The organism is Rossellomorea vietnamensis NBRC 101237 (assembly GCF_001591825.1).
Classification (GTDB): domain Bacteria; phylum Bacillota; class Bacilli; order Bacillales; family Bacillaceae_B; genus Rossellomorea; species Rossellomorea vietnamensis.
This window is the reverse complement of record NZ_BCVQ01000006.1, coordinates 57,672-139,342: the sequence shown is the minus strand read 5'-3', so window position 1 is coordinate 139,342 and position 81,671 is coordinate 57,672. Positions and strand designations below refer to the sequence as shown.

Below are 81,671 nucleotides of genomic sequence, written 5' to 3'. Positions count from 1 at the left end.
CTAAATAGGCCAGGAAGGCAAAGAGCGCCTTCCCAGCCTATTCATCTTATGCTTGTCGCCTCTGAACGAGCCGCCTGCGCTTTAGATATAAAAAGGGACCGACAGCGTTCGTCGGTCCCGGAGACAACATGTTACAAGTTAAAAATGGTTAGGTAAAGCATAACACACTATTGAGGGATTGCCTAAATAAATTTGAAAAGAATTTGTGCGTGAGTGATTTTGTGAATAGAATGTGTACTTTCCTATGAAAATAAGAAAAACTAAATGAGGTTATGATATGTCAATCAAACAGTTTAAGGATTATAAGCTCAGTGGAGAGATTGTCAGGGCGCTTTCCGGTTTAGGATATGAAGCTCCTACAGACGTACAATCCAGGGTACTCCCACTTGCTTTAGAGAAAAAAGATCTTGTTGTCCGTTCTCAGACGGGGAGCGGAAAGACGGCTTCTTTCGGGATTCCCCTATGCGAGATGGTGGAGTGGGAAGAAAATAAACCCCAGGCCCTGATTTTGACCCCGACACGGGAGCTTGCGGTCCAAGTCAAAGAAGACATCACGAATATTGGGAGATATAAGCGGATCAAAGCGGCAGCCGTATACGGGAAATCCCCCTTTCATCGCCAAAAGCTTGAGTTGAAGCAGAAGAATCATATCGTCGTCGGTACACCGGGTCGTGTGCTCGATCATATTGAAAAAGGGACCTTTCCACTGGATAGACTGGCGTACCTTGTCATTGATGAAGCCGATGAAATGCTGAATATGGGCTTTATCGATCAAGTAGAAGCGATCATTCAGCAACTTCCGGCTGATCGTGTGACCCTGACATTCTCTGCGACCTTACCAGAGGATGTTGAAGCACTCTGTCATAAATATATGAAGCAACCGGTTCATATTGAAATCAAGGCAACGGGGATCACGACGGATAAAATCGAGCATTCGGTTCTGGAAGTGAGGGAAGAGGATAAAATGTCCCTTCTGAAAAATGTGACCACTGTAGAAAATCCGGACAGCTGCATCATCTTTTGCCGGACGAAGGAAAATGTGGACACATTATGTGAAGAGCTGGACCGGTCGGGCTACCCTGTGGATAAAATTCATGGCGGCATGATCCAGGAAGCCAGATTTGAAGTCATGGACGATTTTAAGAGGGGAGATTTCCGGTACCTGGTGGCAACGGACGTGGCGGCGCGGGGGATCGATATTGAAAACATCACCCACGTGATTAATTATGATATGCCCATGGAAAAGGAAAGCTATGTCCACCGTACCGGGAGAACGGGGAGAGCAGGACATACAGGTAAAGCAATTACGTTCTGCACACCTTATGAAGAGAAATTCCTTGATGAAATTGAGGGATATATCGGATTTAAGATCCCTAAGCATACAGCGCCTATGCGGGAAGCTGTGGAAATGGCGAAACAAGATTTTGAACGGAAACTGGATGAGGAACCCGATTTTAAAATGGACAAAAGTCAGCAGCTGAATAGAGACATCATGAAGCTCTATTTCAATGGCGGGAAGAAAAAGAAAATCAGGGCAGTCGATTTTGTCGGAACGATTGCGAAGATCGATGGTGTGACGGCTGAAGACATCGGAATCATCACGATCCAGGAAAACCTGTCGTATGTGGAGATCCTCAACGGGAAAGGGCCGTTGGTTTTGCAAGCCATGAAGAAAACGACGGTTAAAGGGAAGATGCTCAAGGTACATGAAGCAAGGAAATAAATGTAGTGGCCTTCTCCTGTGAGGAGGTCTTTTTTACATCCTGCAACATGGTGCACGATATGTCGGGTCAATTGCTATCATTCTTGCTATTCTTATGAAGAAGGAGGTCATGGAAATGGATACATTAAAGACGATGAATGACGCTTTACACTATATTGAAGAAAACCTGACGGAAGAAATCGATTATGAAAAAGTGGCCAGGCGCGCCTATTGCTCGGAATATCACTTTAAACGGATGTTTTCTTTCCTTGCCGGGGTTTCATTATCAGAATATATCCGCCGACGTCGTTTGACCATGGCAGCACTTGAACTGCAAAACGGGGATGTAAAGGTGATTGATATAGCTTTAAAATATGGCTACGCATCACCCGATTCCTTTACGAGAGTTTTTCAAAAAATGCATGGGATCACTCCGTCACAAGCAAAGGGCCATTCAATCAAATCATTTCCGCCGATGACCTTCCAGTTATCCATCAAAGGAGGCAATGAAATGAATTATCGAATCGTAGAGAAAGAACCGTTTTCCATTGTAGGTATCATGAAGCGGGTCCCCATCGTGTTTAATGGGGTGAACCCTGACATTGCAGACATGTGGCAGAGCCTGGATGAGAAAATGATCAAGGGGTTAAAAAGCCTATCAAATGTTGAACCACAAGGATTGATTAGTGCATCCGTCAACTTTTCCGAGGGCAGGATGGAAGAAAAGGGTGAGCTTGATCATTATATTGGGGCAGCGACAACAGAGGAGGGTCCCGACGGCTTATCGAAACTTGCTGTCCCTCGTCTAACTTGGGCAGTATTTGAAGCGGTCGGCCCATTTCCGGATACGCTGCAGCAGGTATGGGGGAGAATCTATTCTGAATGGTTCCCGACTTCTAGCTACGAGCAAGCAAAGGGACCGGAGATATTGTGGAATGAAAGTAAAGATGTTACGTCTGATGCATTTAGAAGTGAAATATGGATACCGGTTAGGAAAAAGTGAGGAAGAGGCAACGAATTCGTTTGGATTCGCTGCTTTTTTAATGGACGGGATCCGAAAGACTTCCTGCTGATCTCATGTGTTCCAAACCAACGTTATAGAAAAATAATATTGTAATTGTTTTCAAGCTGTTGTATTATTCAGATAAAGGAAATCCGAAACGTTTTGGGAGATGTGCAAGTGACTACGATTAAAGATATTGCAAGAGTAGCCGGGGTGTCCGTTACGACGGTTTCAAGGGCGTTGAATGGGTACTCGGATGTTAATGAAGATACGAGGAAGAAGATTGCCCAAGTGGCAAAAGAGTTGAATTACAGCCCGAATTCCATTGCCCGTAGTCTGGTAATGAAGAAATCGAAAACGATTGGATTACTCGTTTCCGGGTTCACGAAAGAAAGTGTGAAGGATAATTTTATCGTGGAAGTTCTTGCGGGCATTAATGATTTTGTGTCAGGATCTGATTACGATCTTGTGTTATTTAATACAAATTCATCCAAGCAGCGAGAAAAGACCTACACACAGCTTTGCAGGGAACGAAGAGTGGATGGAGTGATCATCCAGGGGATCAGAACCGATGATCCTTATTTACATGAAGTGGTGGAAAGTGATATTCCCTGTGTATTGATTGATATCCCCCTTGAGTCTCCGAATGTAAGTCATGTGACAACAAATAATGTCTTGGGGGCTGAAAAAGCGGTCCGGCATTTAATCGACCATGGCCACAGGAATATCGGGATGATCAATGGGCACGAGTTTGCGTTTGTCAGTCAGCAGAGATTGGAAGGTTATCATGCCGCCTTGCATCAAGCACACATTGAAAGTAAACCGGACTACATCGTAAACGGTGCTTTTACAGAAGAAAGTGGAAGGGCAGCTGCCCATGGATTGCTTTCCTCAAACCCGGAAATCACAGCCATTTTTTGCTCCAGTGATTTAATGGCCATCGGGGCAATAAGTGCTGCGAAAGCGTTGGGTATTAAAATCCCGGAAGATCTTTCGATTGTTGGATATGATGATATCCTCCTTGCTTCATATGTGAGCCCTAAGCTTACGACCATCCAACAAAATAAGTTTCAATTGGGTTATGAAGCTGCTAAATTATTATGGGATTTGTTAACGAATCAGTCGGAAACCCATCGAGTGGTGTTGGAAACGAAGTTGATCGAGAGGGAAAGTACGAATTTCATTATTGAATAAAAGTTGGTGTGTCATTTCACGGACCAGCTATTATTCAGGAGGAAATCCGAAACGTTTTGGATAAAATGGCTATATTTTTTTAACCTGTTCCCAAAACGTTTCGGATGAGGTGAAAACACTTTTTAAAAGGAGGAGGAATCAATATGAATTACAGAGTGATTAAAGAAAACAACTTATTTCTTCTTACAGATGAACAGGGAGATATCACTTCAGAGCATAGTTACGGGCTGGGCTTATACAAGAATGATACCAGGTATTTAAGCAAGTTAAATGTGAAAATCAATCATCAAAAACCGATTCTACTACATTCGGATGGATCCGAAAACTATATGTCTACGATTCTATCGACAAATCCCCACCAGGAAGAGGAGGGCAACCTCATTCTTTGGCGAGAATCCGTTGAGATCGAACGTAAGCGCTTTATTTATGATGATGTGTTATATGAAACGATCAAAACTAAAAACTATTACCCAAAGCCGGTCTCGTTTGAGTTGAGTATAGAAGTCGATGTGGACTTTAACGATATGTTTATCGTACGCGGCTTCCAAACGGGAAAGGTAGGAAAAAGAACGGGACAGAAAGTGGAAGATCAATCCCTCATCTTTCAATATGAAGGAGCAGACGGTATCAATCGCGCGACCAACATCCACTGGGATGCAGAGGCGAAAAATGTGAATGAAACTGGAGAGGTCACATTTCAGGTGGAGCTTCAGCATGAGGAAGAGCGATCTATTACATTGATGATCGTGCCCCTGGAAAATGGAGAAACGAGAGATGACTTATTACCGGTCGAAGAGGCCCTGCAAAGATTAAGAGTTTCATATAAAGAATGGTCCGCTGGGTTAACAAAGGTAGAAACCGATTACGATCCGCTTCAGCGTCTGGTGGATAGAGGGTTATCCGATCTTAGAGTGTTATTGAACGATACTGGATACGGAAAGTTTCCTGTAGCGGGTCTGCCTTGGTTCGGAGTTCCATTTGGTCGGGATAGTCTTATTGCGGCACTGCAAATGATTGCTTTTCAGCCACAGGTCGCAAAAGGCACCCTGTTTACGATGGCGAGCGAGCAAGGAACGAAGGTGGACCCCTGGAGAGACGAACAACCAGGGAAGATCATGCATGAAATTCGCTACGGAGAGCTTGCGAATACGAATCAGATTCCGTTCACGCCGTATTACGGGACGATTGATGCCACACCGTTATTCCTTGTCCTTCTAACGGAGTATGTGAAATGGACAGGGGATTTCGGCACATTCAAACGTCTTTCTGACAACGTGAAGAACGCTTTGAAGTGGATTGATCAATATGGAGATCGAGATGGAGACCTTTTCCTTGAGTATCACCAGGAATCTTCCAAAGGAATTGCCAATCAGGGCTGGAAGGATTCAGGGGATTCCATCGTTCACCGAAACGGGGACTACGCGGATACGCCGATCGCGTTGGTAGAGGTCCAAGGCTATGTGTACCAGGCAAAACGGGGTCTGGCTGCCATTTATGAAGCACTTGAGGACCATGAGACAGCTTCCAGATTAAAGGCAGAAGCGAAAAACCTTCAAGAGCGATTTGAACAGGAGTTTTGGATGGATGACCTTGAATTCTACGCCATTGCTCTTGATCGAAAGAAAGAAAAGGTAGGTACGATTACATCGAATCCAGGTCATGTGTTGTTTTCCGGGATAATGACAGGTGATCGCGCTGAAAAAGTCAGTCAAACATTAACAGGTGACAGCATGTTCTCCGGTTACGGAATCCGTACGATGGGGAAAGGGGAAGCTGGCTATAACCCGATGAGCTACCATGATGGAAGTGTCTGGCCTCATGATAATAGTATGACTTTGCTCGGATTAAGCAAGCTGGGATTAACGGCTGAAGCCAAGAAGGTCATGAGTGGGCTGATTGAGGCGTCCCATCATTTCGAATACGACCGACTTCCCGAATTATTCTGTGGATACGAGTCAACAATCGGAAAGGCAGTAAAGTATCCTGTCGCATGTTCTCCGCAAGCATGGGCAGCGGGGACACCTCTTGTGTTTGTTCAATCTTTATTGGGGCTTTTCCCGAACAGTCTTCAAAAAGAGATTCACTTATATCCGATTCTACTCAATGGGATGAATACCTTAACGGTTCATAATATAGCGATTGGTGATGGAGTGCTTTCTCTCTCCGTGGTGCGAAATGGGGACAAAGTAGAGACCACGATTATGGAAAACTCAACCGGCTATGACATTGTTAAAGAAAAACAAACAGTTTAGGTACACCTGGGAATAAGCTTCCTATTTTTCATAAATCAATAAAGGGGTTGGAAGAAATGGTGAAAATGAAGTGGATGGCGAGTTTAGGAATGACGACGATGTTAGTGGGATCAGTGCTTGCAGGCTGCAGCGGTTCGGATGAGAAAGCAAGTTCAAACGGCGGGGAAAATGGTGAAAAGGTCGAAATCACCCTCGCAGGCTGGGGAGGGAATCCTTCAGAGCAAAAGCTCCTGAAGCAGACCCTTGCTGACTTTGAAGAGAAGCATCCAAATATCGATGTGAAGCACGAAGTCATTTCTGAGCAGTACATGGATGTCTTGAAAACAAGACTAATCGGTGGAGAAGGGCCGGATGTCTTCTATCTTGATGCCCTGGAAGCACCTGCCCTGATTGATACCGGGGTCGTGGAACCACTGGATGATTATGTGACGGAAGACTTTGATGTGAAAGATTTCGAAAAGCCGATGCTTGAAGCATTTCAAGTCGATGGAAAAACGTATGGATTTCCGAAAGATTACTCGACTTTAGCACTCTTTTATAATAAGAAGATGTTTGAAGAGGCGGGCGTGGAAGTTCCGAAAACATGGGAAGAACTCCGTGAAGTTTCAAAGACACTGACGAAAGAGGGCGTCTATGGATTTGGTGTCGCACCTGAACTTGCCCGTCTTTACCACATCGCACAGGCAACGGGTGGGGAAGTCGTGAAGGATGATCAAGCGAACTTTGCTTCTGATAAAGTGGTGAATGCCCTTCAGCCAATCATCGACCAGCATAACAAAGACAAAACCTCTGCACAGGCCTCAGAAGTCGGAGCGAACTGGGGTGGAGAAATGTTCGGACAACAAAAAGCGGCCATGGTCATCGAAGGAAACTGGGCGATTCCATTTTTAGCCGATACATTCCCGGATGTAGAATATGGCACGGCTGAATTACCGACCATTGATGGAAAAAAAGGAACAATGGCTTACACGGTGGGATATGTGATGAATGCCGCATCTGAAAAGAAGGAAGCTTCATGGGAATTGATTTCGTATCTGACAGGCAAAGAAGGAATGGAAACTTGGACGTCCAAAGGTTTTGCCCTTCCGACACGTAAGTCAGTTGCTGAAAAATTGGGGTATGACAAAGATGAATTACGGGGTGCCCTCGTAGCAGGAGCACCATATGCAACAGTTTGGGCAGAAGGAAAGAATCTGCCGATCATCATGAATAACTTTAACAACCAGTTCATCGCAGCCTTCCTCGGAGACCGTCCATTAGATGAAGCTCTGAAAGAAGCACAGGAACAGGCAAATAGCGAAATTCAATAATCTTTCTAAAGGTACCTGGCACTCAAGATTGTGTCAGGTACAACTTTACCATTGACTGTATTCTTTCTTTTTAGGTCTTGGCACTTAGACCTTGGCGGAAAGAATACAGGTAATCGGTGTAGTCTAACGAGACAGAGAGAAAGTAGGGATAAGAATGAACAAACCATCTTCCAAAAAGAGATTAAAAGATGCAGGTCAAGGATACTTATTTATGTCACCGACACTGCTGGTATTAGCCGTGTTTATCATTGGACCGATTCTATACGCCATTTTTTTATCCTTTCATAAAGTTCAACTCCTTGGTGATATGAGTTTCGATTTTGTGGCTTTCGACAATTTCACCCGGATCATGGAAGACAATCGGGCCATCATTGCATTGAAAAACACAGCCAAATATGTGCTGATCGTAGTTCCGACCCAAACCTTCCTCGCACTGGTATTAGCTGCCACGTTAAATGCAGGTTTAAAGGGTGAGAAGCTGTTCCGGATTGTCTACTTCTTGCCGACGTTAACGTCTTCAGCCGTATTGACCCTGATCTTTATGTGGATGTACAACAAAGAAGGGTTAATCAATAACGTGTTAGATAAAGTCGGTTTGCCCACCTACAATTTTCTTGGGGATCCCGATATAGCCTTGAATGCCATCATGCTGATGAATATTTGGGCGACGGCTCCGTTTTTCATGGTCATTTATCTTGCTGCCCTTCAAGATATTCCCGACTCGTTATACGAAGCCGCTGAACTGGACGGAGCGAATGCCATTCAGAAGTTCTTCTATGTGACGGTTCCGTTTCTCAGACCGGTTACATCTTTCGTCGTGATCATGGGAGTCATCGGCACATTCCAGTTATTTGATCAATCGTATATCTTCTCAGGCGGATCCGGGGGACCCAATAACTCGACGTTAACGGTCGTGCTCTTAATCTATCAATATGCGTTTAAATCATTGGGATCCATGGGATATGCAGCGGCCCTTGCCTTTGCCCTGGCTCTCATCATCCTGGTGGCCACCTTGATACAACGGAAATTCTCTAAAGAAGAATCACTCTATTAATGGGGGGACTAATGCATGAATTCAAAGAAAAAGACGTTCAGTAAACGTCTCCTGTATATTGTCTTGATTGGCTATGCCATCACGACCCTGATCCCATTCCTATGGGCGCTGTCTTCTTCTTTTAAAACGCTGGAAGAAATCATTAGCGGGACAATGAACTTCATACCAAAGAATTTCACTTTAGATAATTATAAACAAATCTTCATCAAACAAGAGTTGTTTCCAAGATGGCTGTTCAACAGTCTGTTCATTGCTGTAGTCGGTACCGGGTTAAATATCATTTTTAATTCTATGTCGGGTTATGCCTTGGCAAGGTTGAGCTTTCCAGGGAAAAAGGCGCTGTTCATCATGATCCTGGCTGTCCTGATGATCCCTGCACAGGTAACCATGATCCCGAATTACTTAATTTTAAAGGAAATCGGATGGCTTAATTCGTATCAAGGGATGATCGTACCGGCCATGATCAATGCGACCTTCATCTTCATGATGAGACAATTCTTCATCAATTTCCCGAAGGAATTGGAAGAGGCTGCCCAAATCGATGGTCTCAGCCGTTTCGGTATCTTCTTTAAAGTGGTATTGCCACTGGCGAAACCGGCCCTGGCTGCTCAGGCAATCTTTGTATTTATGGGCTTTTGGAACAACTTCATGACTCCATTGATCGTCATGACGGATACAGAAATGTATACCTTGCCGTTAGGGTTGAACACCTTCAAAGGACAGTATGTCAGCTATTGGAATTACATTATGGCAGCATCGATGGTGTTTACACTTCCTGTTCTGTTGTTGTATGCATTCTTTAATCGGTACTTTATTAAGGGGATTTCGTTTACTGGGGGGAAATAGCAGTTGGGGGAGCTTCCAAAGCGGAAGCTCTCTTTTTTGAGTTAATTGTGGTACACGTACGTTGGACATGTCCGAATTTAATATGATCAAAAAAAAGCGAACCCCATTAGGATTCGCTTCTCTTATATCATGCTCCTGCCCAAACATCCTTCGCGTATCGACCATCCTCTTCCAATGATCTGAGCCACTTATCGGCTTCTTCTTTCGATGTTTGATAGAAACGCATATAGCTTTCTACTAATGTCTTTTCAACATCTGGAGCCATTTTGCTTCCGTCACCACAGATGTATAGTCGTCCGCCTTCTTTCAATAATGGCAGGATTTCCTCTGCATTTTCTGCGAGTCGGTGCTGGACGTATGCTTTTTCTTGACCCGGGCATCTTGAGAATGCCGTATGAAGGGTGACGATCCCTTCTTGTTCCGCTCTCTCCAATTCTCTCTGATACAGGTAATCGTGCTCCGGATTGCGGCAACCGAAGTAGAGATGGGCCACACCAAGTGATTTTCCTTGCTCCTTAAGAACGCTGCGTGCCTGGATGAATCCTCTGAATGGAGCGATTCCCGTTCCCGGTCCAATCATGACAATCGGGGTTTCCGTATCCTCAGGCAGCTGGAAGTTCGATTGCGGTGTAGAGATAAAGCAGGCGATTTTATCTCCCCGGGATCGCTCTGCCAGATAGTTGGATGCGATTCCTTTGTATTCGCCATGTCCGCTCCAGGCATCTCCCCGAACGACGCTGACGGTGATGGTTGCTTCTCCGTTTTTGTATAAAGGTGAGCTTGAAATCGAATAATAGCGTGCCTTTAAGGATGGAAGAAGGGCAAGGAATGTTTCAAACGGTATTTCACATGCCATGTATTTCTCCACCAGGTCCAGCATCGTTAAACGTTTCCTTAATACGGCCTCTTTATACGTCTCATCCTTCAGTAGTTCCTCGAGCTCAACGACGTGAGGAGGGCAGACGGTATGAGCGGCCAGGATCCTGATTTGAGAACGGGTAGCGGGTTCTTGGAACTCTACATAATTGGCCAGTAATTCATAAAGTTTTACAGGCTTTTCTGTAGGAAGGTGAGCCGCTTTACCGGAATCGCCCGTCAATGTAACGAAGTCCTGCCCGTTCAAGTTGAATCGACTGAGCACTCGCTCGACAAGAGACGACGGGTTTTGCGGAAGAACCCCAATATGGTCGCCTTCCTGATAGGTAACACCTTCTGGCAACGTGAGGGAGATATGTCTCGTGCTCCTGCCGCTTTCTGCGTGGTGTAACTCCTTATTCTCATTCACTACCGCTGTAAAGGCATGGTGAGTGCGTGCCAACGGTGTGTCGCTCACGTCACTGACATAATTCATTGTAATGGAGCTATTTGATCCATCGTTCTGATGCAGTTCGATGTTCAATTCGTCAGCCAGGTTCGGCCAAAGGGAGTCTGCCCATTTTTCATAATCCCCTTCAAAGTCATCGCTTGCATCACCGTGCCCGATTTCTGCGATGCGGTGTCCGCCTTTTTCAAACAGCTGTTCATCTATGAAGTTAGGGATCCTCTGATACGTAGTTGCCCAGTTATGGTCACCACATCCGAACACTGCGTAATGAACCCCTTCAAAGTCATCAGGCCCACTTTCTTTCAGCATGGAAATGAATTGACCTGCGTTGTCAGGCGGGTTTCCGTTGTAGGAAGCAGAAACCATGATGACCGCTCCTTCTGTTGGGAGTCCATCACTGTATTCATCCAATGAAGCGATCTCTGTCCGGAATCCTTGTTGGCGGCCGGTTTCCCCCAGGTCCCGGGCAATTCCTTCCGCCGTTCCCATGTTTGAACCATAAAGGACGAGCAAAGGCGTACCGTGGGATGATTCTACCGGGACAGATGCAGCCGCTTTTTCCGGTTTAGCTTCTTCGGAGGAAGCGATGGAGAATGCCATGGCAGGTTTACGGGGGGAAACCCGCATCGTCAATCCATCAGGCTTGAGAGTCAGCGTCTCTTTGACATCCAGTTGATAGTCTTGATGATCGATCAGGTCAAAATGTTGCAGGACCATTCCGAGCACCAGTGTTGCTTCATGAAGGGCGAACTGCTGTCCGATGCAGGCACGCTGACCATTACCGAACGGTTTGTATGCGTGATAGGGAATGGAAGACGGGTCCTCGAATCGTTCAGGAATGAAGGCTTCCACGTCATCTCCCCATACGGATGAATCCCGATGTAATTCAGGGATGACGAGTGTGAACACATCATCTTTTTTGACATCATATTGGCCGCCAAGTGTTGTGTCTTCTTTGGCATATACAGAAAATGCAGGGGCGGTCGGCCACAGTCTCAGCGTTTCATTCAAGACCATGCGGACATACTTCATCTGTTTCACTTGCTTATAGTCAGGAATGGAATCTCCCACCACACGATCGACTTCCTCCTGAGCCTTTTTCAATTTTTCCCGGTTGTTCATCAGGTAGTAAAGGGCGAAGGAGAGGAGTCCACTTGTGGTTTCATGACCTGCAATCAAGAAGGTAATGATTTGAAAGCGGATGTTCTCGTCACTGAGCGCCTCGCCTGTTTCGGGATCTGTTCCTTTCAACATATAGGAGAGGAGATCTTCTTCCCCTTGATCTCCGGTTGACTTGCGGTCGGCAATCAAGTCGTCGACAAGGGAGAACATGTACTCGATATCTTCCCTGAACTGTTTCTTCGATTTAATCATCAGTTTATCTTGAAGACCGAGGCGCTGTGATTGGTTCATCGCTTCATCCAGAGCCCGGACCATACTATCGACAAAGGGATGGGAGGTTTCCCGGTAGAAGCTGTTAAAACGGTAATTGAAACCACAGAGGCCGATGGTATCCAGGGTCAGACGGGTCATATCCTCAGGGACATCGATTTCATCTGCAGGGTTAAGACGTGCCCATTTTTGGATGAGCTGGGTGGCGAGATCCACCATCTTTGAGTGGTATCCTTTCATGGCCTGCTGGCTGAAACTTGGCAGCAGAATATTATGCGCCTTCTTCCAATTCATCTCTGTCGTTTCACTGGTGAAAAGTCCGTCTCCACCGAAAGCTCTCACTTTTTGCAGGGCCGGTCCGACTTTTTTATCAAAACGGGTTTCATCGCATATTTCCTTTGAAAGGGACGCACTGGAAACAAAGGTGCTCATTCTGCCGGGAAACTGGAACTGATAGATGGGTCCCAGTTCCCTGGAAAGCTTCATAAATGATTGAAGGGGTTTTTCTTTATCGATTACGGGCAAATTCCCGAGTGGTCCATACGTTTTCGGTTGTGGGTATTGAGATTGTTGTGTCATGGTTCCTTCACCTCGTATTAAAGTTTGGTTATTGCGGAATGAACGTTCATTCCGCTTGAGATATGAGAAACGAATCGCTTCTCACATATGTAATCGTACAGCGTCCCACATGCTATCCTCTACATCAGTAAGCATGGAGGTATCAGGCTCCAATTCCCCGATCCGGACAAGTCGCTGAAGTTCGAGAAAGGCACCATAAAGGATGGCGATCAAAGCCGTGGAAGGCAGATTCTTGATGACCTTCTTCTCTTTTCCAGAATCGAAGAAGCATTTAAATAGATTCAACAGTTCTTCGAAGCATGTGTGACTTTCCTCATTGAGGAAGTGGGCGCTGCTGTGTGTCCTGATGAAGTAGAGCGCCTGGCTCTGTTCTTTTGTAAATTGAATCATCGATTGGAAAATATGATGAAATTGATTCCGTATCGACTTATCATACGGGAAATCATTTTCCACTGTTTCAGTAAAAATTTTCACATATTCTTGAAAGATCGTATTCCCAAGGACTTCTTTATTTTCAAAATAGCGATAGATCGTTCCTGCTCCCACGCCTGCAGACGAGGCAATCATGGGAATCGTCGTGGCGTCATAACCCCGTTCTGCAAATAGAGCCAGTGAGCTCGCTACAATACTGTCCCGCTTATTTAATGCCATTGACATACCAACTCAGCCTTTCATAACGGTAATGCGGAATGAATGTTCATTCCAGTATAGTGTATACCCATGTGAAAGTGTTCTCAATCACACGAAATACCCATTATTTGTGAAGGTTTTGTTAAGACGGGGTATGGCCCTTTTTTTCTTTTCTATTATAAATGCCGGTCCAACTCTATCATTTTTTCATAGAATAACCTTGTAAGAGAGCTCACTTACTAGAGTTATAAAGAGAAAGGGGGGATTTTAGATGTCTTTAGGACTTGTCACCTTTCTGATTGCCGTATTATTGCTGGTCGCTTGGCTATTAGTATCGATCTTGGCTCCAAACAGCAACCTGGTATCTGTGTTGAAAAACGCAGTTTGCAGTACTTTGGGATGCTAATATAATTTCTTTTATGAGGGACGGACCTCCAAATGCCTTTCATTCGAAGATGAAACAGGCCCTGTGGAGGTCCGTCCCTCTCTATGTTTACTATTTCACATAAGGGGAAAATACTATCCATGAGATATTTCGAGGAGGTATTACTTTATGAGAAGGCTAGAAGATAAGGTTGCGGTGATAACAGGAGCTGCCACAGGGATCGGGGCAGCGACCGCCAAAGTGTTCGCCCGTGAAGGTGCGACGGTGGTTTGTGCAGATGTTAATGAAGAGGAAATGAATAAAACAGTCGATGGGATCAGAAGCGATGGTGGAAAGGCAGAAGCATTCCACCTCGATGTTTCCAGTGAGGAAAGTATCACGTCGTTTGCTGAAAAGATAAAGGGGAAATTTGGTGTGATCGATGTCCTCTTTAACAACGCCGGGGTAGATGAACAGGGTGGTAAGGTGCATGAATATCCTGTCGAACTATTTGATCGGATCATCGCAGTGGATTTGCGAGGGACTTTTTTATGCAGCAAGTATCTAATCCCGCTTATGCTCGAAAATGGCGGATCCATTATCAATACGGCGTCCATGTCCGGCCATGCGGCAGATCTGGATCGGTCTGGCTACAATGCGGCAAAGGGTGGAATCATCAACTTTACGAAGGCCATGGCCATTGATTATGCGCGACATGGCATCCGAGTGAATTCCCTCTCACCTGGAACAATCGAGACCCCACTGATTGACGATCTCGTCGGGAGCAAACAGGAAAAGATGGGTGAGGAATTCAGGGAGGCCAATAAGTGGATCACACCGATGGGCCGTTTGGGAAGACCGGAAGAAATGGCGACGGTGGCCCTGTTCCTCGCATCGGACGACAGCTCCTACGTGACAGGTGAAGACATCACAGCAGACGGAGGCATCATGGCTTACACTTGGCCGGGTAAAATGCTGATCGAAGAAGATGAGTGGAAAAAGGGTACAGAATAATATGAGGGACGGACCTCCAATTTTACGGCAGCCTTTGCATCAAAGGTTGTATGTGGGATGGGGGTCTTTTTTCGTTGAAATAGATAAATAGAAGAAAATTTATAAAATTCAGAGGATAATAGTTGTTAAATAGAGGTCTAACTATTAGGATAGTCTTACAAATATATGAGTTGGAAGCAAAGATCATTCACTGGTGAAATGGGCGCTGTTTGTGAATAGGAGCGAGTGGCGCAACCGGCCAGCACATTGCCAAGCGGAGAGCCTTCATAAAACGATTACTATCTCTTTGGTACATATTTGTTTTGTCTCTACTAATTTTTTTGAGAAAGAGGAAGTGTTGCGAAGTGCTGAAAACCAAATCAAGAAATAGTACTCAAGTATTTAAGGAGTCTGCTATACTTGCAGCCATTGAAGAATCGCTTGCTATGATAGAATTCGATGGGAACGGAAATGTGCTCTGGGTGAACGGGAATTTTGCAAGGACGATGGAATATGATATAGAAGAAATGATTGGGATGCACCATCAGACATTTTGTACAACGGAGTTTGCCGGCAGTCTGGATTATAAGAAGTTGTGGCGGGATTTAAGGAATGGGAAAAGCTTTCAGGAGAAAATTCAGCGGGTCACGAAGACCGGAAAACTTCTTTGGTTGGAGGCTACATATACACCGGTATATAGTGAAGAAGGAAAACTTGAAGGTGTTGTAAAGATCGCGACGGATATTACGGAACGGGAAACAACGATTGGAAAGGTCGCTTCTGAATTACAGAAGATGTCTGAAGAGCTAAGTGAAAAAGCTGAGCAGGGGATCACAAGAAGTGAAGAAGCGGCTATTGCAACCGGGAAACTGGTCGAGGACTCAAATGAAAATATGAAAACCTTGGAGTCTCTTACTCTGGAGGCACATTCGATCGGGAATATTGTCAAGACGATCAGGGAGATTGCGACTCAAACCAATCTTCTTGCACTGAATGCCGCCATTGAAGCGGCACGTGCCGGAGAACATGGAAGAGGATTCAATGTGGTAGCAGGTGAAGTGAGAAAGCTTGCCACAAGGGTCCAGGATTCCATTCAGGAAGTGAACGCCCATGTGGAAGGAATCACAGGCGAAATCAAAAAAATCAATGAAGGAACACTCCGGTCACAATCAGGCATTTCAAACAACCAGGGCCTCAACGAACACGCCGTCCTGGCCTTTAAAGAAATCGGCCGTGCAGCCCGACGCCTCGACCTGCAGGCGCGGGACTTCAAAGATATCCTGTAAGCTAGAGGGACGGACCTCAAACTTTACCTCATTCCGTTTATGAATCAACCGGGAAAGGGGAAGGATTGGGGGTTCTTTTCTTTAGTGGGGTAATGCGGTGAGGGACGGACCTCAAAAGATCCTGGGCGGGACCAGTGATCAACGAATTTGGAGGTCCGTCCCTCAAACCATATCTTCCCATCCATCACAGGGTGTGGTAGAATGGGGGTAACTTATGAGAAATGGAGGTTTTCCTTTTGATTTTGATCAGACTACGCATCCGCAATTTGAACGCTTAATTGAATAAGTTCAAAGGCTCTGCCTGTGTGCAGGGTAAATGGGATTGGTCTGACTATTTTTAAAGGAATTCTTCATTTAACGTGAAATGAAGGTGAAGGGAGTGCGCATGGCACTCTCTTAAAAATAGAATTGAATACGTACCGAGAGGCGTTAGTGTGTGTTTTATTAATGAAAACATGCAGGGGGAAAATGCGGTCTTCTTCTTGCGCCATTGGTATATTCAAATCCATTTACAAAAAGCACAGGCGGAGGCCTGTGCTTTTTTCTGCACCATATGACCAAAAAAAACAAATAGGAAGTGACTATGTAATGGAAGAAAGATTAAAAGCAATCGCCATAGGGGTTAATACGAAGGATAAAAACAATGACTTTGAGTATTCGATGTTAGAGTTGAAAGGATTGGCCGATGCTAGGCAAATCGATGTCGTGGGGGAACTGACTCAGAACCTGCCCCGGCCGAATCACGTGCATTATATCGGAAAAGGGAAGATTGACGAACTGCTGCCGCTCATAGAAGAGTGGGAAGCGGATGTTCTGATTACAAACGATGAACTTGCTCCTTCTCAGATCCGGGTCCTCGAAGAAAAGCTTGATGTCCGGGTGATGGACAGAACGATGCTGATTCTCGATATCTTTGCAGAACGGGCAAAAACCCGTGAAGCACAGCTGCAAGTCGAGGTGGCACAACTGCAATACATGCTTCCCCGTCTGGTTGGACGCAGGGAATCACTGGGCCGTCAAGGTGGCGGGTCGGGACTTGCGAACCGTGGAGCCGGTGAAACGAAGCTGGAGCTTGACCGCCGCCGGATCGAAGAAAAAATAACGGCCTTGAATAAAGAACTGGATTCACTGGTCGACCTGAGAACCACACAGCGGAAACAGCGTAAAAAGAGTGAAATCCCTGTCGTTTCCCTGGTCGGGTACACGAATGCGGGTAAATCGACGACCATGAATGCATTTGTCGAAACCTTCCATCCGAATGAGAACAAGCAGGTATTCGAGAAGGATATGTTATTTGCGACCCTGGAAACATCGGTCAGAAACATCACCTTACCGGACAAAAAGGAATTTCTTCTGACCGATACGGTCGGGTTCGTAAACAAACTCCCCCATCAGCTGGTCAAGGCATTCCGTTCCACTCTTGAAGAAGTGCTGGAAGCGGATCTGATCATACACGTGGTAGACTATTCCGATCCACATCATGAGAAATTGATGAACGTGACTGACAAAACACTTGAAGGCATTGGAGTAGGAGATATTCCGGTCATCTATGCCTTTAATAAAGCAGAGTTAGTGGAAGGAGAAGTTCCCAGAGTCGAAAAGGATCGAATTTATTTATCGGCCAAGAATAGAATCGGGATGGACGAATTGCTCCATGTTGTGAAAAGCTATATTTTTAAAGACTACAAAAAGTGTCAGATGCTTATTCCATTTGATAAAGGTCATTTGATTTCTTATTTCAATGAACAAGCAAATGTAGTGGAAACAGAGTATGAAGAATCAGGGACAAAATTGACCCTTGAATGCAAGGTAAGTGACTTTGAGAAGTATCAACAGTATATCATTCAAGAATAACACGGAAAGACAGGGCCTTTTTCTAATCGAAAGGTCCTGTTTTTTATTTTTAATACTGCCGGGTACTTCACGGTAAACCTATTAGTAATAGGTTCACACCGGCATTTCAATACATCAATTGGACACTTTGGCCCCCTTTTAATAAAAGTTTACCCACATACAGGAAAGGGTAGAGTGGCTAATAATTTACAAAGGAGGATGCTGTAACGATGATAGCAAACTACACAAAGACGTCTTCAACTCGGAATCTATGGGCCGGTATCTTATTTGGGATGGGGATCGTGGCATTTATAGATGAAGCTGTATTTCATCAGTTGCTTCATTGGCATCATTTTTATGACAAGTCCACCACATCGATCGGGCTCGTATCTGATGGTTTTTTTCATGCATTTAGCTGGTTTGCTAGTATCGGAGGTTTGTTTATGTTTGCTGACTTACGCCGTAAAAAAGGGCTGTGGAAGAAAAGATGGTGGGGAGGCATTCTGCTTGGAGCAGGAGGGTTTCAATTGTATGACGGGACAGTGCAGCATAAGCTGATGGGGCTTCATCAGATCCGTTATGTTGACAATCTCCTTATATATGATGTGGTCTGGAATACAAGTGCGGCTGCTATGATTCTTGTCGGGGTCGTAATGGTTGTAAATACGAGATATAAAAAATATGAGAATACCGCAAATGCAAACTGATCATTCTTTCTTAAACGTATCTCAAGGCGTTGGATCGAATTCTCATATTCTACTAGCCGTTCCTTTTATCGTTGTATTAGTACTGTACCTCCTTGCTGTGGTAGTTTCCAATCGTAAACATAAAAAATGGCCGGTTTCCCGTACAATCTTATGGGTCATCGGTGTCGGCTGTGCATTGGTTGCTGTATCAGGACCGGTGGCTCAGCGGGCACATATGGAGTTTTCTTTTCATATGCTTGGTCATCTGCTTTTAGGAATGCTGGCCCCTCTTCTCTTGGTGCTAGCTGCGCCGGTAACAATTACACTGCGGACGTTGCCAGTCCCCCTTGCCAGGAGACTGTCATACATACTGAAAAGCCGCATGATCAGAATGGTGAGTGACCCCATTTTCGCTGCCACCCTTAATATAGGAGGTCTGTGGGTTCTTTATACCACCAGTTTGTACGAGGACATGCATCACGATTTACTGCTATTTTTATTCATACACATCCACGTCTTCCTTGCTGGATATCTCTTTACCATCTCCATGATTTATATTGATCCTGCCCCGCATAGAACAGGGTATATTTACAGAGGGATTGTATTGATCCTTTCCTTGAGTGGCCATGGCATTTTGTCTAAATACATATATGCCCACCCTCCGAATGGAGTACCCCGTGATCAGGCACAGAGTGGAGGGATGCTTATGTATTATGGCGGTGATATGATTGATTTGATTCTGATCGTAATTTTTTGTTATCAGTGGTATAAAGCTGTCCGGCCGGTAAGAGCAAAGACCATGAAAACTTTGAGGAGACAAAGCCGTTTAAAGTATAATTCCGATCATAAGGGTAGTAGCACCTTGGTTTAGGGTGCTTTTTTCTTTATGAAAAAGTATACGATAACCTTTACAAAAAATCGTCAATCATCGTACATGCTCACCCATCTGGGCTTCTGCATACAGTAAGCTTGAGGAGGGATGCAGTATGTTTTTTCAACGACGCTATCCGGTTTATCCAACAGCGTATGAGTGTTACCCGTTTGGAGCAGAAGTGAGAAACGATTATGAAGATATGTTCTCACCACATACTTATCCGCAATACATTCCACAGTATGATTACTATCCGCAGAATCACCCTTATCAGGGATATATCCAAGAGCCTGTCTACAACACGGATCCATTTGACTCCCGGGCCAATTGGAGGGAATGGGAGGATCTTGGTGCACCGCCGCGTGGGATGAAGGGTTCACCTGCCGTTGCATCCTGGCAGGCCAACCGGCTGGATACGTTTGTCAGAAGTGAAAAAGACAGAATGTATCATAAATGGTGGGACGGTTCCCGCTGGAGTGAGTGGGAGGACCTCGGAGCTCCAAGGCGGGGGTTGAAGAGTTCGCCTGCTGCCGTATCGTGGGGCAGAAACAGGATTGACACCTTTGTAAGGGGGAACCGGGATACGCTCTTTCATAAATGGTGGGACGGAAGAAGCTGGAGTGAGTGGGAAGACCTTGGAGGGCCGCCGCGTGGCTTCAAGGGAGATCCGGCAGTGTCATCATGGTCAGCCAATCGGCTGGATGTGTTCGTCCAAGGATACGACAATAATCTTTGGCATAAATGGTGGGACGGCAGGAACTGGAGTCAATGGGAGAACCTTGGCGCTCCAAGGGGCGGCCTGAGGGATTCACCGGGTGCCGTATCCTGGGGACCCAATCGGATCGATTGCTTTATACGTGGAAACAATGACCGGATGTGGCATAAGTGGTGGAACGGTTCAAGATGGAGTAATTGGGAAGATCTCGGATCGCCGCCTCGTGGGTTCGAAGGGGCTCCGGCAGCCTCTTCATGGGCAGCCAATCGAATCGACACCTTTGTCCGTGGAGACAACAACAATATGTGGCATAAATGGTGGAACGGTTCCCGCTGGAGCAACTGGGAGGATCTTGGTGCTCCCCGTGGAGGCGTGCGTTCATCACCGGGAGTCGTTTCCTGGGGACCCAACCGGGTGGATGCCTTTGCCAGAGGAAGAAATGACCATATGTGGCATAAGTGGTATGCCTGAGGAATGGAACCATCCCTTTGTCTTTGTGAAGAGGGATGGTTTTTTTATGCCTGGAAATCAATACTATGTTATGATTTGGTAAAACAAGGAAAGGTGTGGTTGGCCATGAAAGAAGAGATTCAGGATATCAGACTAGCGAAAAAGGAAGACCTTGAAGAAGTGCTGGAGTTATTGGTGAATGCAGCTGGCTGGTTACGTTCAAAAGGAACGAAGCAGTGGGATTATTACCTGACTGATCTTGAAGGAAACAAAGAAGAAATCATCGCTTCCATTGAAAATGACTCCACCTATATCGTAGAACATGATGGGAAAGCGATGGCAACCCTGACACTCGAATCGGCACCGAATGAATGGGATGTGGATATTTGGGGAGAGGAAGCAGGGGATGATGTTGCATACTTACATAGATTGGCGGTTCACAGAGATTTTGCGGGAAAAGGGATTGGGACAAGCCTTTTGGATTGGGCTGAAAATGCTATGAGAACGTCCGGTAAAAAAAGCATCCGCTTCGATTGCATCGCAGCCAATGAGGGTCTGAACAGCTATTACCAAAAACGGTATCCGTTAAAGGAAGTCATCAATATCCATGGCCGTCATTGTAAATATGAAGTTCCCCTAATGAAAAAACCGTTGTGATGACGTTATCACAACGGGTTTTTAGTTTAACTGGCTTTTCTTTTAGGCTGAGCTTCCATCATCGGCATGTATTCGTTGAAATAATGGTTTGTTTCCGAAACGATGACTTTATAGAGTAATAGTAAGGCAATCAGGTTCGGAATCATCATCAAGGCATTGGACATGTCGGCAAAGGCCCAAACCAGGTCTAGATTCGCGACTGCACCAAGTCCGGTGGCAAAAATGTAAATAAGCCTGTAGGAATTGGCAAAGCGGTAATTCGTGATATATTCGAAGCATTTCTCTCCGTACATGTACCATCCGACGATCGTAGAGAATCCAAAGAAGATGACGGAGAAGGAAACGATATACTCTCCAACCACACCAAGGGCATGTCCAAACGCTGCGCTCGTCAATGCTCCACCGTCAAGACTCGGTGCGTGCTCGACACCTGATATCGTTCCGCCTGTCGGATCCCAGAAACCTGTGATCAAGAGAACGAGACCGGTCATCGTACACACGACGATCGTGACGATGAAAGTTCCTGTCATGGCGACAAGGGCCTGCTTGACCGGATGATCCGTTTTCGCATTACCGGCAATCAGTGCTGCCGTACCAAGGCCTGCTTCGTTTGAGAAGATACCTCTTGATACCCCGCTGCGGATCGCTTCTGAAATAATGATCCCTGTAAATCCACCAGCAGCGGCCACAGGATTGAATGCGTAGAAGAAAATCATTTTAAACGCTGGAATGATCATATCGTAATTCAAGACGATAATCAGAAGGGAACCACCGATGTACAGGAACGCCATGACCGGAACAAAGAAGGACGCGACGGTACTGATCCGCTGAATCCCTCCAAAAATGATCAATCCTGTCAGGACGGCGAGAATGATACCCGTTGTCAGATTGTTAATGTGAAAGCTTGTGCCCATGACATCGGCAATCGTATTCGACTGTACACTGTTTCCGATTCCGAGAGCGGCGAACGCACCGAACAATGCGAATGCGACGGCCAGCCACTTCCACTTGCTTCCAAGGCCTTTTTCTACATAATACATAGGACCGCCGGAGTATTCCCCGTTTTTATTTTTTACACGGTATTTCATGGCAAGAAGGGCTTCTGCGTATTTCGTCGCCATCCCGAGGAGGCCGACGATCCACATCCAGAAGATCGCCCCTGGTCCCCCGATGGTGAGGGCTGTTGCCACTCCGGCAATGTTCCCGTTTCCGATCGTTGCGGATAAAGCCGTCATCAGCGTTTTGAAATTACTGATATCCCCTTCAGATTGATCAGAGGATGCAGAAGGCTTCTCCTTCGTAAAAGCCAGTTTAAAAGCATACATCAGTTTGCGGAACTGAAGGCCTTTCAGCATAAAGGTCAGGAAAAGACCTGTCCCGAATAATAGCACTAAACTTGGTGTCCCCCATAAGAATGAATTAATCTTGTCTAGCACATCTAACATAGAATCCTCCTTGTCATCTCATGTTGTAAACGTTTTCTTTGTGAGTTTCCATCTACTATTTATATAGTATTCCGAACAATCTGTCCATAACAATTGTCGAATTTCCAGAGATTGAGCCTTTTTTAGTAGGGACGGACCTCGGTTTCGGGTGAATAATGGAACTGTCCGGCAGGAAGACAAATCGTGGAAACCGCATAAAGAAAGGGACGGAGCTCAAATCAGCAGGACGTTTGCGTCACGTCTTGGCCTGATTTTCGAGGTCCGTCCCTCTAGATCATAGGAGTGTCACGATCAGTATGACAAGGAGTGGTCCGATGAGGACGATGTATCCCAAGGGTCTTGCGAAGTTCAGGGTCCAGCCTACTCCGAAGCGCTTTTCGACGAAGATGGAAGGATCTTCGGGATTGAAGTAGATGAGGCCGCCTTTCCAGTATTGATCGTCGTCAGCGTTGATCACATCACCGGGGCTTTCATCGATGATTTCCACATCCAGGTCTGAATCCTTTTTCCCTACTTTAATGGCCAGAATGACTGTCCCAATCAGCACGAGTGCAGAGAAGGCAAGTGGCATCGTGATGATCAGGAGGTCACTGACGCTATTTTCGTAGAGAGTGGTGAACTGCAGGAACGTAAACAGCATGGACACCAGGACGGAAATGAAGAACAATAGCCAGCTCGTGTACTTTCGAAGACGCAGCTGACGGACGCGGGATGCCTTGACATTCCCGGCGCTCAGCTTGATGCCCGAATTTCTTGTGAGTTCATTGATCCCGAGGAACATGGCGTTCATCACCAGTAGCACGAGAGGAAGTGTCAGAGCGGAAAGATACGTTTTACCGGTGAAAGCATCGGGCTTACCATCCGGTCCCCAGTGGGTAGGAATCTGGTCCGGGAGGCTTGCGTAATTTAATAAAGTAAACACCACTAACCCGACTGTGATGACCATGGGGATGACGTACACGATCCATGGGAGCATTTCATCCTTCGTTCTGAGGTTCAACTCAGAAACGCGAACCTGCTTTCGGTCCTTGAACCACTGCTCTTGCTTTTTCAATTGCGTCACTTTCATATGAAAATAAAAATAAAGGGCCATCGAGATTAATAAGATGACAAAGGGCATAAACAATCCAGCAAATATGAGTACATTTTCTGTGAGGGTGTTCATTGATGACCAGATGAAATAGGTGGCCAACACGATGATTGAGACGAACAATGTCAGGATGGCATAAAGTTTTTTATAATGACGAAGTTGTGTATTCTTTATCTCATCAACAGGTATGGTTACACCGAACACAACCGTTCGCTTCACAATGAAAGGAACCGCCATTTGGAGTGCTGCCAGAAAGCCTATCGTGACGAAAATAAGAGTCATTTCCATTTTTTAATCCCCCTTAACGTTTGAAATGATCGATGCGACTAATTCTGTAATTTCTTCTTCGTTCATGCCGGCGACCAGTGATTCGACTAAGATCGGCCGTAATTCTTCTGAAATCTGATTCAACCTTTGGGGAGGAATCGTTCCCTCGGAAGGTGAACAAATGACGGCACCCGACTTCGGAACAATCCGGATCACTCCTTTGCTTTCCAATTCATGATAGCTTTTATTCACGGTATGCATGTTCACACCAAGGTCACCGGCAAGACTCCGTACAGAAGGAAGGATATCTCCTGGAATCAATTCACCCCTGACAATCCCTTCCATGATCCCGTTTGTTACCTGTGCATAAATCGGTGTATCCGATTGAGGTTCAATTTGGATAAACAAAGCGTCACCTCCTAGTTTTGTTATATGTTAAGTATAACAGAATTGTTCTAGTATGTGTATAACAAGAGTATGGAAATTCCAAAAAAAGTTAGAAGGTTGGTTCATTACTCGTTATACTTTGATTATAGAAATGATGGAGGAAAGAAAAAGGTGAGAAATTAAAAAATTCGAGGGGCGAGGGTACATAATGAATAAAAACCTGGAAATTAAAGAACTGACAACCATAGAAGAGCATATAGTTGAGCTTTCCCACCTATTAAGGACAGTCGTGGATGACGGGGCGTCCATAGGGTTTTTATCCCCAATGGATCGCTTTACTGCAGTGGAGTTCTGGGGTGATGCACTGCGTCCCTATGTGATCCTTTACATAGCCTGGGTGGGGGAAGCCATTGCAGGAACTGTGCAGCTCCATCTTTGCACCAAACAAAACGGTACCCACAGAGCCGAAATCGCCAAAATGATGGTTCACCCCGCGTTCCGCCAAAAAGGCATCGCCAAAAAACTCATGCAATCCGCAGAGAAAAGAGCGAAAGAAGAGGGACGGACCTTGCTCATTCTCGATACAGTAGAAGGAGCTCCATCTAATCATTTGTACACCTCCCTAGAGTTCGTAAAGGGAGGACGCATACCGGATTACGCCACCTCGCCTTTCGGGGAACTAGAGGCGACCATCATTTATTATAAGCACATTTAGAAATGGAGGAGGGACGGACCTCAAAACAGACCCGTACTAGAGGTCCGTCCCTCAAATGAATAGTAAAATAGAATCAGAAACGAATAGCTTTCTGGTTCGTATGTGTAGATAGGAAAGAAGTTTAGAGGAGGAAGACATGAGGGAGAAACGTTCGTTTTTGATTTTGGTTCTGTGTTTGTTGAGCAGTTTCCTGTTTGTGACCGCATGCAGTGACTCGAATGCCAGCAGCGAGGGGAAGAAAGACGGTAAAAGGGATGAAGATCCGTATGAAAAAGAAGTAAAGAAAATGAATGATGAAATTGGGGAAGAAGAACCTCTGAAACTCACCTCCTACAGCGAGGAAATCGGCGTCACAATCGATGAACCGGTATATAAAGAATTCGCTGCAAATGGAAAGGTGAGCGTGAAGGGGGAAATTGAAAAGTATCAAGATTTAAAATCGGACTTTGTCTGGATAAAGGTCAGGGCAAGTGAAGAAGGGCCAGGAGGAAGGCAACTCGAATATTACACACCGATCGAAGACGGCAAGTTCAAACAGGATATCCATTTTTTCAATGGGGAAGGTGAGTATAGCGTCTCTGTGCAACTTCCCAGCAAGGACCGTGAAAATTACTACTATGATACGGCGTCTTTTACCGTCCATAATGTGAATCATGAGATCAATAGGGATGTGACAATGACACCATTTGGTCAGGATGCGGAACTGTCATTAAGTACGAAATCCAGCTATGTCAAAGGCAATCAAGTCTTTTCTTTAAAAGGAGAGGCTGCCAGTCTTTCGGATCAAGATACGATCATGCTCAGACTAAAGAAGGATTCGGATAATTGGAAGCATGTCATCCCCGTGAAGGATGGGGAATTTAACTATGATGTTCCCTTGTTTTACGGAAAAGGGGTGCACGAGCTCGAGGTGCTGGTTCCAGATGGAGACCGTGAAAATTACTACCAGACGGCGACCACTCTTCTTATAGATAACGAGTCCGACCGGGTGATGAGCCCGATAGAGTATGCGGATACGTATCGTGAACGGGGCGTGGACCTAGAATCTCCTCAATTTGGGGGAGAGGAGTCGGATGGCCAATACAGGGTTAAGGGAAGCATCGATCCGGAAGCAGAATTCGGCCCGGAAACGTCGCATATTTATATCACGACCAAAAAAGGGGAGGACGAAGCATTGGATGTCATCCCTGTTGAAGATTTCACCTTTAATGATTCGTTTTACCTGCGCTTTGGGCCGGGAACGTATGAAGTGACCCTCAGTGTGCCTGAAATCAAGGAAGAGAACAGTGATTACTTCAGGTTTTTCGGCTTTGCGAAGTTCGAAGTGGAATCCACAGGTGAAGACAAGCGGGATCTCCTGCCTTCACGCGGTGTTCAGTCGGATTCACCTGAAATCAAGAAGCAGGCAGATACCGTCACTTCAGGAAAATCAAGTGACAGGGACAAGGCAAAAGCCATCTATGATTATGTCGCAAAGAATGTTTCATATGATGTTAAAAAGTATGAAAATGATGATTTCAACTGGGATGACAGTGCGTTGAAAACACTGGGATCCAAAACCGGCGTGTGCCAGGATTATGCGTATCTGGCCATTGCCATGCTTCGTGCCAGCGAGATTGAGGCGAGATTCGTGGAAGGCAGGGCAGGCGGTATTTTTCCGGGAAGGCATGCGTGGGTGGAGGCGAATCTTGACGGGGAATGGGTGACCCTGGATCCGACATGGGGATCCGGTTACTTGAAGGACGGTAAGTTCGTCCCTGCATTCAATGAAGATTATTTCGACCCGGATATGAGTGAATTTAAGAAGACGCATACACGGACGGGTGTATCGTATTAGAATGTTTGAGCCGGCTCTCTTTAGGAGAGCTGGTTCTTTTTGATTGTGACAGGAAATTTTTAGCTGTATTGTGAATGAAAGCCATAAATAGTACACTTGGATTAGAAGAAATTCTTATATTCAGGAGCGTAATGAATGTTATTGACACAAAATAAGAAAACAGTCCTCATCCTTTTTATTACCATGATCTTCTTGGAAATCCTCGATTTTTCATGGAAGACAAACGATCAAACGAAATGGGAAGGGTCACTCTTCCTTCACACAGGTTTAGTGTTCTGTATGCTTGCTCTATTGTTCATCCTTTTTAGGGGGAATTGGAGTGCTTCCAGGGAATTATCCAATAGCAATAAGAATTTAAACAATATTTTTGATACGCTGGATGTGGCCATTTGGTCCCATGATTTAAAATCAGATGTTCTCTTGATCACCCCTGGTATTGAAAATTTGTACGGATATCCATTAAATGACTTCTATCAGGATACACTTCTGTGGAAAAAAGTGATTTATCCTGAAGACATGCCGGTATTGGAAGAGAGAGCGAAGAATCTTGGTTCCGGTCAGGCATGTGTGAGCATTTACCGGATCATTAGACCCGATGGACAGGTTCGCTGGATACAGGACCGGGGCATCCCGACCTTGGATGAACACGGGGAAATGACTTCTTTTACCAGTGTGTTATTTGATATCACCAACCGCAAGGAGAGCGAAGATCAATATCGCAGTTTAGTCGACTTGTCACCTGATATCATTGCAGTGATCAGTAACCAAACCTTTGATTATATCAATGAAGCGGGAAGCAGGCTGATCGGTGCAGAGAGCCCGGCTGATATCCTAAACCAACATGTTTCCCGATTTACCAGTGATGAGAATATCAGGATGATCAGGGAAGGTACCAATGGCTCTACTTCAGGTGAACGTTTTGAACTGACCGTTTATCGCCTTAACGGTGATGAGATAGAGTTGGAGATTTCCGCCATGCCCATTTTATATGGGGGAAGGATGGCTATTCAATTGATCGGCAGGGATATCACCAATCGAAAGAAAGCGGAGAAGACGATTCATGCCATGGCCTATTATGATTCGCTGACGGGCCTTCCGAATCGGAATAAGTTCAAACAACATTTAAGCGGGTCATTGCGTGACCATCCCGATCAATCGATGGCAATATTATTTTTAGATTTGGATCGCTTTAAAGTCATTAATGATACAAAAGGGCATACCACTGGAGACGCAATATTGGGGAAGGTCGCCTTTCGCTTGAAAAAGGTGGTAAGCGACAAGGGGATTGTGTTTAGACAAGGTGGAGATGAATTTATTATTATCCTCTCCAATATGAGTGAAGGAGAGGTTGCAGCAAAGACGAAAGAAATTTTACAAAGTTTCATCAGTCCGATCTTCATTCAGGAACAGGAATTCTTTGTTACCCCGAGTATCGGAATCAGCGTGTATCCAAAGGATGGGAAAGATCAGGAGAGTTTGATTAAACATGCCGACACAGCCATGTACTTAGCCAAGGAACAAGGGAAGAACAATTATCAATTCTATTACCCGGAACTTGAAAAAGCATCTTCAAGGAATATGGAGATTGAAAATGGATTACGAAAGGTATTGGAATTCGACCAATTGTGCCTCCATTATCAGCCCAAGGTGGACCTTGCTACCCGTAACATAATTGGAGTGGAAGCCTTGATACGTTGGCATCATCCTACATTGGGGATGGTTTCCCCGGCTGAATTCATTCCACTGGCAGAAGAAACCGGATTGATCGTTCCAATCGGGGAGTGGGTTTTAAGAGAGGCGTGTAAACAGAGCAAAGAGTGGGAAGAGACCGGGATGGGCATTATTCCTGTTGCAGTCAATATTTCCGTCAGGCAGATGAAGGATGGCGGATTTGTTGAAATGGTAAAAGGAATTTTAGCAGAATATGAGTTTAAGCCGGACCGACTTGAGCTGGAAATAACAGAGAGCATTATGCAGGACTTTGAAATTTCGACGAATGTCCTTAATCTGTTAAAAAAAGTGGGCGTCATGATCTCCATGGATGACTTTGGGACGGGTTACTCGTCATTGAGTAATTTAAGGCACTTACCAATCGATAGTATTAAAATCGATAAATCGTTTGTAGATGATATTATGGAAGATTCCAACCAGGTATCCATTGTCAAAGCCATCATCGATATGAGCCAAAACATGAACTTCACCACCATCGCAGAAGGCATTGAAACGGAAAATCAAATGTTGTTCCTGAAAAGGAATGGATGCCAGGTAGGGCAAGGATATCACTTCAGCAGGCCATTGCCTGCGTCTGAGTTACAATTATCCTTAATCGGCGCGAAAACGAAGCAGGTAAATATGACTTAAGCGAGGGACGGACCTCCAATTCGCAACGGACCCATGGGTTTTATTGCTTATTGAAGGTCCGTCCCTCTTTTCAATTAAGAAATGTTAAACTTATATAGTTGATCGTTTGAGTGTAGGAGGAAGGATTGTGAATAAGAATATGAATGGCCGGGAGTTTCATTGCTCCGCGTTCGAACACGCAGAAGGGAGGTCTCTGAAGTAGAAAGATGAAGACGGAAGAAAACAAAAACCGCATTGAGCCGGCTTCAGGTGCCATCGTTATGGCTCTTGGAATCTTTCTTTATGCTGCTATTGAAGCCTTTACTTGGGTAAACCACACTACGGCAAAAATACTGAGTGTTACCTTGATTGTGCTGACTGCCATTATATATAAATCTCTTATTAAGCAGTTGTTAACTAAATCAGATAGAAGTCTTTTACTATCGAAACCCGTACCTTCATTCGTCATAGGATCATGGATTGCAGGTATTTCGGTCTTGAGTAATGTGATCGTCAAATATTTTCCGGATATGAGCGTGGCGGTTCAGGTTGTCATGCTACTTAATACCGTGATGTGGCTCGGTTTTATGGCAAGCTGCGTCTACCAGTTTAAAGAGTTGGTGAAACGGCCGGCAGCCCACTCCACTCATGGTGTCGTGTTATTGTCTACCGTTGCCACCCAGTCGGTGGTGATTTTTTGGGTGAAGCTTTATCCCTCTCTTCCAGAGGGATTGCTGGTTGGGGCGATATCCTTGGGAATCTTTTTTTATTTGATTGGGCTGACACTGATGATCGTTCGTTATGGCAGAAACCGTTGGACACTCATGGACGATTGGCCGAGTACGAACTGTATCATTCACGGTGCTTTATCCATTACCGGCCTTGCCATCGTCTCGTCTGGGATGCTCTCCGGAAGGATTATGATGGTGTTTTGGCTGGTTGTATTTATTCTTCTGATTGGTGTGGAATCGTTGGAAATGGTAAGAGCAGCCACGCGGGTACAGAAACTTGGTTGGAAAAAGGGGATTTTCACCTATCATATTAGTCAGTGGTCGCGGAACTTCACCTTTGGGATGTTCTATGCTTTTACGATGACCATGCATGATAATCCGTATTATTTGAATCGCTTTTATCCGTTTCATGAGGAGTTTTTACATGTTTGGGCGTGGATTGTGTGCCTGTTTCTACTAGCCGAGATTGGTTTATGGGTGGGATCAAATCGATATTTTCTTGAAAGAAAGAGTAAGGAGCGTGTGTCTTGAGTACTTTCATCTTGTTTATGGCTATCATTTTATGTGCATCCATCTTGCAGACCAGTACCGGGTTCGGATTTTCCATCATGGCTACACCTTTCCTACTGCTCTTATATCCACCTAAAGAAGCGATTCAGATTAATTTGATCTTATCCCTTGTGATTTCTTTGGCGCTGATTGTGAAAATCAGGCGGGATATTGACTTTACACTGGTGAAAAGGTTTGTAATCGGGAGCATGCCCGGCTTATTCCTGGGAATAGTGGTTTTTACTCTTATTGATATGAGTCTCCTAAAGGTAGTGATCAGCCTGGTCATTATACTGCTCACGATTTTACTTATCATGAAATTCCGCATCACGCAGTCGACTCCCCGGGACTTTCTGGCAGGGGCATTATCAGGTGTGCTGACTACGAGTATCGGTATGCCGGGGCCGCCACTGCTTCTGTATTTTTCAGGCACCGGGACAAAGAAAGAGAAACTTCGGGGGACAACCCTTGCCTTTTATTTGTTCATCTATCTCATCAGTTTAGGGATACAGGTGAACGTGGCGGGAACGACTCTGACCGTTTGGAAATCAAGCTTGCAAGCATTACCCGTAGTAGCTGTTGGCCTCCTGTCAGGACAGGCATTATTCAGCAAAATCAATCAAAAGTTCTTTCAAATCGTTACCTACGTACTCCTCTTATTTAGCGGCATCTATCTTTTGATCGAAAGTATTTTTTGAGGGACGGACCTTCAATCAGCGAATTTGGCTGATGTAGAGGTCCGTCCCTCTTACATATCCTCCAGGACTTCTTTAAGCACGACGGCATGGTTGTGCTTCTCGTCTTTTGCTCCGTAGAGAAGGACTAGGCGTTCATTTTCTGCCATTTCCTTCAGTTTCCGCAGTTTTTTTTGTTTTTCTTCATCTTGATGGAGTTCGTCTTTATAGGCTTGTTTGAACTTCTCGAACTTTTCGGGGTCGTGGTTAAACCACTTCCGTAAAGAGGGACTGGGTGTAATCTCTTTCATCCACTCCTCAAGTTCTGCCTCTTCTTTCGATATTCCACGGGGCCAGACACGGTCGATCAGGATCCGGTGACCACCTAATCGGGGAGGTTCCTCATAGATTCGTTTCAAAATGATAGACATCGTAAACCCTCCTTCTATTCTCAGGATAAACGGGAATGGGGGAAGAAGCAACGTTAAGAAATCTAGGCAAACTCATCCCTTCCGATAGCTCCTCATCCAAACAACAAGGTCCGTCCCTCCTGAATTTTCAAATATTTGTAATGTGTTTGTAGTATTTCTGTTATAATTGTTAAAAAATTCAAAAATAAGGGGGCTTTTGGATGGTGAATGGGGTCAAGGTTGATGGGGTATCTAAGGTATATAAAGGTGAAGGCGTTGAGACGCATGCTTTATTGAATGTAACGGCTGAATTTCAACAAGGGGAATTTGTTTCTGTGGTAGGGTCATCCGGTTCAGGAAAGTCAACGTTATTGAGTGTGATCGGAACGTTGGACCGTCCGACAGGAGGAAGTATCTTATTCGAGTCAAAGGATGTAACGGAATTCAGTCAGAAGGAGATGGCGGATTTCAGGTTTGAGAACATCGGTTTCATCTTTCAGCAATTTCATTTAATCCCTACGATGACAGCAATGGAGAATGTGATGGCACCCCTTTTCTCAAGGAAAGTTCCGTATGATAAAAAACAGCGGGCGAAAGAATTACTGGAATCCATAGGGCTTGGTGATAAGCTGGATTCCCTTCCTTCACAACTGTCTGGCGGACAGCAGCAGAGGGTCGCGATTGCACGGGCTTTGGTACATGAGCCTAAGTGGCTGTTGGCCGATGAACCGACAGGCAACCTGGATACGGAAACAGGGGAGCTCATCTTTCAAATTATAAAATCACTCAATAAGGAAAAGGGCTGTGGGGTCATCTTTGTCACTCATGACTCAGAACTTGCTGAGAAAGCGGATCGAATCATTGAAATGAAGGATGGCAGGGTTCTATCTGATCGGATGGTGGGGGCCCTGTGATCCGCTTTATATGGAATACGTGGTGGCGCAACAAGCAGCGGTTCATCCTGCTGATCATCGGAGTCCTGCTTCTAAGTGTCGGACTGAGTTATCTCGTCGGGATGACCCAAACCAACAATGGAACGATTGTGAACGAACTCCAGAAAAGGTGGAAATCTTCCTATCACATGGTAGTGAGGCCGCCTGACTCCAGAAGTGTCACGGAAGATATGAATCTATTGGAACCGAACTATTTGAGTGGACTCGACGGAGGCATCACTCTGGAACAATATGAAACCATCAAGGGAATGGACGATGTCAAGATTGCAGCACCCATCTCTGTGATGGGGTATGTATTCAATGACGTTCAAATGGGGGAGGTAAACATAACAGAGCCGGGTATTTACCGGTTGAATCAAAAAGAAACGGTTCAGACCGGGGCGAAAGCGGAGGTTAACGACGGGAACTATTATTTTACAGTGGGTGGCGGACAGTATTCGATGGATCGGGGTTATGGAGTTGGTGAGTCAATAGGTGAGTTATCCTACGGTACACAGGTCCTCGTTGCAGGGATCGATCCCGAACAGGAAGCGAAGCTTGTCGGACTCGACAATGCTATGGTGGCTGGAAAAGGGAGCCGGTATTTTTCAGAGAATGACAAGGTCATGGATATACCACTGGAAGGCAACCTGAACGATATATCGATACCGGTGATTCTGAGCAACCGTGAATTCGTTGATGGGGAAATACACTATACAGTGGAAAAGCTCGATATGCCATTCGACCCCGACCATCAGGATGCAACGATGGAAAAAGTGAAGAAGAATGGCGGGGAGAAATATTTAGAGGAGCAAACAGGAAGTGTTGTGGAAGAAAGAAGTTTCACGACAGAGGAAGCGCACAAAAAAATTGTCAATTCCGTCATGAATCCAAGTTTCGAATCGGGTTTGGGAGGTATGAGCTGGATGGCCTTCAAGCCGTCGCCGGTGGAATACAAGCCGGTGACCAGCCCATTTAGGGAAAGATGGGCATTCAGTTATGAAGTGGAACCATACAGCTTACCGGAGGATTCTCTTCTGGCAGTCGATCAGGCGTACAGGCCGGTTGAGTCGTTCGGAGAGGATAGCTCAAGCTGGCCGCGGCTTCGACTGGACTACATCGGAATCTTTGATGCCCAGAAGCTGACCATTTCGAAAGACCCCTTGACGGAGCTGCCCGTCGAAACGTACTTTCCTTCGAAAGCCAGCTGGGTAGTAGATGAGAAAGGGGATCCCATCAATCCACCCGTCACGATGAAACCTGCAAACAATCCTTATGGTTTCCTTACGAAGCCTCCTTTGATGTTGACGACACTGGATGCGGCGGCTCATGTTCTGGGGGACAAACCCATCTCAGCCATACGTGTCAATGTGAAGGGGGTTGACACCTTCAATGAAGATAGTGAAGCAGCCCTTCAAAAAGTGGCAAAAGAAATCGAAGAGAAAACGGGATTAATCGTGGATGTCACGTTAGGTTCCTCCCCGCAGCCTGCTTTGACTCATATCCCGGGCATTCAGGGGGAAAAGGGCTTTGGCTGGATCGAACAGCCGTGGATTAAGATCGGTTCTTCCATCACGATTTTTAAAGAAGCAAAGCTTGGGGTGTCAGGAGTAGTGGGGAGCGTCATCCTGGTGGCGATCGTTTATGTGTTTTCCTCCAATCTCATCATGATGTACGCCAGGAAAAAGGAGTTTGCCGTTTTGCTTTCATTGGGCTGGCGTCCGAATCAGCTTTCAAGGCTCCTTCTCCTTGAAGCACTATTGCTGGGTATGGTCGTATCTTTTATCAGCTGGCTCATACTGGCATGGTTTTCAGTGACAAGCGAACTGGAAACGTCCTATATTCGAGTGGCCCTCATCGGATTGATCGGACTGACGATTTATATCGCGGGTGCACTCATTCCCGCCTATCTTGTGAAAAAAATCAGACCATACGAAGCGATGCGTTCAGGGGAAATCTCCATGAAACACAAACGGGTGGCAAGGTCTGAATCAGTGGTCGGAATGGCCATCAATTCAATGGTGTCCAGGTGGAAACGGACCGTTTTATCCGTTGTTTCCATGGGTCTGCCGACGGGTCTTCTTGTCTTTTACTTATTCATCACCTTTCGATTGAAGGGAGTCATGTATACGACCTGGTTAGGGGAGTACGTGGCCATGGAAGTCAGTACGATGCATTATGTGGCAATGGGGATCGCCCTCTCGATCGCCATCCTGACTACGGCTGAAATCATCTGGCAGAATGTAGCGGAAAGACAGCCCGAAATATCTGTGTTTAAAGCCCTTGGCTGGAAAAATGGTACTGTTCGGATACTTGTCATTTTGGAAGGGATATTGTCAGGGGCACTTGCCGGTGTCGTCGGCTTGCTTTTTGCCTTTACGTTAGTCTGGAAGGTTTACGGAAGCGTCCCTTTCACCCTTTGGTGGATCTATGTGGCCTCCCTATCGATCCCGGTCGTCACCGGAATCATCGCAGCCGTCCTGCCTGCGGGGAAAGCTGCCAATACTCCTCCTTATCAGGGACTGAATGGAGGATACAGCAACGATAAGAAAGTGGAAAAGCAATTCAAATACATTCTTTCAGGGGCAGCTGTCATCCTCCTCCTTGGTGTCATGACCTTAGTGGGAAAGGGAATTCCCGAAGTGGAGAAAGGTGAAACCGCCAAAGTGGCATCTCCGGTGAAAGAACAAGGAACGGAAGGGAAAACAACGTCGGTCTTTGCACCGGATAAGAAAGAGGAGGCTGAGCCCCAGGAGGATGCTCCCCTCGCATTTTTAAAAGCGAAAGAACTTGCAGGAAAGCAGGCAGAGCTTGGTGAAAAACTGGACCTTGATTACCTAACGATCCTGATTGATTCACCTAGTAAAACGCCAAAGGAATTAAAGGCAAAAAAGAAACATCAGCTCATCACAATACCTGTCAGCTGGGACATCAAATATAGTGATCCCAATACAAGCAATCTCTCATTCAAACCAGGTGCCTATTTCCTATTGGATGAAAAGGAGAAGAAGTACTATCCATTGAAAACGGATATTGTGGATGCCCTCAATTACCGTGGGGGAAGATTGAAGTTTCCAGGTAGAGTGACGGCTTTATTGACGTTCGAAGTGCCCGATAAGTATGAGCGCTTTATGATAAGCGGAAGGATTCCTGATCATTCCAAGGATGTAGTGGCCGAACTTACGAGGGAAGACTTGAAAAAAAGCAGGGAGCCTTTTAGGTTGAAGAAAACGGGTGTTTCCCCGGGTGCAACTGGGGATTACACGATGAAGATAAAAATGGATAAGGAGAAGAACTGGAGTGTAGAGACCGATATCAGGGTGACCAATCATTCAGAAGAAGCGTTTCGAGATATTGGGTTTTATTTCATTCCAAATGCATTTACGGAAAAAAATAAACCGGATTTCGTGAAAGGTCATGCCGAATCCAGCATTCACTCCATAAATACCACTGGCGAGGATCTTCAGTACTCCTTAAATGGGAATAAGCTCCTTGTCGATCTTGACGAAAAGCTGCAGCCTGGTGAAACGAAATCAATCAGCATCGACTACAGCTTGAAACTTCCGGAAGATGGATTACGTTTGTCGCAGAAAGGGGAAGACTTCTTTCTTGCACAGTGGTATCCGATGCTTGCGACGTATCAAGATGGTTGGGATATAGAGCCTTTCGATCCGAAAGGTGAATCCTATGATACAACCTATGGAAATTATCGTGTTTCCTTTGAAACGCCAGAGGAATATCTGGTGGCAAGCTCCGGGGAAGATGCGTCGGAAGAACCGGTGAATAAAGGGGAAATCGAAGGAAGCAGCATCCGGGATTTCTATCTCGCATTCCTCAACCCCGATGAATGGGAACAAAAAACAGAAAAAGTGAAAGTTGGGATGTATCGAAACGTGGCCATCCGGGCTTTTATGAAAAAAGAACAAGATTCCATTATGGATGATGTGCTCAAAAAAGCAGCAGATTCTTTCCTTTTTTACCACGATAACATCGGAGAGAATCCGACCGGTGAATTGGATCTTATTGCAAATAATGGAGACATGGAATACTCGAATATTGTGGAAATATCGGGTGATCCCGATGGATATGAACATCCATTATTCCATGAAATCGCCCATCAATGGTTCTACCAGGGAGTGGCGAACAATCCTTATCGGGATGCATGGCTTGATGAAAGTCTCGCAGAGTTACTATCCTCCTACTATCTCGCATATGCATATAAGGACGAGGGAAAGGCTTTTGCGTTTTCGAATCAAGTGCTGAATACTATGAAGCCGGAAAAGTTCCTGAATACCCCGTTGAATGAATTTCAACAGAATTATATTTCAACTGTATACGGAAAAGGCCCGCTCCTGTTGAATGAGTTCTTCGAAGGTAATGGAGGAAGAACGGAAGCATTGAACTTCCTGGCGGCTTATTACAAAGAGTATCAATACAAACATGTTGACTCCGACACCTTTGCACAGTTCTTCGAAGCCTACTACGAAGGCAGCCAAAAAGAATTCCTGACAGGATGGCTTGAATAGAAAGTGAGAGGGACGGACCTCCAAACGGTTCTCTTGGAATTCATTGAGGGATTTGTTGGAGGTCCGTCCCTCATTGCGATTACCATTTCAACCGGACAAAGCCGAACACCGTGTTGGATTCTCATAAAGATGGTACTTCCGCTGCTACAATCAGATAGGTTTTCTTCAGAATAAGGAGAGGGAACAATGAGTGCTGCATTATTGTTTATCAAGAGCGTTATGATAGGAGTGGCCATTGCTGCACCTGTTGGACCTGTGGGGATCGTATGCATTCAAAGGACACTGGCATATGGGAGGCGGACAGGTTTCTTATCAGGGTTGGGAGCTGCCACGGCAGATGCCTTATATGGGTTGATTGCCGTTATGGGACTCACGGTCGTTTCCGGCTTCCTTATGGCTCACCAGTTCTGGATTCAAGTATGGGGAGGGGTGTTCCTTTTGCTGTTGGGTTGGAAGACATTCACCTCTAAACCCCCGGCATTAAGCGCAGGGATACCGGACACTCCTTCGTCGGTGAAAGGATTTTTATCCGTTTTCTTATTGACGCTCACAAATCCCCTTACTATTCTTGCATTTATCGCGATATTCGGGGTGTTTCGGGTGGGGGGGCCTGAGGATTTTCTAACCTCTCTGACGGTGGTATCGGGAGTATTTTCGGGATCTGCGCTTTGGTGGGGGATACTTGCATTCGTGGGTGGATGGATAAGCAGCAGGATCGGACCTGACTCACTCAAACTAATTAATCGTACAGCGGGCATCGTCCTAACAATCTTCAGTGTACTCTTTTTGATTGACCTATTATAACCGCCTGTACTGGTTGAATTGAGGGACGGACCTCCAAAACGGATTTCTACTTTACATAAGATTCCCGCTTGGAGGTCCGTCCCTCTCTCTTTTTAAAACTCCCCATGCTCATTACCCCACTCATGCATGTGGTGGAGGATGGGCATGAGGGTCATGCCGAGGTCGGTCATGGAGTATTCGACTTTAGGCGGGATGGTGTCGTATTGGGTGCGGTTGATGAATCCTTCTTCTTCGAGTTCTTTCAGCTGCTGGCTCAGTACTTTATGGGCGACACCAGGCAGGAGACGACGCAGTTCATTGTACCGGTGGGTACCCTCTGTCCCGAGGTGCCAGAGGATGACGGTCTTCCATTTCCCTCCGATTTTCCTCAATGTGTACTCGATTGAACACTTCAGTTTACCGTGCTGATCGGTGGGTGTATCCATATCATAACCAGTCCTTTCTTACCTAAAGGTTAGTTTCTCACAAAAAAGTGCATTCTTACATAGAGCCGCTCATCTTCGTATAGTGAAGTCGTGTTAGATGAAACTACTCAAAACGAAGGAGGAGTCAGTTACGATGTTACCATATCCAAGATCATTTTCTCATATTGGACTATCCGTCCCAAGCCTTGAAGAAGCAATAAAATTTTACCAAGAGGTGTTCGGCTGGTATGTCATTATGGAACCTTCCGATGTCGAGAATGACGATACGGCGATCGGGCAGATGTGCCGCGATGTGTTCGGGAACGATTGGGAGAAGTTCAGAATTGCCCACATGGCAACAGGAGATAAAATTGGGATCGAGCTATTCGAATTCCCCCACAATGAAAAACCTGAGAACAACTTTGAGTATTGGAAGACGGGATTATTCCACTTCTGTATCCAGGACCCCGATGTAGAAGGCATGGTCGAAAAGATCAAGCAGCACGGAGGTAAGCAGCGTATGCCGGTCCGTGAGTATTATCCTGGTGAAAAACCTTATCGCATGGTGTATGTAGAAGATCCATTCGGGAATATTTTCGAGATTTATTCCCATAGCTATGAATTAACCTATTCCGATGGGGCTTACTAATTGATGCAAAAAAGGCACGTTCAGCTCTTGAGCGTGCCTTTTTCATTTTTGGAAAAAGGTATTCTCTCACGGATGAAGAATGTAGAAGTGATACATTCAATAAGTGAGAGAGGGAAAACGCAATGAAAATAATTGAATTACATAAGGATTCAAGCATGTTTGAACAAGCAGTGAACGTGTTCTGGGGACAGTGGGGGAATGAGGATAATTACAGGTTCTACCATGACTGCATGTTTCATTCCTGTGGGACGGAAGCAGATCTTCCCCGTTTTTATATCGTTGTTCGTGAGGGGGACATTATCGGCACGTACGCATTGCTAAGAAACGATCTCAACAGCCGTCAGGACCTGTTTCCGTGGTTTGCATGTCTGTACGTTCACCCTGACCAGAGAGGGGAAGGTCTTGGTTCGACCCTCCTCGACCATGCTCTCCGGGAAGCTCATAAAAAAGGGTACGACAGTCTTTACCTGACGACTGACCTCGAAGGCTATTATGAAAAATACGGCTGGACTCATTCAACAGAAGCCATTGGACTCAGTGGAGATTCCATGAAAGTTTATCAAAAAGGGACCAGTATATAAAAAAGCAGCAAGGGAAATGTGATGGGTCACATTCGCTTGCTGCTTTTTTTTGAGAGGTCCGTCCCTCAAATGATTCTCTTTTGAAAGAGGTCCAATCCGTATCCGATGATGACGGCGAATAGGGCAGGGGTGGTCCAGGCGAGTCCATTTGCACTTAAGGGAAGATGGCTGATGGCGGCCTGAATTCCTTCCATTTTCAAGTTGAGGCTTGCGAGCATTTCGTATAAGGAAAAGACCGCCGCGATGCTGACACCATACACATACATCCTTCTGCTTTCCCCGAAGAAGTGCTGAAAGAGGGAAAGGGCTACGAGTACTATCGCCACGGGGTAAATGAGAACAAGCAGGGGAGTGGCGACCTTTAATATCATATTCAGTCCCAGGTTGGTCACGGCCATTCCGATCAGGATGAAAATCAGTACATATGTTTTATATGAGAATCTTGGATAGATCTCATGAAAAAAGCGGCCGCACGCATTGATCAGTCCGATGCATGTCGTCAAACAGGCAATCATCACAATCAAACCAAATAGGAGGTTGCCGCTGTATCCAAATAGTTGCCGAGATGCTAACACGAGTATTTCTGCGCCATTACTGATAGGTGCTTCATGGGGAATCACCCGTCCGATCCACCCAAGGGAAAGATACACCATCACGAGTCCAATGGCGGCAATCATTCCGGCGCTGATGGTTCCGCGGATCAGCTCTTTTTTCCCGGAAGCTCCTTTCTCTTTAAATCCATTGATGATGACAATGCCGAAAGCGAGGGCTGCCACGGCGTCCATTGTAAAATACCCTTCAAGGAAGCCTTTCAGGAACGGTGCTGACTGGAATTTCTCGCTGGCTGTTGCATCATTGTAATCAAAGGTGAAAAAAGCCTGTATGCACAATACAGCCAGTACGATTAGCAGTATAGGTGTTAAGAATTGCCCGACAAGATCAATCACTTTTTTAGGATTAATGCTAAGCAAATAGGTTAACCCAAAGAAAGCGATCGAGAATACTAATAAGGGAAGCCGCCCTTCCACATTGACGATCTGCAAAAATCCCAATTCGTACGCCACATTGGAAGCTCTCGGGATTCCGTAAAGAGCACCGATGGACATATAAATCACAATGGCAAAAACAATCCCGAAAACGGGGTGGAACCGTTCACCAATCGATAATAATCCATTTTTTGAAAGGGATACGGAAATGATCGTCAAAAAAGGCAGGAACACTGCCGTTAAAATAAATCCGGAAATCGCTGCTACAAAGTGGGTTCCGGATTCCATCCCGAGATAGGGCGGGAATATTAAATTCCCTGCACCAAAAAATAACGAAAAAAGCATAAATCCCGAAATCAGGACATCTTTTTTTCTCATAAATACGCCTCCAAATTCATGACCGACTGATAGGTCATCCGTCACATTTTACATCACACATGAAAAAACCCGCCCCCTGATCAGGGACGAGTCTAAAACTCGCATGATGAAAATATTTCGTATGGTCCTAACGTTCAGATGTAAAAGCAGATTTGCTATATTCATACAATTCTTCTTTTTTAAAATTTCATTAATACTCACAATCTAGCACAGGCCATTTGTGCCGTCAATGAATTTTCCTACTATAATGTTAATTTCTTGTCTATCTTCAGTTATGCAAGCAACAGGTCTGGAATATGTATATAGGAAAGCAGGGGGGAGCGGGTTCCATGAAGCATATTGCTGCGGCGATCTATCTTTCTTTCGGGATGCTATTCTTATTTTTGCAAGGGTTTGACGGGTTTACCGGCCCGGAAAATATGAATTTCATCATATTCTTATTCCTTATGGCCGGGGCATTGTAACTATACCGGGAAATCAGGGAACGTTTTCAAAAAAAATAGACAAAGGCACGCATCCCCATGCGTGCCTTTGTTTGTGCTTATAATCCGAGGGAAATATACTTCACTTCCAAAAATTCCTCTATGCCCTGGTGACCGCCTTCACGGCCGAGACCGCTTTGCTTGAATCCTCCGAATGGAGCTTGTGGAGTCGATGGCAACCCATCGTTCAATCCCACAATACCGTACTCAAGTTGTTCACTGATCCGGATTCCCTTCGTGATATTCTCGGTAAACACATAGGCAGCGAGGCCATAAATGGAATCATTGGCCCGTTCGATGGCTTCCTCTTCGGTTTTGAAGGTGGTGATCGGCGCGACCGGCCCGAATGTTTCGTCATTCATGCACAGCATGTCATCGCTCACGTTCGTCAAAACAGTCGGCTCAAAATATAGCCCTTCTATACCTTTTCCTCCGTAGGCAACGGAAGCGCCTTTGTCTACGGCATCTTCCACATGCTTGCGGACTTTCTCGATGGCATCCTCATCGATCAATGGACCGATATCAACGCCTTCTTCGAGTCCATTTCCGACTTTCAGCCCCTTTACTTTTTCAACCAATTTTTCAGAAAAAGTATCTGCGATGGATTCATGGACATAGATCCGATTGGAGCAGACGCAGGTCTGGCCGGCGTTCCTGAATTTCGAGGCGATGACACCATCTACTGCCTTCTCTAGATCAGAGTCGGCCATTACGATGACAGGTGCATGCCCGCCGAGCTCCAGGGATATTTTCTTAACGGTGTCCGCTGATCCCTTCATCAGGACCTTTCCGACTTCCGTTGAACCCGTGAAGGTCAGTTTCCGGACGCGTGTGTCTTCCATCCACGCTTCCCCGATGGATTTCGAATCTCCTGTCACGACGTTTACGACGCCTTTCGGGATGCCCGCTTCTTCAGCAAGTGCAGCCATCTTTAATGCAGTCAAAGGAGTCTGATTTGCCGGTTTGATCACGACCGTACAGCCGGTGGCAAGTGCCGGTGCAACCTTGCGTGTGATCATTGCCGCAGGGAAGTTCCACGGAGTGATGACGGCTACAACCCCGACCGGCTGCTTATGGACGAATAATCGCTTGTTCCGCTGAGTGGCAGGGATCTGTTCCCCGTAAACCCGCTTTCCTTCCTCCGCGTACCAGGAGATGAATCCGTTGGCATATTGAATTTCGCCGAGTGCCTCTTTAAGCGGTTTTCCTTGCTCGATGGTCATCGTGCGTGCAAGATCCTCTTTGTTTTCATTAATAAGATCATACCATTTTCGAATGAGTTCACTTCGTTCGTAAGCCGAGAATTGGGACCATTCCTTGAATGCCTCATGAGCGGCATTCACGGCCTTCACAGCCTCTTTTTTACCCCCATTTGGAATGGTGGCGATCACTTCCGATGTCGCGGGATTGATTACCTCTTTCTTGTCAAGATCCGATCCGGTTTGTTCTCCATTGATGATGAGATTGTAGTGTTGCATCGTGTTCCTCCTTTAGAAAGATAGATTCCCATATGCGTATGACTATGTAGTTTGTCTTAAATTTACAATAGTGTGAGGGAAGAATCCAGTAATACACTTATAATTTATGACGATGGGCTTTCTCTTGTTTAAATACCCTGAATAAGAGGGAAAATAAACCGTATGTTCAAAAACAAGGAGGGCGTAGTGATATGAAAGCCATCATCATCAACCAGTACGGAGACAAAGCCGTTTTACAGGAAAAAGAAATCGATCGGCCGTCAATCGGCGACAATCAAATCCTGCTCGAAAATCATGCCACATCCATCAACCCCATCGATTGGAAGGTGAGGGCAGGGTATCTGAAAGATATGCTGGACTTTGAATTCCCGATCATCCTTGGATGGGATGCAGCGGGAGTGATCGCTGAAAAAGGGAAGAATGTAAAAGGATTCGAAGTGGGAGACCGTGTATTTGCCAGGCCGGCTACGACAAGGGAAGGTACCTACGCTGAGTATGTGGCTGTGGATGAAGATCTGCTTGCCAAAATGCCTGAAAGCATGAGCTTTGAAGAAGCGGCTGCCATTCCCCTGGCCGGATTGACTGCCTGGCAGTGTTTAGTCGGTTTCGGTAAAATCAAAGAAGGCGATAAGGTGCTGATCCACGCAGGTTCCGGTGGGGTAGGGAATTATGCGATTCAGATTGCCAAAAGCTTCGGGGCAAATGTCGCCACAACGGCAAGCGGAAAGAATGAGGAGTTCGTCCGATCATTGGGAGCCGATCAATTCATCAATTATAAAGAAGAAGACTTTAGTGCAGTGTTACAAGGCTTCGACCTGGTGCTGGATACCATGGGCGGGGACATTCAGTCGAACAGCTATAAAGTACTCAAGGAAAATGGAAAGCTCGTATCGATTGCAGAGCCCCCGAAAGAGGACGAAGCAGCTAAGTACGGGGTGAAAGCCGAATTCCTTTGGCTCGATCCAAAAGGAGAACAGCTCTCAAAGCTTGCCGACCTGTACGAATCCGGTCAATTAAAGCCCGTGATCGGAGAAACATTCCCACTGAGCGAACAAGGATTAAAAGACGCTCACGCACTCAGTGAAACGCACCATGCAAAAGGGAAAATCGTGATTAAAGTGAAATAATGATAGGAGGGACGGACCTTTGAAACAAAGGTCCGTCCCTCCTTTTGTATACGCTTGAATGAAAAAGTTCCATCATAATGTAAAGGACACTTGACGTAAAGTGTCCTTTACATTATGATATGGAAATATAAGGAGGTATCCTTCTTTGAAAAATAGACTAGTAGAATACCGCAAGACGTTTGGATACTCACAGGAAAGATTGGCGGCGAGATTAGGGGTTTCGAGGCAGACCATCATTTCGATTGAAAAGGGGAAGTATGACCCTTCTTTGAATCTAGCTTTTCAGCTGGCAAATGTATTTGAAACGTCAATTGAAGAGATTTTTTTGTATGAAGAGAAAGGGGAAGAGAAATCGTGACAAAGGGTTATTTGATTATAGGATCGATTATGGCGCTGCAGACGGCCTTTTTATTTTTCGTCGGCATCTCGGCAGGGGAGTTCCCGTTTTTTGCCCTTACTCCGCTGTCTTTGACGGTAATGAGCTTTTGTATGCACTATCTTTATCCACAGTTCAAGGATAAGGATGAGCGGATGAAGGTCATAAGGGAGAAGGGAATCTTCTATTCGTACTTTGCCATCTTATTCTTTTACATTATCATCATGTCCACACTCGGCCTTGGCCTGATTGATCTAACGGCTATGAATCTAATGTACATAATCACCAGTCTGACCATCATGACCGTATTCATCTCCATGGTCGTCATGGCCAAAATTTACTAAACGGAGAGGGACGGACCTTTGGAACAAAGGTCCGTCCCTCTTTTCAATCCGTTCTATTATTGACTTCATAAGCGGCACGGATGGCCGATTCGATTGCCCCTTCCACCCAGCCGTGGAAAGGGGAGGTGTGTTCTCCGGCAAAGTGGATGCGGTGTTCCGGTAAGTATAAGGAATCCGAGAAGTCCGTGGCCTGGTTGGGGGCGAATAGGGTGAAGCATCCGGCAGAGAATTGGTTTTCCCCCCAACTGTAGGAGGCACCTTTTGAAAATTCTTTGTACACCTGATCTCCGTATATTTTATACAGTCCCTGGAGTGCTTCTCGAATTCGCTCATCTTCAGGCAAACTATTCCACAGATTGGCATTCTGTCCCCAGCTGTAACTCCCGAGCATGACACCGGGACCAGCGACCCCGATCCCATGGCTTGGACGGTACGTATACCGGATGGGAAGGTCTGTTATGATATTGCCTATATTGAAGGATTCCCAGAACTTTGATTTGAACTCCAACCCAATTTTTACAGATGAGACATAATTGAGCTCCCGTATCGCCTTCCATTTCTGAAAGGAGATGGATTCGTGGGGCTGGACATCAATGAATTGAAATACAGAATAAGGGACCGTCACGATGGTATAGTCCCCCAGAAAGCGGTGGTAACGGTTTGTCGTGCGATCTCTTGTAATGACCTCGACGCCGTCATCCTTCTGAACAATTCCATGGACCTTTTGGGAGTAGAAGATATTCTGATGAAGCTCCGGCAAGAAAGAGTAGGGAAGCTTATCATTCCCACCATCGATTTCATAAAACTTTAATTTATCATTGAAGACGGTTCGGACAATATCAAGAAGAATATCAACGAATGATAGCTCGGGAAACCCTTCTATACCAAGAATGACCTTTACGATACGGATGGCTTCGGGGGAAAGGGAGGTTCCGATTGGATTGAACCGCAAGAAAACATCGAATGAATAATGATCAAACTTTAATCGTAACCGTTCTTGTTCCTCAGGGCTTGCTTTTTCGTACAAGTCTAAAAAGGGTTTCACGGCGGAGGATAATAATTCGATGGCTGTTTTGCCCTGTTCTTCAGGGGGGAAGGGGTAGTTGAAGATTCCCGGATTTTTGTTGTAATTCGAATCTGTTGTTTGGACTCCATTTACGAGATAGAGATCACTCTTATTGATGAATTCATTGGTGGGTAAGTTGAATTTACGAATATATTCAAATACTAAATCATGGTTTTCCGGAAATCGCATGGCACCTACATCAAGGTATTGACCTTCTGAAAAAGGTTGCCGTAACGTATATACCCTTCCGCCAATCCGGTCATTCCCTTCAAGGATCGTAACGGAGTGACCTGCTTTTTTCAAAAGGGATCCTGCCACCAAGCCGGCCATACCTGCACCGATGATAATCACTTTCCTTGGTTTTTGTATGGAAACCAATCCATTTTTAACGATGGATACCATATCATCCGGATAAGAAAGATCACCGTAATGATGATCATCAGCTCTGTTTCGCATATTGTTCTCCCCCTTAAGCCGAAGCTGCATTATTTAAATATATGATAGGAAAGAAGGAGAATAGACGGGGCCGATGTAGTTTCAATTCTAATTTGTCAAAAATAAACAGGGACGGACCGTGAATCTAAAGGTCCGTCCCTCTTCGCTAATCTTCATTATTCTCTTCCAGAACGTATTTCAGCTTGGTCAGTTTATTGCTCCAGAACTGTTCGTAATAGGCTAACCAGTCTTTTAGTTCTCCGAGGGGTTCAGGCTGTAGGCGATAGATCTTTTCCCTGCCGACTTTTTCACCTGCCACCAACTCGGCTTCTGTCAGGATGGCAAGATGCTTTGCAATGGCGGTCCGGCTCATGGGAAAGTGGGAAGTCAGGGCCGAAATGGGCATCTCTTTTTCTGAAAGAAGGCGAAGCACTTCCCGGCGGGTCGGGTCTGCAATCGCCTGGAATACGTCATGTTTAACGGCAGACACTTATTCCTCCACAACCTTCCGAAGGCGCTGGTCCACTATGCCGACCCAGCCGTTCGCCATTCGTTCCCGGATAACGGAGCTTTTTTCGTTCGGTTTTGAAACAACGGCATCATCATGCTTCCAGCCACCATGAATCAATGTGAACTCGGTTTGTGTCCCGACCTCTTTTAAAAGAAATGTGACGAACCAGCCATCTGTATCCCAGGAAAAGGACAGCTTATGTGGCGCATCCACTTCCAATACCTTACATGGGGACGGGCCGAAAGGGGACTGGATATGGAATTCGTATCCCTCTTCTGGTTGGAAATCATTCGGCATGAACCATGTAGATATGCCTTCTGAAGTGGAGACCGTGTCCCATACCTTTTGAATGGGGGCATTGAAGAGGACGGTTTGGGTAATATCTTGAAGTTGATTGCTTTGATTTGATTTCATATTTCTCGCCTGCTTTCTGTTAATAAACATAACACCAATTGGTTTCGCTTTAATGATATAACACCATATGGTTTCGTGTCAATAAAAAGAGGAAATAGGTGAAAGAGTGTAGAAGTAGTGTCTTGGTAAAGATTAGTATGAGCATAGCAGCTACTAATTATTGAATAGAATATTACCGGTCTTAACAGTGCACAAATTGACAGGTGTACCGATTTGTTGAATGGTACATTAGGGTAGTGGGGAGAAGATCAGAAATGGAAATGCTTCATAGGATGAATGACTGCATTCAGTATATTGAGGAAAATCTTGAAGGGGAGATCAAGATGGAGGAGCTTGCCAGACTCTCACTGAACTCGAAGTTTCACTTTCAACGGCTGTTTTCACTCGTCACAGGCTGCACTGTAGCCGAGTACATCCGGAGAAGAAGGCTGACTCTTGCGGCTCAGGAACTGAATCAAGCGAATGTGAAGGTCATTGATGTCGCTTTCAGGTATGGGTACGAAACACCGGAATCCTTCTCGAAGGCATTTCGTAAAGCTCACGGTGTTTCTCCATCCCAGGTGAGGGAATCAGGAACTCCTTTAAAAGCATTCCCGCGTATCTCCTTCCAAATCCAATTAAAAGGGGAAGTTGAAATGAATTATAGAATCGTTGAAAAAGAAGCCTTTGGGGTGATTGGAAAAGGGAAGAGAGTCTCAACCCATAATGGCCAAAACTTGAGGGAGATTCCGGCATTTTGGGATGAGGTCAATACATCCGGCATGGACAGTGAGATTTGCGAGGCTGCGGGTAATGATGAAATGCTCGGAATCTGCATGGAGTTTGATGATCCGAGTGAAGAGTTCACCTATTTTATCGGAGCTGAAAAGAAATCCGACACTCATACTCTGCTGGAGGTTAAGGAGATACCTGCTTCCACATGGGCAGTTTTTGAATCGGTCGGTCCGATGCCTGACGCGATCCAGGGTGTGTGGAAACGGATTTTCTCTGAATGGTTCCCGTCTACAGGGTATGTGCATGGAGAGGCACCTGAAATTGAATTATATCCGCCGGGTAATCCGAATGACGAGGATTACAGGTGCGAGGTCTGGGTTCCCGTAATGAAGAAATAAGATGAGTTTGCCTCCAGTTCGGAGGCTTTTTTTTATTTACCTGATCACCACATACGGTCTCATCATCTCATAATCCTCATGCTCCAGTATATGACAGTGCCATACGTATAAGCCGGTGTAAGGACCGAATGGTACAATGATCCGGGTCATTTCCCAGGGATTTGCACAAACTGTATCCTTCCACCCTTGTTCATTGGGCTCTGGTTTGATACGGGGGCCAGTGGGGACAATCCTACCTTCGCTTTGATAGATTTTTTTATCAATGGTCTGCCGGTCCAGAATCTGAAATCGTACCAGATGCAAATGGATGGGGTGTGACCCTTCCGTGATGTTGATGAAGTTCCATACTTCACTACTCCCTAAACGTGGCATCTCCGTAATCGGCTCATCCCATAATTGATGATTCAATAGATGCATCTCCCGCCCATATTGATCATGTACCATATTTAAAAAAAGGTCCCTGGTTTGAATGGCATGCCTTTTCTTCAATCTTGGTACAAACCGTAATGTCGATGGAATGCTGCTTATATCCTGACCTTGAAGCGTTTTAATCACGCGGAACTGCATCAGCACACCTGTCGTATCAGGGTCTGGCACCGTACCGGTTGGAAAGGGAGCCGGTGCACGGTTATGAATGGTGATGTATTCTCCGCTGGTGCTAGAAAAATCAATGATGACATCGGCCCGTTCAGCAGGGGCAAGCAAGATTTCTGAAACATGGACGGGTGCAGAGAGTAGCCCCTGATCAGATCCTATTTGAATGAACGGCTTTCCGTTTGAAAGAGAAAGCTGATATGTCCGGGAATTCGAAGCATTGATCAATCGGAACCGATACCGTCTTGGCTCGACTTCAAGGAATGGCCAGACCTTCCCATTCACCAGGATTGTATCCCCGAAGAAAGTAGAAACAGTGGAGGGACGGACCTCTGAAACCGGGGGATCCGGTTCGGAAGGATAATAAAGCGAACCGTCCTTATTAAACGACCGATCCATGATCACAAGGGGGATATCGTATGGATGAGCAGGCAGAGACATAGCCTCCTCTTCTTCATCGTGGATGATATAAGCCCCGGCGAGTCCGGCATAGATATTCAACCTTGTGATGCCGATCGCATGGTCGTGATACCAGAGTGTGGCAGCTTGTTGCCGGTTGGGATATGTGTAAACTTCCCCGGCGAAGAAGGGCCCCGTCTCTTTAAATCCTTTTGTAAACCAGGCATCCGGGTAACCGTCACTCGTATCAGGTGTCGCCCCTCCATGTAGATGGACAACGGTGCGGACCTTGGGCTGATTTTTTCCTGCTCCATGAACGGTGGTATCGATAGGGAGGAAATGCTTCTCTGGAAGCTCATTTTTCCATAAGACCCGGACCGTTTGATTTCGTTTCACCTTGAATGTTGGACCGGGTATTTGTCCGTTGTATCCCCAAATCGAAGTAGGGGGGAGGTCCCGGTGAAGTTGCTGCTTCCCTTCCTTCATGGTCACTTCGTAATAATCAGAGCCTTTGTGTGCTGAAATGGGTTGAATCGTATCCATGACGGGAAGCGGGTCGACGAATTTCTCAAGCATAATCAGATCCTCCTCTAAATGGTGCTGTTATTCCATATGTATTGAGAGAAAGGCCTGAATATCCTCTTTCTATAAAAAGAAGAAGCACCTGACCTGCAGGTTCTTCTTCTTAATTGGCGTCTTTATACCGGTATCGATATTGAATGTTTGCAGTGCGCTCATCGGTTTCAATGGTGTCCATGACATTCCCCGAAGAATTATAAAACGCAATTTGAACTTGGACCAGCAGGTCACGGTCTTCAAAGTTCCTCATGAATACGAGGTTGGAATAATCCGATCCCCTGCAGGATGAAGAGTTTGTTCCTATACCCCCTTAGTTCAAAAAGGTATTCCTTTTTCAGGGAAATAATAGCTGGTGGTTCGAATTTTTTTCTTTGCCTCCTTTTTTTGATACACTGATTTAGTTGCTAAATTGATTATCAATGGAGGATAAAATGTCAAATCGAAATAAAGGCATATTACTATTATTATTATCAGCGTTTGGTTTCTCCTTGATGGCTGCATTTGTCAAATTATCGGGGGATGTGCCGACCATTCAGAAAACCTTTTTCCGGAATATCGTCTCTGCCTTCATTGCATTCGGGTTTGTCCGGTACCATAAGGAACGACTATTCGGAAAAAAAGAAAATCAAAAGCTTCTATTGCTGCGTTCTTCATTAGGGGCTGTTGGAATTGTGCTGTTCTTTTATGCGATCGATCATCTCGTGTTATCGGATGCCGATATGCTGAACAAGCTGAGTCCATTTTTGACCATCATCTTTTCTGCTCTATTCTTGAAGGAGAGGACGCGCGTCTTTCAGGTGGTGGCGATCATCATTGCGTTCATCGGGACATTGTTCATCATTAAACCGGCTTTTTCTTTTGATGTCATCCCATACGTTGCAGGGGTGTTTTCCGCTATTTTTGCAGCAGGTGCCTACACGGTCCTCCGGGTGCTCGGGAGCAGGGAGAAGTTTTATACAGTCGTCTTTTACTTTTCCTTTTTCACGACGGTCGTGCTGCTTCCGTTTGTCATCGGGTTTTATGAACCGATGAGCGCGAAACAGTGGGTGTACCTGTTATCCGCAGGTGTCTTTGCGACAGTCGGTCAGTTCGGGATCACGATCGCGTATAAGTTTGCACCGGCAAGGGAGATATCGATCTTCTTCTATTCGACGGTTGTATACTCCGCTCTCATTAGCATCTTCCTGTTCGGACAGATTCCTGACGTATACAGCATCATTGGGTACATTGTGATTTTCGGAGCATCATTGTATATGTTCTTGAAAAATAATGTAGAAGGCAAGAAACAGGCAGCCTGATTCAAACCTATCCATCAAACGATGGATAGGTTTTTTCATGCAAAAAAATGAAACATTTTCCAATTTTACACCGTATATATAGTAACCGTTAATAGACAGGAGAGAAGAAAATGAAGCTTTCTTTATTCATCATAGGAATAGCCTTGATTATCGCATTGATCGTCATCGTGGCTGGGATTAGACAGCATGCGGGAAAGAGGGATGCCGACTATCTGTTAGACTACTTGAAGCATAACGGAAATTGGAGTTTAACGGTGGTTCGGAATGGTGAAACACTTGTGTCTGTCAGGGAAGATGAGATGTATCCTTTAGCAAGTGCGATGAAGATTATCATAGCCATTGAATATGCGAAGCGATGCGGAGAACAGACATTAGATCCTTCCCGCAGTATTTCTCTGGAAGAACTTGATCGATACTATATTCCGGATACGGATGGGGGAGCCCATAAAGCCTGGATAGCGTATTCAAAGGATAAGGGACTTCTCCTTGGGAATAGTACTACCCTTGAAAATGTGGTGAAAGGAATGATGGCTTTCAGTTCCAATGCCAACACTGACTATTTAATTGATCTCTTGGGAATGGGAGCGATCAACGAATCACTGGATGAACTGCACATTGAAAAACATGAGGCGCTTTACCCGGTCACGGGGGCCATGCTGATTCCAACGTATTTGAAGATGAAAGATCCTTCCTATACGGATGACTATATTGAGACGAAGATAAAGGAGATGTCAAAAGAGGAATACATACAAATCGCTCAAACCATTGCACAACGTTTAAAAGAGGGGGAAAAAGGACTGTATATTGAAAATGGGCATTCAAGTAAGCGTCTGGACAAAATTTGGTCTGACAGACTGACCCGGAGTACCACTTTTGAATACTCCACTCTCATGGGGAAGTTGAATTCAAAGAACTTTTTTGACAAAGAAACACAGGATCGATTGGATTCAGTCATGGAAGGTCTTATGGAGAGTCCAATCAATCAAGAGTGGTTAAAGCATGCCGGACAAAAAGGGGGATCGACAGAGTTCCTCGTCACGAATGCTGCGTATGCAACGGATAAAGAAGGAAATTCAACAGAGGTTGCACTCTTTACAAACGAGTTGGGAGCAGGGGAGTCAGAAAAAATCTCAGGGAGTTTGAATTCATTCATGCTGAATATTCTAAGAGACGAAGATTTCCGGAACGAGCTGAAAGAGTTATAATGTAAGTAAATGGAATAGGTGTCAATTGGAGGTGTGAACATGGTTCTGCGAAACTCGAAATGGTCACTATGGGCACTTGCCCTGTTAACACTCGTCCTCTTCAGTAATGTCATGCTTTATCAACCAATCGTGCAGCAGTTCCTGGCCATTGAACTTGATCGAGGCGCCGTACTTGGATCCTTAGTGGATCTGGTCATCATTTCACCGGCACTTGCTTATGCCGCATTTAAAGTGTCAAAGAAGCAGGCCGCCGGATTCGTCGTATTTGGATTGGTCATGGCAAGAGTCATCATTCCTGAAGAATTCTTTGCACCCTATACGATTCTCCTGTACTCGGGGATAAGCTTTGAGGCCTTGTTCTTTCTGGCGGAACTGGGACTGATCTTCCTTCTGCTCAAGAGAATGCCGGTCATCTGGGCCGAAATGAGATCATCGGAAACAGGTCCGATCTTTTCATTCCTTCCTTCAGTAGAAAGAAAGGTAAGTAGACTTCCTCTTGTCCGAATCGTGGCATCTGAGATTCTGATGGTGTACTACGCCTTCTTCAGCTGGAGGAAGAAACCTCCTATTCATGACGGGGTGGTGACGATGCATCATAAGACCAGTGCCATCGCCATAAATATCATGCTCATCCATGCCGTAGCCATCGAAACAATCGGACTTCACTGGTGGTTGCATACCAAACTTCCTATCCTGTCATTCATTCTGCTCATTCTAAACGTGTACAGTATTCTGCTCGTACTTGCAGAAATCCAGATTACACGTTTGCATCCTGTTGAAGTGGAAAATGGTGAATTGCGTGTGGTGCAGGGATTAAGGCAGCGACTGATTCTGCCCCTGTCAAACATCGAAGAGATAGAATGGGGAGAAAAGAAACCAGTTAAAGGCACCATGGTCTTTATGCAGAAAGACTTTGAGGAGATTCACCCTCAAGTGATCCTGATCTTTAAAGAGCCCGTCGAAGCGACGCTGTTCATGGGTAAAAAAGAAGTGGTATCTAAAGTGGCTTTGAGAGTGGATGATCCTGAGAAGTTAAAGCGGTTATTAGAGCAACACGAAAAGCGTGCCTGATTCTTTCCAGGCACGCTCCTTTCCTATCCCATCCGATAAACCCAATCACAATCTCCGATCATCGACTCGTCATGAGTGACCATAATAGTAGCAATATCTCTTTCCTTCGTTTCTTTTACTAATAATTCCACCACGGATTTTCCCCGTTCCCGGTCAAGGCTTGCTGTAGGTTCATCGGCAAGGATCAGCTTTGGTTCATTCATGAGGGCACGGGCGATGGCGACCCGTTGCTGTTCGCCTCCGGAGAGTTGTTCAGGATAATGGGCTTTCCGGTTTTCAAGTCCAAGGTGAGACAATAATTCCAATGCCCGTTCCTGAAGGTGGTCCTTCTGCTTGGTAAGCTTCCCTACCAGTAACAGTTGCTCTTCCACTGTTAAGAAAGGAACCAGATTCGATTGCTGAAAGATGAAGCCGATTTCCTTCAGACGAAGAGCCGTTTGTTCTTTTCCGGTCATGTCGTGTACATTTCTTCCGTTTAGAGTCACCTCACCACGAGTGGGACTGGTCAACGCCCCGATGATGGAGAGGAGGGTGCTTTTACCCGAACCGGACGGGCCGAGTATCGCCCCGAATTCACCGCTGTTCACCTTCATGGAAATTTGGTCCAGGACCGTGAGCCGTTCATGTCCCTGTTTGTATGTTTTCGTAACGCCGTTTAATTCTAAAATGGATGTCATCTTATTTCACCCCTCCGATTGCTTCTAATGGGTCTACTTTCATAATGCTCCTGAAGGACAGGAGTGAACCGACCCATGCCATGACTAAGATCAATCCGCTGTTTAACAGGATCATGCCAGAGGATAATTCAAATGGGACATCTCCTGGAATCAGTTGTGTCAATCCATAGGTAAGGGTATTCCCTGCCAGGATCCCAAGTGCGGAAAGAATGGATATTTGGAGGAACAGGGCACGTAGAAGAACACCTGCTTTTGCTCCGATTGCTTTCAGTACACCGTATTGATGAAGCTTTTGCAGGGTCATGACATAGAAAAACGTTGCCAGGACAATCGCCGAAATGATGAGCAGAAAGATGACCATCATCTTTAAAGAGCCCTGTTCCGCCGAATAACCCGGTACGTTTGACAGGATGTCCTCTTTTGGTGCTGCTTCCAGTTTGGAAGGAATGTCCACTCCACCCTTATTTGTGAAGAGGAGTGCCTGGTACGTAAGATCATCTCCATGGAGATCTTTCCACGTTTCCATCGATGTGAACATGGCCGGGGTATGGCCGTAACTGAAACGTTTTTTTGTAAAACCCTTAATGATCCAGGTTTTCCCTTGGTACGTGAAAGAGTCTCCGGACTGATATCCTTCCTTTAGTAAGCCGGGATCCGCAAGTACCTCGTAAGGCGCGAGTTTCACACTTTCTTCTGCGTCCGGCATGAAAGTGCTGGTTGGATCTAAGGCAAAGAGGCTGATATTCACGGCTTCTCCTTCATGAGTCATTTCGACCATCTTCAATGCCAGTGGAGAGCCTCCTTTTACGGTGGATCTATCAGCAGCTGTCATATTTGATCGCTCAAGCTGATGCGAGTCGCTTTTTTCAACAATATATGTTTCTGCAGACAAATTTTTAATAGCAGAGGCATTATCAACGGATAAGCCGTTGGCAAGCCCGGATATTGACAAGACGAGACTTGTGATCAGTGTGATGATGCCTGTGATCAGTATGAATTTCATTTTGGCATAGCGGATTTCTTTCCATGCGAGAAACAAAAAAATCACCTTCCCTTTCATAACTTCTCTTTCATGATAAAAGGGAAGTATGAACGGAAGATGAACAACGGATTAAGGAAGGGTCACCTTGAAAGTGGTTCCTTCATTTGGATCACTCTCCACATGAATTTCCCCATGATGGAGGCTGATGATCTTTTGGACGATGGATAGACCAAGGCCGCTGCTGTCCCGTTCGTGACTCCGGGACTCGTCCACTTTGTAGAATCGGTCGAAGATCTTCTCCATATGCTCCGGTGGGATACCAATTCCAGTGTCCTGGATGGTAAACGTGATACCCTTTGATTCTGTAAGGAGGGTTATAATAATTTCCCCACCTCTGGGAGTATATTTAATGCTGTTGGATAATAGGTTCTCGAAAGCCTGGTACAGCAATTCCCCATGTCCGTTATAGGTCACCTCATCCGCTTCAAAGAATAAGGAAAGATCTTTTCCTTCCCACAACCATCGGGTCTGACTGATGAGAACTTGCACCATCGATGTCAGTTCTACAGGTTCTAATTTGATCACCCCTTGATCCTTATCAAGGGAGGCAAGGGTCAATAGCTGCTTACTCAGCTTTGATAACCGCGTACTTTCGGATTCGATCACCTTTGTATAATATTCCTGATCTTCTTTGGATAAGGAAGGGGATCGTAACAGATTCGCATAGCCTTTCAAAGAAGAAAGTGGTGTTTGAATTTCATGTGAGACATTGGAAACGAACTCCTGACGCATATTTTCCAGCTGCCTGAGCTGACGGCTCATGCTCGTAAATGATTTGGCAAGGGTCCCGATTTCATCCTTGCGATTTTCATGCAGCTGTATGGAAAAGTCTCCACCGGCTATCTTCTTCGTGGCAGCGGTAAGTTCCCTGATCGGCTTTACCAAGTACCGTGTACTGAAAAATACAATCATCATACTGAGCACAATCGTCAATAGGAGAAGGACGGACAGGAGAATATGTATTTCATTGAACTGCTGCTTGACGTTCGGCCTCATGAACAACGCATGTGGTTTCCCGTCGATTTCAATCGGGACACCGATAGAATTGGATAATTCATTAGAGAAAAACCCCGTCACAAACGTGGTGGAAGGATATTCAGCCATCCCGTGATACGTTGTCCCGTTCAGAACGCTTCGTATTACTTTGGGAGATAGAGTGGGATCACGAAATTCCTCCCCATAAAATGTCCCTGTTCCTTTTCCATCGGTCACATAAAACTGATAGCTTAACCTTGCCGTCTTTTCAAAAAAAGTCGATTCCTCCATGGAAGCTGCCTCATAAAGTTCCACAACGTCCCGGGCGATTTCGGTATTTTTTTCATCATTGGAAGGCTTTAAAATCATTTGATAATAAAGATTCGAACCGATAAAGGCGATCACACTGCTTACGATCATGATCAACAGGGTGACGACGACGATCCGGATATAAAGGGTTTTCATTTATGTACCTCCAATTTGTAGCCGACTCCCCGTACGGTTGTGATCGTGAAGGTATTGGTGGAACCTCGAAACCTTTCACGCAAACGTTTAATGTGCACATCGATGGTCCGGTCGTCCCCTACAAAGTCCATTCCCCATACATGCTGGATGAGTTCATCGCGCGTAAATGTCCTGTTCGTAAAGCTTGCAAGATAATAGAGCAGTTCGAATTCTTTGAGGGGTAGGTTCATGGTCCTATTCCCGGCTTTCACCTCATAAGACCGTTTATCAAGCGTCATGTCTCCCAAGCGGATGGTTTGGGAACCTGCCCTGTCGAATCGTCTCAGGATTGCCTGTACCCGGAAAAGGAGTTCTTCTTTTTCAAAGGGTTTCACCATATAATCATCGGTTCCGGACTGAAATCCTTTCGCTTTATCCGTCATGCTGTCCCTCGCAGTCAGCATGATGATGGGGATATCATAGTCTTCCCTTATCTCACTTGCCAACTGAAATCCATCTTTATTCGGCATCATCAGGTCGACAATGGCAAGGTCGACAGTTTGATGGAGGAGAGTGTCGGAAGCGGCTTCGCCGTCTGGTGCCTCTGTCACCATGTATCCATTTTGCTCCAAATACACACGAACGAGCTTTCGTAGATGGGAATCATCATCAACGACAAGAATTGATATCATAAGGGCACCTCATTTCAGTAAACGATTTTTTATGTTTTTACTTTAGCACAAGTGACGGAGAGGAAACCAATTTATGACGAATACTCCTTTCCTTGGATATAATGAGAATAAAATAAGCTTTTACCCATATCTTTTTCTGCTACTTATCCGTTATAAGCATGAGAGGATGCAAAGGAGTGAAGATAATGCAAATGAGATCGGTATTCAACCTGGACGAAGAAGAGATCGAAGAAATGGTTCCAAAACTGTTCCGGTATTGCTATTTTCTGACAAAGGACAAATGGGACGGGGAGGATCTTGCCCAGGAATCTGTTTATAAAGCCCTCACCCGCTACCCGGATCGTCAGGATTGGAGTCCTGCTTTACTGAAGAAAATGGCCTATCATCTGTGGATCGACAAGGGCCGGAAAGAGATCAGGGAAACAATCGGATCTGTCCCGGAGGCTGGTAGGGAAAATCATCCAAAAGAGTGGATAAGTCCTGAGATGATCGGCATGCTTTCTAACAGATTGACCCCCAAGCAATTGGTTGCCTTCGTATTAAAGGAAGCCTTTCAGTACAAAATTTCTGAAGTGGCCGTACTATTAAACCTGGCAGAAACAGCTGTGAAGGCTTTATTGAACCGGACGAGGGCCAAACTGAAAAAAATCTCCCTCGATGATGAATGGGGAGGAAGTGGCACATACTGGGATCAAAATCTCCAAAAAGAGCTGAACGCCATTTTATATCGGAGCCTGAAAGCACAGGATCCTAGTCTGCTAATCGCCTACATTCCGACGCTTCTTGCCTATGGACCAGTCCAGATGGTGCTGCCGGAAGTTCCTTCGCCTTCGACCATCCTCTCGATGGCTGCATAACGAATGAGGGAGGAAGAAGACATGAACGCAATACCTTATGTAATTGAACAATCAAGTAAAGGAGAACGTTCCTACGACATTTACTCACGGTTATTAAAGGATCGGATCATCATGGTGAGTGACGAAGTGAATGATCAGATGGCCAATAGTATCGTGGCTCAATTATTATTCCTCGCCGCAGATGATCCCGATAAAGACATTTCCTTGTATATTAACAGTCCCGGGGGCTCGACTTCGGCGGGATTCGCCATCTTTGATACGATGGAGTACATCAGCCCCGATGTCCGGACGATCTGCACGGGCATGGCGGCATCATTCGGCGCGATGCTGCTCTTGGCAGGCACGAAAGGAAAGCGATTCGCCCTGCCTAATAGTGAAATCATGATCCATCAGCCGTTGGGTGGCGCCAGGGGGCAGGCGACAGACCTTGAGATATCAGCGAAACGCATCCTGAAGTTAAGGGAGCATATCAATGAAATCATTGCGGAGAAAACGGGGCAATCGGTTGAGAAAGTTGCATTTGATACGGACCGTGACTACTTCATGAGTGCCTATGAGGCAAAGGAATATGGGATCATTGATGAGATTATCGAGAAGAAGAAGTGATAGATGTGGGGACGGTCTTGATGGCCGTCTTCTTTTAATTCAGCTGCTGAATATTTGGATGATTTCAGCAGCTGAATTAAAAGAACGAATACAGGTGGATGATTGTATACCCCTAAACTCATCACAAGATATATCAAAACAAGATAAGTATATGGTAAAATAAACCACAAATGACAGGGGGGTAACAAGTGACATTATTTTTCATTTTGGGTATTGTCGGACTTTTCTTTTTTTCAAAAATCCCGAGAGAGAGACTCTATATATTTAAGTGTATTCAATCTCTAAATAAGTTTAATTGGTTTCAGAATCCCTGGTTAGTCGGTGTATTCTTGTTTGGGATGAATCTATTATTATTCGGTACAACCGGGCTGCTATTGTATGGTACGACTCTACTGATGATTCCATACATTCACCTTGTCATTATAATGGCTGCCACTGTATTGAGTCTTCTCGTATGGAGTTCACTTGTCCGTACGAAAGTGTGGGTGAAAGGGGAACGATGGAAAGCAGGAACGGTCGGAAGCAGTTTCTATTTGGTTCTTTTTTTGTTTATCCTGTACCAATGGGTCACGTATGTACCTCAATATCCAGGTGAAGACGGATTTATGGCCTTCATCGGTTTTTTCCTTGGGTTAGTGGTGACGGGTATGGCGTTTCTCATATGTTTTATAATCATTGTTTTTCTTCCAGTTGATAAACGTGTATAGGAGGATGGCGATTCCTTTCTTTTTCTGATCCATTCTATTATCCTTGTAGAATAGATTCTGATGAAAATGAGGTTTTAGCATGAAAACAATACATAGCGATGTGATTCAATTTCGTGGTTCCCATTATGACTTCGGGATTATGCAAGGGGAACGGATAAAGGATTCCATAACGGTTAGAAATCGGGAGAATCAGTGGAAGGTACGAAAACCAAGGTTTTCTATCAGTATTGAAGAAACAAAGACTGTGATCGGAAGATTTGCCCCAGGGGTCTGGGATGAACTCCTTGGGTTACAAGAAGCCCTCCAGTGGCCGATGGAGCGGGTGCTGAAGGAGTTTGGCGGCTACCGGGTGGATTATGTGAAGTCCGGCTGCTCGATCGTAACGGGTAAAGACTACTTGATCAGGAATTATGACTATCATCCGAAAACGTATGAGGGACGTTATACGTTCTTTCAGCCAACGGATACAGGATACGCAATCATCGGCCCTAGCCAACGCGTGACGGGCAGGATGGACGGGATGAACGAACATGGCCTCTCATTGGGGTATAACTTCATGCACCGCAAGAATCCCGGAGATGGTTTCATTTGCTGCATGATCGGACGATTGATCCTTGAATCCTGTAAAGATGTTACCGAAGCCGTCGAGATGCTGAAGGAAATCCCTCATAGGCATTCGTTCAGTTATGTGGTGTTTGATCGAAGTGGGGAGACGTATATCGTTGAAACCTCACCACGTGGGGTGGCGACTCGGCAAGCCAAGGCATGCACCAACCATTTTGAAATGATGACCGATGAGAACAGAAATCACCTGGTCGATTCCAAGCGGAGATTGAGCATCATCAAGGAAACGGGGGATCAAGACGCTCATAGTGCATTCCGATTAATGAATGATACGGGGAAAGGGGTGTTCTCGGATCTTTACGGCAGCTGGGCCGGAACGATTCATACATCGGCTTATTTTCCAAAAGAAATGAAAGCATGGTTTGCTCTTGGCGGAGACCGGGATCCTGTTATCTTCGATTTTGCCGAATGGCTAAAGGGGGAAGATGTTGAACAGGAAAAATTGATGGGGAAAGTGGATACTGATATTCCGTTTGTTCATATGGATGAAGGGGCGGATTGGTTCAGGAACTAAATATAGGACTTCAGGTTTACTCCTGGAGTTCTTTTTTTATGAATGGACGGGGACGGAAATTCCATTTTACTAGAAGAATTTTTTTGATTTTTCCTTAAATGTAGGGCTTTTAGTCGGTTTTACGATATTTTGCAATAGTGACAAAATAGTCACATAGTTTTTGAATATTGAATCAGTATAATAGAACTAGAAAGGTTTTGTAGGAGGGATGCGAATGGGTCATCAAAAGAGAAATTGGCTAGAGAGATTAAGAAAAATGAAGGGGTATAGCCAAGAAGACATTGCTTATTTAGTTCACATCGACAGATCTTATTATTCAAAGATTGAAAGTGGTGTAAGAGTCCCAAGTAAGAGGCTTGCAGAGAACTTGGCAGACTTATTGAAATTTCATGTTTCCATCTTCGAATTAGAAGAAAGTCCCTTTTATTTTGCCCTCCAAGATTCTCCTATGGTAATTGCCCATTTTGATTTGGATTTAAGATATACGTGGATTTTTAACCCGAATCCTGAACTTGACCCCGTGACTGTGATTGGAAGAAACGATGTGGAATTAGGGGACAACCATGGTACGAGGGAATTAATGAAAGTAAAACAAGAAGTAATAAAGAACCGTACATCATTAAGAAAGGTTATCGTATTCCCGATAGCTGATCAATTGTATGAGTATGATGTAAACTGTCATCCGTTATTTAATCATAAAGGAGAGCTGATCGGGGGGAGTTCGGCCTCTACACAGTTGATAAAAGAGGGAAATCCGATCTCTGATTATGAAATTCACTCCTGATAAAGGTTGCCGATTGAAATGAGGGAGGGGTGTTTGTTTGCATGATTCTGTCTTAACGAACTTATTATTGAACTTTTTATTTATTCTAGTGGGACTACTCCTTTTCGCCCTTTATTATGACGCCACAAAGAAGCACCCTTCAAAAAGGATTGTCATCATCTTCTCCACTGTCACGATTCTATTATGTGTGATGTTCAGTCATAAGCTGGCAGATGGCGTCTATGTAGATTTGCGAAGGATCCCCTTTTTTCTGGCCAGCTTATATTTCGGCCCGGTCGTTTCCTTCGTTCTAATGGTCATGATCATAGCGCTACGGTATTTCATCATTGGGAGCGGTCTTATCCATTTGGTGATTCTCAACTATTTTGTCACTTTTTTAATTTTGGCAGCCTTTTCAAAAGGATTTCTGCGTGCTAAGAAAAAAGTGAAAGTATTATTCATGATTATCATCTGTTTCAGTATGACGATATTTAACCTTCTGTTTGGGTATATTCATCAAGCTGAAATCACGGTGGATGAGTATCTGTATCTCGTTCTCATTCCGCTGGCAGCGACTATTATATCAGTGATGATCGCGGAAATGATACGGAAATTGATGGAGATGAAAAAGACTTTGTCTCAACATGAGAAGCTTCAGGTTGTGAGCCGGTTGGCAGCGAGTATCTCCCATGAAATCCGAAATACATTGACTTCATCCAAAGGATTTCTGCAGCTGGTACAAGAAGAAAAAGACATAAAAACACAGAAAGAATTTATAGAGTTGTCTTTAAAAGGGATTGATCAGGCCACTCATGTTATAGAGGAATATTTGACGTTTACCAATTCAACGCCAGAAAAGTCGGAAAGTATCGATGTAAAGGATTCACTTATGGAGCTGATTGAAATCATCAAATCAAAGGCTGCACATATCTCCTTCCGTTATCAACTTTTAGACGGTATCCATGTAGAAGGGCAACGCCATAATTTTATTAAATGCATGGGGAATATCATGACCAATGCTATAGAGTCCATGCCTCGGGGTGGGCAGATATCGATTGGGATGGTTGAGAAGGAGAACGTAATCATTTCCATTTCTGATTCGGGTAAAGGAATGACCGATGAGCAGATTCGACGTTTCGGTGAACCGTTCTTTACAACAAAGAATGAAGGCACTGGCCTCGGGATCATGGCAGCCACGATCATTGTTCATTCCATGAAGGGGAAAATTGAAGTGGAAAGTGAACTGAACAAAGGGACAACGGTAATGATAGAATTGCAAAAAGCCATTAAGACAGAAGCAGGCTAACAAGAGAAAAAAGGAATCCCGACGGACGCGGGATTCCTTTCATTTATTTATACGAACTTCACGATATCCTCAAATGGTCGACGGGATTTCGGTGCTGGATCCTTGACCCGGTAACCGAATGCCACCATGACGGAAATGCCGAAGTGTCCATCTTCAAGCAGGCCTTCTTCATTCAGTAATGTATTCATCTTCTCAACATCAAATCCTTCGATCGGGCAGGAGTCTACACCGATCTGGGCAGCGGCGGTCATCATATTGCCAAGGGCTATATACGTCTGCTTTCCGGCCCAGTCGTATAGAGGACGGTCGCCTTCAAGTAAATCGAAATCAACCTTCTGAAACTGTTCGATCCGTTCTAAATACTTTGCCAAATGATCTTCAGGCATCTTCTTCTTATTTTTGAAATGATCCTGTAAATAGTCTGAATCGTACTTGGTATCTTTCTTGGTCCTTGCAAGGATCACGACGAAATGACTGGCTTCCGGCAGTTTTCCGTAGGCTCCCCACGCGGTGTTCTTGATCTTTTCCCTCAGTTCAGGATTTTGGATGACCACAAATCTCCATGGTTCGAACCCGAATGAGCTCGGTGACAATCTCCCCGTTTCCATAATGAACCTGAAGTCGTCTTCGGAAACCTTCTTGTCCGGATCGAACTCCTTGGTAGCATGTCTGAAATGGTAAGCATCTAGTATGTCTTGCTTGATCTGGTCTTTTGTAGACATTGAATATTCACTCCTTAATCCATTAATTCCAACATGTTTAACTTACCACAAGTTCAGGAGGTTAATCATGTGATGTGTTTGGTGGAACTTTTTTCGATAGGGTGAAACAAATGTTTCATTGTATCCGTAAATAAGGAAAAGAGTTGATTATACATGGGAGGGAAGAGGGAGAGCTTGATCTAATGGGGTATCTTGGTTAATAAGTGCTTTCCATATGTCTGTTTCAAAAAGGGGTATCTGGCTGCCAGATGCTTCTTTTTTATGTCATAAATGGACATCCACTTAAAAAATCTATAAAAATATGAAACTTTGTTTGACATTTTTGGGGTGAAGGGAATAAGATGAACATATAATTTGCACAAGGGAAACTTTTTAATATAAAGACAATATAATTTACCGGAGGAATGAAATATGTCCGAAGTCAAGAAGCTGCTTCTTTCAGAATGTAAACCAGGTGACCGCGTTCTTATAACATCACTATCATTAGAAGGTACCATGAGAAGAAGATTATTGGATTTAGGGTTTGTAAGGGGGTCCGAGGTAGCGGTCGTTCAAAAAAGTCCACTGGGAGATCCGATGGCTTTTCGAGTGAGTGACACCACGATTGCCCTTCGTAAAGAAGAAAGTTCAAGGATTCATGTTGAGAAAATAGGAGGTGCGTAAAGATGGAATCATACAGAATTGCTCTTGCAGGAAATCCGAATACCGGGAAAAGTACATTATTCAATCTGTTGACAGGTTTAAGACAGCACACAGGGAACTGGCCGGGGAAAACGGTCATTCACGCAGAAGGAGAGTTCAATCACAAGGATACGGATTTCACTATCGTCGATTTACCGGGGACGTACTCTCTTTATTCCAATTCAGCGGATGAGGAAGTGGCCCGGGATTATATCATTTTTGATAAACCGGATGTGACGCTGGTGGTACTCGATGCAACGTCCCTTGAGAGAAACATGAACCTCGCCCTTCAAGTGATGGAAATGACGGATCGAGTGATCGTAGCCCTCAATTTGATGGATGAAGCGAAGAAAAAAGGAATCGAAGTCAACAGTGAAGCACTAAGCAAAAAACTGGGCGTACCGGTTGTGAAGATATCGGCAAGAAATAAAACGGGCATCAAAGAGTTATTGGATACCGTCCATGAAATGGCCCAAGGAAATGTACCGACCACTCCATACCGCATGACCTATTCTGCGGATATCGAAGCAAAAATAGAAGAGCTTTCGCCAAAAGTACGCCAAATGATCGGGGATGAGTTTCCGATTCGCTGGATTTCCCTGCGATTATTGGATGGAGACGAAAGCATACTCAACTCGTTGAATGATTATTTCCGGAGGGAACAAAAGAGAGGAGGAATTTCCAATGTCTCAGTCAATGCAACCACATAATGGTGATCAGGGTCTTACGTTTTTATTCAATCATGCGAAAGGGATGTCGAGTGACAACCTGCGGGATGAGATTGTAGAAAACATTTATTCGACGAGCAGAGGGATTTGCAAGGAAGTCGTAAAATACAAAAACAAAGAACGGATCCATTCCGAAAAGCTGGATAAAGTGTTGACTTCACCAATTTGGGGATTCCCCATCATGCTTGCCATGCTTGGAGCGGTTTTTTATCTGACGATTGCGGGGGCGAATATCCCATCCAGCATGCTTGCGGAAGGATTTGCCTGGATGGAAGGGAAGTTGACCCTGCTCTTTAACGCCATGAATGCACCAGCATGGCTTCACGGTGTGCTCGTTCTGGGATTTTTCAGGGGTACCGGATGGGTGATCAGCGTCATGCTTCCTCCGATGGCCATTTTCTTCCCGGCTTTTGCTCTTCTGGAGAATTACGGGTATTTACCCCGTGTCGCCTTCAATATGGATCGCCTGTTTAAGAAAGCGGGAGGCCATGGAAAGCAATCCCTGACGATGGCGATGGGCTTTGGATGTAATGCTGCTGCCATCATGTCGACGCGTATCATCGAATCACCGAGAGAACGGATGCTGGCCATCCTGACGAATAACTTTGTTCCTTGTAATGGTCGCTGGCCGACTCTGATCCTTCTTGCTTCCCTGTTCATGGCGGCCGGGTATGCGGGTGGGATGGCGTCCCTCGTGACGGCAGGAATGGTCATGACCATGGTATTGATCGGAATTGTCGTGACCATTACGGTTTCATGGGTGCTATCGAAAACAGCCCTTAGAGGCGTGCCGACTCATTACACGCTTGAGTTACCGCCATACCGCCGTCCGAAAATCTGGAGTACCGTATTGCGCTCGAGTAAAGATAAGTCCTGGTATGTGTTAAAAAGAGCGGTGATCGTTGCCGCACCAGCATCGATCATCACGTGGATCATTGCCAACATCAATATCGGTGACACGAGCATCCTCATGCATTTTGTACAGTTCCTTGATCCGTTCGGGCAGGCACTCGGTATGGATGGTTTCATCCTGGCCGCCTTCATCATCGGGCTGCCTGCCAACGAAATTGTGGTGCCGATCCTGATCATGGCCTATCTTTCTCAAGGGGCTATGCTTGAACTGGATGATCTGACCGAGTTAAAAGCTGTTTTCGTCAGTCATGGGTGGACGTGGTTAACGGCACTGAATATGATGCTCTTTTCACTGCTCCATTTCCCTTGCGGTACGACGCTTGTGAATATCTACAAGGAAACGAAAAGCAAGAAATGGACGTTCCTGTCCTTTGCGATTCCGACAGCGATTGCGATCGGGGTCACATTCCTGGTAGCAACGATTGTCAGGGCATTGGGCTGGGTATAAGACATATGAAAGCAAATCCTATTAAAGGGGTTTGCTTTTTTATGTCTGAAAGGAATCGTGGTACGATGGAAGAGCATATATATGGCAGGTTCAATAAGGAGAACAAAATGAACGAACATGATTACGATACATTACTGAATATCAAAACGGGGGATCGTCAAATAGGCTTCCACAGATCTTTTCACTATCATCGCTATGAACCGACTCCTTACGCGGCATTAGAGGAGTTATTTCGGCATTATGAACTGAAAAGCAGTGACCGTGTCGTGGATTTCGGATGTGGAAAAGGCCGCTTGAACTTCTTCGTTCATCATCTCTTTCAATCGACTGTCATCGGTGTCGAAATGAACGACGAGTTTTACGGTGATTGTATGAGGAATCTTGCGACCTACCGCGAGAAAACAAAAATCAGGAATGATGCGATTTCCTTTCGCCATTGCCTGGCTGAGGACTATGAGATAAACCCGGCAGACAACCGTTTCTACTTTTTCAATCCCTTTTCCGTTCAAATTTTTATTAAAGTCATCAATCATATTCTATTATCAGTAGAATCCTTTCCACGTGATATCGAGATTCTTCTGTACTACAGCTCGGATGATTATGTTCATTTCCTGGAGGATCATCCATTATTTCAGCTGCGAAAAGAAGTTGTGTTAACAGGGGAGTTCGCGAAGAACGAATATGAGCGGTTTCTGGTTTATGGGTTAATGTACTGATCAGAACTTTTGATTTATCCGCTTTCATATTGGAGAATGTAATAGAAGATCTAACAGGAATGGAGGCGGAAGACATGAGAATATTGGTTGTAGGAGCAGGGGCCGTCGGAGGATACTTTGGAGGCAGATTGGCAGAGAAAGGTGAGGACGTCACGTTTCTCGTGCGGGATAGGAGGGAACATCAGCTGAAGGAACATGGACTTCATATCGAGAGCGTTCATGGCGATCATCACTTTCAGCCGAAGACCCTTAAGGCAGAAGAAAAAGCAGAACCCTTTGATGTCGTCCTATTATCCACCAAGGCGTATCACCTAGAAGGGGCCATCGATAGTCTACATCCGTTTGTAGGGGAGAACACCATGATTCTTCCATTGTTAAACGGCATGTCCCACGTCGAGGACTTGATCCAAGCGTTCGGGGAAGAAAAGGTGATAGGCGGCTTATGCTTTGTCGAGTCCACACTCGATGCTTCAGGTAAAGTCATTCAGACAAGCCCTATCCATGACCTGGTGTTTGGAGAGAGGAGTGGAAATCGGACGGAGCGAATCACCAGACTGGAAGAAGCTTTCTCTGGAACGAAAGCGAACTTCCGATTATCCGATGCCATCGAGCAGGAAATGTGGCATAAATATCTCTTCATCACCACCCTTTCAGGAGTTACATCCCTCTATCGTGCCCCGATCGGTCCGATCCGGGAGACCGCTGAAGGAGAGGGGCGGATCAAGACGGTCCTTTCTCAGGCAGCGATGGTCATGAGGAAGTTGGAGGCGCCACTTGCAGAAAAGATTGAAGACGCTCTTTACGATAAAATCAGCGGGATGGGCTACAGCATGAAGTCTTCCCTGCAACGTGATATGGAGAAGAATCTATCAGTGGAGGCCGATCATTTATACGGTTACCTACTGGAGGCTGCCGAGAGTCAGGACGTAGAGGTCCCTGATGTAAGGTTGATTTATGGGAATTTGAAGATTTATGAGATTGCGAGTCAGTGAGAATGGGAGACATCGGATGCCTGTTGGGGTGTCCGGTGTTTTTTTGATGGGTGGGGATGGGGTCAGCAGGTGAATAAATGGAAGAATTCAGCAGCTGAAAATTCTTGATCAGTCAGCAGCTGAATCCGAGGGGATATTCACCTGCTGATTTCGAAGAGATATTCAGCTGCTGAATATCAGAGTAAAATCAGCAGCTGAATCAAAACCTCAAAATCTCCTGCTCAAAAAACAAAAAAGAAACCTTCCCTCATCTCAATCGTATATACCAATAGAACCTACTCTACTCATAAAGGAGGCCTCCCATGAACAGGCTCATCACAATCAGTGCTGTACTCGTCGCCATAGCCACCATCATCATCTGGCTCACAACCAATGTCACCAATGCCCTCACACTGCTTGCAGCCTATGGAATCATCCTATCCTTTCTCGTCTACTTTTCTTTCTTTAAAATCAAAAAAAGATAAAAATCGAGGGACGGACCTCCAATCATTTCTTTTGCGGAAGCAAAAGGATGGTTGTGGAGGTCCGTCCCTCTCAGTCGACTGCTTCTAATAGGAAGTCGACGATGTGGATGGCTCGCATTTTATCTGATAGACCTTCCCGTTCGATGCCGAGTTTCATTTGGAGGAGGCAGCCCGGATTGGATGTGATGATGGTGGTGGCCCGGGTGTCTTCGACGTTTTCCATTTTGTGATCGAGGATCTTCATGGACATGTCGGATTCGACGATGTTGTATATCCCAGCTGAGCCGCAGCAGTGGTCGGCTTGTTTCATCTCAATGTAATCGGCACCTTCCACGGATTGGAGAAGTACCCTTGGTTCCAAGAAGGTTCTCTGAACGTTTCTTAAGTGACAGGAATCCTGGTACGTGATCCGTTGTGGTGCCACATTCAATGTCTTTTTATGAAACTCCAATTCTACCAGAATCGAAGAGATATCCTTGATCTTCTCTTTGAATATGACGGCGCGTTCTTTCCACTCGGGATCGTCTTTCAGCAGGTGATCATAATCAACTAGAAATGCTCCACATCCCCCTGCGTTGGTGATGATGTAATCGACGCCTTCATCTTCAAATGCCTCAATGTTCCGTTTGGCCAGCTCTTTCGCTGCATCCTTCTCTCCGCTGTGTCCATGCAAAGCCCCACAGCAGGTTTGCGTCTTCGGAATCACGATGTCACAGCCTGCCAGTTGAAGGAGTTTCGTTGTGGCCTTATTTGTTTCCAGAAACATCGTATCCATCAAGCAGCCGGAAAAGAAAGCGACTTTTTTACGGACCTCACCAATTGAGGAAAGGGAAGTCGGGCGTTCCTTCATCTCTTTCAATCTAGGAACTTGAGGCAGGACGCGTTCCATCGTGGCCATGCTTTCCGGGAACAGCTTCATCACTCCCGTGGTGTGGACAGCCTTCTGTAAACCGGAACGCTGATAGATTCCGAGAAGGTTCGTGACCATCCTCATTCGATCAGGATGGGGAAACAACCCTTCAAAAACGGTCTTCCTGACAATTCGGGCGGGAAAGGAGTGTTTTTTATTTTGATTGATGATATCCCTGGCTTCCTCGAGTAAGTGTCCATAATTAACGCCAGAAGGGCAGACAGGTTCACATGCCCTGCATCCGAGGCACAGATCCAGAGTACGCTCCACTTCTTCATCGGGCTCGATCACACCATCGACGACGGCCTTCATCAAGGCGATGCGCCCGCGTGGGGAGTGTGATTCCTTAAACCCCGATTCGATATAGGTAGGGCAGGAGGGTAGACAGAATCCGCATCTCATGCAATTCAATAGTTCATCTTCATTCATACGTGTTTTGAACTCTTGTTGTATCTTTTGTTTTTCCTGGACGGTCGTCATCTTGAAATCACCACACGTTTTCTTGATTCTTTCGCAAATACTTTATTCGGATTCATGATGTTATTGGGATCGAAGGATTGCTTGATCATTTTCATGGCGTTGATTCCTTCAGCACCAAGTTTCCATTCGAGATAAGGGGCCTTCATCATGCCGACCCCGTGTTCACCCGTAATGGTGCCGCCCAATTCAATGGCATGAGCGAAGATTTCTTCAAAGGCCGCTTCGACCCGCTCCATTTCATCTTTGTCCCTGGCATCTGTCGCAACGGTCGGGTGAAGGTTTCCGTCTCCTGCATGTCCAAAGGTGCAAATCTTCACCCCATGACGTTCGGCTATATCATTGATCGCTTTCACCATCTTGGCAATTTCGGAACGTGGTACCGTCGCATCTTCCAAGATTGTCGTCGGCTTTAGTCTGGCAAGAGCCGAGAGGGCAGAACGCCGGGCAGTGCGAAGGGCATCTGCTTCGATATCCGTTTTTGCGAGTTGGACGGATACGGCATCGTTTTCCACACACACTTCTTCGATGCGCTTCATATCTCGTGCCACCACTTCAGGAGGACCATCCTGTTCAATCAGCAGGACGGCTTTCACATCGGTAGGCAGGCCGATTTTGGCAAAATCCTCTACCACTTCCAATGTAGGCTGGTCCAGAAATTCCAAGGTAGTCGGAATGATCCGATTCGAGATGATGCTCGACACACTTTTAGCAGCTGCTTCTATGTCCTGATAAAGGGCAAGCATCGTCTGTTTCGTCTCTGGCATGGGAACGAGCTTTAATGTCGCTTCCGTGATGACACAAAGGGTTCCTTCCGACCCCACAAACAGGCGGGTCAAGTCATACCCGGCCACATCTTTTGCGAGTTTCCCGCCGGTACGGATGATATCACCATTTGGGAGCACCGCTTCAAGGGCTAGTACATAATCCCGGGTGACGCCATATTTCAACCCTCTCAAGCCACCGGAGTTTTCATTGATATTCCCTCCGATGGTGGAGATTTTCATGGAGCTCGGGTCTGGAGGATAGAAGAGTCCCTTGGCTTCAACGGAGTGAATCAAATCAAGTGTAACAACCCCAGGCTGGACGGTGATCGTTAAATTTTCTTCATCCAATTCGAGGATGTTGTTCATATGGGTGAAAAGTAGAACAAGTCCGCCTTCAGTTGGGCACGTACCGGCACAAAGATTTGTTCCTGAGCCCCGCGGGACAATCGGGATGCCATGTTCATTGCAGATCTTCACGATTGCCGATACTTCCCCGGTTGACCTGGGAACGATAATGGCATCGGGCATGGATTGATAGTTGGGTGTTGCATCATAGGAATAGACAAGTTTTTCAGCAGGGGTATCACGGTAGTTGTCTTCACCGACGATGCTGACGAGCTGATTCTTGATATCAGGGGTGATCATAGTGGTTTCCACCTTTATTAGCGATTTTTTCAAAGTTGTTCATAAAATGACTAGAGAGACGGTACCCGACTGGGGTCAAGGTCCGTCCCTCCTGATACATTATGTTGTGATGATGGGGCTTGGTGTGATCGACCCGAGGATGACGGGTTTTTTCGCTCCGGTTGCCCCAGGGACGTTGCCTGGTTTGCCGTGTAGCGTTTCGTTGGCTAATAGTGCAAAGGCAATCGCTTCCTTGGCATCGGAGGAGTATCCGATATCTTCCTGAATGAGGATTGTCACTTCAGGGAGAAGTTCCTTCATCATTTGGAGAAGGGTCCCGTTATAGCTTCCCCCGCCACCGATGATGACTTCATTGATCGGATGCCGAGGGAAGACGAATGTTTTATAAGCATCCGAAATGGAGAGGGCGGTAAAGTAGGTTGCCGTAGCAATCAGATCTTCTTTCGGGATATTGGTGTATTCCTGAAGTATCCGGTTCACGAATACCTCACCAAACAGTTCCCTGCCGGTGGACTTGGGAGGCGCTTTCTGAAAGAAATCCTTTTCCCACTCCATCCATTTCCGTGCTGCTTCAGGGTGAACCGTTCCCCTGGCGGCAATCGATCCATCCTCGTCATAAGAGAAGCCGAATAACTTCCCGCACAGTCCATCGATCACCATATTCCCGGGACCTGTGTCAAAAGCAAACACCTCTTCAAGGGAACAGTCTTTCGGCAGGACGGTCACATTCCCGATTCCCCCGATGTTCTGGAGGAGCCTGCCCCCATCCTTTTTCCGGTAGAGCAGGAACTCTGTATAAGGGACAAGGGGTGCCCCTTCTCCTCCTGCAGCCATATCCATGGAACGGAAATTGGATATCACCTGTGTGTGAGTCCTGTAGGCAATCACGCTCGGTTCTCCGATTTGAAGAGTGGAAGCAACCGAATCTTCCGTATGAAAGGGCTGATGATAGACCGTTTGTCCATGTGATCCGATAAAGCTGAGATCGTCAACAGAGATGCCTGCCTCCGCACATACTTTCTCTACGGCATCGGCGTATACGTCTCCAAGCTCAAAATGCAGGCTGGATAAAAGAGGGGTGGAAGAACGATCAAGACTCATGACATCAAAGATTTTCTTTTTCACCGGTTGTGAAAAAGGCGTAGTTGAATACTGGACAAGCTCCACCACGGTGTCCGTCCCTGCTCCTTCGATGGAAACAAGGGCGGCATCCACCGCGTCAACGGACGTACCGGACATCAGCCCGACTGCTAAACGTTTACTCATCATACATACCTCCCCAATTGGATTGCTTCAATGATATCCACTGCGCCTGTAGCAGGGGATATGGAATCGGTGATGAAAGTCGGTTCGTTAAATCGTTTTGAAACGGTTTCTTTAAAAATGGACTGAACAACCGGATTGTGTTCAAGCACACTGCCTTTTAATGCGATGACCGGATGTGATTCAAGCTGTAACTTCTCGATCAATGCGATAGTCTGCCCGGCAAGGAGTTCGCCTGCTCTCTTTAATAAATGAAGGGAATAGTCATCCCCGGCCTGTGCTTCCTCGTGAATCACTTTCGCAAGCCTGGCAATCTCCCCTTTGGAGGAAGAATAGATGAATCCTTTCAATCCTTGGGGGTCTGTAGCGTTGATGGTGTTCAGTATGTTGCGGGAAAGAGGGGAGAGCGGAGTGGCTAAGTCCATTTCCCTGACGATCCTTTTGCTCGCTTCGATGGCAATATGGTAGGCACTGCCCTCGTCTCCAAGTAAGTGTCCCCAGCCCCCGGTTGTTCCTTCTCTTTTTCCGTTTCTTCCGTAACAAATCGATCCCGTGCCCGCGATCGTCATCACACCATTCCGGTTACCGATCAAACTGAAATAGGCAAGAGTGGCATCGTTTATAAGAATGATGGGAAGGGAAGTCATCCTGCTCAATTCTGACTGAATCATTTGTGATAGATTTCCCGACCCTCCGCCTGCCATCCCGATCACAATATGTGTGGCCGCTTCTCTAGTATGGTTCAGGCATTGTTGAACGACAGATGAGAGGTTCTGCAATGCTTCCTCATACGAGACGGACGGATTCCCGTGTCCGGATAAACTTTGGAAAAGGATATTTTTCTCCCTATCCATGACAAGTCCCTGAACCTTCGTTCCGCCTGCATCGATTCCTATTATTCTAGTCATCTCTTAAACCTTCTCACAAGGCTTGAAGGCAAATTTGCCCCAAGGGTTCAGATAATCCAACAAGAATATTTCTTCTTCACGGATCCGTCCGACCACGTTCGTCTTACCGGAGTTCTCCATATCCTTGAGGGCAATCTGAAGTTCTCCCGCGTATTGGGCATACAGGTCGTTTTCAATGATAATGTCTCCACGCTTGATGTCGACGTTGTTATGGGGCGCAAATTCTCTACCTCTGTATTTGACGCGGCTTTGAGTGGAACGGATCATATAATCCGATACATCTCCACGGTAAAAATGAGGTTCTTCAAAGATGATCGTTTTCTCTAGGTCCGTTGTCGTGTCATGGGTTTCGACGCTGAAAGTGAGCTTCGATGTATTCAGTTCACTAAGCAGCTGCATCTCACGTTCCGATGCATAAGCATTGCTGATGATGACGTCGTCGATCAATCCAGTGGCAAACAGATGCTTCGCCTGCACATCAATAGGAAGGGATCGGTGCATCTCCAGTGTAGGCAATCCTTCTGTGACAGGCCATGGACCGAATGTGGCATCAGCGGAAGACACAAAGGCTGCCGTTCTCATGCCGAAATCTTTGAATTTCTGGCTGCAGTCGATAAAGAAAGGATAAGATAAGCCGGAGTAGCGGTGCGGATAGAAGTTATGGCACCCTAATAATTGATCCTTATTGGGCTGATACGTCATGATGTTATCGATGTATTTCGTGGCATTGCTCATGTTCAATTCAATTTTTAAATCATAGGAGTTGTACGACATCATAGATTCCTCATGACCGGTATATCCGAGGTCAAGGCGGATACCGTGAGCACCCAGGTCGGCAAAAAAGGATAGATCATCGTAAGAAATATCCAGCTCTTTGAAAATACGTGGGCTGATGTCTGCGATGACCTCCATGTTTTTCTCACGGGCAAACTTGATCGTATCTTTGAAGTTCGCAATGATGCCTTCCTTGTCTCCTTCAACGGATAATAAGCAGGTAAACACACGTTGAAATCCGTAAGAAGCGGCAAGGGCCAAATACTCTTTATCTTTTTCAGTTACAGAATGATTCGGATAGATTGAAACTCCCAGTCTTTTACTCATCGTGACTCCTCCTTAATTCGATTGGTTTTCGAGTGCATGGATTCTCTTTAACATAGGAATCATTTGTTCAATTAATGAGATTTCACTGATCGACGTCATCAAGTGATCCTGTGCATGAATCATAAGAAGTGATTTTTCAAATTCTTCCCCGTTGATTTCGGCCTGTATCAGGCTTGTTTGCGTCTTATGGGCTTTATTCAGTTCGTCATGGGCGTTCTTTATCATCTCTTCAGCCTCATCGAATTTTCCTTCATGGGCTTTAGCGAGGGCTTCATAAGCCGTACTCTTCGCATTCCCACCGTTTGATATGATCTCGAATATTTCCATTTCCACGTTGCGGATCTCTGCCATCGTGTATTCCTCCCTGAACCTTTTTAGAACTCTTTTCTACTCATTTTGTAAAATAAAAGTTTAAATATTTTAAAATAATATTGAAATTTAATTTCATTATCGCATATAATCATATTAAACTGAAAGCCTTTTCAAGACAATCATTTTTTGGAGGTGACCATGACAGAATTTCAGGTTTTAAAACACATCAAAAGTCAGATGGAGAGCTTTACCCCGTCTGAAATTGCGGTTGCTCAATATGTGCTCGAATTTCCGGAGAAAGTGATGGAGATGACCACAAAGCAACTATCACACTCATGCGGCAGCAGTGAAGCCGCCATCATCCGGTTCTGCAAACGGATCGGGATCAACAGTTTCAGCGGCTTGAAGATCGAGCTCGCAAAAAGCACGAACATCGAAGAAACGAAGAGTCATGACATCAATACGCTCCTTTCCTTTGAAGATAATCTTGAAACCGTCTTCAATAAAGTATTGGTCAATACCTATCAAGCCATCAAGAATACGGAAAAGCTTTTTTCCATCGATGAACTCGGCAGGGCGGTCAATGCGTTCCATGAAGCCGAAAGAGTCTATCTGTATGGAGTGGGGGGTTCCGCAGTGGTAGCGGAAGATTTCACCCAGAAGCTGTTGAGATTGAACTACCTGGCATTTCAGGCAAGTGATATCCATATCCAGATGATGATGGCAGCGAACTTAACAGAGAGAGACGTTCTCTTCGTCGTTTCAACATCCGGTCAGACAAAAGAAATTTTGAAGCTGATGAACGTCGCACAGGAAAAGGGAGCCACCATCGTACTCCTGACACAGCACGGTAAATCACCGGCAAGAAAGCTCGCCGATATCGTACTGACGATTTCCGAGGAGGAACATAATATCCGAATCGGTACCATGACGGCAAGAATTGCTCAACTCGTCGTGATCGACGCTTTATTCGTGGCATTATGCATGAAAAAAGGACATGGCGTTTATGAGCAAATTATTCATACACATGAAGTGGTTCAGCGAATGAAAGAGGAGGAGGAATAGGGATGAAAGTATTATTCGTATGCTCTGGAGGAATGTCCAGTGCGATCGTCGTCAATGCCCTGAAAAAAGAAGGAACAAAAGAGGGGATTGAAATGGAAGTCCATGCAATCGGAACAGGGGAAGTATCCGAGGAGATCTCAAAGGGATGGGATGTATGTATGGTAGCACCTCAGATCAGACACCGATTTGATCAAGTGAAGAAAGCCGCCGATGAGGCCAATGTTCCATGCGGCCCGATTCCGCCACAGGCTTACACGCCATTAGGTGGGCCGACTTTACTGAAAACAGTAAAGGAATTAACAAACTAATTTAATAGGAAACAAGGGGGTAGTAACATGCAAACGTTTGTGAACTTTCTGGAGAATAATTTGTCAGGTCCAATGGCCAGGCTCTCTGAACAAAGGCATTTGCAAGCAATCCGGGATGGGGTTATTTCAGCACTGCCATTTATTATCGTCGGTTCATTCTTTCTGATCTTAGCGTTTCCGCCACTGCCTGACGCCTGGATATTCGGGGACATCAAACAGTGGGCAGCAGACAATATTGTCGAGATCCTGATTCCGTACCGTCTGACCATGTTCATCATGTCGCTCTATGTCGCCTTCGGGATCGGATACAATCTCTCGAAAAGCTATAAGCTGGATCCATTATCCGGGGCACAAATCTCAGTCGCGGCACTTCTATTGACCATCACACCGAAAGTAATGGACGGAGAAGGCTGGGTCCTTCCAATGACCAACTTAGGTGGGCAGGGATTATTTGTTTCCATGGTCGTCTCGATCCTGGCCGTCGAAATCCTGCGTTTCTGTAAGACAAAGAACATCACGATCAAAATGCCTGAGCAAGTACCGGCATCCGTTTCACGAAGCTTTGAAGCACTTATACCTGTAGCAATCGTTATTTTATTGATATCATCCGTTACTGTCTTAGCAGGGGTCGATCTGCATAAGTTGGTCGGTGTTGCGGTCGCACCACTGGTCACTGCCGGTGACAGCATATTCGGGGTATTGGTTCCGGTATTCCTGATCGATTTCTTCTGGTCATTCGGGATTCACGGGGTATCCGTGGTTGGAACCGTGGCCCGTCCACTATGGGAAGTATTCCTTGTGAACAACGCTGACGCGGTTGCAAGCGGGCAAGCAATCCCGCATATCGCTCCGGAAACGTTCTACCAATGGTTCATCTGGATCGGTGGATCAGGAGCCACGCTTGGATTGGTCCTTGCAATGGTCTTTTTCTCCCGTTCAAAATATTTAAAAGCACTAGGGAAAACATGTCTTGTACCGGGCCTTTTCAATATCAACGAGCCTGTCATCTTCGGTGCTCCAATCGTATTGAACCCGATCTTGATCATCCCATTCATCACTGTACCTTTGATCACAGCAACCATTTCCTATGTGGCCACCACTGTCGGTTTGGTATCTCCAACCTACATCATGCCGCCATGGACACTGCCTGCACCAATCGGCGCGTACCTTGCAACGGGTGGTGACTGGAGAGCAATCGTCATGGTACTGATCAATATCGGAATCTCATTTGCTATCTATTTCCCATTCTTGAAAATGTATGACAAGAAAATGTTGAAGATGGAAGAGAGCGAGCAACAAGCGGCATAGAAAAGCGGAAGGGGCTAGCCCTGAGGCGACAAGCATAAGACGAGTCATCCGGAAAGGCGTCCTTTGCCTTTTTCGATGAATTGGCTTATGACCTCGAGCCTCAAGCCCCTGGAGCTGGACAGAGAAAAGCGGAGGCGGCTTGCTCAGACCCGACAAGCATAAGGCAAGTCTACCGGAAAGGCGTCCTTTGCCTTTTTGGTGGGCTGGACTTATGACCTCGAGGGACTAGCCGCCGGAGCTGGACAAATGTAAGCCTTTTTATAAGAAACCAGAAGTGGGAGTCCTAGGATTCCCACTTCTTTACTAGCATAAGGAGTGGTAGAAATGACAGAAACCGTGGTGCCAAAGAGAATCGGATTTAAAAGTGTATTCGTATTATTAATCTCTGTATCTATTGGACTTTTACTTCTTTCAAAACCATTAATGAGCACGGGACTGGCAAAGGAATGGAGTATGTTTTTGGCTACGGGCATTTCAGCTTCCGTCGGGCTTTCATACATTTTATTGAAAATTGAAGGGCCGGTCGAAGACGCTTCCGTTAAAAAGAAGCGGATGCTACTGGCAGTCGTGGTCAGTTTCGTCATAAGTTTTATTTTGGCTTTTGTGGCCAGGTAACTGGGGGATATCGGAATGAAAAAAGGAATCAAGGTCGTTACGATCGGTGGGGGCTCGAGCTATACTCCCGAGTTTGTAGAAGGATTGATCAAGCGTTACGATGAACTTCCAGTGAGTGAGCTGTGGCTAGTAGATATTGAAAAGGGAAGAGAGAAATTGAATGTCGTTGGGAATTTAGCGAAGAGAATGGTGGAAAAGGCAGGAATCCCGATGGAAATCCATCTTACTCTGGACCGGCGAGAGGCATTGAATGGAGCTGACTTTGTCACGACCCAGATGAGGGTAGGACAGCTGAAATCCCGGATTCAGGACGAGCGGCTGCCGATCAAGTATGGGATGATCGGGCAGGAAACGAATGGAGCCGGCGGACTCTTCAAGGGTATGAGGACGATACCAGTGCTTTTGGACATCTCGGAAGAAATGCAGGAACTGTGTCCTGATGCATGGCTGATCAATTTTACGAACCCGGCAGGTATGGTAACGGAGGCGCTGTTGCGCTACGGTTCGCATCCGAAGGTCGTGGGTGTTTGCAATCTTCCCATCAATACAAGAATGACACTTGCAAAACTCCTCGGCGTCGACGTGGAACGCGTGCATATCGAATTTGCCGGACTCAATCATATGGTTTATGGACTGGACGTTCAGGTGGACGGAGAATCTGTATTGGGGGAAGTACTCGACATCATGAGCGATCCTGAGAAGCAGGTAAGCATGAGGAATATTGCCCCCCTGCCATGGGAGCCTGAATTCATCAATAGTCTGGGAGTTGTCCCTTGTCCATATCACCGCTATTACTACAAAACGGGTGATATTTTAGAAAAGCAGCTTGAGGAATTCAAGACGGGTACGACTCGTGCAGAGGTCGTCCAGCAGTTGGAGGATGAGCTGTTTCATTTATATAAGGATGAAGGCTTAGCGGCTAAGCCTCCGCAGCTTGAAGAGCGGGGAGGAGCCTATTACAGTGATGCAGCATGCAATCTCATATCGTCCATCTATAACGATCGCGGGGATATCCAGACTTTGAATGTACGCAATGATGGAGCAATCAGTGATTTGCCAAGGGAGTCTGCCGTGGAAGTGAACTGCGTCGTGACGAAAGCGGGACCTCGACCGATTGCTGTCGGGGAACTGCCCGTTTCTGTGAATGGGCTGGTGCAGCAAATCAAGTCATTTGAACAGGTGGCTGCAGAAGCATCCGTAACCGGTTCCTACGAAAAAGCATTGCTTGCCATGACCATCAATCCGTTGGTGACGAGTGATGTGAAAGCGAAACAACTGCTGGATGAAATGCTTGAGGTTCATAAAGAGTATTTGCCTCAGTTTAGTGAGCGGATGATCCAAAATTAAAGATAAAAAAACGACCCGAATCGTGATTTGGGTCGTTTTTTTGTGGAGAGGAGAGTGAAGAAAAGGATTTATTATCGAGTTTGGACATTTTATTATCGACTTTCTGGATATATTATCGAGTTCGGGCTTTTTATTATCGACTTTTCGAATATATTATCGACTTTAAGGCTTTTATTATCAACAGCTTATGAGAAGTCATGAGACGTGACGGAACGGCTCCCCGGTTTTATTTTCATAACCAATCAATCCCCTGCACATTTTTCCCATGGACGAGCATACCTTGATAAAAAGAACACGAGCTAAGAAAGGATGCACCGTCCATGATCCCGATGAAAACAAAGGTTGCCGCTTCATTATATGCCACGATGTCCATCAGTTTCTGGGGGATATCCTTCGTATCCACCAAAGCGGTGCTGGGTACGCTTGATCCCTATACCCTCCTCGTCCTCCGCTTTGGGATCGGAGCTCTGTTTCTCCTCATGCTTCTATTGCTAAAAGGATACAGGCTCCCCATCCCTCTGAAGTATGTCCCTCACTTGATCGTCCTCGGGGTTCTCGGAGTCTTCATTCATCAAGTCATCCAGGCGACGGCACTCCTGAACATTGATGCATCGTCGGCTGGATGGATGATCTCATTTTCCCCGGTGTTCACCGTGATCCTCTCCATGATGTTCCTGCATGAAAAAATGACCATCTCCAAAGCGCTGGGCATGATCACCGCGATTACGGGTGTGCTGATGGTAACGACTGCTGGGAGCGGACAATCGATCGGATTTACTGTCAACATTGGGTATTTCCTCATGATTCTCAGTACATTGAACTGGGCGGTATACTCCGTGCTTCTGAAAAGGCTTCGCATTGAGCTTCCATCTCTCGTGATTACCTTCTATATGAGCCTGCTGGGATTCAGTCTGACCATCCCGTTTCTCATTCGCAACCGCGGCTGGGAAGGCATTTCCCAATTATCAAATGTAGAGTGGGCACACTTGATTTTCCTCGGTGTATTCGTCTCAGGGGTCGCTTATTGGTACTGGGCGAAGGCGTTGGAAGTATTGGATGCGTCAAAGGTGTCGATGTTTCTTTACTTGGAGCCTGTCACAACTCTCATTGCAGCCATTCTTCTCCTGCAAGAGAAAATTTTTCTCATAAGCATCCTGGGTGGAGTCATAATTATTATAGGAGTTGTCATTGTCAATGGTCAGAAGATTTCTGTCCTTCATCGGTTTCTATGGAGGAAACGATAACATCAGGGGGGATCCGCAGTGACCTTAAAGGAACGGATAAAGAATCGATTGGATGAACTATCAAATCCTTCCACGAAAGAACTGAAAGAAGTCTTGCAGTCTCTGAATATACGTCTTGAGGATTTACAGCCTTATCTGGAATCTCCGGAAGGGAAACCTTATTATCGAAAGCTCCTTTATCAAAACGAAGCAGTGGAGCTCCTCGTCATGAATTGGTCGGATATGGAATGTGCCCCGCATGATCACGGGGACTCGAAAGGATGGATCCAGGTGATGGATGGGACTTCCGTCAACACGATGTTTGAAGTGAAGGATAACAGGCTTCCTCAGGAGTTATTTGACCGGGAGTATAGAGAAGGTTCTTTCTTTTTCGCACCGAAGAAAGGGGTACACAAAATGAAGAAGGGGAGTGCAGGGGATCTAGTGACTCTCCACCTGTATTCACCGCCCATTCAAGGAATGATGGTATACGATTTGGAGAAGTGTGCGGCCTGTGTGGTATCCGATGAATGCGGGGCATGGTGGCCGGATCATATGAGGGAAAAGATAAAGGACATACAGGTAAAATAAGAAGAAGCGTTTCTCCACAACGGGGAAACGCTTCTTTCTATGATTATCGTACTCTCACTGTTTTCGCATCCTTGCTTTCCACACCTGTCGGAGATACGGAGGTAACAGCATATGTGTACATTCCACCTTCTGCAGCAGACGTGTCTTTAAACGTCGTGACGCCTTCTTGAGAGTACACAACGTCCACGATATTCGCAGGATTCTTGTAGTCTCCTTCTTTCACGCCGTCAAAGCGATAGATGACATATTTCCTGGCGTCAGAATGTTTCTTTTCATCAATGCTCAAGGTGACACCGTTTTCCTGCTTATCCGCTTTTACCGTATTCGGTTTCTTCGGCAGGTCATCATTGTTCCAAGGAGTGGCAGGGGTCAAGGCTTTTTCCGTATACACTTCATTTCGTAAAATATCAGCGTATTCAAGTGGGTTCTCGAAAATTTGTCTTAAGGAAAAATGCATTTGGCCAAGGGCCGTACCGTTAGCCCGGTTGTCCATGATTTGCTCCGGCAGTTCATAAGGATTGAACCATTCCTGGTCAAAGTTGTCCCCGACCTTATAATCGGCCATCCCGATGTACAGATTCACCGGATGTTCATAAGAATACTCGTTCACTTCCCAGCTCCACC

77 protein-coding genes (1 of these 77 only partly in view) are annotated in these 81,671 nt (G+C 45.7%); 52 read left to right on the top strand and 25 right to left on the bottom strand.

Annotation, left to right across the window (positions count from 1 at the left end; all coding sequences use genetic code 11):
* Positions 1 to 277: 277 nt before the first annotated feature.
* The 7 genes from BVI01S_RS05530 to BVI01S_RS05500 all read left to right on the top strand — a co-directional run bounded on the left by BVI01S_RS05530 (position 278) and on the right by BVI01S_RS05500 (position 9,361).
* On the top strand, positions 278 to 1,723 hold the full coding sequence (locus tag BVI01S_RS05530) for a DEAD/DEAH box helicase (protein ID WP_061809561.1): 1,446 nt from the start codon (positions 278 to 280) through the stop codon (positions 1,721 to 1,723).
* A gap of 115 nt (positions 1,724 to 1,838) precedes the next feature.
* Positions 1,839 to 2,705, top strand: coding sequence for an AraC family transcriptional regulator (locus BVI01S_RS05525; protein ID WP_034762318.1), 867 nt, complete (start codon positions 1,839 to 1,841; stop codon positions 2,703 to 2,705).
* Between the two features lie 177 nt (positions 2,706 to 2,882).
* Positions 2,883 to 3,899: a LacI family DNA-binding transcriptional regulator gene (locus BVI01S_RS05520; protein ID WP_061809560.1), complete on the top strand. Its 1,017-nt coding sequence runs from the start codon at positions 2,883 to 2,885 to the stop codon at positions 3,897 to 3,899.
* Positions 3,900 to 4,042: 143 nt separating this feature from the next.
* Positions 4,043 to 6,151 (top strand): amylo-alpha-1,6-glucosidase, encoded by a 2,109-nt coding sequence (locus tag BVI01S_RS05515; protein WP_061809559.1) that lies wholly within the window; start codon positions 4,043 to 4,045, stop codon positions 6,149 to 6,151.
* Positions 6,152 to 6,207: 56 nt separating this feature from the next.
* Positions 6,208 to 7,461, top strand: a complete 1,254-nt coding sequence (locus BVI01S_RS05510; RefSeq protein ID WP_061809558.1) for an ABC transporter substrate-binding protein — start codon at positions 6,208 to 6,210, stop codon at positions 7,459 to 7,461.
* 154 nt (positions 7,462 to 7,615) lie between these two features.
* Positions 7,616 to 8,515 carry a carbohydrate ABC transporter permease gene (locus BVI01S_RS05505; RefSeq protein WP_060671796.1) on the top strand — a complete coding sequence of 300 codons (900 nt, stop codon included), beginning with the start codon at positions 7,616 to 7,618 and terminating at the stop codon, positions 8,513 to 8,515.
* A 15-nt stretch (positions 8,516 to 8,530) separates the two neighbouring features.
* Positions 8,531 to 9,361 carry a carbohydrate ABC transporter permease gene (locus tag BVI01S_RS05500; RefSeq protein ID WP_060671797.1) on the top strand — a complete coding sequence of 277 codons (831 nt, stop codon included), beginning with the start codon at positions 8,531 to 8,533 and terminating at the stop codon, positions 9,359 to 9,361.
* A 127-nt stretch (positions 9,362 to 9,488) separates the two neighbouring features.
* Here BVI01S_RS05500 and BVI01S_RS05495 read toward each other — a convergent pair whose 3' ends face one another.
* On the bottom strand, positions 9,489 to 12,656 hold the full coding sequence (locus BVI01S_RS05495) for a bifunctional cytochrome P450/NADPH--P450 reductase (RefSeq protein WP_061809557.1): 3,168 nt from the start codon (positions 12,654 to 12,656) through the stop codon (positions 9,489 to 9,491).
* An 81-nt stretch (positions 12,657 to 12,737) separates the two neighbouring features.
* Complete coding sequence (locus BVI01S_RS05490; RefSeq protein ID WP_156030133.1) at positions 12,738 to 13,307, bottom strand: TetR/AcrR family transcriptional regulator; 570 nt, start codon at positions 13,305 to 13,307, stop codon at positions 12,738 to 12,740.
* 250 nt (positions 13,308 to 13,557) lie between these two features.
* On the opposite strand from BVI01S_RS05490, the gene BVI01S_RS23095 reads away from it, so the two are divergent.
* From BVI01S_RS23095 to BVI01S_RS05455, 8 genes are all read left to right on the top strand, one after another.
* Positions 13,558 to 13,692: a hypothetical protein gene (locus BVI01S_RS23095; RefSeq protein ID WP_256504009.1), complete on the top strand. Its 135-nt coding sequence runs from the start codon at positions 13,558 to 13,560 to the stop codon at positions 13,690 to 13,692.
* Positions 13,693 to 13,839: 147 nt separating this feature from the next.
* The gene (locus tag BVI01S_RS05485; RefSeq protein ID WP_034762324.1) at positions 13,840 to 14,664 is read left to right on the top strand and encodes an SDR family oxidoreductase; all 825 of its coding nucleotides are present in this window, start codon (positions 13,840 to 13,842) and stop codon (positions 14,662 to 14,664) included.
* Positions 14,665 to 15,008: 344 nt separating this feature from the next.
* Complete coding sequence (locus BVI01S_RS23090) at positions 15,009 to 15,929, top strand: methyl-accepting chemotaxis protein (protein WP_061809556.1); 921 nt, start codon at positions 15,009 to 15,011, stop codon at positions 15,927 to 15,929.
* Positions 15,930 to 16,517: 588 nt separating this feature from the next.
* Entirely contained in the window at positions 16,518 to 17,783 is a 1,266-nt protein-coding gene (gene hflX / locus BVI01S_RS05475; protein WP_061809555.1) for a GTPase HflX, read from the top strand.
* 209 nt (positions 17,784 to 17,992) lie between these two features.
* A complete protein-coding gene (locus tag BVI01S_RS05470) occupies positions 17,993 to 18,469 on the top strand; it encodes a DUF2243 domain-containing protein (RefSeq protein WP_034762331.1) in 477 nt (158 codons plus the stop codon).
* Positions 18,459 to 19,319, top strand: a complete 861-nt coding sequence (locus tag BVI01S_RS05465; protein ID WP_061809554.1) for a cytochrome c oxidase assembly protein — start codon at positions 18,459 to 18,461, stop codon at positions 19,317 to 19,319. Before BVI01S_RS05470 ends, BVI01S_RS05465 begins: the two co-directional genes overlap by 11 nt.
* A 115-nt stretch (positions 19,320 to 19,434) precedes the next feature.
* Complete coding sequence (locus BVI01S_RS05460) at positions 19,435 to 20,505, top strand: PLL family lectin (RefSeq protein WP_061809553.1); 1,071 nt, start codon at positions 19,435 to 19,437, stop codon at positions 20,503 to 20,505.
* Positions 20,506 to 20,610: 105 nt separating this feature from the next.
* Positions 20,611 to 21,141: a GNAT family N-acetyltransferase gene (locus tag BVI01S_RS05455; RefSeq protein ID WP_167562098.1), complete on the top strand. Its 531-nt coding sequence runs from the start codon at positions 20,611 to 20,613 to the stop codon at positions 21,139 to 21,141.
* Between the two features lie 26 nt (positions 21,142 to 21,167).
* On the opposite strand, the gene BVI01S_RS05450 is transcribed toward BVI01S_RS05455, so the two are convergent.
* The 3 genes from BVI01S_RS05450 to BVI01S_RS05440 all read right to left on the bottom strand — a co-directional run bounded on the left by BVI01S_RS05450 (position 21,168) and on the right by BVI01S_RS05440 (position 24,351).
* Positions 21,168 to 22,586 carry an alanine/glycine:cation symporter family protein gene (locus BVI01S_RS05450; RefSeq protein ID WP_034762334.1) on the bottom strand — a complete coding sequence of 473 codons (1,419 nt, stop codon included), beginning with the start codon at positions 22,584 to 22,586 and terminating at the stop codon, positions 21,168 to 21,170.
* Between the two features lie 274 nt (positions 22,587 to 22,860).
* Positions 22,861 to 23,964, bottom strand: coding sequence for a DUF1648 domain-containing protein (locus BVI01S_RS05445; protein ID WP_061809552.1), 1,104 nt, complete (start codon positions 23,962 to 23,964; stop codon positions 22,861 to 22,863).
* Positions 23,965 to 23,967: 3 nt separating this feature from the next.
* Positions 23,968 to 24,351, bottom strand: coding sequence for a GntR family transcriptional regulator (locus tag BVI01S_RS05440; RefSeq protein WP_034762336.1), 384 nt, complete (start codon positions 24,349 to 24,351; stop codon positions 23,968 to 23,970).
* 187 nt (positions 24,352 to 24,538) lie between these two features.
* Here BVI01S_RS05440 and BVI01S_RS05435 point away from each other — a divergent pair, with 187 nt between their 5' ends.
* The 5 genes from BVI01S_RS05435 to BVI01S_RS05415 all read left to right on the top strand — a co-directional run bounded on the left by BVI01S_RS05435 (position 24,539) and on the right by BVI01S_RS05415 (position 31,200).
* Complete coding sequence (locus BVI01S_RS05435; RefSeq protein WP_061809551.1) at positions 24,539 to 25,045, top strand: GNAT family N-acetyltransferase; 507 nt, start codon at positions 24,539 to 24,541, stop codon at positions 25,043 to 25,045.
* Between the two features lie 136 nt (positions 25,046 to 25,181).
* The gene (locus BVI01S_RS05430; protein WP_061809550.1) at positions 25,182 to 26,882 is read left to right on the top strand and encodes a transglutaminase domain-containing protein; all 1,701 of its coding nucleotides are present in this window, start codon (positions 25,182 to 25,184) and stop codon (positions 26,880 to 26,882) included.
* A gap of 135 nt (positions 26,883 to 27,017) precedes the next feature.
* Entirely contained in the window at positions 27,018 to 29,243 is a 2,226-nt protein-coding gene (locus BVI01S_RS05425) for a bifunctional diguanylate cyclase/phosphodiesterase (protein ID WP_061809549.1), read from the top strand.
* Between the two features lie 206 nt (positions 29,244 to 29,449).
* The gene (locus BVI01S_RS05420; RefSeq protein WP_061809548.1) at positions 29,450 to 30,484 is read left to right on the top strand and encodes a TDT family transporter; all 1,035 of its coding nucleotides are present in this window, start codon (positions 29,450 to 29,452) and stop codon (positions 30,482 to 30,484) included.
* Complete coding sequence (locus tag BVI01S_RS05415; RefSeq protein WP_280512983.1) at positions 30,481 to 31,200, top strand: sulfite exporter TauE/SafE family protein; 720 nt, start codon at positions 30,481 to 30,483, stop codon at positions 31,198 to 31,200. Before BVI01S_RS05420 ends, BVI01S_RS05415 begins: the two co-directional genes overlap by 4 nt.
* Positions 31,201 to 31,250: 50 nt before the next feature.
* On the opposite strand, the gene BVI01S_RS05410 is transcribed toward BVI01S_RS05415, so the two are convergent.
* Positions 31,251 to 31,607 carry a DUF488 domain-containing protein gene (locus tag BVI01S_RS05410; protein WP_034762348.1) on the bottom strand — a complete coding sequence of 119 codons (357 nt, stop codon included), beginning with the start codon at positions 31,605 to 31,607 and terminating at the stop codon, positions 31,251 to 31,253.
* A 200-nt stretch (positions 31,608 to 31,807) separates the two neighbouring features.
* Here BVI01S_RS05410 and BVI01S_RS05405 point away from each other — a divergent pair, with 200 nt between their 5' ends.
* The 3 genes from BVI01S_RS05405 (at position 31,808) to BVI01S_RS05395 (ending at position 37,848) form a co-directional block, all read left to right on the top strand.
* Positions 31,808 to 32,500 (top strand): ABC transporter ATP-binding protein, encoded by a 693-nt coding sequence (locus BVI01S_RS05405; RefSeq protein WP_061809547.1) that lies wholly within the window; start codon positions 31,808 to 31,810, stop codon positions 32,498 to 32,500.
* The gene (locus tag BVI01S_RS05400) at positions 32,497 to 37,044 is read left to right on the top strand and encodes an FtsX-like permease family protein (RefSeq protein ID WP_061809546.1); all 4,548 of its coding nucleotides are present in this window, start codon (positions 32,497 to 32,499) and stop codon (positions 37,042 to 37,044) included. Before BVI01S_RS05405 ends, BVI01S_RS05400 begins: the two co-directional genes overlap by 4 nt.
* A gap of 186 nt (positions 37,045 to 37,230) precedes the next feature.
* Positions 37,231 to 37,848 (top strand): LysE family translocator, encoded by a 618-nt coding sequence (locus tag BVI01S_RS05395; protein ID WP_061809545.1) that lies wholly within the window; start codon positions 37,231 to 37,233, stop codon positions 37,846 to 37,848.
* A 92-nt stretch (positions 37,849 to 37,940) separates the two neighbouring features.
* On the opposite strand, the gene BVI01S_RS05390 is transcribed toward BVI01S_RS05395, so the two are convergent.
* On the bottom strand, positions 37,941 to 38,273 hold the full coding sequence (locus BVI01S_RS05390; protein WP_034762353.1) for a winged helix-turn-helix transcriptional regulator: 333 nt from the start codon (positions 38,271 to 38,273) through the stop codon (positions 37,941 to 37,943).
* Between the two features lie 133 nt (positions 38,274 to 38,406).
* Between BVI01S_RS05390 and BVI01S_RS05385 the strand changes: the two genes are divergently transcribed.
* Together BVI01S_RS05385 and BVI01S_RS05380 are read left to right on the top strand one after the other, a co-directional pair.
* Positions 38,407 to 38,901: a lactoylglutathione lyase family protein gene (locus tag BVI01S_RS05385; protein ID WP_034762355.1), complete on the top strand. Its 495-nt coding sequence runs from the start codon at positions 38,407 to 38,409 to the stop codon at positions 38,899 to 38,901.
* A 122-nt stretch (positions 38,902 to 39,023) separates the two neighbouring features.
* On the top strand, positions 39,024 to 39,482 hold the full coding sequence (locus tag BVI01S_RS05380) for a GNAT family N-acetyltransferase (protein ID WP_061809544.1): 459 nt from the start codon (positions 39,024 to 39,026) through the stop codon (positions 39,480 to 39,482).
* A gap of 65 nt (positions 39,483 to 39,547) precedes the next feature.
* Here the strand turns inward: BVI01S_RS05380 and brnQ are convergent, their stop codons facing one another.
* Positions 39,548 to 40,846 carry a branched-chain amino acid transport system II carrier protein gene (gene brnQ, locus BVI01S_RS05375; protein ID WP_061809543.1) on the bottom strand — a complete coding sequence of 433 codons (1,299 nt, stop codon included), beginning with the start codon at positions 40,844 to 40,846 and terminating at the stop codon, positions 39,548 to 39,550.
* Between the two features lie 329 nt (positions 40,847 to 41,175).
* On the opposite strand from brnQ, the gene BVI01S_RS23085 reads away from it, so the two are divergent.
* Positions 41,176 to 41,310: a hypothetical protein gene (locus BVI01S_RS23085; protein ID WP_280512982.1), complete on the top strand. Its 135-nt coding sequence runs from the start codon at positions 41,176 to 41,178 to the stop codon at positions 41,308 to 41,310.
* Positions 41,311 to 41,387: 77 nt separating this feature from the next.
* Here the strand turns inward: BVI01S_RS23085 and BVI01S_RS05370 are convergent, their stop codons facing one another.
* Positions 41,388 to 42,806, bottom strand: coding sequence for an NAD-dependent succinate-semialdehyde dehydrogenase (locus BVI01S_RS05370; protein ID WP_034762363.1), 1,419 nt, complete (start codon positions 42,804 to 42,806; stop codon positions 41,388 to 41,390).
* 191 nt (positions 42,807 to 42,997) lie between these two features.
* On the opposite strand from BVI01S_RS05370, the gene BVI01S_RS05365 reads away from it, so the two are divergent.
* The 3 genes from BVI01S_RS05365 (at position 42,998) to BVI01S_RS05355 (ending at position 44,653) form a co-directional block, all read left to right on the top strand.
* A complete protein-coding gene (locus BVI01S_RS05365) occupies positions 42,998 to 43,933 on the top strand; it encodes an NADP-dependent oxidoreductase (protein WP_061809542.1) in 936 nt (311 codons plus the stop codon).
* 145 nt (positions 43,934 to 44,078) lie between these two features.
* Entirely contained in the window at positions 44,079 to 44,291 is a 213-nt protein-coding gene (locus BVI01S_RS05360; protein ID WP_061809541.1) for a helix-turn-helix transcriptional regulator, read from the top strand.
* Positions 44,288 to 44,653, top strand: coding sequence for a permease (locus BVI01S_RS05355; protein ID WP_244886877.1), 366 nt, complete (start codon positions 44,288 to 44,290; stop codon positions 44,651 to 44,653). The genes BVI01S_RS05360 and BVI01S_RS05355 overlap by 4 nt, the downstream gene beginning before the upstream one ends.
* 43 nt (positions 44,654 to 44,696) lie before the next feature.
* Here BVI01S_RS05355 and BVI01S_RS05350 read toward each other — a convergent pair whose 3' ends face one another.
* From BVI01S_RS05350 to BVI01S_RS05340, 3 genes are all read right to left on the bottom strand, one after another.
* Complete coding sequence (locus tag BVI01S_RS05350) at positions 44,697 to 46,175, bottom strand: flavin monoamine oxidase family protein (protein ID WP_061809539.1); 1,479 nt, start codon at positions 46,173 to 46,175, stop codon at positions 44,697 to 44,699.
* Between the two features lie 145 nt (positions 46,176 to 46,320).
* Complete coding sequence (locus BVI01S_RS05345) at positions 46,321 to 46,644, bottom strand: ArsR/SmtB family transcription factor (RefSeq protein WP_061809538.1); 324 nt, start codon at positions 46,642 to 46,644, stop codon at positions 46,321 to 46,323.
* Positions 46,645 to 47,079: an SRPBCC family protein gene (locus BVI01S_RS05340; protein WP_061809537.1), complete on the bottom strand. Its 435-nt coding sequence runs from the start codon at positions 47,077 to 47,079 to the stop codon at positions 46,645 to 46,647. It abuts the gene before it with no gap.
* A gap of 254 nt (positions 47,080 to 47,333) precedes the next feature.
* Between BVI01S_RS05340 and BVI01S_RS05335 the strand changes: the two genes are divergently transcribed.
* Complete coding sequence (locus tag BVI01S_RS05335; protein ID WP_061809536.1) at positions 47,334 to 48,191, top strand: AraC family transcriptional regulator; 858 nt, start codon at positions 47,334 to 47,336, stop codon at positions 48,189 to 48,191.
* 36 nt (positions 48,192 to 48,227) lie between these two features.
* On the opposite strand, the gene BVI01S_RS05330 is transcribed toward BVI01S_RS05335, so the two are convergent.
* Positions 48,228 to 49,763 (bottom strand): multicopper oxidase family protein, encoded by a 1,536-nt coding sequence (locus BVI01S_RS05330; RefSeq protein WP_061809535.1) that lies wholly within the window; start codon positions 49,761 to 49,763, stop codon positions 48,228 to 48,230.
* A 431-nt stretch (positions 49,764 to 50,194) separates the two neighbouring features.
* Here BVI01S_RS05330 and BVI01S_RS05325 point away from each other — a divergent pair, with 431 nt between their 5' ends.
* The 3 genes from BVI01S_RS05325 (at position 50,195) to BVI01S_RS05315 (ending at position 53,337) form a co-directional block, all read left to right on the top strand.
* Positions 50,195 to 51,061: a DMT family transporter gene (locus BVI01S_RS05325; protein ID WP_034762379.1), complete on the top strand. Its 867-nt coding sequence runs from the start codon at positions 50,195 to 50,197 to the stop codon at positions 51,059 to 51,061.
* A 110-nt stretch (positions 51,062 to 51,171) separates the two neighbouring features.
* Positions 51,172 to 52,266, top strand: coding sequence for a serine hydrolase (locus BVI01S_RS05320; RefSeq protein WP_061809534.1), 1,095 nt, complete (start codon positions 51,172 to 51,174; stop codon positions 52,264 to 52,266).
* A gap of 39 nt (positions 52,267 to 52,305) precedes the next feature.
* Positions 52,306 to 53,337, top strand: a complete 1,032-nt coding sequence (locus tag BVI01S_RS05315; protein WP_034762385.1) for a hypothetical protein — start codon at positions 52,306 to 52,308, stop codon at positions 53,335 to 53,337.
* A 23-nt stretch (positions 53,338 to 53,360) separates the two neighbouring features.
* On the opposite strand, the gene BVI01S_RS05310 is transcribed toward BVI01S_RS05315, so the two are convergent.
* From BVI01S_RS05310 to BVI01S_RS05295, 4 genes are all read right to left on the bottom strand, one after another.
* On the bottom strand, positions 53,361 to 54,014 hold the full coding sequence (locus BVI01S_RS05310; RefSeq protein ID WP_034762387.1) for an ABC transporter ATP-binding protein: 654 nt from the start codon (positions 54,012 to 54,014) through the stop codon (positions 53,361 to 53,363).
* Position 54,015: 1 nt separating this feature from the next.
* Positions 54,016 to 55,053, bottom strand: a complete 1,038-nt coding sequence (locus BVI01S_RS05305) for an ABC transporter permease (RefSeq protein ID WP_167562097.1) — start codon at positions 55,051 to 55,053, stop codon at positions 54,016 to 54,018.
* Positions 55,054 to 55,125: 72 nt separating this feature from the next.
* Positions 55,126 to 56,496, bottom strand: a complete 1,371-nt coding sequence (locus BVI01S_RS05300; RefSeq protein WP_034762388.1) for a HAMP domain-containing sensor histidine kinase — start codon at positions 56,494 to 56,496, stop codon at positions 55,126 to 55,128.
* The gene (locus BVI01S_RS05295) at positions 56,493 to 57,167 is read right to left on the bottom strand and encodes a response regulator transcription factor (RefSeq protein WP_034762390.1); all 675 of its coding nucleotides are present in this window, start codon (positions 57,165 to 57,167) and stop codon (positions 56,493 to 56,495) included. Before BVI01S_RS05295 ends, BVI01S_RS05300 begins: the two co-directional genes overlap by 4 nt.
* A 185-nt stretch (positions 57,168 to 57,352) precedes the next feature.
* On the opposite strand from BVI01S_RS05295, the gene BVI01S_RS05290 reads away from it, so the two are divergent.
* From BVI01S_RS05290 to BVI01S_RS05265, 6 genes are all read left to right on the top strand, one after another.
* Positions 57,353 to 58,024: a sigma factor-like helix-turn-helix DNA-binding protein gene (locus BVI01S_RS05290; protein WP_061809532.1), complete on the top strand. Its 672-nt coding sequence runs from the start codon at positions 57,353 to 57,355 to the stop codon at positions 58,022 to 58,024.
* Positions 58,025 to 58,027: 3 nt separating this feature from the next.
* Positions 58,028 to 58,630 carry an ATP-dependent Clp endopeptidase proteolytic subunit ClpP gene (clpP, locus tag BVI01S_RS05285; protein ID WP_305793838.1) on the top strand — a complete coding sequence of 201 codons (603 nt, stop codon included), beginning with the start codon at positions 58,028 to 58,030 and terminating at the stop codon, positions 58,628 to 58,630.
* A gap of 188 nt (positions 58,631 to 58,818) precedes the next feature.
* Positions 58,819 to 59,337: a hypothetical protein gene (locus BVI01S_RS05280; protein WP_061809530.1), complete on the top strand. Its 519-nt coding sequence runs from the start codon at positions 58,819 to 58,821 to the stop codon at positions 59,335 to 59,337.
* Between the two features lie 79 nt (positions 59,338 to 59,416).
* Entirely contained in the window at positions 59,417 to 60,475 is a 1,059-nt protein-coding gene (locus tag BVI01S_RS05275) for a C45 family autoproteolytic acyltransferase/hydrolase (protein WP_061809529.1), read from the top strand.
* A gap of 214 nt (positions 60,476 to 60,689) precedes the next feature.
* Entirely contained in the window at positions 60,690 to 61,259 is a 570-nt protein-coding gene (locus BVI01S_RS05270; RefSeq protein ID WP_061809528.1) for a helix-turn-helix domain-containing protein, read from the top strand.
* Between the two features lie 37 nt (positions 61,260 to 61,296).
* Positions 61,297 to 62,544, top strand: coding sequence for an ATP-binding protein (locus BVI01S_RS05265; protein ID WP_061809527.1), 1,248 nt, complete (start codon positions 61,297 to 61,299; stop codon positions 62,542 to 62,544).
* 47 nt (positions 62,545 to 62,591) lie between these two features.
* On the opposite strand, the gene BVI01S_RS05260 is transcribed toward BVI01S_RS05265, so the two are convergent.
* The gene (locus BVI01S_RS05260; RefSeq protein WP_061809526.1) at positions 62,592 to 63,266 is read right to left on the bottom strand and encodes an NAD(P)H-dependent oxidoreductase; all 675 of its coding nucleotides are present in this window, start codon (positions 63,264 to 63,266) and stop codon (positions 62,592 to 62,594) included.
* A 411-nt stretch (positions 63,267 to 63,677) separates the two neighbouring features.
* Between BVI01S_RS05260 and BVI01S_RS05255 the strand changes: the two genes are divergently transcribed.
* The 6 genes from BVI01S_RS05255 (at position 63,678) to BVI01S_RS22475 (ending at position 68,207) form a co-directional block, all read left to right on the top strand.
* On the top strand, positions 63,678 to 63,929 hold the full coding sequence (locus BVI01S_RS05255) for a FeoA family protein (RefSeq protein ID WP_034762401.1): 252 nt from the start codon (positions 63,678 to 63,680) through the stop codon (positions 63,927 to 63,929).
* A 2-nt stretch (positions 63,930 to 63,931) separates the two neighbouring features.
* Positions 63,932 to 64,657 (top strand): FeoB small GTPase domain-containing protein, encoded by a 726-nt coding sequence (locus BVI01S_RS05250; protein ID WP_061809525.1) that lies wholly within the window; start codon positions 63,932 to 63,934, stop codon positions 64,655 to 64,657.
* Positions 64,644 to 66,035: a nucleoside recognition domain-containing protein gene (locus BVI01S_RS05245; RefSeq protein ID WP_061809566.1), complete on the top strand. Its 1,392-nt coding sequence runs from the start codon at positions 64,644 to 64,646 to the stop codon at positions 66,033 to 66,035. The genes BVI01S_RS05250 and BVI01S_RS05245 overlap by 14 nt, the downstream gene beginning before the upstream one ends.
* A gap of 107 nt (positions 66,036 to 66,142) precedes the next feature.
* On the top strand, positions 66,143 to 66,751 hold the full coding sequence (locus BVI01S_RS05240) for a class I SAM-dependent methyltransferase (protein ID WP_061809565.1): 609 nt from the start codon (positions 66,143 to 66,145) through the stop codon (positions 66,749 to 66,751).
* Between the two features lie 74 nt (positions 66,752 to 66,825).
* The gene (locus tag BVI01S_RS05235) at positions 66,826 to 67,743 is read left to right on the top strand and encodes a ketopantoate reductase family protein (protein ID WP_061809524.1); all 918 of its coding nucleotides are present in this window, start codon (positions 66,826 to 66,828) and stop codon (positions 67,741 to 67,743) included.
* A 302-nt stretch (positions 67,744 to 68,045) separates the two neighbouring features.
* Positions 68,046 to 68,207 carry a hypothetical protein gene (locus BVI01S_RS22475; protein WP_156030121.1) on the top strand — a complete coding sequence of 54 codons (162 nt, stop codon included), beginning with the start codon at positions 68,046 to 68,048 and terminating at the stop codon, positions 68,205 to 68,207.
* A 70-nt stretch (positions 68,208 to 68,277) separates the two neighbouring features.
* On the opposite strand, the gene BVI01S_RS05230 is transcribed toward BVI01S_RS22475, so the two are convergent.
* From BVI01S_RS05230 to BVI01S_RS05205, 6 genes are all read right to left on the bottom strand, one after another.
* A complete protein-coding gene (locus tag BVI01S_RS05230) occupies positions 68,278 to 69,597 on the bottom strand; it encodes a (Fe-S)-binding protein (RefSeq protein WP_061809523.1) in 1,320 nt (439 codons plus the stop codon).
* Positions 69,594 to 71,006, bottom strand: a complete 1,413-nt coding sequence (gene glcD, locus BVI01S_RS05225; RefSeq protein WP_061809522.1) for a glycolate oxidase subunit GlcD — start codon at positions 71,004 to 71,006, stop codon at positions 69,594 to 69,596. The genes BVI01S_RS05230 and glcD overlap by 4 nt, the downstream gene beginning before the upstream one ends.
* 99 nt (positions 71,007 to 71,105) lie before the next feature.
* Positions 71,106 to 72,272, bottom strand: a complete 1,167-nt coding sequence (gene anmK / locus BVI01S_RS05220; protein WP_061809521.1) for an anhydro-N-acetylmuramic acid kinase AnmK — start codon at positions 72,270 to 72,272, stop codon at positions 71,106 to 71,108.
* Entirely contained in the window at positions 72,272 to 73,177 is a 906-nt protein-coding gene (locus BVI01S_RS05215) for a BadF/BadG/BcrA/BcrD ATPase family protein (protein WP_061809520.1), read from the bottom strand. Before BVI01S_RS05215 ends, anmK begins: the two co-directional genes overlap by 1 nt.
* A gap of 3 nt (positions 73,178 to 73,180) precedes the next feature.
* On the bottom strand, positions 73,181 to 74,278 hold the full coding sequence (locus BVI01S_RS05210) for a DUF871 domain-containing protein (protein WP_061809519.1): 1,098 nt from the start codon (positions 74,276 to 74,278) through the stop codon (positions 73,181 to 73,183).
* Positions 74,279 to 74,290: 12 nt separating this feature from the next.
* Positions 74,291 to 74,629: a PTS lactose/cellobiose transporter subunit IIA gene (locus tag BVI01S_RS05205; RefSeq protein WP_061809518.1), complete on the bottom strand. Its 339-nt coding sequence runs from the start codon at positions 74,627 to 74,629 to the stop codon at positions 74,291 to 74,293.
* A 159-nt stretch (positions 74,630 to 74,788) separates the two neighbouring features.
* Here BVI01S_RS05205 and BVI01S_RS05200 point away from each other — a divergent pair, with 159 nt between their 5' ends.
* The 7 genes from BVI01S_RS05200 to BVI01S_RS05170 all read left to right on the top strand — a co-directional run bounded on the left by BVI01S_RS05200 (position 74,789) and on the right by BVI01S_RS05170 (position 81,047).
* Complete coding sequence (locus BVI01S_RS05200) at positions 74,789 to 75,655, top strand: MurR/RpiR family transcriptional regulator (protein WP_034762420.1); 867 nt, start codon at positions 74,789 to 74,791, stop codon at positions 75,653 to 75,655.
* 2 nt (positions 75,656 to 75,657) lie between these two features.
* Positions 75,658 to 75,963 (top strand): PTS sugar transporter subunit IIB, encoded by a 306-nt coding sequence (locus tag BVI01S_RS05195; RefSeq protein WP_060673327.1) that lies wholly within the window; start codon positions 75,658 to 75,660, stop codon positions 75,961 to 75,963.
* Between the two features lie 27 nt (positions 75,964 to 75,990).
* Positions 75,991 to 77,271, top strand: a complete 1,281-nt coding sequence (locus BVI01S_RS05190) for a PTS sugar transporter subunit IIC (protein WP_061809517.1) — start codon at positions 75,991 to 75,993, stop codon at positions 77,269 to 77,271.
* 324 nt (positions 77,272 to 77,595) lie between these two features.
* Entirely contained in the window at positions 77,596 to 77,886 is a 291-nt protein-coding gene (locus tag BVI01S_RS05185) for a hypothetical protein (protein ID WP_034762428.1), read from the top strand.
* Between the two features lie 15 nt (positions 77,887 to 77,901).
* A complete protein-coding gene (locus BVI01S_RS05180; RefSeq protein WP_061809516.1) occupies positions 77,902 to 79,233 on the top strand; it encodes a 6-phospho-beta-glucosidase in 1,332 nt (443 codons plus the stop codon).
* 329 nt (positions 79,234 to 79,562) lie between these two features.
* Entirely contained in the window at positions 79,563 to 80,477 is a 915-nt protein-coding gene (locus BVI01S_RS05175) for a DMT family transporter (RefSeq protein ID WP_061809564.1), read from the top strand.
* Positions 80,478 to 80,495: 18 nt separating this feature from the next.
* Positions 80,496 to 81,047 carry a cysteine dioxygenase gene (locus BVI01S_RS05170; protein WP_061809515.1) on the top strand — a complete coding sequence of 184 codons (552 nt, stop codon included), beginning with the start codon at positions 80,496 to 80,498 and terminating at the stop codon, positions 81,045 to 81,047.
* Between the two features lie 43 nt (positions 81,048 to 81,090).
* On the opposite strand, the gene BVI01S_RS05165 is transcribed toward BVI01S_RS05170, so the two are convergent.
* Positions 81,091 to 81,671: the final stretch of a glycoside hydrolase family 10-like protein gene (locus tag BVI01S_RS05165; protein ID WP_061809514.1), read on the bottom strand. Its footprint extends 970 nt past the window's final position; 581 of the gene's 1,551 nt are visible here — the last part of the coding sequence; its start codon lies beyond the right edge, outside the window — the gene reads right to left on this strand; its stop codon occupies positions 81,091 to 81,093.

Excerpts from the sequence above, each read along its gene's own strand:
- BVI01S_RS05530 (WP_061809561.1), top strand. The coding sequence starts at position 278 with ATGTCAATCAAACAGTTTAAGGATTATAAGCTCAGTGGAGAGATTGTC.
- BVI01S_RS05525 (WP_034762318.1), top strand. The coding sequence starts at position 1,839 with ATGGATACATTAAAGACGATGAATGACGCTTTACACTATATTGAAGAA.
- BVI01S_RS05515 (WP_061809559.1), top strand. The coding sequence starts at position 4,043 with ATGAATTACAGAGTGATTAAAGAAAACAACTTATTTCTTCTTACAGAT.
- BVI01S_RS05510 (WP_061809558.1), top strand. The coding sequence starts at position 6,208 with ATGGTGAAAATGAAGTGGATGGCGAGTTTAGGAATGACGACGATGTTA.
- BVI01S_RS05505 (WP_060671796.1), top strand. The coding sequence starts at position 7,616 with ATGAACAAACCATCTTCCAAAAAGAGATTAAAAGATGCAGGTCAAGGA.
- BVI01S_RS05500 (WP_060671797.1), top strand. The coding sequence starts at position 8,531 with ATGAATTCAAAGAAAAAGACGTTCAGTAAACGTCTCCTGTATATTGTC.
- BVI01S_RS05495 (WP_061809557.1), bottom strand. The coding sequence starts at position 12,656 with ATGACACAACAATCTCAATACCCACAACCGAAAACGTATGGACCACTC.
- BVI01S_RS05490 (WP_156030133.1), bottom strand. The coding sequence starts at position 13,307 with ATGGCATTAAATAAGCGGGACAGTATTGTAGCGAGCTCACTGGCTCTA.
- BVI01S_RS23095 (WP_256504009.1), top strand. The coding sequence starts at position 13,558 with ATGTCTTTAGGACTTGTCACCTTTCTGATTGCCGTATTATTGCTGGTC.
- BVI01S_RS05485 (WP_034762324.1), top strand. The coding sequence starts at position 13,840 with ATGAGAAGGCTAGAAGATAAGGTTGCGGTGATAACAGGAGCTGCCACA.
- hflX (WP_061809555.1), top strand. The coding sequence starts at position 16,518 with ATGGAAGAAAGATTAAAAGCAATCGCCATAGGGGTTAATACGAAGGAT.
- BVI01S_RS05470 (WP_034762331.1), top strand. The coding sequence starts at position 17,993 with ATGATAGCAAACTACACAAAGACGTCTTCAACTCGGAATCTATGGGCC.
- BVI01S_RS05465 (WP_061809554.1), top strand. The coding sequence starts at position 18,459 with ATGCAAACTGATCATTCTTTCTTAAACGTATCTCAAGGCGTTGGATCG.
- BVI01S_RS05460 (WP_061809553.1), top strand. The coding sequence starts at position 19,435 with ATGTTTTTTCAACGACGCTATCCGGTTTATCCAACAGCGTATGAGTGT.
- BVI01S_RS05455 (WP_167562098.1), top strand. The coding sequence starts at position 20,611 with ATGAAAGAAGAGATTCAGGATATCAGACTAGCGAAAAAGGAAGACCTT.
- BVI01S_RS05450 (WP_034762334.1), bottom strand. The coding sequence starts at position 22,586 with ATGTTAGATGTGCTAGACAAGATTAATTCATTCTTATGGGGGACACCA.
- BVI01S_RS05445 (WP_061809552.1), bottom strand. The coding sequence starts at position 23,964 with ATGGAAATGACTCTTATTTTCGTCACGATAGGCTTTCTGGCAGCACTC.
- BVI01S_RS05435 (WP_061809551.1), top strand. The coding sequence starts at position 24,539 with ATGAATAAAAACCTGGAAATTAAAGAACTGACAACCATAGAAGAGCAT.
- BVI01S_RS05430 (WP_061809550.1), top strand. The coding sequence starts at position 25,182 with ATGAGGGAGAAACGTTCGTTTTTGATTTTGGTTCTGTGTTTGTTGAGC.
- BVI01S_RS05425 (WP_061809549.1), top strand. The coding sequence starts at position 27,018 with ATGTTATTGACACAAAATAAGAAAACAGTCCTCATCCTTTTTATTACC.
- BVI01S_RS05420 (WP_061809548.1), top strand. The coding sequence starts at position 29,450 with ATGAAGACGGAAGAAAACAAAAACCGCATTGAGCCGGCTTCAGGTGCC.
- BVI01S_RS05410 (WP_034762348.1), bottom strand. The coding sequence starts at position 31,607 with ATGTCTATCATTTTGAAACGAATCTATGAGGAACCTCCCCGATTAGGT.
- BVI01S_RS05405 (WP_061809547.1), top strand. The coding sequence starts at position 31,808 with ATGGTGAATGGGGTCAAGGTTGATGGGGTATCTAAGGTATATAAAGGT.
- BVI01S_RS05395 (WP_061809545.1), top strand. The coding sequence starts at position 37,231 with ATGAGTGCTGCATTATTGTTTATCAAGAGCGTTATGATAGGAGTGGCC.
- BVI01S_RS05390 (WP_034762353.1), bottom strand. The coding sequence starts at position 38,273 with ATGGATACACCCACCGATCAGCACGGTAAACTGAAGTGTTCAATCGAG.
- BVI01S_RS05385 (WP_034762355.1), top strand. The coding sequence starts at position 38,407 with ATGTTACCATATCCAAGATCATTTTCTCATATTGGACTATCCGTCCCA.
- BVI01S_RS05380 (WP_061809544.1), top strand. The coding sequence starts at position 39,024 with ATGAAAATAATTGAATTACATAAGGATTCAAGCATGTTTGAACAAGCA.
- brnQ (WP_061809543.1), bottom strand. The coding sequence starts at position 40,846 with ATGAGAAAAAAAGATGTCCTGATTTCGGGATTTATGCTTTTTTCGTTA.
- BVI01S_RS23085 (WP_280512982.1), top strand. The coding sequence starts at position 41,176 with ATGAAGCATATTGCTGCGGCGATCTATCTTTCTTTCGGGATGCTATTC.
- BVI01S_RS05370 (WP_034762363.1), bottom strand. The coding sequence starts at position 42,806 with ATGCAACACTACAATCTCATCATCAATGGAGAACAAACCGGATCGGAT.
- BVI01S_RS05365 (WP_061809542.1), top strand. The coding sequence starts at position 42,998 with ATGAAAGCCATCATCATCAACCAGTACGGAGACAAAGCCGTTTTACAG.
- BVI01S_RS05350 (WP_061809539.1), bottom strand. The coding sequence starts at position 46,175 with ATGCGAAACAGAGCTGATGATCATCATTACGGTGATCTTTCTTATCCG.
- BVI01S_RS05340 (WP_061809537.1), bottom strand. The coding sequence starts at position 47,079 with ATGAAATCAAATCAAAGCAATCAACTTCAAGATATTACCCAAACCGTC.
- BVI01S_RS05335 (WP_061809536.1), top strand. The coding sequence starts at position 47,334 with ATGGAAATGCTTCATAGGATGAATGACTGCATTCAGTATATTGAGGAA.
- BVI01S_RS05325 (WP_034762379.1), top strand. The coding sequence starts at position 50,195 with ATGTCAAATCGAAATAAAGGCATATTACTATTATTATTATCAGCGTTT.
- BVI01S_RS05320 (WP_061809534.1), top strand. The coding sequence starts at position 51,172 with ATGAAGCTTTCTTTATTCATCATAGGAATAGCCTTGATTATCGCATTG.
- BVI01S_RS05315 (WP_034762385.1), top strand. The coding sequence starts at position 52,306 with ATGGTTCTGCGAAACTCGAAATGGTCACTATGGGCACTTGCCCTGTTA.
- BVI01S_RS05310 (WP_034762387.1), bottom strand. The coding sequence starts at position 54,014 with ATGACATCCATTTTAGAATTAAACGGCGTTACGAAAACATACAAACAG.
- BVI01S_RS05300 (WP_034762388.1), bottom strand. The coding sequence starts at position 56,496 with ATGAAAACCCTTTATATCCGGATCGTCGTCGTCACCCTGTTGATCATG.
- BVI01S_RS05295 (WP_034762390.1), bottom strand. The coding sequence starts at position 57,167 with ATGATATCAATTCTTGTCGTTGATGATGATTCCCATCTACGAAAGCTC.
- BVI01S_RS05290 (WP_061809532.1), top strand. The coding sequence starts at position 57,353 with ATGCAAATGAGATCGGTATTCAACCTGGACGAAGAAGAGATCGAAGAA.
- clpP (WP_305793838.1), top strand. The coding sequence starts at position 58,028 with ATGAGGGAGGAAGAAGACATGAACGCAATACCTTATGTAATTGAACAA.
- BVI01S_RS05275 (WP_061809529.1), top strand. The coding sequence starts at position 59,417 with ATGAAAACAATACATAGCGATGTGATTCAATTTCGTGGTTCCCATTAT.
- BVI01S_RS05270 (WP_061809528.1), top strand. The coding sequence starts at position 60,690 with ATGGGTCATCAAAAGAGAAATTGGCTAGAGAGATTAAGAAAAATGAAG.
- BVI01S_RS05260 (WP_061809526.1), bottom strand. The coding sequence starts at position 63,266 with ATGTCTACAAAAGACCAGATCAAGCAAGACATACTAGATGCTTACCAT.
- BVI01S_RS05255 (WP_034762401.1), top strand. The coding sequence starts at position 63,678 with ATGTCCGAAGTCAAGAAGCTGCTTCTTTCAGAATGTAAACCAGGTGAC.
- BVI01S_RS05250 (WP_061809525.1), top strand. The coding sequence starts at position 63,932 with ATGGAATCATACAGAATTGCTCTTGCAGGAAATCCGAATACCGGGAAA.
- BVI01S_RS05245 (WP_061809566.1), top strand. The coding sequence starts at position 64,644 with ATGCAACCACATAATGGTGATCAGGGTCTTACGTTTTTATTCAATCAT.
- BVI01S_RS05240 (WP_061809565.1), top strand. The coding sequence starts at position 66,143 with ATGAACGAACATGATTACGATACATTACTGAATATCAAAACGGGGGAT.
- BVI01S_RS05235 (WP_061809524.1), top strand. The coding sequence starts at position 66,826 with ATGAGAATATTGGTTGTAGGAGCAGGGGCCGTCGGAGGATACTTTGGA.
- BVI01S_RS22475 (WP_156030121.1), top strand. The coding sequence starts at position 68,046 with ATGAACAGGCTCATCACAATCAGTGCTGTACTCGTCGCCATAGCCACC.
- BVI01S_RS05230 (WP_061809523.1), bottom strand. The coding sequence starts at position 69,597 with ATGACGACCGTCCAGGAAAAACAAAAGATACAACAAGAGTTCAAAACA.
- glcD (WP_061809522.1), bottom strand. The coding sequence starts at position 71,006 with ATGATCACCCCTGATATCAAGAATCAGCTCGTCAGCATCGTCGGTGAA.
- anmK (WP_061809521.1), bottom strand. The coding sequence starts at position 72,272 with ATGAGTAAACGTTTAGCAGTCGGGCTGATGTCCGGTACGTCCGTTGAC.
- BVI01S_RS05215 (WP_061809520.1), bottom strand. The coding sequence starts at position 73,177 with ATGACTAGAATAATAGGAATCGATGCAGGCGGAACGAAGGTTCAGGGA.
- BVI01S_RS05210 (WP_061809519.1), bottom strand. The coding sequence starts at position 74,278 with ATGAGTAAAAGACTGGGAGTTTCAATCTATCCGAATCATTCTGTAACT.
- BVI01S_RS05205 (WP_061809518.1), bottom strand. The coding sequence starts at position 74,629 with ATGGCAGAGATCCGCAACGTGGAAATGGAAATATTCGAGATCATATCA.
- BVI01S_RS05200 (WP_034762420.1), top strand. The coding sequence starts at position 74,789 with ATGACAGAATTTCAGGTTTTAAAACACATCAAAAGTCAGATGGAGAGC.
- BVI01S_RS05195 (WP_060673327.1), top strand. The coding sequence starts at position 75,658 with ATGAAAGTATTATTCGTATGCTCTGGAGGAATGTCCAGTGCGATCGTC.
- BVI01S_RS05190 (WP_061809517.1), top strand. The coding sequence starts at position 75,991 with ATGCAAACGTTTGTGAACTTTCTGGAGAATAATTTGTCAGGTCCAATG.
- BVI01S_RS05185 (WP_034762428.1), top strand. The coding sequence starts at position 77,596 with ATGACAGAAACCGTGGTGCCAAAGAGAATCGGATTTAAAAGTGTATTC.
- BVI01S_RS05180 (WP_061809516.1), top strand. The coding sequence starts at position 77,902 with ATGAAAAAAGGAATCAAGGTCGTTACGATCGGTGGGGGCTCGAGCTAT.
- BVI01S_RS05175 (WP_061809564.1), top strand. The coding sequence starts at position 79,563 with ATGAAAACAAAGGTTGCCGCTTCATTATATGCCACGATGTCCATCAGT.